Here is a 112,427-nt window from a genome sequence, read left to right as displayed (position 1 = left end):
CTTCGATGAGGTCGATACCTACCTGGCCCTGGCGCATCGGCAGCGACCGGAGCTGATCGTGCTGGGCATGGGCATGCCCAAGCAGGAGGCGGTCGCAGCTCGGTTGGCGCAAAGCGGCGTGCCCTGTGTGGTGGTGTGCGGCGGGGCGATCCTGGACTTTCTCGGCAATAAGGTGACGCGTGCGCCGGGGTGGATGCGGCGCCTGGGCTGCGAATGGTTGTTCCGATTGGTGCGCGAGCCCAGGCGGCTGTTCAGCCGGTATGTGGTCGGCAATCCGTTGTTCCTCTGGCGTACGCTCAGCTATGCGCGGGTCCATAGTCACTGACTGGTCGGTACCTGCGCGGTGTCTGCTTCGCGGGTAAACCCGCTCCCACACGACCTGCGCCGAACCTGTGGAGTGAGTAAACACCCTCTTGCAAGGCCTGCGCTGAACCTGTGGGAGCGGGTTTACCCGCGAAGGGCGTGGCACATATCTGAAGCGACCCCAAAGGGTGCAAATCCCCCGGCGTCATTCCAAAGTACTGCTACAGTGATATCAAACGCACCCTGTGTCGGGGATCCTCGGCAAACGGGTCGCACTATCGCCCCTGGGAAGCGGTCCACGCGTTGGCGTGTGCCTCAGGTGATCGATAGTCACGGGGACGATCTTCCTACGTCATTGCCCAGGCGGCACTCGTCGAGTGCGCGTCGGGTCTTTGTCTTTTCAGGATGAATGCGGTTGTTCTTGGCTTGGTAGGAAAGCGTGTGGTTTCTCGGCATCAGTGAGGACGAACAATGGTTTTCGAACCCAGAAGTAACCGTTCCCTACTCCAGCGCAGACGCAGCATCAGCAACGCCATCCAGGCCGGGCTCGACGGCATCGCGGTGACCGGGGTCGCCTGGTACCTGATCTACCTGCATGTCGGCTACATCACCCCCGATTACGTCATCATGCTGCTGTTGCTGATCGGCGCCTTGGCGGTGGTCTACGACCATTACGCCATCTACCGCAGCAACGTGGGCCTGTCGATCAAGGCGTTCAAGCTGTTCAAGGCATGGACGGTGACGTTCTGTTTCCTTGTGGCCATGGCCTTTCTCACCAAGCAGAGCGAGCAGTATTCGCGGCTGCTGGTGGGCGAGCTGTTCGTCATTGGCTATTTCATCCAGTTGCTGCTGCATTTTCTGGTACGCGAGATCCAGGTGAAGTTCCTGACGCTGCCCTACAGCCAGGAGAACGCCTTGATCATCGGCTCCGGTGAGTTGGCGACCTTCCTTCACAAGAAGATCAGCAACAACCCGTGGCTTGGCGAGAAGATCGTCGGCTGCGTGCACATCGGCGAGACGGACGTGCAAGTGGGGGCGCAGGAAGGCGAGGGCGGCCCGGTGATCCTGGGCGACATTTCCCATCTGGATGACATCGTGGTGCGCCACGGGATCAAGACCGTCTACCTGGTCACGCCGCTGGAGGGCTCGCAGCTGATCCGCGATGTCTACCTGCGGCTGTTGGACAAGTGCGTCTCGGTCAATTGGATTCCCGACATCTTCTCGTTGCGGCTGATCAACCACAGCGTGCGCGAAATTGCCGGTATTCCAGTGCTTACCCTTTCCGAAACACCGCTCACCGGCACCAGCCTGTTCCTCAAGAACCTCGAGGACAAACTCCTGGCCGCGTTGATTTTGCTGTGCGCCGCGCCGGTACTGCTGATCGTCGCGCTGGCCATCAAGCTCGACAGCCCGGGGCCGGTGTTCTTCCGCCAGGAGCGCATGGGCTGGAGCGGTGAGACCTTCCGCATCTGGAAGTTCAGGAGCATGTTCGTGCACCAGCCCGAAGCCGGTGTGCTCCAGCAGGCGCAGAAGAACGACCCGCGCATGACCCGGGTCGGCGCGTTCATTCGCCGTACCAGCCTCGATGAATTGCCGCAGCTGTTCAACGTGTTGATGGGCGAGATGTCCCTGGTTGGGCCGCGCCCGCATGCCATCCAGCACGACACCCAGTATTCCCGGGACATCGCCGACTACTTTGCGCGCAACAACATCAAGCCCGGCATGACGGGCTTGGCGCAGGTGCGCGGTTATCGGGGGGAGACCAAGGACCTCGGGCAGATGATCCAGCGGGTCGATTCGGACATCGAGTACATCAACAACTGGTCGGTGTGGCTGGACTTCATCATCCTCGTGCGCACGCTCTCGGCGTTCACCGGCAAGCAGGCGTACTAGGGTCTGTATGAAAAGTCTTGAGACGAAGGTCAGGCAAGGCGAAAACAGCCGAGGAAGCGCAGTTTACGGGTTGTAAATGAGCATTCCGAGGCTGTTTTCAACGCAGCATCACCGAGTATCAAGGCTTTTCGTACAGAGCCTAGCGCGTCAGGCGTGTCTGGATCATCGGCATCGGGTTCAGGTGCGCGTAGCGGCTGCGCAGCGTTTCTATCAGCGACGGGCTCGGTGCCCGGGTGCAATGCAGGTACACCTTGGACAATCCGCCAAAGCCCATTTCCCGGTAGCGGCTGGCGATCTCTTCGTCGCTCCGGCCTTCGGGCAGGCCCAGGTGCAGGGTCAGTCGGCCATCTTCCACCGCGAACAGCGGCGTGCTCCACAGGAACCATTCCGAGCCGCTGCGGGGGAGTCTGACAAAGAAGTGGGCATGGTTGCCCAAGGTATCCACATCGCCGCCACGGCGTCTTTTCCATTCCAGCAGCCCATCGTCGGGCCGGGCCAGGCAGCAGCCGATGTCGTAGTAGTCGAAGCCGTTTTCCAGCGCCCACTCCAAGGCCATGAAGGTGGTGATCGAGTTGACCTCGCGCAGTTGCTTGGCATCGGCGAAAACCGACTCCGGGTAGCCGAAGCGGATGGTGCTCCAGTAGCGCTTGCCTGCGCGGGTGATGACGCAGCCCAGGTGACAGGCCACCACTTCATCGTCACGCAGGATCAGGTCCAGCCGCCCGGCGGATTTGGCGAGCCTGAAGACTTCGGCGGTGGAAATCTGCGAGGCCGACTCCCCGTGGCGCGCTTTGGCATAGGGCTGCAGCATCGCCGTGTCGGCGTGGGCGATCTCTTCGTCGGTCACGGCCGGACGCATGTGATAGCGCGGCCGGTGCTTGCGCAGGCTGCGCCGCAGCTCGCTGTTGTAGGTGGCGACGATGCTGTCCAAGGAGCGGCCCAGTGGCACCACAGCGCTCAGAAAGTGTGGCACCTGCAAGGCGCCGGGGACCGGCACCTCGCTGGCCAGGACCACGGCATCGCTGGTCGCGCTGGCCGGTGTGGTCGCCCCCATCAGCAGCTTGGCCAGGTCCCGGTGAGCTTTGCGACCCAGGTAGACCACCTCGTGGCTGCTCTGCTGGCCGGGCTTGAAGCGACTGCGCTCCCAACGCCACAGGCAGGCGCGGCTGAGCAGGTCTTTGAACCGGGCCGACGCGGCCCTGATTTCGAAGCGGGTCGACGGCGAAATGCACTGCCTGGCCAGTTGGGCGAGCTGTTCTTTCATCGCGGTGCTGGCGCTCCTTCAGGGGGCATGAGCCTTTCTAGAACGAGTAAAGATGTGAAATAGCCGGCTCGCAAGGCAGGGCCTCAGTGTTCACCAGATAGAACGCAGAGGTCCGATTTGGGCATCTACCGGCTGTCCGCGCCTCGAACTAACGTTGTGCCTGTTGTTTTTTTTCACAGGGGGCGCTGACCGCCGAATCGAGTCGACTGACGGTCGCTTGGCGGCGTCGCTGTTGCCTACGCTGATAATCCCGCACATGAATTGTGGGCAGGCGACAACTGGATTGCGCACGTCAATAAATCCCACCGAAGAAAGGAGCATTACCATGGCTTTCCAATACAAGCGTCTGGACAAGAACGACGCCGCTGTCTTGCTGGTCGACCACCAGACGGGTCTGCTCTCCCTGGTGCGTGACATTGAACCGGACCGCTTCAAGAACAACGTGCTGGCCCTTTCGGACCTGGCCAAGTACTTCAAGCTGCCGACCATCCTCACCACCAGTTTCGAGAACGGCCCCAACGGCCCGCTGGTGCCTGAGCTCAAGGCCCAGTTCCCAGATGCGCCATACATCGCCCGTCCCGGCAACATCAACGCTTGGGACAACGAGGACTTCGTCAAGGCGGTGAAGGCCACCGGCAAGAAGCAACTGATCATCGCCGGTGTGGTGACCGAGGTGTGCGTGGCCTTCCCGGCGCTGTCGGCGCTGGAAGAGGGCTTCGATGTGTTCGTGGTCACCGATGCCTCCGGCACCTTCAACGAACTGACCCGCGATTCGGCCTGGCGCCGGATGGAAGCGGCCGGTGCGCAGTTGATGACCTGGTTCGGCGTGGCCTGCGAGCTGCACCGCGACTGGCGCAACGACATCGAAGGCCTGGGCACGCTGTTCTCCAACCACATCCCGGACTACCGTAACCTGATGACCAGCTTCAGCACACTGACGAAGTAATCCGGCGCGGGGGCCTTGCCTGAGGGCAGGGCCCCCCGTCCGTGTCCAGAGGTACCGGATGGGTCCACTGATTGGCTATTTCAAACTGGCCCTGAACCCCGGGCGTGGGGTATTGCTCTTCACCTTGCGCACCATCGTCGCAGGCCTGCTGTGCCTGTACCTGGCGTTCATCTTCGATCTCGAACAACCCAAGTGGGCGCTGATGACCGTGATCATCATCAGCCTGCCGCTGGCCGGCATGACCCTCAAGCGCAGCTTCGCCCAGGTGATGGGCACGGCGGCGGGCGCGGCGGTGGCGGTGGCGCTCATGGCGTTGTTCCCCCAGGCACCGATGCCCTTCATCGTTTGCCTTGCCCTGTGGCTGGCGTTCTGCACCGCAGGGGGCACGTTGCTGCGCTACACCGATTCCCACGCCTTCGTTCTCAGTGGCTTTACCGCCGTGGTGGTGGCGATGCTGGCGGTGCCCGAGCCGGACGGCATCCTACTGCTGGCCATCACGCGCCTGACTGAGACCCTGCTGGCGGTGGCCTGCGTGGCCGTGGTCAGTCTGCTGACGGCGCGTCCACAGGCCGTGGCCCAAGGCTATTTCGCCCAGGTCGACAGCCTGGTCAAGCTGATCGCCCGGCATGCCGCCGAGGTCATCAGGACCGAGGAGGACGACGCCGCGTTTCACCAGCGCCAGGCCCAGCTGATCGCACAGGTCAGTGCGCTGGAAGGCCTGCGCCGTCACCTGTATTTCGATGCCCCCCACCTGCGCAGTGCCGATGGCCTGGTGCAGCTGCTGGCCAACCAGCTGGTGCTGCTGGTGTCTCGCCTGTTGGTGCTGCGACAGCAGCGTGGCTTGATCAAACAGCACTGGCAAGGGCCGCTGCCGGCCGACATTCAGTTGTTGCGCGACGACGAGCTGGACAGCCTCGATGCCCTGGCCCGTGATGGCGTGGCCCTGTCGGCCGAGCGTCGCCAGGCCATTCACAGCCTGCACCAGCGCTTCGAGCAGGCCGCCGACCGCGCGGAGTTTCTCAGCGAGCCATTGCCACCGCGTCTGCGTTCGCTGGCCTGGGCGCTGCGTTGGGAGCAGGCACGGCTGCTGCAGCAACTGAACGAGCTGATCGAGCTGAACGAGGCGATCCAGCAGGGCAGGGCTGCCAGCTGTCCCCATGCCCAGGGGCGGGTCAGCGCTCTGCACCTGGATTTTCGCCTGGCCGGCATGAACGCCGCGCGGGCCTTCCTGGCGTTGTTCCTGGCCGGGTGGCTGTGGATCGAGACGGCCTGGGACGGCGCCCGCTCCGGGGTGATTCTGATCGGTGTCATGTGCTCGCTGATGGCGACCTTGCCACGGCCCTTGCTGGCGAGCCAGAACTACAACCGCGGCTTGCTGGTGGCGCTGGTGCTGTCGGCGGTTTATCAGTTCGGCCTGCTGCCGATCTTCACGGATTTCGAAATGCTCGCCCTGTGCCTGGTGCCCTTGCTCTACCTGGCCGCCGTCGGCCTGGCCAACCCCATGACTGCGGGGATCGGCATGGGCATTGGCCTGGTGGGGCTGCTGATGATCGGTCCACAGAACGTCGGGGCCTACCACAACAGCGCCATCCAGTGGTTCGAGTTCGCTGGGGCATACCTGGCCGGGGGCCTGCTGGCGATGGTGGTGTTCGCCCTGGTCTTCCCGTTCAACCCGCAAAAGCGCTTGGCCCGCCTGTTTCGCCTGAGCCGTGAAGAGGTGTACCAGCAGGTGACGGCGCCCTTCAGCCTGGTGCGTCAGTTCGACTTCGAGAGCCGTATGCTCGACCGGCTCTCGGCCATGATCGGCGTGCTGCCGGCTACCAGCGATGCGCGTTCGCGGGAGCTGTTCGAGTGCAACCTGGTGTGCCCGGCGCTGGCCATCGTCCTGGCCAAGGCTCAGGCCCAGTGCGTCACCAGCGAAGCCTTGCCGGAAGGCGTAAAGGCGCGTTTGCGCCTAGGGTTGCAAGAGATGGCGGACGTCATCGGTGCGCGTCGCCCGGTGGACCTGGATGCGCTGCTGCATGAACTCGAAGCGCTCGGCGAAACCCTGGACGCCCTGCATCAGGCGCATTTCGAGGCCGGCCGGGAGGCGCTGCGTCAGTTGTTCATCCTGCGGGTCGCACTGGCGATCGCCGGTCAATTGCTCCAGCGCTACCGCCAGGTGCTGGCGCCGGCCGCGCAGCCTGAAGAGGAGGGCGCCTATGCCCATTGATTTTGAGTTCGGCGGTGTCTACCTGCCGCCGATCGCCCAGGCGCTGTTGCTGGCCCTGCCGTTGTTTCTGCTTGCGGACGCTGTGCTGCGTCGGGTCGGTGTGTTGGCACTGGTGTGGCATCCGGCCCTGTTCCAAGGCGCTCTGTATGCCGCGATCTGCGCCGCACTGGTGTTATCGATGGGAGTGAGTGTCTGAAAATGCCTGCCTTGAAACCCGTGCTTTCCAAGGCGTTGACCTTGGCCGTGCTGGCCGTTGCCCTGGTGTTGGGTTGGTTTGCCTGGGACTACTACACCCGCGCGCCCTGGACCCGCGATGCCCGGGTGCGGGCGGATGTGGTGACCCTGTCGGCCGAAGTGGCCGGTCGCATCATCGAACTGCCGGTCCACGACAACCAGTTCGTCAAGCAAGGCGACCTGCTGTTGCAGATCGACCCCGCCCGCTACGAACTGGCCGTCCTGCATGCCGAGCGCGCGGTCGAAGTCGCGCGCGCCGCACTGGGACAGTCCCAGGCCTCGATCGTCGCCAACGAGGCCCTGCTCAAGCAGCGACGCAGCGAAGAGCAGCGTCGGCGTAGGCTGCAGTCCATGTCAGCGATTTCCGCCGAAGAGTGGGAGAAGTCCGGAACGGACGTGGCCGTGGCCCAGGCCGATCTTTTACGCGAGCAGTCCAACCTGGGGCTCGCCCAGGCCAACGTGCAGCTCGCCGAGGCCACGCTGAAGCAAGCCCGTCTGGACCTGGAGCGCACCCGGGTGACGGCGCCGGTCAGCGGCTACGTGACCAACCTGCTGACCCGCCAGGGGGATTTCGCCCAGTCGGGCACGCCACTGCTGGCCCTGGTCGACAGCGCCTCGTTCCACGTCAGTGGTTATTTCGAGGAAACCAAGCTGCCGAAGATCAAGGTGGGCAGCCGCGCGCGCATCGCCCTGATGAGCGGTGAGGTGCTGGAGGGCACGGTGGAGAGCATCGCCTACGCCATCACCGACCGCGAGAACCAGCCGGGCAACCGTCTGCTGGCTAACGTCAACCCGAGCTACACCTGGGTCAAGCTTGCCCAGCGGATCCCGGTGCGCCTGCGCCTTGAGCGCAGCGCCGACGCACCGCCGCTGCGCGCCGGGACCACGGCGACGGTCACCATTGTGGAATGAGGGCGGGTGAGTCTGTCGCATGTTCGATCTGAATGATTTGTACCTGTACACCAAGGTGGTCGAGCACGGTGGCTTTGCCCCGGCTGGCCGCGTCCTCGGTTTGCCCAAGTCGCGCCTGAGCCGCCGTGTGGCGCTGCTGGAGGAGCGGCTGGGCGTGCGCCTTATCCAGCGCTCCACCCGCCAATTCGCGGTCACCGAGGTGGGGCTCGAGTATTACCACCACTGCGTGTCGATGATGGATCGGGCCTATGCCGCCGAAGACGCGATCGAGCGTAGCCGTGCGGTGCCCAGTGGCATCGTTCGCCTGGCCTGCAGCACCTCGCTGCTGGATTCGCGTCTGGCGCCGATGTTGGCGCGCTTCATGGCCGAGTGTCCGGTGGTGGAGCTGCTGGTCAAAAGCTACAACCGCCGAGTCGATGTCATCGGTGAGGGCTTCGACCTGGTCCTGAGCGTACGCCATCGGCCCCTGGAGAGCAGCGAGCTGGTGATGCGCAAGCTGGCCCATAGTCGCCAATGCCTGGTGGTCGCTCCCAGGCTGCTGATCGGCCATGAGCAACCGCTGCGACCCTCCGACCTTTTCGAATTGCCGAGCCTGGGCTGGGGCGCCAATGTGCAGGAGTACACCTGGGACCTGGACGGGCCGGACGGTGCCGTGGCCTCGATTCGCTATCGGCCCCGTCTGGTGTCGGACGATGTCGCGGTGCTGCGCGAGGGCGCGTTGGCAGGTGTCGGAGTGGTCTTGCTCCCCGAGGAGTTGGTGCGCGCGGACCTGGCCGCCGGGCGCCTGGTGCATGCCTTGGAAGACTGGACCCCGCGCAAGGGCGAGATCGTTGCGCTGTTCCCGTCACGACGCGGCGTGATGCCCGCAGTGCGCAAGCTGATCGACTTTTTGGTGGAGGCGTTCGAGCAGGAGGCTGAGGGCCAGATGCAACAAACCCCTTGAGGCGAGGAGGCCTTGAGGGGTGGCTGTTGGGGTGGGAGGCCTGGGAGCGAAGGGCTCGGTATCCGCTTCATAGAGGGCGGGTCATAAGGCCGTGCGCTTGAGTATTTCTTTTATGGCGTTTAGCGCTTTGGGCCTTCGCGGGATGGCTTTATAAAGTAAAACGAGTTGACGTATGTAATCATCGGAGTCTGAGACGGGCGTGGCGAATACGTCCCCACTTTTCAAACCTGCCCATGAGGGAACGAGTGATACGCCCATTCCTTTCTCGACCATGATGTAAATGGCGTCAAGTGCGTCGAGGTTGCACAGCAAGTCAGGGTTCAGATCGTTGTCATGCAAATATTGCAGGGCTATTTGCCCGCCCCAGGCATTTGAATCGTATCGAATCAAGTGGTGGGAGAGGAGGGTCGTTTTTATAGTGCTCTGCTCAATGGGTTCCTTTGTCAACAACATCAAAGGTTCATGTCGCAGCGTGTGCATCTTAATGGATTTAGGTACGGAGAACGGAGGGCAGACCATAAGCCCGGCATCGAGCTCCCCTGATACCACCTGCTCATACAGCGTACGCGAATCGCCAGGTGTGATTCGTAGCCTCAGTTGAGGTGCCGTTATCGTTAGTTGGTGCATTAACTCTGGAAGCAGGCCTGTCAACGCAGTTGAAATAGCGCCTAATTTGAAATCACCTGTGAGCCCATTCCTGTCGAGCCCATCCCTGAGTTCGGTGGCACGCTGAATCAAGTTGCGCATTTCCGGCAAGAGTGCCAAGCATTGTTCCGAGGGTTCAACCGAGTGGGATCCGCGGTTCAACAACTCACAGCAGAGCGATTTCTCAAGCGCCTGAATACGCTGGCTTACGGCAGGTGCAGTAAGGTTTTCTCTGCGGGCGGCTGCCGCGATGGAACCTGTCTCAATGACCGCGACCAAGCTTTCGAGAAATCGAATATCCAAAACAATTCCTTTCGGTCAGAGATGGAAAATCACGCTCCAGAACAGGCGAAAGGATAGGGTAGGCTGCGCGAAATTCCCATCCAAACAAGAGGGCGTTTCCGTGACCGCATTTTTCCATGCCTCCTATCATGTAACAAATCTTGAAGAGTCTCGTAAGTTTTACGGCGAGGTGCTGGGCTGTAAAGAAGGCCGCACCAGCGAGACGTACATCGATTACGACCTATTCGGTCATCAAATTTCCCTTCACCAAGGCACGCCATTTCCGACCACGCGTACCGGCAGGGTCGGCGAGCACATGGTGCTGATGCCACACATCGGCCTGGTGCTTCAGTTGGATGATTGGATGGCGATGGCAGAGCGCCTACAAGCCCATGGGGTGAAGTTCGATATCCCCCCCGTTGTTCGCTTCCCTGGTCAGCCGGGTGAGCAGCGGACAATGTTCTTCCTCGATCCAAGTGGTAACCCCATCGAGATAAAAGGTTTCAAGGACTTTAAAGAAGTCTTTGCTGTTTGAAAGCGTGCGTTCATCAAAGCAACACGCTTTTGTCGATCATGCCGTTGATCATGAGCATCGAAGCCTGAATGCTAAGAACAGATGCTTAAGTGTGCGCGGTGTTTACCAGCCAGTTGACAGTCCAAATTATAATAACGGGAGGACGTATGGCTAAGACAAGTTTGGTGACAAGAATCATCGTGGGTCTGGTACTGGGCATTGTAGTGGGCGCCCTGCTGAATATTTATCCGGACTATAAAATATGGGTGAGTAGTCAGGTTTTGCAGCCGGCCGGTGATATTTTCATCAAGATGATGAAAATGATCGTGGCGCCTCTGGTCTTTGCCTGCATGGTCAGTGCCGTTGCCGGTAATGGCGACAGCAAGGCGATAGGGCGGGTGGGTGTCAAAACGATGTTCTATTTCTTCGTCGTCACGGGTATTGCCATTGTTTGCGGTTTGATCGTAGGTAATGTGGCCCAGCCAGGTACCGGCGCAAACTTGAGCACCCTTTCGGCTGCCCAATCACTGACGTTGCCCTCTTCCTCGGCGGGTAGCGACTTCGGAAATGTGATGCTTGCTATCATCCCGGATAACATCGTGAACGCAATGGCGCAGGGTAACTTGCTACCCATCTTGTTCTTTTCGATCATATTCGGTTTTGGTGTGAATGCGCTTGATGCGGATAAGAAACGACCGCTGATCGCCGTGTTCAATGCCATTTCTGGGGCGATGTTCAAAGTCACGCATATTGTCATGCACTATTCCCCCATCGGTATCTTCGGCCTCATTGGCGTGACGGTGTCTAACTTCGGGCTTTCTGCGCTGTTGCCGTTGGGTAAATTGATTCTTGTCACTTACGCCGCTGTCCTGCTGTTCGGACTGGTCGTGCTTGGCGGGATAGCAAAAGCCGTCGGCATTAATATCTTCGACCTGATCAAGTTCATCAAGGATGAACTGATTCTGGCGTTCAGTACCGCCACTTCGGCTACCGTGATGCCACAGCTCATCGAGAAGGTTGAGGCTTACGGCGCGCCGAGGTCCATTGCTACCTTGGTGATTCCTACTGGGTATTCGTTCAACCTGGATGGCGCATCGCTCTTCGTGGGCATTGGTACGCTTTTCATCGCCCAACTGTATGAAATCCCATTGAGCCTTGCTGACCAGGCGGTGCTGGTGCTCATCATGGTGCTGACGTCCAAAGGCGCGGCGGGTGTACCGGGGGCGATGTTCGTCATCCTCACCGCCACGCTGACCAGTGCCGGGCTTCCTGTTGAGGGCATCGCTTTCATCGCCGGTGTGTACCGCCTCATGGACATGCCGATCACCGCGTTGAATGTGCTGGGCAACGCCTTGGCTCCCTTGGTGATCGCCAAGTGGGAAAACCAATTTCGGACAGCGCCTACCGAGCAGCCTGGTGCAGTTGCGGGTGAGCGCCCTATGAACGCCTTGGCAAGCGAAGGGGGTGTCTGAATCGGACACCCGCGGACAATAAAAAACCCCTTGAATCGGCTGGATTCAAGGGGTTTCGATGTCCACCAGGATCTCGTGCGATCTAGATTCCCGATTAGACGTTGAAGCGGAAGTGCATCACGTCACCGTCCTTGACGATGTAGTCCTTGCCTTCCAGACGCCATTTGCCGGCTTCCTTGGCACCGCCTTCTCCCTTGTACTGGATGAAGTCGTCATAGGCCACGACTTCGGCGCGGATGAAGCCTTTCTCGAAGTCGGTGTGAATCACGGCGGCGGCTTGTGGCGCGGTAGCACCTATGCGCACGGTCCAGGCGCGGACTTCTTTCACACCGGCGGTGAAGTAGGTCTGCAGGTTGAGCAGGGCGTAACCGGCGCGGATCACGCGGTTCAGGCCAGGCTCTTCCAGGCCCAGGGCCTCGAGGAACATGTCTTTCTCTTCGCCTTCTTCCAGCTCGGCGATCTCGGCTTCGATCTTGTTGCACACCGGCACCACGACGGCGCCTTCTTCTTCAGCGATGGCCTTGACCACGTCCAGGTGCGGGTTGTTCTCGAAGCCGTCTTCGGCAACGTTGGCGATGTACATCACCGGCTTGCTGGTCAGCAGGTGGAAGCCGCGGATCACGGTCTTCTCCTCGACGCTCATGTTCTTCATCAGGCTGCGCGCAGGCTTGCCATCGGTGAAGTGGGCGATGAGCTTTTCCAGCAGGGCCTTCTGGGCCAGGGCTTCCTTGTCGCCGCCCTTGGCGTTGCGCGCGACCTTCTGCAGTTGCTTCTCGCAGCTGTCCAGGTCGGCGAAGATCAGTTCCAGGTCGATGATCTCGATGTCACGCTTGGGGTCGACGCTGTTGGAGACGTGGATGACGTTCTCGTCTTCGAAGCAGCGCACCACGTGGGCGATGGCGTCGGTCTCGCGGATGTTGGCGAGGAACTTGTTGCCCAGGCCTTCACCCTTCGAGGCACCGGCGACGAGACCTGCGATGTCGACGAACTCCATGGTGGTGGGCAGTACGCGCTCAGGCTTGACAATCTCGGCCAAGGCGTCGAGGCGTGCATCGGGCATCGGCACGATGCCGCTGTTCGGCTCGATGGTGCAGAAGGGGAAGTTCTCCGCCGCGATACCGGACTTGGTCAGGGCGTTGAACAGGGTGGACTTGCCGACGTTGGGCAGGCCGACGATGCCGCAATTGAAACCCATGGGAATTCCCCTCTCTAGGAAATCAGGCCTTCTGGCTGTGCAGTTCGCGCATCGCCTTGGCGAAATCGCCAGCAAGCACGTCGGGCATCACGCCGAGGGCAAAATCGATGCTGGCGTCGAGCTTCTCCTGCTCGGCGCGCGGTGCGCGGCCCAGGACGAAGTTGGAGACCAGTTTGGCGTCACCTGGGTGGCCGATGCCGAGCCGCAGGCGATGGAAGTCGTTCTGGTTGCCGAGCTGCGCGATGATGTCGCGCAGGCCGTTGTGCCCACCATGGCCGCCGCCTTTCTTGAGCTTGGCGACGCCCGGGGGCAGGTCGAGTTCATCATGCGCCACCAGGATGGCCGCCGGCGGGATCCGGAAGAAATTGGCCAATGCCGCCACGGACTGGCCGCTGCGGTTCATGTAGGTGGTGGGAATGAGCAGACGAACGTCTTGGCCCTGATGGCTGAACTTAGCCGTCAGGCCGAAATATTTGCGGTCAGCGGTCAGCGATACACGCTGGGCGCTGGCGAGGCGTTCAACGAAAAGAGCCCCTGCGTTATGCCGGGTCTGTTCGTATTCGGGGCCGGGGTTACCCAGGCCAACGATCAACTGGATGGCGGTCACGTCAGGGGCTCTTCCTTGGAGTTGGTGGGTTACAGTGCGCGCGGCACTGTAACCCGATCAACGCCGGCGTGCGAGTGGATTACTCGGCAGCGCCTTCAGCAGCGTCAGCGGCTACGCGCGGGGCGTGGACGTTGGCAACAGCTTTGTCATCACCGTGGGCCAGAGCGACGAACTCTACGCCTTTCGGAGCTTTCAGGTCCGACAGGTGGATGATGGTGCCGATTTCAGCCTTGGCCAGGTCGACTTCGATGAACTCAGGCAGGTCCTTGGCTTCGCAGGAAACTTCGATCTCGGCTTCGACGTGGGAGATCTCGCCGCCTTTCTTGACCGGGGCTTCTTCGTTGATGAAGTGAACCGGTACCTTGGCGGTCAGCTTCTGGCCAGCAACGACGCGAACGAAGTCGGCGTGCATGATGAAGCCTTTGGCTGGGTGACGCTGCAGGGCCTTGACGACAACGTTCTGCTTGGCGCCGTCGACGTTCAGTTCCAGAACGTGGCTGAAGGCAGCTTCGTTTTCGAACAGCTTGGCGATTTCCTTGGCGACGATGGTCAGCGACTGGGCGTCCTGGTTACCACCGTAGACAACGGCTGGGATGCTGGCGGAGTGACGCAGGCGGCGGCTCGCACCTTTCCCCAGGTCAGTACGCGCTTGGGCGTTCAGGGTGAAGTTGGTCATTTTGCTTCTCCAAAATAGCCTCCCGAATGGCGTTTGCGACCAGCGCCATCGGGATTGGCAAAAAAGCCCCGCCCCGACAAGATGCCGGGGCGGGGCGCTTTTCGTCAGCGAGCGTTCCGCTTAGCGGAACATCGCGCTGATCGATTCTTCGTTGCTGATACGGCGAACCGCTTCAGCGACAACCGGTGCGATATCCAGCTGGCGGATACGGTCACAGGCTTGAGCAGCGGCGGACAGCGGGATGGTGTTGGTCACCACCAGCTCGTCCAGCACGGACTTCTCGATGTTCTCGATCGCACGGCCCGACAGTACCGGGTGTGTGCAGTAGGCGTAGACCTTGGCAGCGCCGTGGTCTTTCAGGGCCTTGGCCGCGTTGCACAGGGTGCCGGCGGTGTCGACCATGTCGTCTACCAGGATGCAGGTGCGTCCTTCGACGTCGCCGATGATGTGCATCACTTCGGAGTGATTGGCCTTCTCACGGCGTTTGTCGATGATACCCAGGTCGACACCCAGGGACTTGGCGACGGCACGTGCGCGCACGACACCACCGATGTCCGGGGAGACGATCATCAGGTTCTCGAAACGCTGGTCTTCGATGTCGTCGACCAGTACGGGCGAGCCGTAGATGTTGTCGACGGGGATATCGAAGAAGCCCTGGATCTGGTCAGCGTGCAGGTCGACAGTGAGTACACGGTCGATACCCACGACAGTGAGCATGTCAGCGACGACTTTGGCGCTGATGGCTACACGTGCCGAACGCGGACGGCGGTCCTGGCGGGCGTATCCGAAGTAAGGAATCACGGCAGTGATTCGTGACGCTGAGGAGCGGCGGAAGGCGTCGGCCATCACTACCAGTTCCATCAGATTGTCGTTGGTAGGGGCACAGGTTGGCTGAATGATGAAAACGTCCTTACCACGAACATTTTCATTGATCTCAGCACTGATTTCGCCGTCGGAGAATTTACCGACAGAAACATCACCCAGTGGAATATGCAGCTGACGTACGACACGCCGAGCCAGATCGGGGTTGGCATTCCCCGTGAAGACCATCATCTTGGACACGCGCAGTACCTGAAGGCTGAGGGTAACCTGGATGAGTATAAGGAAAATGGCAGGGGCGGCTGGATTCGAACCAACGCATGGCAGGATCAAAACCTGCTGCCTTACCGCTTGGCGACGCCCCTGTATCTGTTGCTGCGAGTACCGAATACTCGACTTCTAGAGCAGGCTCTGCAGCTTGCGATGCAACATCGAAATGTTGCTTCCCTTTGCCACAAACCCTGTTTGGGTCTCTGAAAGAAGGGCCAGAACTTTATCAGCTTCGGCTTTGCTTGGGAAGGCCCCAAACACACAACTTCCAGTGCCGGTTAGACGAGCTTCAGTGTATTTACCCAGCATATTCAGCGCATTGCGAACTTCTGGATAACTTTGCTCTACCACCGGTTGGCAGTCATTTCGACTGTTTCCCTCGGGAACGGGGCGCATCTTAAGGGGGAGGGAATCACGTGTCAACTCTGGATGCGAAAAAATTTCCGCTGTGCTGACAGACACTTGCGGCACCAGCACGACGTACCAGGGCTCTTCGGGGTCCACCGGGGTCAGTTGCTCACCCACGCCTTGCGCGAAAGCGGCGTGGCCCCGGACGAACACCGGCACATCGGCGCCAAGCCCGAGGCCCAGGGCGGCCAGACGGTCTTTGTCCCAGCCCAGTTGCCACAGGTGATTGAGTGCCAGCAGGGTGGTCGCGGCATTGGAACTGCCACCGCCGATACCGCCGCCCATGGGCAGGATCTTGTCCAGCCAGATGTCGACGCCGAGCGAGCAACCGGATTTTTGCTGTAGCTGGCGGGCGGCGCGCACGATCAGGTTGCTGTCGTGGGGCACGCCAGCGATTTCGGTGCGCAGGTGGATCTGGCCATCTTCACGCAGGCTGTAGCGCAGCTCGTCGGCATGGTCGAGAAACTGGAATACGGTTTCCAGCTCGTGGTAACCGTCGGGGCGGCGACCGATGATGTGCAGCCACAGGTTGAGCTTGGCCGGGGCGGGAAGCGTGAGCATGGTCATCGATCAATGCCCCAGCTGGCGTGGCTGCCAGTCCTTGACCACCAGGGTGACGTCCAGATCCTGACCGTGCAGCTTAAGGCGCTCGGGCAGCCAGTAGCCGTTCTGTTGGGTGTAGCTCAGGTACTGCACCTGCCAGCCGTCTTGGGTCAGGCTGGCCAGGCGGCTGTCGCCGTCCAGGGTCAGCTGGCTCTTGCTGTCGGGAGCGGGCAGGCCGCGGACCCACCAGACCAGGTGCGACACCGGCAGTTCCCAGCCCAGTTGCTCTTCGAGCAGTGCCTCGGGGCTCGGTGCCTCGTAGCGGCCCTGGTTGGCCACCTCCAGCACCACGCCACCGGGGCGTCCGGTCAGGCGTGCCGCCCCGCGACCCAGGGGGCCGGCCAGGCGGATGTCGTAGTAGTCCTGGCGCTGCAGCCAGAACAAGGTGCCACTGCCGGAGTCACGTGGGGCGCGAATGCCGACCTTGCCGTTGATCTGCCAGCCGTCGAGGGTGCTCAGTTGCTCTTTATGGGCGCGCCACAACTGCGGGTCGCCGTGGCCTTGCAAGGACTCGCGGCTACCGAAACCGGCGCAGCCGGCGAGCAGGGCGATCAGGGTGAAGGTGATGCAATGACGCAGGAACATGGTTTACAGGGTCTCTGATCCGGTCAGGCGCAGGAGGGTCTTGCGCAGGATTTGGCTGTCGGGCTGGCCTTCGAAGGCTTTGGCCCAGACCTGGCGGGCTTCGCGGCGTTTGCCGTTGGCCCAGAGGACTTCGCCCAGGTGGGCAGCCACTTCATGGTCGGGGAAGCGTTCCAGGGCCTGGCGCAGCAGGCGTTCGGCTTCGTCGAGGTTGCCCATGCGGTAATTGACCCAGCCCAGGCTATCGAGCACGGCTGGGTCGTCCGGGGTGAGCTGGTGGGCTTTCTCGATCAGCGCCTTGGCTTCGGCGTAGCGGGTGGTGCGGTCGGCCAGGGTATAGCCGAGCGCATTCAGGGCCATGGCGTTTTCCGGCTCGCGTTGGATGATGGCGCGCAGGTCTTTTTCCATTTGCCCCAGGTCATCGCGCTTTTCGGCCAGCATGGCGCGGGTATAAAGCAGGTTGAGGTCGTCCGGGTAGCGCTTGATCGCCTGGGCCAGGATCTGTTCAGCCTGGGCCTCCTTGCCGTTGTTGCCGTAGCTTTCCGCTTCGATCAGGTAAAGCTGGATGGCGTAATCGGGCTGGGCCTCGCGGGCCTCGCCGAGCAGGCGCGACGCCTCGCTGGCTCGGCCATTGGCGATGAGGATGTCGGCCTGGCGCAGTTGCGCGGGCAGGTAGTCGGGGCCAGGGCCGACCAGGGCGTATTCGCGCAGGGCGGCCTCGGGATCGCCGCGTTCTTCGCGCAGGCGGCCGAGGTTCAGGTGTGCGGCGTCGACATTACTGTCACGCTCGACCAACTCCTGCAGGTACCCCTCGGCCTCGTCCCAGTTCTTGGTTTCCAGGCAGACCAGGGCGAGTGAGTAGCGCAGTTCGTCATCTTCGGGATATTGCTGGAGCAGGCTTTCGAACTCGGCCTTGGCGTCGGCCATGCGGTCTTGTTCGACCAAGGTGCGGGCGTAGGTCAGGCGCAGGCGCTTGTCATCCGGGTTGTCACGGATCGCCCCGCGAAGCAGTGGTAGGGCCTCCGAACCACGGTCCAGTGCCTGCAACAGGCGGGCGCGCAGCAGAACCGGGGCGACTTCGCCGTTTTGCGGCGGGTGCGATTCGAGCAGCTCGAGGGCCTGCTCGGTCTTGCCATCTTGGTTCAGCAGCAGTGCTTTGCCGAACACCAACTGGCCGTTGTCCGGGTACTTGACCAGCAGGCGGTCGAAGCTTTGCAGCAGGCCGTCGCGGGTGTTCTGGTCGGTTTCGGCTGCGGACAGGGCGAGGAAGTCGAAATGGGTATCGCCCTGGCCCTGCAGGACTTTCTCCATGTAGGCCATGGATTCGTCGTAGCGCCCGGCGCGAGCCAGTTGAATGGCGGCGGCGCGTTGGGCATCGAGGTTTTGCGCATCATTGCGCGCCCAGATCAGTGCGGTATCCAGCGCAGGTTCGTCGGCACCGAGGTACTCGGCGATGCGATAGGCGCGCTCGGAGACTGCTGGGTCCTGGGTCTTCTCGGCCTGGTCGACATAATTGGCCAAGGCGATGTCGAAGCGATTGCGTTGCCCGGCCAGTTCCGCCACCAGCAGGCTATAGAGTGTTTCTTCCTTGAACGAGCCGTACACCACAGGCTTTTCCGGTGCGCTTTTGCCAGCCTCGGCAACGGGCGACTCGGCCTCGTTCTTCTGCGGGGCCAGGCTTTGGCAGCCCTGGAGCAGGGCGAGGGCAAGCAGCAATGCGTAGGACTTGTTCATAAAGAAGGCTTTGGATACCGGCGGTCGGAGCATGATGACACAAGCGCGATGGCAAACCCACCAGCGAAGGTCGTGGTTGCGAGGTTTCGGATTGTTCGGACCATTCTATGAGCGCATTGTTCTGACCTGTCGAAATCAATAGCCTGATATCCCGATCCCGATCCCGATCCCGATCCCGATCCCGATCCCGATCCCGATCTGCTTTTGCTCTTTAATTGCACAAATAGTCCAGACGCCGCCAATCGCAACGTCAGGAGGCCGAGTGGAGGTGCCTGTAGGGGCAGGCGCGCAGCGCCCTTCGGCGTGAGCCGAAGTCGCGAGATGGAGACTTGCATAGCAAGTCGGAGGCCGCGAAGCCCCGGAAGACAATGAAGAGGGAACCCCGCCACGGGCGGGGCGGATGTGGGAGCAGGCGGTTTTTGCCTCCTTTTTGCCAAGAAAAAAAGGAGGTCGCCGTAAGGGCGAAAAGGTGAGTCTGCGCCGGTGCAGGGAACGGATATTCACGCTATTTCCAAGCCCCTAGAGGTGGTTTTCAGGGGGGGCTTATGGCGGTGAGCATATCCGTTTGCGATGGGGCCGCTTGCTCACCTTTCCGCCCTTACGGCGGGTCACTTTTTGGCAAACGCCCCAAAAAGTAACCAAAAAAGGCTGCGCTCCTGCATGCGGCCCCTGCGCTTCGCTCCGGGGTTCCCTCCGCTGCGCCACCCTGCGGGGCTTCGCGGCCTCCGACTTGCTGCGCAAGTCTCCATCTCGCGACTTCGGCTCACGCCGAAGGGCGCTGCGCGCCTGCCCCTACGGGTGCCTCCACTCGGCCTCCTGAAGTCGCAACTGGCGGCGCCTGGGCCACTGTGCACTGAAAAGCCAAAGCCAAAGCCAAGCGAAGGTAGGGACAAGCGGAGGGCGGGGGCCATGGGCATGCAGCCGGCGCCTCTGGCCTGCGCAACGGCCCGCCACCGACGATAGCCCCCAGGTATCGCGACAATAGCGAACGGTGGTTGTTCTGGAACCTGCGAAGTAGGACAATTATCGGCTTCTCGTCACAACCAGCGACCTTGCATGGCCTTTCTTGCACTTGGTATCAACCATAAGACTGCCTCGGTAGACGTACGCGAGCGCGTGGCGTTTACGCCAGAGCAGCTGGTCGATGCCCTGCAGCAGCTTTGCCGACTGACCGCCAGCCGTGAGGCGGCGATCCTGTCGACCTGCAACCGCAGTGAACTCTATATCGAACAGGACCACCTGGCCGCCGACGCCGTGCTGCAGTGGCTGGCCGAGTATCATCAGCTCAACCTCGAAGAGCTGCGCGCCAGCGCCTATATCCACGAAGAGCATGACGCGGTCAAACACATGATGCGTGTGGCCTCGGGCCTGGATTCGCTGGTGCTGGGCGAGCCGCAGATCCTTGGTCAGATGAAGTCGGCCTATGCCGTGGCCCGCGAGGCCGGGACCATCGGCCCGCTGCTCGGGCGCCTGTTCCAGGCCACGTTCAGCGCCGCCAAGCAGGTGCGCACCGATACCGCCATCGGTGAGAACCCGGTGTCCGTGGCCTTCGCCGCAGTCAGCCTGGCCAAGCAGATCTTCAGCGACCTGGGTCGCAGCCAGGCCCTGCTGATCGGCGCTGGCGAAACCATCACCCTGGTCGCCCGCCATCTCCATGAACAAGGCGTACGGCGTATCGTCGTGGCCAACCGTACCCTGGAGCGTGCCAGTATCCTGGCCGAGCAGTTTGGCGCCCACGCGGTGCTGCTCTCGGACATCCCTCAGGAGCTGGCCAACAGCGACATCGTCATCAGTTCCACCGCCAGCCAGTTGCCGATCCTCGGCAAGGGCGCGGTGGAAAGCGCCCTGAAGCAGCGTCGGCACAAGCCGATCTTCATGGTCGATATCGCCGTGCCACGGGACATCGAGCCGCAGGTTGGCGAGCTCGATGACGTCTACCTCTATACGGTCGATGACCTGCATGACGTCGTCGCGGAAAACCTCAAGAGCCGCCAAGGCGCTGCCCAGGCCGCCGAGGAGCTGGTGTCGGTCGGTGCCGAGGACTTCATGGCGCGCCTGCGCGAGCTGGCGGCGGTGGATGTGCTCAAGGCCTATCGCCAGCAAAGCGAGCGGCTGCGTGACGAAGAACTGCAAAAGGCTCAACGCCTGCTGGCCAACGGCGGCAACCCCGAAGACGTACTGGCCCAGCTGGCCCGGGGGCTGACCAACAAACTGCTGCATGCACCCAGCGTGCAATTGAAAAAGCTCTCCGCCGAAGGCCGCCTCGATGCGCTGGCCATGGCCCAGGAACTCTTTGCCCTCAACGAGGGCTCGACGGACAAAACCCCGCAATGAAAGCGTCGCTGCTCAATAAACTGGACACGCTCCAGGACCGCTTCGAAGAACTCACCGCCCTCCTGGGCGATGCCGAGGTCATTTCCGACCAGACCCGTTTCCGCGCCTATTCGCGTGAATACGCCGAGGTCGAGCCGGTCATCGACGCCTATAAAGAGTGGCGCAAGGTCCAGGACGATCTGGCCGGGGCCCAGGCGCTGCTCAAGGACAGCGACCCTGACCTGCGCGAGATGGCTGTCGAGGAAGTGCGCGAAGCCAAGGAGCAACTGGTCGGCCTGGAGGCCCGGCTGCAACGCATGTTGCTGCCCAAGGATCCCAATGATGGGCGCAACGTGTTCCTCGAGATCCGCGCCGGTACCGGTGGCGACGAGGCCGCGATCTTCTCGGGCGACCTGTTCCGCATGTATTCGCGCTACGCCGAAAAGCGTGGCTGGCGCCTGGAAATTCTCTCCGAGAACGAAGGCGAACACGGCGGCTACAAGGAGATCATCGCCCGGGTCGAAGGCGACAGTGTCTACGGCAAACTCAAGTTCGAATCCGGCGCGCACCGCGTGCAGCGGGTGCCGGAGACCGAGTCGCAAGGGCGTATCCACACCTCCGCCTGCACCGTGGCCGTGCTGCCGGAGCCAGACGAGCAGGTTGCGATCGAGATCAACCCGGCCGACCTGCGTATCGATACCTACCGCGCCTCGGGCGCCGGTGGTCAGCACGTGAACAAGACCGACTCGGCGATCCGTATCACCCACTTGCCCACCGGCATCGTGGTCGAGTGCCAGGAGGAGCGGTCGCAGCACAAGAACCGCGCCCGGGCCATGTCCTGGCTGTCGGCCAAGCTCAACGACATGCAGACCAGCGCCGCGCAGAACGCCATTGCTTCCGAGCGCAAGCTGCTGGTGGGTTCGGGCGACCGCTCCGAGCGCATCCGCACCTACAATTATCCACAGGGCCGGGTGACCGATCATCGCATCAACCTGACCCTGTACTCCCTGGATGACATTCTGGCCGGGGGCGTCGATGCGGTCATCGAGCCCTTGCTCGCCGAATACCAGGCCGATCAGCTGGCCGCCCTGGGGGATTGAATGACCATCATCGCCAGCCTGCTGCGTGACGCGCAGCTGCCGGATTCCCCGACTGCGCGCCTGGACGTCGAGCTGTTGCTGGCTGCCGCCCTGGGCAAGTCGCGCAGCTACCTGCACACCTGGCCCGAGCGCATCGTCAGCAGCGAAGCGGCCGAGACCTTCGCCGGCTACCTGGCGCGTCGCCGGGCCGGTGAGCCGGTGGCGTACATCCTGGGCCAGCAGGGTTTCTGGAAGCTCGACCTGGAGGTCGCGCCGCACACCCTGATCCCACGCCCAGAAACCGAACTGCTGGTGGAAGCTGCGCTGGAACTGCTGCCCCCGCGACCTGCGCGGGTGCTTGATCTGGGCACCGGCACGGGCGCCATCGCCCTGGCCTTGGCCAGCGAGTGCCCGGCCTGGCAGGTAACGGCGCTGGACCGTGTGTCGGACGCCGTGGCCTTGGCCGAGCGTAACCGCGAGCGCCTCGGCCTGGCCAATGCCCAGATACGCCTGAGCCACTGGTACGACGCCGTGGCTGGCGAGCGCTTCGACTTGATCGTGAGCAACCCGCCGTACATCGCCGCCGACGATCCGCACCTGGTTGCCGGTGACGTCCGTTTCGAGCCCAGCAGTGCCCTGGTGGCGGGCCATGATGGTCTGGATGACCTGCGGGTGATCATCGCCCAGGCGCCAGATCATCTAGCAGCCGGTGGCTGGCTGCTGCTCGAGCACGGTTACGACCAGGCCATGGCTGTGCGTGAGCTGCTCACCCGCCACGGCTTCATCGACGTGGCCAGCCGCCTGGACCTGGCCGGTCACGAACGTATTTCCTTGGGACGACTGCCATGCTGAGTGATCAGGAACTGTTGCGCTACAGCCGGCAGATCCTGCTGGCCCAAGTGGATATCGACGGCCAGTTGCGGCTCAAGCGCAGCAAGGCGCTGGTGGTCGGGCTCGGTGGGCTTGGCTCGCCGGTGGCCCTGTACCTGGCCGCCGCGGGTGTGGGCGAGCTGCACCTGGCCGATTTCGACACGGTCGACCTGACCAACCTGCAACGCCAGGTCATCCATGACAGCGAAAGCGTGGGCATGAGCAAGGTCGACTCGGCGTGCAAGCGCCTGGAAGCGATCAATCCCGAAGTCAAGCTGGTCCCGCACCGCGAGGCCCTGGACGAAGATTCCCTGGCCGCGGCCGTCGGTGCGGTCGATGTGGTGTTGGACTGCTCCGACAATTTCTCCACCCGCGAAGCGGTCAATGCCGCCTGTGTCGCTGCTGGCAAGCCGCTGGTCAGTGGCGCGGCGATTCGCCTGGAAGGGCAGTTGTCGGTGTTCGACCCTCGTCGTGACTACAGCCCCTGCTACCACTGCCTCTACGGCCATGGCAGCGAGGCCGAGCTGACCTGCAGCGAGGCGGGCGTGCTCGGTCCGCTGGTGGGCTTGGTGGGCAGCCTGCAAGCGCTCGAGGCGATGAAGCTGCTGGCCGGCTTCGGCGATCCTTTGGTGGGGCGCTTGTTGTTGATCGATGCGCTGGGCACACGCATGCGTGAGCTGCGGGTCAAGCGCGACCCGGCGTGCGCGGTCTGTGGTAGCCGGCATGGCTGAGCGTTCGGCGCCGGTCGGCGTGATGGACTCCGGGGTCGGCGGCCTGTCGGTGCTCGCCGAGATCCAGCGCCTGCTGCCCAACGAATCGCTGCTGTACGTCGCCGACAGCGGGCATGTGCCGTACGGCGAAAAATCACCGGACTACATTCGCCAGCGTCTGCGCCACATTGCCGGGTTCTTCCGCGAGCAGGGTGCCAAGGCGATGGTCCTGGCCTGCAACACCGCGACCGTGGCGGCGGTGGCCGACCTGCGCGAGTTGTACCCGGACTGGCCCCTGGTGGGCATGGAACCTGCGGTCAAGCCGGCCGCTGCGGCAACCCGCTCTGGCGTGGTTGGGGTCCTGGCCACCACCGGCACTTTGCAGAGCGCCAAGTTCGCTGCCTTGCTCGATCGTTTTGCCAACGACGTCCAGGTGATCACCCAGCCGTGCCCTGGACTGGTGGAGCGCATCGAGGCCGGTGACCTCGACAGCCCGCAACTGCGCCAGTTGTTGCAAGGCTATGTGCAGCCTTTGCTGGATGCCGGTTGCGACACGGTCATTCTGGGCTGCACCCATTACCCCTTCTTGCGCACGCTGCTGGCCGGCATGGTGCCGGCGGATGTGGCCATCATCGACACCGGCGCCGCCGTGGCGCGGCAACTGCAGCGCCTGCTGGCGGCACGGGATCTGCTGGCTGAAGGGCCAGCGCGCGATACCGCGTTCTGGACCAGCGCCGAGCCGCAGTCGCTGGACAAGGTCCTGCCGTTGCTCTGGCGCCGGGCTGATCGGGTTCTGCCACTGCCTCTTTGAAGTGGGGCTGTCAGGCCGATGACCCTGGTGTACCTGAAGCATCGCTTCGCGTCCCCAAACTCAACCCCTGAGTCCCTGAAAGGCCGCCAACGCCCGCTCTCGACTGCTGCCCAGGTCGACGATCGGCTGGACATAGGGCGCAGCAAACAGATCACCGCCTGCCGTGGGTTCATGGACAGCTTTGTCATCCAGCCCTTGCAGCTCTGGCAACCAATGTCGAATGAATTGCCCCTTGGGGTCGAAGCGCCGTGACTGGCTTACAGGGTTGAACAGACGAAAGTACGGCACCGCATCGGTCCCGGTGGAGGCGCTCCATTGCCAGCCGCCATTGTTGGCGGCCAGGTCGCCGTCGATCAGATGACGCATGAAATGGCGCTCGCCCAGGCGCCAGTCGATCAGCAGGTTCTTGCTCAGAAACATCGCCACGACCATGCGCAGTCGATTGTGCATCCAACCTGTGTGCAGCAACTGGCGCATGGCGGCATCGATGATCGGGAAGCCGGTGCGACCGGCTTTCCAGGCTTCCAGGTCTTCAGGCGAATCACGCCAGGGCAATGCCTCGGTGTGGGCACGGAATGCCCGGTGTCGGGAGACCTGTGGATAACCCACCAGGATGTGCTTGTAGAACTCCCGCCACAGTAGCTCGTTGATCCAGGTCTGTACGCCCATGCTGCCGCTGTCGAACTCACCCTGATTGCCACTGAGCGCGGCATGCAGGCACTGGCGCGGCGAGATCACGCCGGCGGCCAGATAGGGCGAAAGCTGGCTGGTACCTGTCCTGGCGGGCAGGTCTCGCAGTTGGGGATAATCCTCGACAGTCTCATCGATGAAGCGCGTGAGGCGCCGCTGTGCCTCGTTTTCTCCGGCGGGCCAGTGCTCGCGCAGACTGCGCGATGGTGCGGGGAAATCGGCAAAACCCTGGGGGATGGGGTCGCTGGCAATGGCCAGTGGCGCTTGGCGCTTAACGTGAGGTGCCAGGCGAGGCAGGCTCAGGTGGAGTTGCTCCAGGCAAGCCCTGCGGAACTGGCCGAATACCTGGAAGTAGTGACCGCTTCGGGTCAATACCGAGCCTGGGCGCAGCAGCAGTTGGTCCAGATGGCCATGGATGAGGACGCCCGCCTGTTCGAGCAGGGCCTGGGTCGCGGCGTCGCGCTGCTGCTCGTTGACGCCGTACTCTTCGTTCCAGTGCACCGCCTCGATTCGATGCTGTCGGCAGACCTCCAGCACTGCCTGGGGCGCCTGCCGCCAGGTGTCGACGTGGCGGATCAGTAACGGAATGTTCAGGCGCTCCAGCGACTGGCGCAGGGTCTGCAGGTTACGCAACCAGAAATCGACCTTGCAGGGGGCATCGTCATGGGCCTGCCACTGACCGGGGCTGGCCAGCCACAGGGCGAGGGTCGGCCCACGAGCACAGGCGGCGCTCAGGGCAGTGTTGTCATCGACGCGCAGATCGCTGCGCAGCCAGATCAATTGCAAAACCATTTCCTCACAGTGATTGCAGCAGGCGCAGGGCTGCCAGGGGTGTTTCGAACAACTGCAAGCCCTCGACGTCGGACTCGACCAGGCGCGGGCCGTGCGCAAAGACGGTGCCGCCGCCAGCCAGCATCGGGACGTCGATGCCGGTCAACGTCGCTTTGAGTGAGCGGGTGTCGACGCGAGTCCCCAAGTAGAAAATCACCGCCCGGGGTCGCAGGGCTTGCACCGCGCGGTGCAGGCAGGGACCGCTGAGCGGGTGTTCGAGCACCTCGACCGCGATCGCGCAGGTGCCCAGCAACCAGGCGCACAGCCACAGTTGCGGGTCGAAGGCGCCTTCGCCGTAGGTCGTGATGAGCACCACAGGACCGGCAAGCGACAGGCTGTCGTAGTGAACCCGTGCGCCCAGCTTGCTGCGCAGCCAGGTGTGGAAGAACGCTTGTTCGAGCCGGGCATTGAAGTAACTGCGCCAGCGTTGTTCCAGGCTGTCGAGCAGGGGCAATAGCAATTGCTCGCACAGGGTGAAGGCCGGATACAGCGCCATGGCTTGGTTGAACTGCTGGTCGAGGGCGTGATGGGAGAGTGAGGCGATGGCCTCGATCATCGCCTGTTCGCGCAGTTGCCAGTCGCCCACCGGCGCAATGTTGGGCGCTCGCTCAAGCAGATCGCGCACCTGGCCTACCGACGCGCCGCGCTCCAGCCAGCTCAGGATGGCATGCACCCGCTCGACCTGCTCTGGCGGATACAGGCGATGGCCTTTGGCGGTGCGCTGGGGTTTGAGCAAGCCATAACGCCGCTCCCACGCCCGTAGCGTGATCGGATTGACGCCCGTGCGCCGGGCCAGTTCACCGATCGGCAGCAGGATTTCAGAGCGCATTGCGCAGGCCCAGTGGCTCGGGGTGCGGTTGCAGGTAGGCCTGTTGCAGCAGATAAGGGTCGGGGTGCTTGCGCAGGTGGTGCTTGAGCAAGGTCAGGGGTACCACCAGCGGCACCACGCCTTGCTGGTACTGGCCGATCAGGTGCTGCAGTTCCGTGCGGTCGCCTTGGCCCAGTACCGTGCGCAGGTAACCACTCAGATGCTGCAAGACGTTGCCATGGGTGCCTCGGCTGGCGCGGCGGCGCAGGGCCTGCATCAGCGCGCTGAAGTAACGGGGCCCGATGAGCTGCGGGTCGTCGTCACGGCGCATGCTGCCGAGCATCCTGCCCAGTTCGCGATAGGCCTGGGGGTTGTTGGCCATGAGCAGGTATTTGTAGCGCGAATGAAAACGCACCAGGGCTCCGCGACCCAGGCCCTGCGCCAGCAGACGCTGCCAGTCGGCGTAGGCATAGACGCGGCTGATGAAGTTCTCGCGCAGTACCGGGTCGTGCAGGCGACCTTCTTCTTCCACTGGCAGATCCGGGCGGCGAGCACAGAACGCACTGGCGTAGGCACCTTGCCCCGGCTGGCGGGAGAGCTGGCCGTCGTGCTGATAGACCTTCACCCGCTCCAGGCCGCAGGAGGGCGACTTTTGCATGAAGATGTAACCGCACAGATCATCGAGCGCCTCGGCCATCTGTTCGCCATAGGCACGCAGGGGGCCGGCGAGGTCGGTACCAGGATTGTGCGCGGCCACCACTTCAGGGTGGGCGGGGTCGCCGACCAAGCGGATAGCCGCACGGGGAACGCCCAGCCCGATGGCCAGTTCCGGGCACACGGGGGCCCATTGGAAATGGTCTTCGAGCAGCTCAAGGCAGAGGGATGAGGCTTTGTGGCCGGCGTTGAAGCGCACGGGTTGGCCCAGTAGACACGCGCTGATGCCAATCCGCGGCTTGTCGGTGATCGAAGTGATGTCCATGCGGTCTCCGGAAAACCTGTACATAAATACGAATCTTGTACAGGTTTATTCCAGCACACCGAAAAACTTATGCAAGAAGATTTTTTTGTACAGCTATCCGTGGCCCGTTAATCGAGGTGCTCCAGCAGTCGTCTGGCGGCTTCCTGACCGCTGAGCCAGGCCCCTTCGACTCGACCGGACAGGCACCAGTCGCCGCAGGCGTACAGCCCCAGGTCGGCGTCGGCCAGGGCGCCCCACTCATGGTTGCCGGCCGGACGGGCATACAACCAGCGGTGCGCCAGCGCGAAGGTCGGCGGTGGCACGATGCAACCGACCAGCTCCGCGAACTCACCCCACAACTGCTCGATCACATCCTCCTTGGGCAGGTCGATGTGCTGCTTGCTCCAGCTCGAGGTAGCGTGTAGCACCCAGGTATCGAGTTGCTCATCGCGCCCAGGCTTGCTGCGATTACGGGCCAGCCAGTCGAGCGGGTTGTCCTGGACGAAGCAGCCTTGCATGGGCGTATCGAGAGCGGTCTGGAAGGCCAGGGCGACGGCCCAGGTGGGTTCCATCTGCACGCCAGCGGCCACGGCCGCGAGCTTGGGCGTCGCCGCCAGCAGCGGGGTGGCCTGGGGGGCGGGGACGGCGATCACCACGCGGCTGAACGGGCCATGGCTGCACCCTTCGGTGTCCTGCAGGTGCCAATACTGTTTGCCACGGAAGACCTCGGCGATGCGGCAGCCGAAGTTCACCGTCACGTCCTTGAGCAGGCCACGGGTGATGGCACTCATGCGCGGCACGCCGACCCAGCGCGTCTGCTCGTCGGGGGACGGGGTCAGCTCGCCATCGCGGTAGTTGTACAGCTGGGGCTTCCACTGCTCGGCCCAGCCTGCTTCGACCCACTGGTGAACTTGCTCGACGAAACGCCGGTCGCGGGCGGTGAAATACTGCGCGCCCAGGTCCAGCGCACCGGCCTCGCTGCGCTTGCTGGCCATGCGACCGCCGCTGCCATGGCCCTTGTCGAACAGGTGGACAGTCTGCCCGGCTTTCTGTAGAGCCTGGGCGGCGGAAAGGCCGGCGATACCGGCACCGATGATGGCAATAGGTACTGTCATGATGGCCTCTTCGAACCTTGCTGTAAGCAGACTACGCTGTCAGGAAAACCTGTACAATGCATAATTTTTGTATAAGGTTATTCCCCTCGATAGGGCAGGTTGGCCTATGTTTATCCGAGAGCATCCGGTCTAAAAAGTGCCTTGTTCTTAAAAATAGACCACGGCCGCAACTTGCGAGGACACAGCCATGCATATATTGCTGACCGGCGGTACTGGCTTGATCGGCCGGCACCTGTGCCAGTACTGGCGCGGCCAGGGCCATCGCCTGACCGTATGGAGCCGTCGCCCGGAGCAGGTCCCCCGAATCTGCGGTACCGGCGTGCGCGGCATCGCCCGGCTGGAAGACCTGGCGGCGGACGATTCGGTGGACGCGGTGATCAATCTGGCTGGTGCACCGATCGCTGACCGTCCCTGGACCGCGTCGCGACGCACTTTGCTGTGGGCCAGTCGCGTCACCCTTACCGAGCAGTTGCTGGCCTGGCTGGAAAGCCGCGACCAGCGCCCGGAGGTGTTGATATCCGGATCTGCGGTGGGCTGGTATGGCGATGGTGGCGAGCGGGAATTGACCGAGGCTTCGCCGCCGGTGAAAGAAGACTTCGCCAGCCAGCTTTGCATCGCCTGGGAGGAGACCGCCCAGCGTGCGCAGCGGCTGGGCATTCGCGTGGTGCTGGTGCGTACCGGGCTGGTACTGGCCAGCGACGGCGGCTTTTTGTCGCGCCTGCGCCTGCCGTTCAAGCTGGGGCTGGGCGGGCCTTTGGGAGATGGTCGGCAATGGATGCCATGGGTCCATATAGACGACCAGATCGGCTTGATTGATTTTCTCTTGCAGCACAAGGACACCACCGGTCCTTATAATGCTTGCGCGCCGGAGCCGGTGCGCAACCGCGAATTCGCCAAGCGCCTGGGGCGCGCCCTGCATAGGCCTGCGTTCATGCCGATGCCGGGACTGCTGCTCAGGGCGGGCCTGGGCGAGCTATCCACGCTGCTGCTTGGCGGGCAACGGGCGCGCCCGGTCCGCTTGCTGGCGGCAGGTTTCACATTCCGCTTCAACGATCTGCAATCGGCCCTGGACAACCTCTCCAGCCGCCTCTGACATAGGATGCTGCATGACCGATCACGCCCTGCTACTGGTCAACCTGGGTTCGCCGGCCTCCACCTCGGTGGCCGACGTGCGCCGTTACCTCAACCAGTTCCTCATGGACCCTTACGTGATCGACCTGCCGTGGCCTGTGCGTCGTCTGCTGGTGTCGCTGATCCTGATCAAGCGACCGGAGCAGTCGGCCCATGCCTATGCCTCGATCTGGTGGGACGAGGGCTCGCCTCTGGTGGTCCTGACCCGCCGCCTGCAAGCGGCCATGGCCGAGCATTGGCCCCATGGCCCGGTGGAGATCGCCATGCGCTATGGCCAGCCGGCCTTGCCTGAGGTGTTGGAGCGCCTGGCTGCCAAGGGCGTGCGCAAGGTCACCCTGGCGCCGCTATATCCACAGTTCGCCGACAGCACCGTGACCACGGTGGTGGAGCTGGCCAAGCAGACCGTCGCCAGCCAGCAGCAGCCTTTACAGATGCGCGTGCTGCAGCCGTTCTATGATCACCCCGACTACATCGATGCCTTGGTCGCCAGCGCCAGGCCTTATCTCGAGCAGGGCTACGATCACCTGCTGCTGAGCTTCCATGGCTTGCCCGAGCGACACTTGAAGAAGCTCGACCCGACCGGCAAACATGACTTCCAGGCTGCCGATTGCTGCAAGGATGCCGACGCCCAGACCCGTGCGATCTGCTATCGCGGTCAATGCCTGGCCACGGCCAAGGCGTTCGCGCAGAAGATGGGAATTGCCGACGGCAAGTGGTCGGTCTCGTTCCAGTCACGCCTGGGGCGCGCCAAGTGGATCGAGCCCTATACCGAGACGCGCCTGGACGAGCTGGGCAAGGCAGGGGTGAAGAAGTTGCTGGTGATGTGCCCGGCGTTCGTCGCCGACTGCATCGAGACGCTGGAGGAGATTGGCCAGCGCGGCAGCGAGCAGTTCATCGAGGCGGGAGGTAAGGAGTTGGTACTGGTGCCGTGCCTGAACGACCACCCGCAGTGGGTGAAAGCGCTGGCAGGAATGTGCGAAAAGGCCTGAATAGCTAAGGCCCCTTTGTGGGCCTTTGGCGCCACAAGGCCACTCCTACAAGGTAATCGCGTTCTCTTGTAGGAGCGGCCTTGTGCCGTGAAAGGGCTGCGCAGCAGCCCTACGTTCTCAAGGTAACTGGTCATCCAGTTTCTTGTGCTTCCAGCTGTCATTGCCCGGCAGGATCAGGTTCAGGGCGATGGCCACGATGGCACACAGGGCGATGCCCTTCAGGCCCCAGTCATCCGGGCCGTCGCCGCTGCCGATCAGTACGCCGCCGATACCGAACACCAGGGTCACCGAGACGATCACCAGGTTGCGGGCTTCGGCCAGGTCGATCTTGTGACGGATCATGGTGTTCATGCCCACCGCGGCGATCGAGCCGAACAGCAGGCACAGAATGCCGCCCATCACCGGCACCGGGATGCTCTGCAACAGCGCGCCGAACTTGCCGATGAAGGCCAGGGTGATGGCGAAGATCGCCGCCCAGGTCATGATCTTCGGGTTGTAGTTCTTGGTCAGCATCACCGCGCCGGTCACTTCGGCGTAGGTAGTGTTGGGCGGGCCGCCGAACAGGCCGGCTGCGGTGGTGGCCAGGCCATCGCCCAGCAGGGTGCGGTGCAGGCCAGGCTTTTTCAGGTAGTCGCGACCGGTCACGCTGCCCACGGCGATGACGCCGCCGATGTGCTCGATCGCCGGCGCCAGGGCCACTGGAACGATGAACAGGATCGCCTGCCAGTTGAACGCCGGCGCGGTGAAGTTCGGCAGTTCCAACCATGGCGCCGCGGCGATCTTGGCGGTATTGACCACGCCAAAGGCGAACGACAGGCCAAAGCCCACCAGCACGCCAGCGATGATCGGTACCAGGCGGAAGATCCCTTTGCCGAACACGGCCACGATCAGCGTGGTCAGCAGGGCCGGCATGGAGATCAACATGGCGGTCTTGTATGGCATCAGCACGCTGCCGTCACCGGCTTTGCCCATGGCCATGTTGGCCGCGATCGGCGCCATGGCCAGGCCAATGGAGATGATCACCGGGCCGATCACCACAGGCGGCAGCATACGGTCGATGAAACCGGTGCCTTTGATCTTCACCATCAGGCCCATGAAGGTGTACACAAAGCCTGCTGCCATCACGCCGCCCATGGTCTCGGCCAGGCCGAACTGGCCCTTGGCGAGGATAATGGGGGTGATGAAGGCAAAGCTCGAGGCCAGGAACACCGGGACCTGACGGCCAGTGACCAGTTGGAACAGCAAGGTGCCGATGCCTGCGGTGAACAGCGCCACGTTGGGGTCGAGGCCTGTGATCAGCGGCATCAGTACCAGCGCGCCAAATGCCACGAAGAGCATCTGCGCGCCCGAGACGACCTGGCGCCAGAGCGGGTCGTTGAAGCCGTCCTGCATGGTCAGGCGTCCTTCTGCTTGGTGCCGAAGATCTTGTCGCCGGCATCACCCAGACCAGGGACGATGTAACCGTGTTCGTTCAGGCGTTGGTCGATCGAGGCGGTGTAGATCTGCACATCAGGGTGGGCTTTTTCCACCACGGCGATGCCTTCGGGCGCGGCGACCAGGACCATGGCGCGGATCTCTTTGCAGCCGGCCTTCTTGAGCAGGTCGATGGTGGCGACCATCGAGCCACCGGTGGCCAGCATCGGGTCGATGATCAGGGCCAGGCGCTGGTTGATGTCCGGCGCGAGCTTTTCCAGGTAGGTGTGGGCTTCGAGGGTTTCTTCGTTGCGGGCAACACCCACAGCGCTCACCTTGGCACCCGGTACCAGGCTGAGCACGCCGTCGAGCATGCCGATGCCGGCGCGCAGGATCGGGACCACGGTGATCTTCTTGCCGGCGATTTTCTCGACCTGCACCTTGCCGCACCAGCCGTCGATCTCGTAGGTTTCCAGCGGCAGGTCCTGGGTGGCTTCATAGGTCAGGAGGGCGCCGACTTCCTGGGCGAGTTCGCGAAAATTCTTGGTGCTGATATCGGCACGGCGCATCAGGCCGAGCTTGTGGCGGATCAGCGGATGGCGGATCTCACGAGTAGGCATAGGGGAGGGCTCCGGGAGGCGGGCAAAAAAACCGCGCTAGATTAATCTATTCAGCTCAGCATGTCGTCTGCTCATTCTGGACGTTAGTCCATAAATGCTTGATCTGTGACGGGCGGATGCGTACCTTTGCCCGCTTTTCCAATTCCGAGCCCCCCTGGAGAGCGCCATGTCCGCCGATCTCGAGCATATCCGTCAAGTCATGCGCGAGGCTGACTGCCTGTACACCGAAGCCGAGGTCGAAGCGGCCATCGCCAAGGTCGGTAAACAGATCAGCCAAGACCTGCACGACAAGAATCCGGTGGTCTTCTGCGTCATGAACGGTGGCCTGATCTTCGCCGGCAAGCTGCTGACCCACCTGCAGTTCCCGCTGGAAGCTTCCTACCTGCACGCCTCGCGCTACCGCAACCAGACCAGTGGCGGTGAGCTGTTCTGGAAGGCCAAGCCCGAGATTTCGTTCATCGACCGCGACGTGCTGATCGTCGACGACATCCTCGATGAAGGGCACACCCTCAGCGCCATCATCGACTTCTGCAAGCATGCCGGTGCCCGCTCCGTGCACACCGCCGTGCTGATCGACAAAGACCACGACCGCAAGGCCAGCCCGGACCTGAAGGCCAACTACGCCGGCCTGCCATGCGTCGATCGCTACATCTTCGGCTATGGCATGGACTACAAGGGCTACTGGCGCAACGCCAACGGCATCTTCGCGGTCAAGGGCCTGTAACCATGCGCCAACCTGCATTCATCGACCGCGCGTTGTTTGCCGAGTTGGCGCAAAAAGCCGCCGACAGCCCCCGAGGCCGGCAGCATCACAACTTCCATGCGATGGAGGAGCCCTGCCACCGCATGGCCGTCGGCCTGCAGCCCACCACCTATATCCCGCCCCACCGCCACCTGAGCGACGACAAGGCCGAGGCGTTGATCGTGCTCAAGGGGCGTCTTGGCCTGCTGATCTTCGATGAGCAGGGCGCGGTGGTCGACAAGCGAGTGATGCAGGCCGGGGGCGATTGCCTGGGCGTCGACCTGGCGCCGGGCACTTACCATGGGCTGGTGGTGCTCGAAGCCGACAGCATGCTGTTCGAATGCAAGGCCGGGCCTTACCGGCCGGTGGGTGAAGGCGAGCATGCCCATTGGGCGCCACGTGAAGGTGAGCCGGGTGTGGCGCAATACCATGCCTGGATGCGCGCGCAGTTTGACTGATGCTGGGGCCGCGTTGCGGCCCTTTCGCCGCACGAGGGTCGCTCCTTCAAGGTTTCGCGTTTCTCTGGGGCTCCGGGATCCTGGGCTCATCTCCATGCTAGAGTGCTCCTCCCTGCCAAGGAGCCTCACATGCGTGCGATTCTTCCTTTCCTGCTGGCGGTGAGCCTGCCGTTGTCCGCAGCGCCGCTGCATGGCCAGTTCCTGCCCCCCGATGACTTGTCCCTACGCCAGGAGGCTCCAAGCAGCCAGCAACTGCTGCAGGTGACCGACTATTCGGTGGTGACCGGCATCCAGCGTCAGTCCGACCAGCAACCGATCCCGATCACCTCATCGTTGATGCTGCGCCTGAAAGGCAAGCCCCTGAGCAAGGGCGCCACCCTTAGCCAGGTCCTGATCAACTTCGATGGTGAGGGTGGCAAAAGCCTGAAGAAGCCGGTCTATGACGAGAAGACCCGAACGCTGACCATGAGCTATCCGCTGGCCAACTACCGGGTCATCATGGACCTGCTGCGCAACGAGACGTTGTATGTGCAGTTCCTCACGTATCCCAACGGTCACCTCTGGGCGGATCTGCACACCGGCACCGTACGTACGCGTTGAGGCTCGTGGGTCGTGAGGGGTACACTGCCGGCCTTTGAATGCCCATGATGGCCCAGTTGGAGTCGGCAATGCGTAAAGACAAGAAGCAGGTGATTGGTGACGAGATCAGCGACGACTACGTCAAGACGTTCCTCCAGTTCGAGCCGGCCGATGGCGTGACCTCGCCATCGCTGCACAAACTGGTCAAGGCCTATCGTGGCCTGCGCGTCGACGACTTCGAGCGTTTCGTCGGCTTCTTCGTCGAGGCAGGTCTGGACCTGGACGGCAAGGACGAGCACGGCAAGACCTTCGTCGAGCTGATCGCCGACCAGCGCAATGCCCCTGAGTACATCGAGATCATCGATAACGCCCGTGGCTGATCTGTAAGCCACCGGCCCTTTCGCGGATGATCCCGCGAGGGTGGCAAGAGTCAGGCCAAAAAAAACGCCCCGAGGGGCGTTTTTTTGTGGGCCGGAATCAGGCGTAGTGCTGAGCCGGGCTGCTGCTGTCTTCCACCATTTCCAGCGCTTCGTCGTTCTGGGCGCTGATCTTGTGGTAGAGCGCGGCATCGGTGGCCAGGACCTTCTCGCGAGCCGGGAAGATTTCCTTGAGCTTGGCAGCCCAGGCACCCTTGGCCTGCTCGGGGAAGCAGCGCTCGATCAGCTCGAGCATGATCGAGACGGTCACCGAAGCACCTGGCGAGGCGCCGAGCAGGGCTGCCAGGCTGCCGTCCTGGGCTGCGACCAGCTCGGTACCGAACTGCAGGATGCCGCCTTTCTTCGGGTCCTTCTTGATGATCTGCACGCGCTGGCCTGCAACTTCCAGGCGCCAGTCCTCGGCCTTGGCTTCTGGATAGAAGCGACGCAGGGCGTCCAGGCGTTGCTCCATCGACTGCATCACTTCGCTGACCAGGTACTTGGTCAGGTCCATGTTGTCACGGGCGACGGCCAGCATCGGGCCGATGTTGCCCATGCGTACCGACAGCGGCAGGTCGAGCAGCGAGCCGTGCTTGAGGAACTTGGTGGTGAAGCCTGCGTACGGGCCGAACAGCAGCGACTTCTTGCCATCGACTACGCGGGTGTCCAGGTGCGGAACCGACATGGGCGGTGCGCCGACTGCTGCCTGGCTGTAGACCTTGGCCTGGTGCTGCTTGACGATCTCGGGGTTGTCGCAGCGCAGCCACTGGCCGCTGACCGGGAAACCACCGAAGCCTTTGCTTTCCGGAATGCCGGACAGCTGCAGCAGCGGCAGGGCGGCGCCACCTGCGCCGAGGAAGACGAAGCGGGCGTCGACTTCACGGCTGCCGCCGCTGTTGACGTCCTTGATGCTGACGGTCCAGCCGCTGCCGTTGCGGCGCAGGCCGACGACTTTCTTGCTGTACTTGACCTGCGCATCGGCGCTGTTGCCCAGTTGCTTGAGCAGCTTGTTGGTCAGGGCGCCGAAGTTCACGTCGGTACCCTTGAGCACGCGGGTGGCGGCGATGCGCTGGTCGGCCGGGCGGCCCGGCATCATCAGCGGCATCCACTGTTCCATCACGGCCTTGTCTTCGGTGTACTCCATCTCGGTGAAGGCATGATGCTGCTTGAGCAGCTCGAAGCGCTTCTTGAGGAAGGAAACACCCTTTTCACCTTCGACGTAGCTCAGGTGCGGGACCGGATTGATGAAAGCACGGGGCGAGCCGAAGCTGCCTTTGCGCACGAGGTAGGCCCAGAACTGGCGGGACACCTCGAACTGGGTATTGATGTGCACGGCCTTCTTGATGTCGATGCTGCCATCGGCGGCCTGGGGCGTGTAGTTCAGCTCGCACAGGCCTGCATGGCCCGTCCCTGCGTTGTTCCAGGGGTTGGAACTTTCCGCGGCACCGGAGTCCATCGCCTCGACGACCTCCAGCTTGATCGACGGGTCGAGTTCCTTGAGCAGTACGGCCAGGGTGGCACTCATGATGCCCGCGCCTACCAGTACCACATCAACCGATTCGTTCTGCGCCATTAACGCGTCTCCACAATCTACAGCACCTAATTGACAGCATAGGATCCCTGGGGTGGCCAGGATCGCCATGTCCGACTCTTCGCAGTTCTTGCCACTTCCGCGGACCCTGCCAACTCAGTCTTGGTGTTCAGCTATTGAACGCCGCTTGCCACGGGTGCGGCAATTCGACTTATGGTCAAGGTATCCGCCGTGCGGTATGGACCGGCTTCAGCAGTTCATCGAGGATGAGCACTTTTGCCGTCTGTTCGAGGCTGTTCGGGACGCATCTGTCGCTTTTGCACATGCCAGACTGTTCATTTGCTCGCCACACTCTTGTGAAGTTTGAAAAACCCGTTTTTTCACGCTCTTTTGGAACGTGAACCTCAAAAGGGATTGCGCGATGGCAATCCACAGGTTCCTGCAATGCGAAGGCCGGGAACAGCAGGCGCGGGCAGATGCAAGACCTGAGTGGAAGGCTCTCTGTGGGCAAAGCGTCGTAAAGTGCCGTGGTCAACGGCGATGCGGGGCCCGATCAGGAGACGTCCTTATAATCGGGGGGAGATTATAACGATGTCGCGGGCAGAAAGGTGCGCTTAATGGCTTTTTATTGCTGCGTTTGTCAGGCTGATCACTTGCATGGATGCAAAAGCCAGGACCGGGCTGTCAAGGCGGCACGTCCCGCTTTTTCTCGCCGCTAGGTATACTGTGGGCCTTTGCCGCATTTTCTGGAGAAACGCGCATGTTGCAACGTCTGTTGTTCGGTTTGATCGCGGTGGCCAGCCTGAGCCTGGTCGGTTGTGCCCACAGCCCGCAACAACTCAGCCCGCAACCCAAGCTCACCGCCCAGCTCAACCCGGTCGGCCGGGGCCAGCCGGTCGTGGTCAAGGTCGTCGATGGCCGGGCCTCGCAATCGTTGGGCACCCGTGGTGGCATGTACCCTGAAACCAGCACCATCAGCGTCAGTGGCAACGATATCGTGCCCAAGTTGCAGGCCCAGGCCGAGGCTGCGGTACGCCTGCTCGGTTTCACCCCGACGCCCAATGCCTACAATGCGCCTCAGCTGACCGTGACCCTGGCTGAGCTCAAGTACCAGTCGCCCAAGGACAAGATGTACGTGACCGAAGCCACCATTGGCGCCACCTTCCGTGCCGATGTGTCCAATGCCAACCGCCGCTACAGTGGCCGTTACGGCGCCTCCCTGGATCAGCGCTTCGGCATGGCGCCGAACCAGGAGACCAACACCAAGCTGGTCGGCGACGTGCTCAGCGATGCCCTGACCCGCCTGTTCAAGGATCCGACCATCGGTCAGGTCCTGGGCGAGTAAACGCAGCACCTTCGATAGAAAAGCCCGCTGCCGGGTGTGCCGGCAGCGGGCTTTTTATTGGCTGTTCGTTGCCTCAGGCAGCTTCTATATGAAAGTCGAGTACGCTGCGGCCGGTGTAGAGGTCCACTTCGGGCAGATCCTGATGGGCGTGGCCGCCCAAGGCGCAATAGACCAGCCACTGGCGATCCTGGACATTGATGGCGAAGCCGTCGATCAGCGCCTGTTGTTCATCGCTTTGGGCGACGAGGTAGAGGCGGTCCTGGTTTTCGGCGTGCAACATGACGAGCTCCATCGTAGGAAAAGGCCGACATGGTGGCCTGTCCTGATGACGAGCGTGTGACAGTGAAATTCAATGACAGTTGGTCGCAAAAACCGAGCGGCTGGATTGGGCTTGGGTAGAATGCCGGGCTTTGCTGTCGTTCTTTTCCGAGGTTATGCGATGTCCTTGCAAGTGCTCTGGGGATTCCTGGCTGCCCATCCTGCCAAGTTGATCAACCTGCTGGCCCTGCTGATTACCTGCCCAGGTGGGTTACTGCTGCAAAGTGCTCGGCGGCGCGAAGTGGTGGCCCGAGCGAGCGGTGCGAGCGACGAGGCGGTGGTCGATGCCTTCGACCAGCGGGTGCCGCGCTACTACTACATCCTCGGATTCTCTTGCCTGGCCATGGCCCTGCTGCTGTCCTGGTTCAGCACCTGGGTCTGACTGCCTGATACCCCTCTGGGAGCGGGTCACCCGCGAATCAGATCGCGGGTAGAAACCCTCTCCCAGGGGCAATGTCAGGCGACGGGGCTCTGGGCCTTGACCTGATACTGGTTGCGCACCGGCGTCGCGTACTGCTGCACCAGGTAAGGCTGGTGCTCCACCGGGCAGGCGTCCAGGCGGCGCTGCCATTCTTCCTTGGCCTTGGCCAACTCCTGCGCGGGGAACAGTTTCTCCGCACTCGGCACCTGCAAGGCCGGGTCTGCTTCGCTCCACATGCCATAGGCCAGGTAATGCACCGGGAACAGGCGGTAGCCGCCGAGGATCTGCCGGTCGATTTCCTGCGCCAGTTGCTTGGTGTCCTCGAAATACTCGGTCACCGGCGCCGCGAAGTTGATATGTACCCGGCCTTTATAGCCGGTGATGCCCTGGGCGATGCTGTTGTCGTCCTCGCCCGGCGCCTTCTTGTAGGTGCCGGTGGTGGCGCGGATGTACAGCTCGCGGGCCTTGGCCAGGTCGCACGGGTCGTACTCGTAGCTGATCGACACCGGCGTCAGGTTCAAGCCCTGGATCACCGCGCCGAACGGCTCGTCCTTGCGGCTCATGTGGAACATCTTGAGGATCGCCGAGTCGGTACGGTCGTCGCCGTCCTTGGCCCGTCCTTCGGCCTGGGCGATCCAGATCGATACGCAGTCCGTGCGGATCGAGTGGTTGATGTAGGCCGACAGCAACTGGTAGGCGGCCAGTTTTTCCCGGCGACCGCTCAGCGAGCGATGAACGATGAAGCTCTTGTTCAGGCGCATCATGTCGCTGACGAAGGGCTTTTGCAGCAGGTTGTCACCGATGGCGATGCGCGGCGTCGGCAGGCCGGCGTGATACACCGCGTAATTGACGAAGGCCGGGTCCATGACGATGTCGCGGTGGTTGGCCAGGAACAGGTAGGCGGTCCCCGACTTGAGCTGTTCGACACCGGAGTAGGTGACGCCGTCGGTGGCGCGCTCGATGGTCTGGTCGACGTAGTGTTCGACTTTGTCCTGCAGGGTCGAGACGCAGGTGACGCCGACGAACTCGTTGCGCAGGCGGCGGGCGATCAGCGGCTTGAGCAGCCAGCCGAAGGCACCGGCTGCCCGCGGGAAGCGGAAGTGGGTGAGGATATCCAGAAATGCCGGGTCGCTGAGCAGGCGTGCCAGGACGGCAGGGACCTCAGCGTCGTCGTACGGTCGGATGGCATCGAATTCGCCCATCATGCTCTCTTGTTGGAAACGGCTAGGGTAATAAGGTAGGGGTGGGGTCCGAAAAAACGGCTCGGACACACGCAGGCCCTGTAAACAGACCGGCAATTATACGCATAAGTCACCGTGGAGGCCGCGATGCTGGAAACCGACTTCTATCGTTGTCCCTATTGTGGTGAAACCGTGGAAACCACGGTGGATATTTCCGGCGGCGACCAGGTGTACACCGAGGACTGTCAGGTGTGCTGCCAGCCCGTGGTGTTCATCTTGCAGGTCCATGGTGACGAATGGATGCTCGATGTCAGACGTGAGGACGATGCCTGATGAGACGGATCTACGAGCCCGAGAGCCTGATGGAAGCGCAGTTACTGGTGGGCATGCTCGCCAGCGAGGGAGTCGAGGTGCATCTGGCCGGGCGTGATCTGGTTGGCGGTGCCGGGGAGCTGCCGATGCAAGGGTTGCTCGGTCTGGTGGTGCCCGACGAGCAGGCCGGGTACGCACGGCAGTTGATCGATGCGTACAATGCGGCCCTGCCACTTGCCGGCGACGAACCGGAGAGTTTTCCCGGAACCCTGATCTGCTGAGTTTTTATCGCCATGTGTGGACGCTACGCCCTGTTTCGCTGGTCCCCGGCCTTTGCCGCCTTGCCCGGGTACCCCGCCGACCAGCAGGCGCAATGGAACATCGCCCCAGGCGCTTCGGTGCTGATCCAACGTCAGCTCGATGGCCAGATGCAGCTGGCCAGGGCCCGTTGGGGGTTGACCCCGGCCTGGCTGACCGACCTGTCCCGCACGCCGGCCCAGGCGCGTGCCGAAACCCTGGCTGAACAGCCGATGTTTCGCGAAGCCTTCCGCCAGCGGCGCTGCCTGATGCCGGCCAATGGTTTCTACGAGTGGCGTGGCACGGTGCGCAAGCGGCCGTACTGGCTGACGCCGGGGGAGGGCGCCTCGCTGTTCTTCGCGGCGGTGTGGGAGGCCTACCCGGTGCAGGATCAGGTCTGGTTGAGCTGTGCGGTGGTGACGCAGGCGGCAATGAGCCAACGTCGGCCATTGATTCTCGACGAAGCGGGCCAGGCGGCCTGGCTGGATGCGGACACGCCATTGGCGCGATTGCATGAACTGCTTGCCAGCCCGTCGGCGGCCTTGCGCGAGCGGGCGCTGGCGCATTTCGTCAATGATCCGAAGCTCGATGCGCCGGAGTGCCTGACCCCGGCGTGAACCTCAAGGGGCTGCAAAGCAGCCCCTAGTTCCTCAAACGCGGAACTGGTTGATCAACCGGCGCTGCTGTTCGGCCAGCTTGGTCAGTTCGGCGCTGGCCTGGCTCGACTCATCGGCACCGCCGGCCACTTCACCGGCCACCTGACCGATGTTGATGACGTTGCGGTTGATGTCCTCGGCCACGGCGCTCTGCTGCTCGGCGGCGCTGGCGATCTGGGTGTTCATGTCGTTGATCACCGACACAGCCTGGGTGATGCTCTCCAGCGCCTCGGCAGCACGGGTGGCTTGCTGCACGCTGTCGTCGGTCTTGCCCTGGCTGTCTTCCATGACCTTGACCACTTCGCGGGTGCCTTGCTGCAACTGCTGGATCATCTGCTGGATTTCTTCGGTGGCCTGCTGGGTCTTCTGCGCCAGGTTGCGCACCTCGTCGGCGACCACGGCAAAGCCCCGGCCTTGCTCGCCCGCACGGGCGGCTTCGATGGCGGCGTTGAGCGCCAGCAAGTTGGTCTGTTCGGCAATGGCGCGGATCGCCACAAGAATCGCATTGATGTTTTCGCTGTCGCGGGCCAGGGTCTGGACCACATCCACCGCGCGACCGATCTCGGTAGCCAGGACACTGATCGAGTGGGAGGTATCGCGCACGATCTGCAAGCCCTGGTTGGCGGCCTGGTCGGCATTGTTCGCGGCCTGGGCAGCGTGGGTCGCGTTGCGGGCCACGTCCTGGGCGGTAGCGGTCATCTCCTGCACGGCGGTGGCCACCTGGTCGATCTCGGCCATTTGCTTGTGCACACCCTGATTGGTGCGGATGGCGATGTCGGCAGTGTGCTCCGAGGAGTCACTGACCTTCTGCACCGAGCCCACCACCTGGGTGATCATCGCCTGCAACTTGGCCAGGAAGGTGTTGAAGCCCTTTGCGATCGCGCCCAGTTCGTCAGCGCGGTCGCTGTGCAGGCGGCGGGTGAGGTCGCCTTCGCCTTGGGCGATGTCGTCGAGCATGGCCACCATCTGGCGCAGCGGGCGGGCGATACCATGGGCCAGCAGCCAGATCACCAGCAAGCCGACGGCGGCGATGCCCAGGCCCATCAGGGTCATGCCGGTGATGTCGGTGCGCCGCTGCGCGGCCAGGTCTTTCTGCAATTGATTGACGTCGGCCATCACCGTGCTCAGCGGCAGTTCGAGCAGCAGGGTCCAGCGGGCGTCGGTGTTGGCAACGCGGAAGGGCAGGTAGAGTTCGATGCGGTCTTTGGATTCGTCGAGCTCGTAGTGCAGGTCCTCGCCAGTCAGGGACGTAAGCGTGCCCGACTCCTCGGCATCCAGCACGTCGCTGGCTTTTTCACCGAACTTCGACGGGTCACGGGTATAGGCCACCAGACGGCCGTTGCTCGAGACCAGGGCCAGTTCGCCGGCGCCGTTGTACAGCTGGCGGTCGGCGTTGTTGAGCAGGTCCTGGATGAAGTCCACCGACAGGTCGGCACCGGCCATGCCTTGGAACTGGCCATCAATCATGATCGGTGCGACGAAAGAGGCGAGCATGACGGTCTTGTCGCCTACCTTATAGGGCGCGGGGTCGATCACGCAGGGCTTTTTCGACTCTTTCGGGCACAGGTAGTACTCACTGGCGCGCACGCCCGTGGCTAGCACGGTGTGGTCGTTCACATCGATCAACTTGTCCTGGCCGAGGCTGCCATCGCCATTGCGGAACCACCACGGCAGGAAGCGCCCCGTGGCGCCATCGACGCCAACCATGTTGCTGCCGACATAGCGGGCGTCGTCATGGTCCAGGGCGTTGGGCTCCCAGCCGAGGTAGGCACCGAGCACGCTCGGGTTGACCTCGACGGTGCGCTTGAGCTGGTTGATCAGGGATTGGCGATCGATGCGCATCAACGGCTGGCCGTCGGCGCCCTGCATGCCGATCATGGCATTGCTGGTGGCCAGGCTACGGGAAATCAGCAGCGGCGCCTCCAGCCCACGCTGGATCTCGCTGACCTGGGTGCGGGCCAGGGCAGCCAGGCGCTGCTCGATCACGGTTTCGAACTGTTGACGGGTGCGCTCCTGCACCAGCGACTGGGTGCGTTCGCCGGAGTACACGGCGTACAGCACCAGGGCCGCGACAATGCTCAAAACGATGGCGCCCGCCAGGGCGGCCACGGAAAACTGGATCGACTTGAACTTCATGGGGCACCGCGTACGAGAATGATTGTTTCCCGAGTTATCGGCGGGGGCCTGCCAAAGCATGAGGGGCGCGCGAGAAATCTTACCTGCGGCTCTGGCGAGGCCAGACGACTCGGCCTAGGATACGCGGCATGTAAAAACGGAGTGCTTTCATGCGTAGTTCATTCGTTGCCAGCCTGATCGGCGCCAGTGTCCTGCTGTCTGGTTGCCAGGCAGTGAATACCACCAGCGGTGGTGCGGTGGGCGTCGATCGCCAGCAGTACATGTTCAGCATGCTCTCGACCGACCAGGTCAATCAGATGTATGCCCAGTCCTATCAACAGACGCTCAGCGAGGCCTCTTCCAAGGGCGAACTGGACAAGAACAGTGCCAAGGCCAAGCGTATCCAGGGCATCGCCAGCCGCCTGATCGCCCAGGCGCCCAAGTTCCGGCCGGACGCCGCGCAGTGGAACTGGGAGGTCAACCTGATCGACAGCGACGAGCTCAACGCCAACTGCGGCCCGGGCGGCAAGATCATTTTCTATACCGGTCTGATGGACAAGCTGCAGCTCACCGACGCCGAGATCGCGGCCGTACTGGGCCATGAAATCGCCCACGCACTGCGCGAGCACGGCCGTGAGGCCATGTCCAAGGCCTATGGCGTGGAGATGGCGCGCCAGGGCGCCGGTGCCTTGTTCGGCCTGGGTCAGGGCGGTATGGCCCTGGCGGACACTGTGGTGAACTACGCCATGACCCTGCCCAACAGCCGTGCCAACGAGAACGAAGCCGACCTGATCGGCCTGGAGCTGGCGGCTCGTGCCGGCTACGACCCGAATGCCGCGATCACCCTGTGGAACAAGATGAGCAAGGCCTCCGAAGGTGCACCGCCTGAGTTCATGAGTACCCACCCGGCCTCGAGCAGCCGTATTGCCTCGCTGCAGGCGGCAATTCCGAAGGTGATGCCGCTGTATCAGGCGGCCAAGAAGTAAGCCAGAGGCTGCAAGCTGCAAGAGAAGCGGGTCACGCCTTCCTTGCAGCTTGAAACTCGCAGCTCGCCGCTTTTAGCCCACCCAGCCGCTGGTCTTCATCGCCGAGTACACCGCGACGATGGCCAGGACGAAGAATGCAGCCGCTGCCAGACGGCGAATCAGCGTCAGCGGCAGCTTCTCGGCGGCGAAGTTGCCCGCCAGCACCACCGGCACGTTGGCAATCAGCATGCCCAGGGTGGTTCCGAGGATGACCATGATCAGGTGAGGGTACTGGGCCGCCAGCATCACCGTGGCGACCTGGGTCTTGTCGCCGATTTCAGCCAGGAAGAACGCGATCAACGTGGTGACGAATGGGCCGAAGCGGCGTGCGGCGCTGTTTTCGTCATCGTCCATCTTGTCCGGAACCAGCGTCCACAGGGCCGTTGCTGCGAAACTTGCGGCGAGTATCCAGTGCAGCACCGTCTCGCTGAAGAAGCTGCTGACCCAGGCGCCCACGGCACCAGCGGCGGCGTGGTTGGCGAGGGTGGCGGCGATGATGCCGGCGATGATTGGCCAAGGCTTGCGAAAGCGTGCGGCGAGGATGAGCGCGAGCAATTGCGTCTTGTCGCCGATTTCAGCGAGGGCGACGATTGCGGTGGGGACGAGCAGGGATTCCAGCATCAGGTTTCCTACGGGGGCGGGCCGACACGGCTATGACACGTACGACCTCCCCGCCCCGGGTAAGGTGTGCGTGTCATAGGTCTTGTCAAACCCTGGATCTGTCTGTGCAGATCGTGGGTCGCACGCGCCATGGCCTGTGGGCCAAGTGTGTTGACGCGTGCCGGGCGAGCAGGGCGCTCGCGGGAGACTACTCCCCTAGGACGGTGCGGATTCTGCCTAGGTGAAAGCGTTTCGGCAAGCCCTGTTTCAGCTGCGTGTGGCCTGGTAGATGCGAAAACCGTCCGCCTCGGCGCAGACCCGGCAATTGCCCAGGGCGCCTTCGATCAAAGGTTGGTAACGCAGGAAACTGTTGGCGACCAAGCGCATTTCGCCACCTTTTTGCAGATGATCGCCTGATTTTTTCAGCAGGTTTTCCGAGGCCTGATAATTGGTGTGCACGCCGGTATGGAACGGCGGGTTGCTCAGGATCACGTTCAAGCCGGTGGGTGCGGCATCGATGCCGTCGCCACTGATCACTTCGCCCTCCAGGCCATTGGCCGTCAAGGTCAGGCGACTGCTGGCCACGGCGAAGGCATCCACATCGAGCAGGGTGACGCGGCTCTGTGGATAACGACGCTTGATGGTCGCGCCCAGTACGCCGGCGCCGCAGCCGAAGTCCAGCACGTGACCGGCCGGCAGGTCGTCCAAATGCTGGAGCAGCAGGGCAGTGCCGCGATCCAGGCGACCATGGCTGAACACACCGGGCAGGCTCACGACGTGCAGCGGGCCATCGTCCAGGGGCAGCTCGAAACGTTCGGCCAGGCTCTCCAAGGCTTTGGCCTGTGGTGCGTTGTCCACCGTGACCTGCCACAGCTGGCAGTGACGTGCGCTGTCGAGCTTGCGCGGCTTGCCGAAGGCTTGCAGCTGCTTGGCCGCACCTTCGATACCGCCGCGCTTCTCGCCGACCAGGTACAGCTCGCGGCCCGCCAGACGCGAGGCCAGGGCATTGAGCAGATAGGCGGCAAGCTCACGGGATTTGGGCAGGAACAACACGGCGGCCTCGAAGGCCACCTCGGGCACGTTCACGCCGTAATGGCTGCGGCCGCTGAAACGGCTGTCGAGCAGGGCCTGGTCCCCGGCGTGCCAAGACCAGCCGCTGGCCTGCGGCAGTTGGCCGAGCAAGTCGTCGGCGGGCAGCCCGGCAAGCAGCAGCGGGCCTTGGAACAGTTCGGCCTGGCGAAGCAACACTTCACTGCGCGGGTCCATGGACGACGTCTCCTGAAAAAGCGCGCAGTGTACCAGAGCCCCTTGCCGATTCAGCCGACCACTCGCCGTGGCTGACCGGCAAAGAAGGCCTGGGCGTTTTCGCTCAACTGGCCGACGATGCGCTGGCGCGACTCCACCGCGCCCCAGGCGCTGTGCGGGGTTACGATCAGGCGGGGGATGTCCGGGGCCAGCAAAGGGTTGCCATTGACCGGGGGTTCGACGCTCAGCACGTCGGTGGCCGCGCCCCCGAGGTGGCCACTGCGCAAGGCGTCGGCCAGGGCCTGCTCATCGATCAGCCCGCCTCGGGCGGTATTGACCACCAAGGCGCCCGGCTTGAGCTGCGCCAGTTCGCGCGCGCCGATCATGTGGCGGGTGTGCTCGTTGAGCGGGCAGTGCAGGGTCAGCGCATCGACTTGGGGCAGCAGTTCATCCAGTGGCAAGCGTTCGGCGCGGGCCGGGCGACCGGGGATCTGCCCGCTGAGTACGCGCATGCCGAACGCCTCGGCCAGGCGCGCCACCGCGCCACCCAACTCGCCGTGACCGAGCAGGCCGAGGGTCTTGCCTTCCAGTTCGACAATGGGGAAGTCCAGCAGGCAGAACTGGCTGGCGTTGGCCCAACGGCCTTCGGCGACCGCCTCGCGGTAGTCGCACAGGCGCGTGGCCAAGGCCAGTAACAAGGCCAGGGTGTGCTGGGCGACCGATGGGGTGCCATAACCCTGGCAGTTGCACACGGTGATGCCTTGGGCGCGGGCGGCGGCCAGGTCGACGTTGTTGGTGCCGGTGGCGGCGACCAGGATCAGTTTGAGCTGTGGGTTGGCCGCCATGGCCGCGGCGTCGATCATCACTTTGTTGCTGATCACCGCCTTGGCGCCTTGCAGGCGCTCGGCGACCTGTTCGGGCTGGGTGGAGGCGAACAACTGCAGGCTGTCGAAGGGGCGCTGCAGGGGCGAGAGATCGAGGTCGCCCAGGTCCAGGGACTGGTGATCGAGGAAGACGGCGCGACGCGGGCTGGGCATGAGGGGCTCCGGGCTGGGGTTCGGGCGGTGACAGTTCAGGTCAGCCGTTGCGCGACAGCGCAGCCCATCAAGCTGAAGGTGGGCTGGCAAAGTGTCAAGCGTGGGGTGCGAGGCCACTCATACCTTTATCCCGTCGAATCATTCCTTCGGCTGATTTGATCGGAACGTCACAGTTCTAGAGTAGATATCAGACTTCTCCGGCCAGCATTGCAGAAAAGGGATCCCTATGTTGCAGACGCGTATCATCCAGCCCGCCGAGGGCGCCTACACCTTCCCGCTGTTGATCAAACGTCTGCTGATGTCGGGCAGCCGCTACGAAAAGACCCGTGAGATCGTCTATCGCGACCAGTTGCGCTTGACCTACCCGCAACTGGTCGAGCGCATCGCGCGCCTGGCCAACGTGCTGACCGAGGCCGGGGTCAAGGCCGGTGATACCGTGGCGGTGATGGACTGGGACAGTCACCGCTACCTGGAGTGCATGTTCGCGATCCCGATGATCGGCGCGGTGGTGCATACGATCAACGTGCGCCTGTCGCCGGAGCAGATTCTCTACACCATGAACCACGCCGAGGATCGCGTGGTGCTGGTCAACAGCGACTTCGTCGGCCTCTACCAGGCCATCGCCGGCCAGTTGACCACGGTGGACAAAACCCTGCTGCTGACCGATGGGCCGGACAAGCAGGCCGACCTGCCCAATCTGGTCGGCGAGTACGAGCAACTGCTCGCCGCGGCGAGTCCACACTATGACTTCCCCGATTTCGACGAGAACTCGGTGGCCACCACCTTCTACACCACTGGCACCACCGGCAACCCCAAGGGGGTGTATTTCACTCACCGCCAGCTGGTGCTGCACACCCTGGCCGAGGCGTCGGTCACCGGCAGCATCGACAGCGTGCGCCTGCTGGGCAGCAACGATGTCTACATGCCCATCACCCCGATGTTCCACGTGCATGCCTGGGGCATTCCCTACGCGGCCACCATGCTCGGTATGAAGCAGGTCTATCCGGGGCGCTACGAGCCGGAAATGCTGGTGAAGCTGTGGCGCGAAGAAAAGGTCACCTTCTCCCACTGCGTGCCGACCATCCTGCAGATGCTGCTCAATTGCCCCTCTGCCCAAGGCGAGGATTTTGGCGGCTGGAAGATCATCATCGGCGGCAGCGCGCTCAACCGGGCGCTCTACCAGGCCGCGCTGGCCCGGGGAATCCAGCTGACCGCCGCCTACGGAATGTCCGAGACCTGCCCGCTGATTTCCTGCGCCCACCTCAACGATGAGTTGCAGGCCGGCAGCGAGGATGAGCGTATTTCCTACCGCATCAAGGCCGGTGTGCCGGTACCGTTGGTGGAGGCCGCGATCGTCGATGGCGATGGCAACTTCCTCCCGGCCGATGGCGAGACCCAGGGCGAACTGGTATTGCGCGCGCCCTGGCTGACCCAGGGCTACTTCAAGGAAGCCGAGAAGAGCGAGGAGCTGTGGGCGGGCGGCTGGCTGCACACGGGTGATGTCGCGACCCTCGACGGCATGGGTTACATCGACATCCGCGACCGCATCAAGGACGTGATCAAGACCGGTGGCGAGTGGATCTCCTCGCTCGACCTCGAGGACCTGATCAGCCGCCACCCGGCGGTGCGCGAAGTGGCGGTGGTCGGCGTCGCCGACCCGCAGTGGGGCGAGCGGCCGTTCGCCTTGCTGGTGGTCCGCGAAGGGCAGGCCATCGATGCCCGGGCGCTCAAGGATCACCTCAAGCCGTTCGTCGAGCAGGGGCACATCAACAAATGGGCGATCCCAAGCCAGATCGCGATTGTTACTGAAGTTCCCAAGACCAGCGTCGGCAAGCTCGACAAGAAGCGCATCCGCCAGGACATCGTCCAATGGCAGGCCAGCAACAGCGCGTTCCTGTCGACCTTGTAGCCCCTCCTGCGGGTCGCGCTCATCCGTGCGCGACCCTCAGGCCAGAGCGGCTGCTGCTTGTAAAACGCTGAAATTACGCCATGCTTGCGCGCGCCCTGCAGGCCCCTGTTGGCCCAGGGATACACAAATCACACTTTAGAGGGATCAAGCACTTGGACCTGCTGGCTATAGTCGGGCCCAGGTGATTTTCAGGAATGGGGCAAGGCACTGCGCGCAAGTCGCAGCGCCGCGGGCGCAAGCCTGCAGACCGGTCGCACGGGCCGTTTCTGAAAGGACTCACTGCCATAACAATAAAGTACATGGAGTAGCGTCGATGACATCTGCAAACCAGTTCTGGCGCCGGGCCAAGTTGCCTCTGGCCGTCAGTCTCGCTTCCACGCTCGCAAGCCCCGCATTCGGTGTCAGCTTCAACATCGGGGAAATCGAAGGCCAGTTCGATTCGTCGCTCTCCGTTGGCGCCAGCTGGTCGACGGCCAATCCGAACCAGAACCTGATCGGGGTCAACAATGGCGGCAAGGGCCTGTCCCAGACCTCCGATGACGGCCACCTGAACTTCAAGAAGGGCGAGACCTTCTCGAAGATCTTCAAGGGCATCCATGACCTGGAGCTGAAGTACGGCGACACGGGTGTGTTCGTCCGGGGCAAGTACTGGTATGACTTCGAACTCAAGGACGAGCACCGCGAGTTCAAGGACATCAGCGACTCCAATCGCAAGGAAGGCGCCAAGTCGTCGGGCGCCGAGCTGCTCGACGCCTTCGTCTACCACAATTACTCCATCGGCGATCAGCCAGGCTCCGTGCGCCTGGGCAAGCAGGTGGTCAGCTGGGGTGAAAGCACCTTCATCGGCGGCGGCATCAACTCGATCAACCCGATCGACGTCTCCGCCTTCCGCCGCCCTGGCGCCGAGATCAAGGAAGGCCTGATCCCGGTCAACATGTTCTACATCTCCCAGAGCCTGACCGACAACCTGTCGGCCGAGGCCTTCTACCAGATCGAATGGGACCAGACGGTCGTCGACAACTGCGGCACCTTCTTCTCCCAGGCGGACATCATCGCCGATGGCTGCACCGACAACCTGCGCGTGCTCAACAGCAGCCGTTCCCTGCCGGCTCCGGCCTTGGGTTTCCTGGCCAGCCAAGGGGTGGACATCAACCAGGAGGGTGTGAAGGTTGGCCGTGGTCCGGACCGCGATGCGCGTGACAGTGGCCAGTTCGGCGTGGCCATGCGCTACATGTTCGAACCGCTGGACACCGAGTTTGGCGCCTACTTCATGAACTACCACAGCCGCGCCCCGATTTTCAGCGCAACCGGGGCCGATCCTGCGGTGTATGCGGGTGTCGGCGGGCTGCCGCTTGAGTTGCGGCGCATGGCGCCGCTGATTGTCGCGGGTAACTCCAAGTATTTCGTCGAGTACCCTGAAGACATTCGCCTGTATGGCCTGAGCTTCTCGACCACGCTGCCCACCGGCACGGCCTGGAGCGGTGAACTGAGCTATCGCCCCAACGCACCGGTGCAGCTCAACACCACCGACATTCTCTTCTCGGCCGTGCGTCCGTTGGGCGGGCCCTATGCCGACGCATCGGTCCTCAACGGCGTGCCAGGTCAAGACCTGCACGGCTACACCCGCAAGGAGATCACCCAGTTCCAGACCACGCTGACCCACTTCTTCGACCAAGTCATGGGCGCCAGCCGTCTGACCGTGGTGGGCGAGCTGGGCGTCACCCACGTCGGCGGGCTCGAGAGTTCGAGCAAGGCACGTTACGGGCGTGACCCGGTCTTCGGCCCAGGCGAGCTGCCAAACGGCACCTGCGAGGCGCTCAACGCCAGCACCATCGCAGGCTCCGGTCTTAACAGCTCCACGGCCAACGTCAGCCGCAATTGCGAGAACGATGGTTTTACCACCACGACCTCCTGGGGTTACCGCGCCCGTGCTATCTGGGACTACAACGACGTCTTCGCCGGGGTGAACCTGCGGCCGAACGTGGCCTGGTCCCACGACGTCTCGGGTTACTCGCCAGGCCCTGGCGCCAACTTCGAGGAAGGTCGCAAGGCTGTCAGCCTGGGCCTGGACGCCGAGTACCAGAACACCTACACGGCGAGCCTTTCGTACACCAACTTCTTCGATGGCAAGTACAGCACCGTGGACGACCGCGACTTCGTGGCGCTGAGCTTCGGCGTGAACTTCTAAGAACACTGATCCAGGACGACAACAATGAACAAGACCAGAAGTCTGCTCAAAGCCGGTGTACTGGGGCTGTCCCTGCTGGCCACCAGCGTGATGGCGGCAGTGTCCGCCGACGAGGCGGCCAAGCTGGGCTCCAGCCTGACCCCGATGGGCGCAGAGAAGGCCGGCAACGCCGATGGCTCCATCGGCCCCTGGGAGCCGTTGTCCAAGACGGCGGGCAGCGCCGACGCCAAGGGCTTTTTGTCCGACCCCTATGCCAGCGACAAGCCGCTGTACACCATCACCGCGCAGAACGTCGATCAGTACAAGGACAAGCTGTCCCCGGGCCAGGTGGCGATGTTCAAACGCTACCCAGACAGCTACCGGATCCCGGTGTACAAGACCCACCGTGGCGCGACCGTGCCCGATGAAGTGTTCGCCGCCATCAAGGAAAACGCCACCAAGACCACGCTGGTCGAAGGCGGCAACGGCCTGAACAACTTCCGCACCGCCATCCCCTTCCCGATCCCCAAGAGCGGTCTTGAGGTGATCTGGAACCACATCACCCGTTATCGCGGCGGCAGCGTGACCCGCCTGGTCACCCAGGCCACGCCCCAGCAGAACGGCTCCTATAGCCTGGTGTACTTCCAGGACCAGTTCGTCTTCCGTGACCGGATGAAGGACTACGACCCGAACAACCCAGGCAACATCCTGTTCTACTTCAAGCAGAAGGTCACCGCGCCGGCGCGTCTGGCGGGTACCGTGTTGCTGGTTCACGAGACCCTCGACCAGGTCAAGGAACCGCGCAAGGCGTGGATCTACAACGCCGGCCAGCGCCGCGTGCGCCAGGCCCCGCAGGTGTCCTACGACGGGCCGGGCACCGCCGCGGACGGGCTGCGTACCTCCGACAACCTGGACATGTACAACGGTGCTCCGGACCGCTATGACTGGAAGCTCGAAGGCAAGAAGGAGCTGTACATCGCTTCCAACAGCTACAAGCTCGACTCGCCCACCCTCAAGTACGCCGACATCCTCAAGCCGGGGCACATCAACCAGGACCTGGCGCGCTACGAGCTGCGTCGTGTCTGGCATGTGGTCGCGACCTTGAAGCCGGGTCAGCGACACATCTACGCCAAACGTGACTTCTACATCGACGAGGACACCTGGCAGGCTGCGGTGATCGACCAGTATGACGGCCGTGGCCAGCTGTGGCGGGTCTCCGAGGCTCATGCCCAGGATTACTACAACGTGCAGGTGCCCTGGTACACCCTGGAGACCATCTACGACCTGCAATCGGGCCGCTACCTGGCGCTGGGCATGAAGAACGAGGAAAAACGCGCCTACGACTTCGGCTTCAGTGCCAGCAAGAGCGACTTCCAGCCGGCGGCGCTGCGTCAGGATGGCGTGCGTTGAGGTCTGATTTCGCCTGAAGTCCCTGGGGCTGCACAGCAGCCCCAACGGATTTGAACACTCCCCCGGCCATTCACGCATCCAATGCTCGCCCATTCCCGCCATCGGCCTTGTTTCTTTTTGTTGTAGTCTTTTTCTCGCCAGCCGCGGCCATCATCTTCAAATGCGCTGCGTTACCCGCTAGTCTCGCAACAATCCGTACCCGCCGTAGTCCTCCACCCAGAACGAGCCGGCTATGACAGACCTGTCCCGTACGCATGGATTTGCCAGTCAGGCCTTTGGCCTGTTGGACGGGCGTTTCTTCCGGCCGCCCTTGCCCGACGGCCATGTGCCCCGGTCACGGTTGTGCCAGCGCCTGCAGTTCGGCCTCAACGGGCGCCTGCTGCTGGTCAATGCTCCGGCGGGTTTTGGTAAAAGCTCCCTGGCGATCGAGTTCTGTCAGGCCCTGCCCGTTCAGTGGCGCAGCCTGTGGCTTGGCCTGAGCCAGCGCGATGCTGATCCTGGGCGCTTCCTCGAGCGCCTGCTCGAAGGCCTCCAGCAGTTCTGTCCGGCCCTCGGTGGCCAGGCCATGGGCCTGCTGAAAATGCGTCAGCGCCACCAACCGTTCGCCTTCGAACAGTGGCTCGACGGCCTGCTCGACGAACTCGCCCTCTACCTGCAGCCGGATGCCCCCTTGTTGTTGGTGCTGGACGACTACCACCTGGCCCAAGGGCCGGTGCTGGACCGTTGCCTGCAGTTCTTCCTCAACCACCTGCCCAACGGCCTGGTGCTGCTGGTCACCAGTCGCCAGCGACCGGACTGGCACCTGGCGCGCTTGCGCCTGTCGCGTCAATTGGTCGAGCTCAACGAGCAGGATCTACGCCTGACTCCCGACGAAGCCTTGGCGGTGATCGGTCGCCAACCCACGGGCCTTCGCGGGCAGGCGCTGGACAACCTGATCCAGCGCAGCGACGGCTGGGTTGCCGGGCTGCGCTTCTGGCAACTGGCGGCCAGCGAGTCCGGCGAGGACAACGCCTTGCCCCAGGCCTTGCACGGTGGCGAAGGGCTGATTCGCGACTACTTGCTCGAAGAGGTCATCGAGATCCTGCCGACCTCGGTGCAGGCGTTTCTCTACGACACCGCCTGCCAGGAGCGCTTCTGTGCCGAGCTGTGCGACGCCCTGCGCGAGCGCGAGGACAGCGCCGGCATCTTGAAATACCTGCAGGCCCACCAGGTGTTCCTGGTGCCGCTGGACGAGCATGGCCACTGGTTCCGCTATCACCATCTGTTCTCCGACCTGTTGCGTAGCCGCCAGGCCAGCGAGCCTCTGGGCGCGTTGCACCTGCGGGCGTGCCGATGGTTCCAGGCCCAGGGGTTGCTCGACGAAGCCGTGGAGCAAGCCCTGCGCGCGGGGCATCTGGATGTGGCCGCCGACCTGGTGCAAAGCCTGTCCGAAGAGCAGCTTTTGGCCGAGCAGAATGTCGGCATGCTGCTGCGCTGGAAGATGGACCTGCCCGACAGTCTGTTGATCAGCACCCCGCGTCTGATCGTGTTGTACAGCTGGGCCCTGGGCCTGGCCTGCCAGCTCGATGCTGCCGAGGAGCTGGCGGCTCACCTGAGCCGTTTTCTGCCCGCGCCTTCGGCCACCGCGCAGAGGTCCATGCTCGCCCAGTGGCTGGCCTTGAGCGGGGTCATCGCCCGCGGGCGAGGGGACCGTCAACGCACCCTGGCCTATTGCGGCGAAGCGCTGCGCAGTTTGCCCTACAAGCGCTATGGCCAGCGCCTGGTGTGCCTGTCGACGCTTTCCAATTTGGCGATCGCCGACGGTGACTTCTGGCGGGCCCGAGGCTGGAACCGAGAAGCCCTGGAGCTGGCGCAGCGGGTCGGCAATCCCTTGTTCGAGGCCTTGGCCCATTACGATCGGGCGCGAGTCCTGCACGCCCGGGGCGAGGTGCTGCGCGCCCTGGATGAAGTGCGCCAGGGGTTGCAGCGTCTGCAAGGGCTGTCGGCGCAACGCCTGTATGCCGTGCGCGCCCGGCTGACGTTGTACGAGGGGTATCTGCTGGTCTCGCGCCTGCAGCCGGCTCAGGGCCGCGCCCGGCTGCGCGCCGGGCTCAGCGAGGCGCGGGCCTGCCGCGATATCAGTGTGCTGATCGGTCATTGCGTGATCGCCTCGCTCGACGGTCGCGAGGGCCAGTTCGCCGAGGCCTTCGCCGAACTGGCCGAGGCCGAGCGGTTGATGCATATCTGGGATGTGCCGCCGATTTTCTATCTGGCCATGATCACCTTGGTGAAATGCGAGCTTTGGCTGGCCCAGGGGCGTACCGACCTGGCCGGGTCCTGGCTGTTGCGCCTGGGCCAGACCTACGGCGGCGAGCGGCCGGCGGCGGCGCCGGAGTTCCACCCGCTGCTGGCGCTGCACATCGAATTACAGCAATCGCTGCTCGAACCCGTGTTGGCGCGGCCTCAGGAGGCGGTGGAGCGTCTGCGCGCGCTGGTGGCGCGTGGCCAGGCCAGTGGCGGCATGATGCTGGTCGTCAACGCCTTGTGCCAATGGATGGCACTGCTGCTGGTGGAAGGGCAGGAGCAGGAAGCGACGGCCTTGCTGCCCCAAGCCCTCGAAGCCGCTCGGGGCGGCGTGCTGCAACCGTTCCAGCGCCTGCTCGAGCAGCAGCCTCACTGGCTGCGTGAGCAACTGGCCGCGCGCCCGGCCTGCCAGGTGCAGACCGAATTGCTCACGCGCCTGCCGCGCCCTGCGGCAGTCGTGGAAAACATCGAGGCGCTCAGCGGGCGTGAGCTGGCGGTGCTCGAACTGATCGCCCAAGGTTGCTCGAACCAGCAAATCAGCGAGCGGTTGTTCATCTCGCTGCATACCGTCAAGACTCACGCCAGCCACATCAACAGCAAGCTCGGGGTGGAGCGTCGCACCCAGGCTGTGGCCAAGGCCAAGAGCCTGGGGCTGCTTGCCTGATCATTGATCGGATCGGATAATGGCGCATGGCCATTATTTTTGGCCGACCACTGCGAGCTCATCTTTCCTGACTCGCTGCCGATAGCCTGTTCGGCGGTACGCATCGCCACGGACCAATTTCCAACTCTTGCCAATACAGGGTCGTGTTGATGCTGCAGTACGGGCAAAAAAGCTTCCTGATCGTCGACGACTTCACCGACTTTCGTACCTCGACCCGCTCCATGCTCCGTGAGCTGGGTGTACGTGACGTGGATACTGCCGACAGCGGCGAGCAAGCCTTGCGCATGTGCGGGCAGAAGCGCTACGACTTCGTTCTCCAGGACTTCCATCTGGGCGATGGCAAGAAGAACGGCCAGCAGGTGCTCGAAGACCTGCTGCTCGACAAGCTGATCAGCCATGAATGCGTGTTCATCATGGTCACCGCCGAGAGCAGCCAGTCCATCGTCCTGAGCGCCCTCGAGCACGAACCCGATGCCTACCTGACCAAACCGTTCAACCGCGTGGGCCTGGCCCAGCGCTTGGAAAAGCTCGTTCAGCGCAAGACCCTGCTCAAGCCGATCCTCCAGGCCCTGGACCGCGCACGCCCCGCCGAAGTGTTGGCGGCCTGCGCCGAGCTGTGCAAGAAGGACCCGCGTTTCGCCCCGCTGTGCCTGCGCTACCGCGCGGACGCATTGCGCGATCTGAACCGCTTCGAGGAACTGGAAAAGTTCCTCACCAGCATCCTCGCCAGCCGCCCTCAGCCTTGGGTCTACTCAGCCCTCGGCAGCTTGCTGCACAAGCGCGGGCAGCACGCCCAGGCCCAGGGCGTCTATGAGCAGGCGCTCAAAGCCTTCCCGATCATGCCGGGGTTGTACGACGGCATGGCCGACGTGCTGGTGGCCCAAGGTGAGACCAAGCGTGCCCAGCACATGCTGGAAGAGGCGGTGCGCCTCTCGCCCTTGGCGGTACGCCGGCAGGCGGCGCTGGGCAAGCTGGCGCTGGACAACGAGGATTTCGAAAGCGCTTCCAAGGCCTATCGCCATGCGGTCAACCAAGGCCAGAGCTCCCGCTACAAGAGCCCTGAGAGCAACCTGGGCCTGGTCCAGGCGCTGATGAACAAGAACGCTGGCAACGGCCTCGATGCACGCACCCGGGTCGAGATCAACACGGTGCTCAGCGAAGTGGCCAAAGAAAACGTCGAGGACCAGGGCCTGCAGGTACGCGCGCGCCTGATGAAGGCGGCCAGTCTGCAACAGGCCGGTGACGAGGAAACGGCCAGCAAGCTCACCGAGCAGGCCATGCAGCGCCTGGAGAAGATGGACCAGTTCTTCTCCGTCGAAGCGGCCCTGACCGTCGCCAAGCAGTTGCAGCAACTGGGCCAGGCCTCGGCCGGCACCAGCATCCTCAAAGGCTGCGTGGAGACCTACGGCGACGACCCCAAGGTCATGCAGAGCGTGGCCAAGCTCACCGACGACCCGGGCGTGCTCGGCGCTGTCACCGAGGCAGTGGATCTCAACCGCCAGGGTGTGCGCAGCTATCAGGGCGGCCAGCTCAACGAGGCGCTGGAGATGTTCCGCCGCGCGCTGGCACTGCAACCCAAGAACATCAGCATCGCGCTCAACACCGCCCAGGCGCTGCTGCGCATCGGTGGTGAGAGCCCGGCGCCGGCGTTGATGCAGGAGTGTCGCAACTGCCTGCAGAGCGTCGCCGGCATTCCGGCCAGCGACAGCCGCTACGATCGCTACCGCAAACTGCATATCCGGGTGTTCGGCGCATGAATCGAGACGAGCAGGGGCTGGATTTCTCCACGGTGATCGCCTCTACCGTGCACGACATGAAAAACTCGTTGTCGGCCCTGATCCAGGCCCATGACCAATGGTTGGCGCGCCTGCCCGAAGTGCTGCACGGTGGCAGCGAGCAAGGCGTGATCGAGCATGAGTTCCGTCACCTCAACGGCATGCTGGTGCAACTGCTGGGCCTGTACAAACTGGACATCAACCAGTTGCCGATCTGCCCGGACTACCACGAGCTGGACGACTTCATCGAAGCCCAGCTCGCCGCCCAGCAAGAGGTGCTGGAGCACCGCGACATCCTCGCCACCTGGCGTCTTGAGACCGAAAACCCGTTGGGCTTCTTCGACCGTGAACTGGTCGCCTCGGTGGTGGGCAATGTCCTTACCAATGCCATCCGCCATGCTGGCCACGCTCTGTTGATCAGCATCGAGGAAGACGGGGAACAGTTGGTGATCAGCGTCAACGATGACGGCCCGGGTTATCCACAGCGCATGCTCGAACGCCAGCAGGACTACCTCCAAGGCATCGATTCGCGCACTGGCAGCACCGGCCTTGGCCTGTACTTCGCCGCCCGCATCGCCGCCCTTCATGAGCGCAATGGCGTGCGCGGGCGGATCGAGATCGCCAACGGCGGGGCGCTTGGGGGTGGGTTGTTCCGGTTGTATTTGCCTTGAAGCTGTGTCGAACACGTTTTTTGTATAAGCCCCGTTCGCGGGTAAACCCGCTCCCACAAGGAGCAACGGGGGTAGGTAGGAGCGGGTTTACCCGCGAAGAAGGCGCCACGAAGCGAGACAGTTGCTCTTCAGTTCAGTGTCATTGGTATGGGGAGGCTGGGGGTTTTCTTGTATGGTTTCTGCCTAAATGCAAGCAGGACCAAAGCACATGAATCCGCAATCTCCCAGCCTCATCCGCGAAACCTTCCCCGTTGGCCCGCTGCAGTGCAACTGTACCCTGATCGGCGATCCGCTCAGCAAGAAGGCGATCGTCGTCGACCCGGGCGGTGACCCGGAGAAGATCCTCGCCCGCCTGCAGGCCCATGGCCTGACGTTGGTGAGCATCATTCATACCCACGCCCATTTCGACCACTTCCTCGCCTCGGGCAAGCTCAAGGAACTGACTGGCGCGACCTTGCACCTGCACAAGGACGACCAACCGCTGTGGGATAACCTTCAGATGCAATGCCAGATGTTCGGCGTGCCCTACACCCCGGTGCCGCCGCCAGACCGCTGGTTGGGTGACGACGAGGAACTGGCCTGCGGCTGTGGTGTGGCGTTGCACACACCGGGGCATACGCCGGGCTCGATGAGTTTCTGGTTCGCCGATGCCAAGCTGCTGATCGCGGGTGACACCTTGTTCCGCCGGGGAATCGGCCGTACCGATTTGTGGGGTGGGGACCAGCGGACTATCGTTCGCTCCATCAAGGAGCGGCTCTATCGCCTGGACGAAGAGGCAGTCGTGGTGACCGGGCATGGTCCGGATACCCGGCTTGGCGATGAAATGCGCGAGAATCCGTTCGTGCGTGCGTAAGATTTCACGGAATTATTCCGCCTCGCTTCGGTCGAAGGGTGGCATAGGGCTATCCCATGACCTTTGCACTTTTGAATTTCTGTAGGAGCTTGTCCATGTTCACCATGCGTCGTCTGATTATCGTCGCTACCGCAGCTGCCCTGATGACCGGCTGTGCCGGCCAGAACCCCTATGACAGCCAGGGTCAGGCGCAGGGCTCCACTGGGATGAGCAAAACCGCCAAGTATGGTGGCCTGGGCGCGCTGGCAGGTGCCATCGCCGGCGCTGCTATCGATCACAACAACCGTGGCAAGGGCGCGCTGATCGGCGCCGCCGCGGTGGGTGCCGCCGCTGCCGGCTACGGCTACTATGCCGACAAGCAGGAAGCCGAACTGCGCGCCAAGATGGCCAACACCGGTGTCGAGGTCCAGCGCCAGGGCGACCAGATCAAACTGATCATGCCGGGCAACATCACCTTCGCCACCGACTCGGCGAACATTTCCCCAAGCTTCTACTCGCCACTGAACAACCTGGCCAACTCGTTCAAGCAGTTCAACCAGAACACCATCGAAGTGGTCGGTTTCACCGACAGCACCGGCAGCCGCCAGCACAACATGGACCTGTCCCAGCGCCGTGCCCAGGCGGTCAGCAGCTACCTGACGTCCCAGGGCGTCGACCCGTCCCGCGTCAGCGTGCGCGGCATGGGCCCGGACCAACCGATCGCCAGCAACGCCGACGCCAATGGCCGTGCGCAGAACCGTCGGGTAGAGGTCAACCTCAAGCCGATTCCGGGTCAGCAGTACGACCAGCAGGGCACTGTTCAGCAGTACCCGTAAGTATCAGATCCACATGACAGGGGCCGCTTAGCGGCCCCTGTTCATTTCAGCGCACGGTACTGGCCTGGATCGCGGTCAAGGCGATGGTGTGGACGATATCGTCCACCTGCGCCCCGCGTGGCAGGTCGTTGACCGGTTTGCGCAGCCCCTGCAGCATCGGGCCGAGGCTGACGCAGTCGGCGCTGCGCTGCACGGCCTTGTGCGTGGTGTTGCCGGTGTTCAGGTCCGGGAAGACGAACACCGTCGCCCGCCCGGCCACAGGGCTTGCCGGGGCCAGTTGGCGAGCGATTTCGGGGTTGGCGGCTGCGTCGTACTGCAGGGGGCCATCGATCACCAGGTCGTGCTCAGCCTGTTGCGCCAGGCGTGTGGCCTCACGCACCTTTTCCACTTCCTCATCGCTGGCTGCCGAATCGCTGGAGTAGCTGAGCATCGCCACGCGTGGGGCAATGCCGAAGGCCTGGGCCGATTCGGCACTCTGCCGGGCGATCTCGGCCAGCTCCGCGGCACTGGGGTGCGGGTTCATCACGCAGTCGCCGTACACCAGCACCTGCTCGGGGAAGAGCATGAAGAACACCGATGACACCAGGCTGCTGCCCGGCGCGGTCTTGATCAGTTGCAGGGCGGGGCGGATGGTGTTGGCGGTCGAATGAACCAGCCCGGACACCAGCCCGTCGACCTCGTCGAGCGCCAGCATCATGGTGCCGATCACCACGGGGTCTTCCAACTGCTGCTCGGCCATGGGGGCGTTGAGGTTCCTGCTCTTGCGTAGCTCGACCATTGGCTCGACATAGCGTGCGCGGATCAGCTCCGGATCGAGCACCTCGAGGTCCGGCGGCAACGTGATGCCCTGGGCGCGGGCGACCGCTTGCACTTCCTCGGGTTTGGCCAGCAGCACGCAACGGGCAATGCCACGTGCCTGGCAGATGGCGGCGGCCTGCACCAGCAGCGGCTCGGCGCCTTCGGGCAGGACGATACGCTTGTTGGCCTGCTGGGCGCGCTGGATCAACTGGTAGCGGAACACCGCCGGCGACAGGCGCAACTCGCGTGGCGTGCCACAACGCTGGTGCAGCCAGGCGGCGTCCAAGTGGCTGGCAACGAAATCGGTGATGAACTCGGCGCGCTCGCGGTCATCGACCGGAATCTCGCGGTTGAGCGAGTTGAGCCGGTTGGCGGTGTCGTACGAGCCGGTGCTCACCGACAGGATCGGCAGGCCGGCCTGCAGGGCGCCTCGGCACAGTTCGAGGATGCGTGGGTCGGGCTTGCTGTCGCTGGTCAGCAGCAGGCCCGCCAGCGGAACGCCGTTGATCGCCGCCAGGCTCACCGCGAGGATGATGTCGTCGCGGTCGCCTGGTGTCACCACCAGGGTGCCGGGCTTGAGCAGCGGCACGGTGTTGGCCACGGTGCGGGCGCAGATGATGATGGTGTTCATGCGCCGTTGTTCGTAGTCGCCGGCATTGAGCACCTGCGCTCCGAGCAGCTCGGCCACATCGCGGGTGCGTGGGGCGTTGAGTTCGGCCTGGTAGGGGATGCAGCCGAGCAGGCGGAAGTCGTTGCCGCGTAGTAAAGGCGAGTGTTCGCGCAGGCGCGTGGCGAAATCGGCCATGCTCTCGTCGGTGCGGACCTTGTTCAGGACCACGCCGAGCACCTTCGGGTCGCGCGGGCCACCGAACAGTTGGGCCTGCAGCTCGACCCGGCCGGACAGCTCGCTGAGCACTTCGTTTTCCGGCGCCGATACCAGGATCACCTCGGCATCCAGGCTCTTGGCCAGGTGCAGGTTGACCCGCGCGGCATAGCTGGCATGGCGGGTGGGCACCATGCCCTCGACGACGACCACGTCGTTGCCGACGCAGGCCTGCTGGTACAGGCGGATGATTTCCTCGAGCAGTTCGTCGAGCTGGCCGTCGCCGAGCATGCGCTCGACCTGGGCCAGGCTCAGGGGCGTGGGCGGACGGATGCCATGGGTGCGGGCGACCAGTTCGCTGGAGCGCTCCGGGCCGGTGTCGCCAGGATGGTGCTGGGCGATTGGCTTGAAGAAGCCAACCTTCAGCCCGCCGCGCTCGAGAGTGCGGACCAGGCCGAGGCTGATGGAGGTCAGGCCGACACCAAAGTCAGTCGGCGCGATGAAAAATGTCTGCATGCGTGCTTCTCGAAATAAGCGGTGCAAGGGATCAACGGCCAAGGGTATCGCTATCGATGCCCTGGGCGCACCAGCCACAGGCAAATACCTGGCCGATGCGCGACTCGCGCTCCTGGGCATCGAGCACCCAGGGCCTGGCCTGCCAGGGCGGTTGGTGGCGCAAGTGTTGGGTATGCCCACAAGAAAGCTCGACCACCCAGTGGCCCTCTTCGTCCTGGTGAAACCCCGTCACCCGACTGACGGGACGCTCATTGCCCGAGGGGCGTTCGCAATCGGACGATGCCTTGGTTACACTTGTTCGCTCTACATTCTTTTGCAAAAGGTCTTGCCCCATGCTGATCGCCGCCAACAAGGCTGTCTCCATCGACTATACCCTGACCAACGACGCCGGGGAGGTCATCGACAGTTCCGCCGGCGGTGCTCCGCTGGTGTACCTGCACGGTGCTTCCAACATCATCCCTGGCCTGGAAAAGGCCCTGGAAGGCAAGCAGGCCGGCGACGAACTGAACGTCAGCGTCGAGCCTGAAGAAGCCTACGGCGAGTACCTGGCCGAACTGGTCAGCACGCTCAACCGCAGCCTGTTCGAAGGCGTCGATCAGCTGGAAGTGGGCATGCAGTTCCACGCTTCGGCGCCGGACGGCCAGATGCAGATCGTCACCATCCGCGACATCGACGGCGACGACATCACCGTCGACGGCAACCACCCGCTGGCTGGCCAACGCCTGAACTTCAAGGTCAAAGTGGTCAACGTGCGTGACGCCAGCGACGAAGAAATCGCTCACCGCCACATCCATGGCGAAGGTGGCCATCACCACTGATTTTCTGCGCTAAGCTCAGAGAGTCGCCAGGCGCTCGGGCAAGCCGACTTGCCTTCCTTGGGGAAGGTGGACGGCTTGGCCGCGCGCCTTTTTAGTGGGCGCATTTCGCCCCTTGCGACAACCGGGAACCTGAGAGGGGAGTCATCATGAGTGCATTTCACGACCTGACGTTGAAGGCGCTGAACGGCGAGGATCTGCCCCTTGCACCGTTCAAGGGCCAGGTGGTGTTGGTGGTCAATGTCGCCTCCAAGTGTGGTTTGACACCGCAATACAAAGCCTTGGAGAACCTGTACCAGGATTACAAGGACAAAGGCTTCAACGTCCTCGGATTGCCTTGCAATCAGTTTGCCGGGCAAGAGCCGGGCAGCGAAGAGGAAATCCAGGCATTCTGCAGCCTCAACTACGGCGTGAGCTTCCCGTTGGGGGCCAAGCTCGAAGTCAATGGGCCGCAGCGCCATTCGCTGTATCGCCTGCTGGCGGGGGAAGGGGCCGAGTTTCCGGGGGACATCACCTGGAACTTCGAAAAATTCCTGGTCGGCAAGGATGGCCGCGTCCTGGCGCGTTTCGCACCGCGTACTACGCCGGATGACCCGACGGTAGTCCAGGCGATCGAGAAGGCGCTGGCCTGAGTCCTATTCATTCGGGTGTTGAGTCCTGCGAGCCGCCAAACATCGGCGGCCCTACTGCGCAGCCCATTCGCAGGTAACCCGCTCCCACAGGGGCTCTGCCAGCCTGAAGGCCAGCGCAGGCCTGTGCGAGCGGGTTTTCTCGCGAATGGACCACCGTTTTGAGTCCGATAGCGCTCAACTGCGTGGTGTGGTCGAGCCTGGTTTGATCGCCAGATCCGTCCTCACGGGCTCAGTGTTCATACCGGCCTGGCGACAGGCACTGGCCAAGTACCCCTCGAACTGTTCGACGATCGCCGGCCAGCCTTGGCGGCTGGCGTGCTGGCGGGCATTCAGGCGGACCCTGCGCAAGGTTTCCTGCTCTTCCATCAGCCAGCAGGCCGCGTCGATGAACGCCGCCTGGTCACCCGGCATCGCCAGCGCGCCGCTGTGCCCGTGGCGGATGTGCTGAGCGGCCGCCGCTTCGTCATAGGCAACCACTGCCAGGCCAGAGGCAAGCGCTTCGAGGACGACGTTCCCGAAGGTTTCGGTCAGGCTTGGGAACAAGAACACATCACCACTGGCATAGTGTTCGGCCAATACCTCGCCCCGTTGGGCGCCACAGAACACGGCGTCGGGCAACTGTTGTTCGAGCGTCTGGCGCTGAGGACCGTCGCCGACGATGACCAAGCGCAGGCGACGCTGTGGATAAGCCTTGCGCAAGGCCTCCATGCACGGTTGCAGCAGCCCCAGGTTCTTTTCCGCAGCCAGGCGGCCCACGTGCAGCACGGCGATGTCGTCCGCACCCAGGCCCCAGCGCTCGCGCAGCGCCTGGCTGCGCCGAGCCGGGTTGAACAGACAGGCGTCGACGCCGCGGGCCATCAGTGCCAGACGCTCGAAGCCACGACGCTCCAGCTCCAGGCGCTGGCTCGCGCTTGGCACCAAGGTGATGGCTGTGCGTCGGTGAAACCAGCGCAGGTAATGCGTAAGCAGGCGCGTCAGCAGGCCCAGGCCGTACTGCCCCGAATATTGCGGGAAATTGGTGTGAAAGCCGCTGACCACGGCAACCCCCAGCTGCCGCGCGGCGCGCAGGGCACTGAGGCCCAGCGGCCCTTCGGTGGCGATGTAGAGCACATCCGGACGTTGCTTGCGCCAGCGGCGCAGCAGTGCGCGCTTGGTGATCTCACCCCACTGCAGGCCTGGATACCCTGGCAGCGGCCAGCCCCGGCAGAGCAGCAGGTCATCGCTTTCGTTCTGCGGGGTATCGCTGGCCTGTCTTGGGCGCACCAGCTCGATGTGATGGCCACGTTGGCGCAGCCCTTCGCTGAGGCGACCAAGGGTATTGGCCACGCCGTTGATCTCGGGTGGAAACGTCTCGCTGACAAGGGTGATACGCAGGGGCGGTCTATTCATGACAAAAAGTTTCCACCCGCCGCGTTGCGATTCTGTGACGTCGAAATGACGGCCGGATGACGCCATTTTTTTGCATCAGAATACGCATCGAAATTTCCCTGCGGCGTACTCAAGAATCCCCCGGGGCCAGCCGATGCAGAAGTATTCGACACTCGAGGTGCGCTCCGGGAGAGCGGTCATGTTCAACAGCAAACTCAAGAAAGAAATCCAACAGCTGCGCGAGGACCTGATGTCCATCGAACAGGTCAAGAGCAGCCTGGACAGCGAGATGTTGGTGCTTCAGCTCGACCCCCACGGGCGCATCGAGTCGGTCAACAGCAACTTCGAAAAGGAGATGCTCTACAGTGCTGGGCAGTTGATCGGGCGCAACATCGAGGAGATCGTGCCGCCTCATGTGAAGGAGCTGGACTTCTATCACCGCATGAAAAGCGCCATCACCCGTGGCGAACACCTTAACGGCGCGTTCCGCCTGCTACGCGGCAACGGCGAGGAAGCCTGGCTGCGCTCGATCTTGCAGCCGGTCAAGAGCAGCGACGGGCGGATCAGGCATTTCAGCATGCATTCGAGCGACCTGACCCGCACCATCGAGACCTCCCGCGAGCATGAGAGCCTGATCAAGGCCCTGATGCGCTCCACTGCCTTGATCGAGTTCAACCTGCAAGGCGAGGTGATCACCGCCAACGACCGCTTCCTCAATGCGATGGGTTACACCCTGGAGCAGGTGCGCGGCAAACCCCACCGCATGTTCTGCGAACCGGAAGAGGCCAACTCGGCGGCTTACCAGGCGTTCTGGGACAAACTGCGCCGGGGCGAATTCGTCGCCGATCGTTTCAAGCGTATCGATGCCCATGGCCGGACCGTGTGGCTGGAAGCCTCCTACAACCCGATCATCGACGCCCATGACGTGCTCTACAAAGTGGTCAAGTTCGCCACGGTGATTACTGACCAGGTCAACCAGGAAATAGCCGTGGCCCAGGCCGCGGACATCGCCTACAACACCTCGCTGGGCACCGACGCCAGTGCGCGCAAGGCCACGGAGGTGGTCACCCAGACCGTCAATGTCATGCGCGGCCTGGAAGGCTCCATGCAGGATGCCGCCCAAGGCATCCAGGCGCTGGACACCCAGTCCCGGGTGATCGGTTCGATCATCAAGACCATCAGCGATATTGCCGGGCAGACCAACCTGCTGGCGCTCAACGCGGCCATCGAGGCGGCGCGGGCGGGTGAGCAAGGACGAGGGTTCGCCGTGGTCGCCGATGAAGTGCGTCAGCTCGCCTCACGCACCAGCACCGCCACCGATGAGATCGCCAAGGTGGTGCAGCAGAACGAGCAACTGGCCCAGGCGGCGGTGGACATCATCGACACCAGCAAGCGCCAGGCTGAGCAGGGCCTTACCCTGGCTGCCGAAACCGGCAGCGTGATCGTCGAGATCCAGGACGGGGCGCAGAAGGTGGTGGATGCGGTGGGGCAGTTTTCCAGCCAGTTGAATCAGTGATCAATTCGCGGGTAAACCCGCCCACAGGGCGGGCGGTGATCCTTGTGGGTTTACCCGCGAAGGGGCGCAAAGCACCCCAGCGATATCAGCTACGCTCGCGCACCCAGAACAGCGTCGCGCCCGCCACTGCCGCGGGCATCATCAGCACGTTGACCAGCGGAATCATCAGCGCCAGGTAGGTGATGCCGCCAAAGCCCAGGGACTGCCAGCGCTTCTCGCGCAGCCAGGCAAGCATGTCCTGCCAGCTCATCTTGTTGTTGTCCGCCGGGTAGTCGATGTACTGGATGGCCATCATCCAGACCCCGAAGATCAGCCACAGCGGTGCGGCCACCACGTTGACCACCGGGATCAACGACAGAATGAACAGGCCGATGGCCCGTGGCAAAAAATAGCCGAGCTTGCGCATTTCACGGCCAAAGGTGCGTGGCACCATGGCGATCAGCTCGCCCCAGCTGAATGCGGGGAAGTTATCCTGTCCGCGAACCACCACCTCGACCTTTTCGGCCAGAAACCCATTGAAGGGCGCGGCGATGACGTTGGCCACCAAGGTGAAGGTGAAGAACACCATGAGGATCACCAAGGCGACGAACAGTGGCCACAGGATATAGGTCAGAAAGCTCAGCCAGCTCGGCAGGGTCGGCATCAGGGTATCGACCCACAGGCTGAACTGATGCCCTGCGAAGTAGATCAGCCCGCCGAACAGCAACAGGTTGACCGTCAGCGGCAGCAGCACGAACAGGCGCAGGCTGGGGCTCATGACCAGTTTCAGTCCTTCGCGCAGGTACTGTGGGCCAGAGAGGACTGGGGCTTGCATCGGGACGCTCCGGATCAGGGGAAAACGCGCTGACCTTACCGAGTTTGAGGCTTCGACGAAAGTCGCCCGGCAGGGGAGCAATGGTCTGTAACAAAAGCGAGTGAAGATTTTCTATCGGTTTGGTCGGCAGATAGAGCCAGCCTATAAGGTGGATTGTCGAAGGATATTTCCTTAATCTCTGCGACCTCGCTACAGTGCGCTCAACTTTTTGGTTTCGGATCTGCGCGTCATAGGCTTCCCCAAGCGCTGCGTAGGTCCCTTTTCATTCCAGCCGGCACTGCCGGTGCACCGATGCCGGCCCAGCGGCCGTCTCGACAGGAGTTCGACATGTCTGAAGTACGTCATTCGCGCGTCATCATTCTCGGTTCCGGCCCTGCCGGTTACAGCGCCGCGGTCTATGCTGCCCGCGCCAACTTGAAGCCGCTGCTGATCACCGGCATGCAGGCTGGCGGTCAGCTGACCACCACCACCGAAGTCGACAACTGGCCGGGCGACCCCCATGGCCTGACCGGCCCGGCCCTGATGCAGCGCATGCAGGAGCACGCCGAGCGCTTCGAGACCGAGATCGTTTTCGACCACATCAACGCCGTGGACTTGGCCAACAAGCCGTTCACCCTGCGCGGCGACAGCGGCACCTACACCTGTGACGCCCTGATCATCGCCACCGGTGCCAGCGCTCGCTACCTGGGTCTGCCGTCCGAAGAATCGTTCATGGGCAAGGGCGTTTCGGCCTGCGCGACCTGCGACGGTTTCTTCTACCGCAACAAGCCGGTAGCCGTGGTGGGTGGTGGCAACACCGCCGTGGAAGAGGCCCTGTACCTGGCCAACATCGCCAGCAAGGTGACTCTGGTCCACCGCCGCGACACCTTCCGCGCTGAGAAGATCCTGGTCGACAAGCTGCACGCCCGTGTCGCTGAAGGCAAGATCGAACTCAAGCTCAACGCCACCCTGGACGAAGTGCTCGGTGACGACATGGGCGTGACCGGTGCGCGTCTGAAGAACAACGACGGCAGCAGCGATGAAATCAAGGTTGACGGCGTGTTCATCGCCATTGGCCACACCCCGAACACCTCGCTGTTCGAAGGCCAGCTGACCCTCAAGGACGGCTACCTGGTGGTCAATGGCGGCCGTGAAGGCAACGCCACCGCCACCAACATCGAAGGCGTGTTCGCAGCGGGCGACGTGGCCGACCACGTCTACCGCCAGGCGATCACCTCCGCCGGTGCTGGCTGCATGGCCGCACTGGACGTGGAACGTTACCTGGACGGCCTGGCGAACGCTTCGTTCTAAGGCTTCGTCAGCGCCCAGCGGGCCCTTGTGACCCGCAAGAAAAAACCGGCCAATTGGCCGGTTTTTTTGTGCCTCGAGAAAGCCTCAGAGGCTAAGGCGCATGGACAGGTCCACCGCCTTCACGTCCTTGGTCATGGCGCCAATGGAGATGTAGTCCACGCCTGTCTCGGCGATCACCCGCAGCGTGCTCTCGTTGACCCCGCCGCTGGCCTCGAGCTTGGCCTTGCCGGCGGTGATGCGCACGGCTTCGCGCATTTCATCGAGGCTGAGTTCGTCGAGCATGATGATGTCGGCGCCGGCTGCCAGGGCCTGACGCAGTTCATCCAGGCTTTCGACTTCGATTTCCACGGGCTTGCCCGGTGCGATGCGGTGCGCGGCATTGACGGCCTCGGCCACTCCGCCGCTGGCGGCGATGTGGTTTTCCTTGATCAGGAAGGCGTCGTACAGGCCGATGCGGTGGTTGTGGCAGCCGCCGCAGGTCACGGCGTACTTCTGCGCCAGGCGCAGGCCCGGCAGGGTCTTGCGGGTATCGAGCAGGCGCACCTGGGTGCCTTGTACCAGGTCCGCGAGAAAGCGCGCCCGGGTTGCCACGCCCGACAGCATTTGCAGGAAGTTCAGCGCCGTGCGTTCGCCGCTGAGCAGCGAACGTGCCGGGCCTTCGAGGTGGAACAGCGCTTGGTTGGGCGTGGCCCGATCGCCATCGGCCACCTGCCAGTGCACCGCGACCCGGGGGTCGAGCTGGCGGAACACCGCATCGACCCAGGCGGTACCGGCGATGGTGCAGTCCTCGCGGGTGATGATGGTTGCCTTGGCCAGGCGCTCGGCCGGAATCAGCTGGGCGGTGATGTCGCCACTGCCGATGTCTTCGAGCAGCGCGCGGCGCACGTTGGCTTCGATTTCGGCGGTCAGGTCGGCAAGGCGTAGGTTCGGCATGGTCGGCTCCACAAGCTAGGTGCGGCGATTATAGGGCAGGGGGGCTGTGTGTACAGCGGCAACGGGACTGACCTTTGGTCAGGACGACTGAGCATCGTGACGAATGGAGTGTCAGTAGCTGGCGTGTGAAGAACGCTCTAGTAGCTGTCGGAATTTTTACCGATAATGCGACCAGTATTTGGCGTCATGGTTTTGACTGGCTGTGAGGCCAACGCAAACCCCCACAAGGAGTCCGGGATGCAGAAAGAAGGCAAGGTGGTGCCGTTGGCGGTTGCCATCGATCGCGGGGCACATGCGCCCTCGCCTTGCCTTGCGTTGCCGCTGCTGCAAGTGCGCGACCAGGCTGCATTGCAGCTGCGCCAAGGGCTGCAGGCGTTGTTCGACAATGCTGACGACACGCTCTTCGAGATGGCCGATAAAGCGCCTGACCGCTTCGACCAGCACCTGTACTTCGAGGCCATGCGCGACCTGCGCCTCAAGCGCAAGAGCATCGAGCGAGGCTTTCTCGACACCTTCTATGACTGCTTTGCCCAAGTGGGGCAGGCCGAGGCCTCGGGGTTTACCGTCAGCGAGGACCCGCTCGGGTCGGCGCAGCTGGCGCGCGCCGCGGCCCTCGAATCCATGGTCGCCCGCGTGCTGTCCCGTGATGGCCTTGCCCTGGAGCACCTGGCGTTGCGTCTGCAGGCCCTGCTCGGCAGGGACTGCGCGGCGCTCGACAACCCCCTGGGGCCGGACCGATTGTGCGGTTACTTCCTGGAGGCCGCGCGCAGTCAAGGCGTGAGCCGCAGGGTCAAGCTCATTTTGCTCAAGCTGTTCGAACGCTACGTATTACGCGACCTGGACCAACTGTACGACCAGGCCAACCAATTACTGGCCGACGCCGGTGTGCTGGCTGAGCTCAAGCCGACGCCGCGCCGTCGTGCCGACGATCACCGCCACACCGCCAGACGCCTGTCGGCCGAGCTGGCGCGCGACGAGGTACCGGAGCCCGATGGCGCGGGCCAAGCGTTCTTCGATTCCGTGCAGGCGCTGTTGGCCCCGGTCCGCGGGCGCATCGCGCCACGGGTGCAGCAGGTCGCCAGCGCCCAGCCGATCAGCACCGCCGACCTGCTGCGTTTGCTGTCGCATCTTCAGCACTATGTGCCCGCCACCTGCGAGGCGGATGACTTCGCGCTTGGCCAGCAGCTGGAGCAGTTGCTGTTGCGGGTGAGTGTGCGCAGCGGCACGCGTCGGCGCATCGACACGGCGGACGAAGACACCCTCAACCTGGTGGGCCTGCTGTTCGACTTCATCCAGGCCGACAACAACCTGCCTGCGTCTTTGCGCGCGCTGATCGCTCGGTTGCACATCCCCCTGCTCAAAGTGGCCCTGCTCGACAAGGGCCTGTTCAGTCGCGCCAGCCATCCGGCCCGGCGTCTGCTCAACGAAATCGCCGCCGCCGCGATCGGATGGGAAAGCGGCAGCGAGGGCCTGCGCGACAGCCTGCACCTGCGGGTGGAGCGTGTGATCCAGCGTTTGCTCAACGACTTCACTGATGATCCTCGCGTGTTCGCCGCCCTGTTCGAGGACTTTTTGGCCTTCAACCAAGAGGAGCGTCGGCGCAACGAGCTGCTCGAGCAGCGCACCCGTGATGCCGAAGAGGGCCGTGCCCGGGCGCTGCAAGCCCGGCAGCGAGTGCAGCAGGCCCTGAACCTACGTCTTCTGGGGCGGGTCCTGCCGAACGCGGTGGTGCAGATGCTGGTGCAGGATTGGAGTCAGGTCCTGCTGTTGGCCTGGCTCAAGGAGGGGGAGGATTCGAGCGCCTGGTGCGATGGCCTGGCGACGGTCGATGCTCTGCTGGCCAGCCTTGCCCCGCACCGCGATCCGCATGCCCGTGAGCGCTTGTTGCAACAGGTGCCGGGGCTGCTCAAGGCCCTGCGTGACGGGCTGGCCGGGGTGGTCACTGATGCCGCCGCGACCCGGGAGTTCTTCCTGCAACTGGAGCAGTTGCACCTGCGCGCCTTTGCCGGGGGGGAGGGGGCGCCCGCCGAAGGGGAACCTGCCTTGGGCGAGGTGCTGGTGGCCGAGCAGATCATCCTGGCGGTGGCCGATGAATCGGCCTGCGACCCTCTGTTGCGTCTGGACGCGCAGGGCCCTGAGCTGGGCCAGGTGCGGCGCCTGCGCATCGGGGCCTGGGTCGAGGTGATGGATGACGATGAGCCCCTGCGTTGCAAGCTGGTGGCGGTGATCGACAGCAGTGACCGTTACGTCTTCGCCAATCGCACCGGCATGAAGGTGCGCGAATGGAGCGGCGCAGGACTGGTCCAGGCCCTGCGTCGCGGCGAGGTGCGCCTGCTCGACGATGGGCTGTTGTTCGAGCGCGCGCTGGACGCGGTGCTGGAGCGATTACGCAGCCAGCAGGCCTGCTGAACAATCATTTACATGCAAGCCTGCCAGGCGCGGGGCATACTGGCGGCTCCTCCCTGGCGATTTCAGGATCTGCTCCATGCAATTGGACCGTGCGACTGGCTGGTTCTCCGGCGTCACCCACTGCCCCTCGCCGAATTTCAACGCGCGCCCTGAAGGCGAAGCCATCTCCCTGTTGGTCATCCACAACATCAGTCTGCCACCGGCCTGTTTCGGCACCGGCAAGGTCCAGCAGTTCTTCCAGAACCGGCTCGACCCCGCCGAGCACCCCTATTTCGAAAGCATCTGTCACCTGACCGTGTCGGCGCATTTGTTCGTCGAGCGCGACGGGGCGGTGACTCAGTTCGTCTCCTTGCTGGACCGTGCCTGGCATGCCGGTGTTTCACGCTTCGGCGAGCGTGAGGGCTGCAACGATTTTTCCATTGGCATCGAACTGGAGGGCACTGACGAGTTGCCCTACACCGATGCCCAGTACCAGACCCTGAAGCAGCTGACCCAGCAGATTCGCAGCGCGTGGCCTGTGATCGACCTTGGGCGTATCTGCGGTCACAGCGACATCGCCCCGGCGCGCAAGACCGACCCGGGCCCGGCTTTCGATTGGCCCCGCTACCGCGCGGCCCTGCAATGCAATGAGGACAACGCATGAGTTTTCTGGTGTTGGTGCTGGTGCTCTGGTTCGAGAAGTTCTCGGCCCTGCGCCAGCGATTGCAGCGTGACGGTTTTTTCATCGGCGAGCTGGTGCGCCTTGAGCGCAGCGGCAAGGTGCACCCCTGGTGGACGTTGGCCATCCTGGTGCTGGCACCTGTGGCCTTGCTGGTGTTGTTGCTCCACGTGCTCGAGCCGGTGGCCTATGGCCTGCTGGCCTTGCCGGTGCACCTGCTGGTGCTGATCTACAGCCTCGGTCGTGGCGACATCAAAGCGTCCCTAGGACCGTTCCGCGATGCCTGGCGCCGGGGTGATGACCAGGCTGCGCTGCATGTGGCCGAACGGGATCTGGGCCTGGCGGCCGATGATGCCCCCAGCTTGTTGGTGCGGGTGCAGGGGCATCTGCTGTGGCAGGCCTACCAGAGCTTCTTTGCGGTGATCTTCTGGTATTTCCTGCTCGGTCCAGGCGCCGCCCTGGCCTACCGCCTGCTGGCCCTGAGTGCCGAGAACAGCCGACAGCCGGCACTCAAGGAGCGTGCCGAGCAATTGCGCCATGCCCTGGACTGGTTGCCGGTGCGGGTGTTGGCCCTGAGTTTTGCCCTGGTGGGCAACTTCGTCGCCGTCGTGCGTGTGATGCTGCATGAGCTGCTCAACTGGCACATCAGCGCGGGGCATCTGGTGGCGCGGGTCGGGCGGGTGGCGGACAACATGCCCGAGGAGGAGGACACCCAACATGGGCTCGGGCGCCTGGACAGCCTCTGGGAGCTGCTGCTGCGTTGCGCGGTGCTGTGGTACGCCTGCTTCGCGCTGTGGACGGTATTGGTCTGAGCGCTTTTCAGAAGGTGTTGGATGAGTTCGGGCTGGCAAGCCTCGCTTAACCTTAAATTACAAACCTTGGATTCGATCTGCGCTATACAGGTCGCCTGGCCGTTAATGGCCTTGTGCTACCTCGCAGAATAAAAAGAATCCAAGGAGATGCGCATGAAGCGTTTGCTCTATCCGGCCATCGCCCTGATGGACCGGCTGAGCTTCGGCCTGAAGTTCAGTTTGATCAGCACCTTGTTCTTCGTCCCCATGCTGGTCACCAGCTTCTATCTGGTGCGCGACGTCTACGACGAGTTTCACGCCACTGGCGTCGAACTGCAGGGGCTCGGCCCCCTGGCCGGCGCCCTGACCCTGCGCGGCGACCTGGAAACCCTGGGCAATCTCTTGCAGATCAACGCCATGCTAGGCCAGTCGGGCCAGGCCGGTGATCTGGAGCAGCGCATCGATGCGCTTGAAAAAAAGGTCGCCGCAGGGCTCGAGGCGATTCCCGTGAGCGACCCGCAACTACAGGCCCGACGCGACGAACTCAGCGAGATCTTCTCCCGAGCGCGCAAAGAGTCTTCCTTGCAAAGCAAGGCAGCCCTGTTCGACAAGCTCCTGGTCCAGGCTCAGGTCCTGACCAAGCAGGTGGCCAGCCAGTCCGGGCTGGATCAGGACAATCAGGCATCGGTGCGGCATCTGAGCGAGCTGCTGGGCAGTGCCACCGGTCAGGTGACCCAAACCCTGGGCGAGGGGCGGGCACTGGGGGCGATGGCGTTGGGCCGCGGCTTCATCGATTCGGCCGGTAGCGCTCGCTTTGAAGACTTGTTGCAGCGCCTGGAGCGCCTGTCCGCCGACTATGGCATCCGCCTGGACGATGCGCTGAGTGCCGACCCGCGCGCGAAGGCCGACTTGGCCGCATTGGCCCAGGCCAGCCAGGCAACGGTGAAGCAGGCCGCCACCTTGTTCGAAGACCGCGTGGTGATGGCCGAGACCCTGGATGCGCCGTGGCTTGCGTTCTATCAGCAGGTCAGCGAGCTGATGGCGCAAACCTATCGGCTCAACGACGCTGTCCTCGGCCACTTGCAGGTGCAACTGCAAGACCGCCTGGACGAGCATCGCCTGCGCATGATCGCGCTGGTCGCTGCGCTGGCGGCGGTGTTTGCCCTGATCATCTACCTGGACAGCGGCTTCTATGTGTCCATCCGCGAAACCCTGGGCAATCTGGGCGCGGCCATGGACAAGGTCGCTGCCGGCGACATGACCGTGAGCTTCCAGGCCCGCAGCCGTGATGAGCTGGGCGAGCTGGGCCAGGGCTTCAACCAGACGGTGCGGCGGATCCGCGAGCTTATCGATCAGGTGGGTCGGACCGTCTCGACGGTCGAGGAGCAGGCCGGACAGGTGCTGGCTGTGTCGGTGCGCAGCAACCAGGCTGTCAGTGGTCAGCGCGAGCAGATCGAGCAGGTGGCCACGGCGATGAACCAGATGAGTGCCACCTCCCAGGAAGTCGCCCGCAGCGCGGCGCTGGCTGCCGAAGGCGCGCAGCAGGTCAATCGCGAGAGCGCCACTGGCCGTGGCCTGGTGGAAAACCAGCAGGACAGCATCACTCGACTGGCCGGCGAGATCGACCAGAGTGTGGTCGCGGTCAACCAGTTGGCCGGTGACAGCCAGGCCATCGGCCGGGTGCTGGAGGTGATCCGCAGCATCGCCGAGCAGACCAACCTGCTGGCGCTCAACGCCGCGATCGAGGCGGCCCGGGCTGGCGAGCAAGGCAGGGGCTTTGCCGTGGTGGCCGACGAGGTGCGTACCCTGGCGCGTCGTACCCAGGACTCCACCGAGGAGATCGCCCAGATGATCCAGCGCCTACAGGCCGGCGTAGGCGCGGCGGTCAAGGCCATGGGCAGCAGCCATCAGATGGCGGCGGGGACGGTGGACGAAGCACGCCAGGTGCAACAGGCGCTGGGCAACATCTTGGGCGCGGTGGGTGGCATCGTCGCGCAGAACCAGCAGATCGCTGCGGCCGTCGAGCAGCAGACCACGGTGGCGCATGACATCGACCTGAACATCGTGGCGATCAACCGCGCCGCCCAGGACACCACCCAGGGCGCGTGCCAGACCGAGGATGCCAGCCGGGCGCTGTCGGGACAGGTGGAAGAGCTCAAGCGGCTGATCGGGGCGTTTCGCGTCTAGCCGAGGGGGGACCCCTTCGCGGGTGTCATCCAGAGCCCCGGTGGGCCTACGGCGGCCTACCAGCCGAACAGCTCACAGGCATTGCGGCTGCTGACCTGAGCCAGGTGCTCGGCCTCTGTGCCGATCACTTCGGCCAGCGCCTCGGCAATTTCCGGCAAGTGTTCGGGGCTGTTGCGCTCGCCAGCGAACATCACCGGCGCCATGTCCGGCGCGTCGGTTTCCAGCACCAGGCTTTCCAGGGGCAGTCGGGGCAAGGTCTTGCGCAGGCGCAGGGCCTGGGGCCAGGTGGCCGCGCCGCCCAGGCCCAGCCTGAAACCGAGCTTGATGTACTCGCGGGCCTCTTCGTAGCTGCCGGCGAAGGCGTGGATGATGCCGGCGCGTGCGGGTTTGTAGCGTTTGAGGGTAGCGATCACCTGGGCATGGCTGCGGCGTACGTGCAGCAGGGCGGGCAGGTCGAAGTCGCAGGCCAGTTGTAACTGCGCCTCGAACAACGTCTGCTGGCGGTCCTTGTCCAGCTCCGGCAGGTAGTAGTCCAGGCCGAACTCTCCCACCGCGCACAGGCGTGGGTCGCCGCGCAGGCGTTCGAGCCAGTCGCGCAGTTGCGCCAGGTGCTCCGGGTGGTGCTGGTCGAGGTACACCGGATGCAGGCCCAGCGCCGCGAACAGCCGCTGTTCGCCACAGACCAGGTCCCACACCCGCTGCCAGTTGGCCTGGTACACCCCCAGCACCACCATGCGTTCCACGCCCCGCGCCGCCGCGTTGGCCAGCAGGCGGTCGCGGTCGGCGTCGAAGTCGGGGAAGTCCAGGTGGGTGTGGGTGTCGATCAGGCGCATGCTCAACCCGCGTTGATGCGTTGCTTGAAGGTCCGGGCGACGGCGTGCACGCCGGGCTCGTAGCGCTTGTCCTCGATTGCGGCCAGGGCCAGTTCCAGGGCGGTGGCGGCAATCAGGCCGTGCTGTTGGGCCATGGCGTTGACTGGCAGTGGCAGGAAGTCCAGCAACTGGTTGTCGCCGAAGGTGCCCAGTTGCAGCTGGCGCGAGTCGGCCGGGCGCGCCTGCAGGGTATCGAACACCCCCTGCAACAGCACGTAGGAGGTGGTCACCAAGGCATCGGGCAGGCCGCCGAAGTCTTCGATCAGTTGCAGCATCAGACGCTGGCCGCACTCGCGGCTGAAGGCTTCGCCCTGGTAGCGGCGCACTTGGCCGGCGAAGGGCTGCAGGGCTTCGTCGAAACCGCCGGCGCGGGCCTGGCTGACCGACAGCTCCGGGCGTGCGCCGATCAGGGCGATGCTGCCGGGGCGCGTATCCAGAAGGCTCTGGGCCAATTGACGGCTGGCGTCGCGGTCGTCGCTGATCACCGAGCAGAAATGCTCCGGTGCCATGCGCCGGTCGATGGCGATGATTGGCAGGCCTTTGTCCTGCAGTTCGCGATAGCTTTCGTCATCCGGCGCCAGGCAACTGGCGACGAACAGTGCATCGCAACGGCGGGCGCGGAACAGCTGCTGCAACTGGCGTTCGCTGTCGGGCTGGTCGTCGCTGCTGGCGATCAGCAATTGGTAGCCGCGAGCGCGGGCACCTTGCTCGAGCTGCTTGGCGATGCGGGCGTAGCTGGGGTTCTCCAGATCCGGGAGAATGAAGCCCAGGGTCCGCGTGTGCCGGCTGCGCAGGCCGGCGGCCTGGGGGTTGGGCGTGAAGCCGTGGGCCTCGACCACCGCACGCACGCGCTCGACGGTGCTGTTGCTGATGCGCTGCTGTTCGGCCTTGCCATTGATGACGTAGCTGGCGGTGGTCACGGACACACCGGCCAGACGGGCGATATCGCTGAGTTTCACCGAATTTTCCTTGTTATTACCGGGGCTGCCTGCGAGGCCGGACCGGGTAGTTTCACCTGGCACCGGGGCCCTGGGCAGGCGACCATTGTCGCAATTGTCCGACAGGATGGGGCTTTTTCGTCGGAAGATTATCGAGTAACGTGGCCACCTGGTCAGATTAAACGATTCAGCAGGCAAATTTTCTGCCTCGAATACCGCCTGCGCAAGACCGTTGAACGGACCCGATTGGTGAATTTCACAACAATACCTCAGGTCCCCGTCCCGGGGGCTGCAAAAGGAGAAGGTCATGCTGGAGCTCGCTCAGGAGCAGATCGCCATGAACCAGGTGGCTGCCGACAAGGCCGAGGCATTGCGCCTGCTGGCCGATCGGCTGGTCGCCGATGGTCTGGTCGCCGAAGGTTATCTGCAAGGGCTCCTGGACCGCGAGGCGCAAGGCTCGACCTTCCTTGGCCAGGGGATCGCCATCCCCCATGGCACGCCGCAGACCCGCGATCAGGTCTTCGCCACCGGCGTGCGCCTGTTGCAGTTTCCCGAGGGGGTGGACTGGGGTGACGGGCAGATCGTCTACCTGGCCATTGGCATTGCCGCCCGTTCCGACGAGCACCTGCGCCTTCTGCAATTGCTGACCCGCGCCCTGGGCGAGACCGACCTGGCCGAGGCCCTGCGCCGCGCCTCCAGTGCCCAAGCGCTGCTCAAACTGCTGCAAGGGGCGCCCCAGGCCCTGGCGTTGGATGCGCAATTGGTGGGGCTGAACCTGGCCGCCGAAGACTTCGACGAATTGGCCTGGCGTGGCGCGCGCCTGCTGCAGCGCGCCGGTTGCGTCGATCCAGGGTTTGCCAACGTGCTGCAACAGGCCGAGCCGCTGCCGTTGGGCGAAGGGCTGTGGTGGCTGCACAGCGAGCGTCAGGTGCGCCAGCCGGGGCTGGCCTTCATCACGCCGCAGCAGCCGCTGCGCTATCGCGACCAGCCGCTCAATGGCTTGTTCTGCCTGGCCAGCCTGGGTGTCGCTCACCAAGCGTTGCTCGAGCGCCTGTGCGAAGTGCTCATTGAAGGCCGTGGGCAAATGCTCTACCAAGCGCCCAACAGCCGCGCCGTGCTCGAGGTTTTGGGCGGTGAGGTTCCGGCCGATTGGCCCAGCGTTCGTGTCGTGCTGGCCAACCCACACGGCCTGCACGCCCGTCCGGCCAAGGTGTTGGCGCAGTTGGCCAAAGGCTTTGAGGGCGAACTTCTGGTACGTCTGCAAGACAGCGCTCAGCCTGCCGTGTCGCTCAAGAGCCTGAGCAAGCTGCTCAGCCTGGGCGCCCGGCGTGGGCAGACCCTCGAACTGATCGCCGAACCGGGCATTGCCAACGATGCCCTGCCGGTTTTGCTCCAGGCCATCGAGCAAGGCCTGGGTGAGGCGGTGGAGCCGCTACCGGAGGTAGCCCCGCCCAGCGCGGCGCCGCCCGAGCCTGTGCTCCAGGCGCCGCAAGCCGGCAGCCTCGTCCAGGGCGTCGGTGCGGCGCCCGGCATCGCCAGTGGCCCGGCCCATGTGCATGTGGCGCGCAAGATCGACTACCCGCTGCGCGGTGACTCGCCTGCCCAGGAGCGGCAAAAGCTGCAGGATGCCTTGGCAGCGGTGAACGCCGAATTGCAGGCATTGGTGCTGCGCAGCGACACGTCCATCGGGGAGATCTTCGTCACTCACCAGGAAATGCTCGCCGACCCAGGCCTGGGCGAGGAAGTCCAACAGCGCCTGGCCCAGGGCGAGAGCGCGGCGGCGGCCTGGATGGCGGTGATCGACAGTGCGGCGCGCCAGCAGGAATCGCTGCACGACACCCTGCTCGCCGAGCGTGCCGCCGATCTGCGCGACATCGGCCGGCGAGTGCTGGCGCAATTGTGCGGTATCCAGGACGTTGCCGAGCCTCAGCAGCCCTATGTGCTGGTGATGGCCGAAGTGGGCCCCTCGGATGTAGCCCGTCTGGACCCGGCCCGGGTCGCTGGTATCGTCACCGCCCAGGGCGGCGCCACGGCCCACAGTGCCATCGTGGCCCGGGCGCTGGGCATTCCTGCGGTGGTGGGGGCCGGTGCCGCCATCCTGCTGCTGGAGGCGGGCACGCCGTTGCTGCTCGATGGCCAGCGTGGGCGGGTCAGCGTGGCGCCTGCGGCAGATGAACTGCAACGGGCCCTGGCCGAGCGCGACCTGCGCGAGCAACGCCTGCAGGCTGCCTGGGCCAAGCGCCACGAGCCCGCGGTGACCCGCGATGGCCATGCGGTGGAGGTATTCGCCAACATCGGCGAGAGTACCGGCATCGACAAGGTGGTGGAGCAGGGCGCCGAAGGGGTCGGCCTGCTGCGCACCGAACTGATCTTCATGGCTCATCCCCAGGCACCCGACATCGCGACCCAGGAGGCCGAGTACCGCCGTGTGCTCGATGGCCTGGGTGGGCGCGCCCTGGTGGTGCGCACCCTGGATGTGGGTGGCGACAAGCCGTTGCCGTACTGGCCGATCGCCGCCGAGGAAAACCCCTTCCTGGGGGTTCGCGGCGTGCGCCTGACCCTGCAGCGTCCCCAGGTGATGGAAGAACAACTGCGCGCCTTGCTGCGCGCCGCGGATGATCGCCCTTTGCGCATCATGTTCCCGATGGTCGGGCAGGTGCATGAGTGGCGCGAGGCCAAGGCCATGGTCGATCGCCTGCGAGCGCAAATCCCGGTGGCCGACCTGCAAGTGGGCATCATGGTGGAAGTGCCGTCAGCGGCATTGCTGGCACCGCAACTGGCCCGCGAAGTGGACTTCTTCAGTATCGGCACCAACGACCTGACTCAGTACACCCTGGCCATCGACCGTGGTCACCCGAGCCTTTCGGCCCAGGCCGACGGCCTGCATCCGGCAGTGCTGCAACTGATCGACATGACTGTGCGGGCAGCCCACGCTCAAGGCAAATGGGTGGGCGTGTGCGGCGAGCTGGCGGCCGACCCGCAGGCGGTCGCGGTGCTGCTGGGCCTGGATGTGGACGAGCTGAGCGTCGCGGCCCGCAGTATCGCCGAAGTCAAGGCACTGGTTCGCCAGGCCGATCACCAGACGGCACGCGCCCTGGCGCGCGAGGCCCTGCAACAAGACAGCGCCGCGGCGGTCCGGGCGCTGGTGGAGCGTTATTGAAATGGCCAAGATCCTTACCCTCACCCTGAACCCGGCGCTCGACATCACCGTCAGCCTGGACGCCCTGCGCCCCGGCCATGTCAATCGCAGCCACAGCCAGCACAGCCATGCCGCGGGCAAGGGGCTGAACGTCGCCCAGGTCCTGGCCGACCTGGGCCACAGCGTGACCGTGGGTGGCTTTCTGGGGCGCGACAACCTGGAGCCGTTCGAGGCGTTGATCGCCTGGCGGGGCTTTGCCGACTGCTTCGTCCGGGTGCCGGGCGAAACCCGCAGCAACATCAAGCTGGTGGAGGCCGATGGCCGGGTCACCGACATCAATGGCCAGGGGCCGGACGTCGACGAAGCCGCGCGGATCGCCCTGATGCGTCGCCTGGAACAGTTGGCGGCCGGGCACGATGCGGTGGTGGTGGCCGGCAGCCTGCCGCGAGGCGTCGATGCCCAGTGGTTCCATCAGCTGTTGCTGCAACTGAAGCAGCAAGGCCTGAAGATCGCCCTGGACACCAGCGGCGAAGCCTTGCGCGCCGGCCTGCAGGTCGGGCCTTGGCTGGTCAAGCCCAACACCGAGGAACTGGGCGAGGCGCTGGGCGCCGAGGTGCATACCGCGCACGCGCAACGTCTGGCCGCCGAGCGGCTGCTGGCCAGTGGCGTCGAGCATGTCGTGGTGTCCCAGGGCGAGCAGGGCGTGAGCTGGTTTGCCCAGGATGGCCAAGCCTTGCACGGACGACCGCCGAAGGTGCAGGTGGCCAGCACTGTCGGCGCGGGTGATTCGCTGGTCGCGGGCATGGTCCACGGCCTGCTGCAAGGTGAGCCGCCTGAACAGACCCTGCGCCGGGCCACGGCCATCGCCGCCCAGGCGGTGACCCAGGTCGGCTTCGGGATCCGTGACCGCGAACAGCTGGCCCGCCTGCAAGACGCTGTGCAACTGACAGAACAACAAGAGGGTTGCCGATGAACATCGCCATCATTACCGCCTGCCCCAACGGCCAGGTGTCCAGCGTGCTGAGCGCGCGCCTGCTGTCGGCCGCCGCCCGGCAACGGGGCTGGCTACCAGTGGTCGAGGTGCAGGATGCCGAGCATGCCGAGGGGCGTTTGAGCCCGGCGCAGATCGCCGAGGCCGACTGGGTCGTGGTGGTCAGTACCGGCCCCGTGGACCTCGAACGCTTTGTCGGCAAGCGCGTCTATCGCAGCACACCGGCCCAGGCCCTGGCCGACCGTGAGCGTTTTCTCGATGAGGCGGCGACCCAGGCCCAGGTACTGGAGGCGCAGGCGCCTGAGGTGACCGCGGCGATCGGTGCGCAGCCCAGGCTGGTTGCTGTCACCGCCTGCCCGACAGGCGTGGCCCATACCTTCATGGCGGCCGAAGCGCTGCAGCAGGCGGCCAAGGATCTGGGCTATCTGCTGACAGTGGAAACCCAGGGCTCGGTTGGGGCGCGCAACCCGCTCTCGGCCGAGGCCATCGCCGCCGCCGATGTGGTGCTGCTGGCCGCCGACATCGAAGTGCCCACGGCGCGCTTTGCCGGCAAGCGCATCTACCGCTGCGGTACCGGCGTCGCGCTGAAGCAGGCGCGTGCCACCCTCGACAAAGCGCTGGCCGAAGGCAAGGTCGAGGTGGGTGGCGAAGCGTCAGCCGAGCCTGTGAAGAACAGCGAGAAGCGCGGCGTCTACAAGCACCTGCTTACCGGTGTGTCGTTCATGCTGCCGATGGTGGTGGCCGGTGGCCTGCTGATCGCCTTGTCGTTCGTCTTCGGCATCGAGGCCTACAAGGAGCCCGGCACCTTGCCCGCGGCCTTGATGCAGATCGGGGGCGAGGCGGCGTTCAAACTGATGGTGCCGCTGCTGGCCGGCTATATCGCCTGGTCAATTGCCGACCGCCCGGGGCTGGCGCCCGGCATGATCGGCGGTCTGCTCGCCAGTACCTTGGGCGCGGGCTTCATCGGCGGCATCGTCGCGGGCTTTCTGGCGGGCTACAGCGCCAAGGCCATCAGCCGCTGGGCACGCCTGCCGAGCAGCCTCGAGGCGCTCAAGCCAATCCTGATCATTCCGCTGCTGGCCAGTCTGTTCACGGGTTTGGTGATGATCTACGTGGTCGGCCAGCCGGTGGCGGCGATGCTCGAAGGCCTGACGCGCTTCCTGGACAGCATGGGCACCACCAACGCCATTCTGCTCGGCCTGTTGCTCGGCGGCATGATGTGCGTCGACTTGGGCGGTCCGATCAACAAAGCGGCCTATGCCTTCTCGGTGGGCCTGCTGGCCTCTTCCAGCTATGCGCCGATGGCAGCGACCATGGCGGCCGGGATGGTGCCGCCGATCGGCCTGGGCATCGCCAGCTTCCTGGCTCGGCGCAAGTTCGCCCAGAGCGAGCGCGAGGCGGGCAAGGCGGCACTGGCCCTGGGGCTGTGCTTCATCTCCGAGGGGGCGATCCCGTTTGCCGCCAAGGACCCGCTGCGGGTGATTCCGGCGAGCGTCGCGGGCGGCGCGCTGACCGGGGCGCTGTCGATGTATTTTGGCTGCAAACTGATGGCGCCCCACGGCGGGCTGTTCGTGCTGCTGATCCCCAACGCGATCAATCATGCGCTGCTCTATCTGCTGGCGATCCTGGCGGGCAGCCTGCTGACGGCGGTGGTGTATGCGGTGATCAAGAAAGGGGAACGGGTGGAACTGGCGGTGGCGCCGGTGAAGGGCTGAAGGGCCAGGTGTCGGGGCTGCTGCGCAGCCCTTTCGCGACACAAGGCCGCTCCTATAGACGGGGCTAGCGTGGGTGCTTGCGCCGCAACGGCGTCAGCAGTTCACCCAGCCCGTTGTGATCGATCTCATGCATCAAGGCCAGCAACCCGCCCAGCTCCCCAGGCGGAAAGCCCTTGCGGGCGAACCAGGCCAGGTAGTCGCCGGGCAGGTCGGCGATCAGGCGGCCTTGGTACTTGCCGAAGGGCATGGTGCGGATGACCAGCAGTTGCAGGGTTTCAGGTTTCATCGCCAGCCCTTTGCTCAACAAAGCGCCGACCATACTGCAAACTGCACGAACGCCCAAGCGGCGATCATGCAGAACGCCGTTTCAGGCGTTTGGTCAGTGCTTTTCAACCCATTGATTTAATTGGTGTTTATTGGCGTGACGGATTTGGCACGATGCCTGCTCCAGTTCAGGTGACTATCACCTGCCAAGGAGTTCGCGCCATGAGTCATCCAAACAAAGACGTGATCGATGTACTCAACGACCTGATCGAGTACAGCAAGGACGGCGAAAAGGGTTTCAAGGAGTCGGCCGAAGACGTCAAGAACACCGAGTTGAAGGCCTTCTTCGTCCAACGTGCCGGTGAATGTGCCAGCGCCGCTGCCGAACTGCAAAGTGAGGTACGTCGCTTGGGCGGCGATCCGGAAACCTCCACGAGCCTGAGCGGTGACCTGCATCGGGGTTGGGTCAACTTCAAGTCGATGTTGACCGGAAAGAGCGAGGAGGCGGTGCTCAACGAGGTTGAGCGCGGCGAGGACTACGCCCTGAAAGCCTACAAGGATGCCCGCGAGAAGCTGGTCAAGCTCGGTCGTAGCGCCAGCGATCAGACCTACGCGTTGGTTGAGAAACAACTGCAAGGTGTGCAGCGCAACCATGATCAGGTCAAGGCCCTGCGCGACGCCGCCCGCGCCCGGTCCTAACCCCTTACGCGTCCGGGCCTTCGACCCGGTTGCGGCCGTTGGCCTTGGCCCGGTAGAGCGCCTCGTCCGCGCTGCCCAGTAGTGCCGTCAGGTCCTGCTGGGTGCCGGGGACGTGAATGCCGATGCCAATGCTGACGGTCACCGGGCGCTCGTCGCCTGCAAAGCTTGGCAGTGCCTCGACTTCAGTGCGAATTCGTTCGGCCAACAGGCGTGCCCCAGCCAGGTCCGTCTCCGGCAGCACCACCTGAAACTCCTCCCCGCCATAGCGCGCCGCCAGATCCGCCGGGCGACGAATACAGTGTTCGAGCGTGCTGGCAACCTCGCGCAGGGCATGGTCACCCCCGGCATGACCGTGACGCTGGTTGAACGATTTGAAGTGATCCACATCCACCATGAGAATGGCCAGCGGCTGGCGATTGCGCTGGGCGCGTGCCCATTCCTGTCGCAGCACCTGGTCCAGGCGTCGACGATTGGCCAGGCCCGTGAGGCTGTCGGTGGCCGCCAGGGTCGCCAGGCTTTGCTCGGCTTCATGACGACGACGCAACTCGCGGCCCAGCAGCAGGGTCAGCCAGAGGATGCCGATGCACAGCATGCCGGTGGCCACGCTGACCAGGATCGCGGTACGCCGCCAGGACTGAAACACCTCATCGGCCGAGTCCACCACCAAGACGATCAAGGGCAGGTCCGTGACCCTGGCGAAGGTATAGATATGCGGCGTGCCGGCCGACCCCGACGGTGCAGTGAAACTGCCGCTGCGCTCGCTGAGGATGCGCTGGAAATTGGGCCGTTCGCTGAAGTCGCTGCCGATCAGCGGGTCCTGCGGGCGAGAAGGCTGGCGGGCCAGCAGCTGACCGTCGGTGTTGAGCAGGTTGATGCTGCTGTCGTTGCCGATGTCCAGGCGCTCGAACAGTTCGCTGAAATAGGACAGGCGCAGGGCACCGGAGGCGATGCCGGCGAATTCGCCATTGGGGCCGGTAATGCGCCGGCTGAAACTGATGCACCAATCCAGATCGCCGAGCCGTGCCTTGAACGGCGGGCTGATGAACAGCCCCAGACCTGGGCGGTCGCGATGGGCCTTGAAGGCGACGCTGTCGCTGAGATCGGCTTGCCTTGGTGGCACGCTGAGCGAGTCGCCGAGGACTTTGCCGGTAGCATCGAGCCAGAGGATGTCGCCACGCACCGGGGCGGCGAAGGTCTGGTTGAACAGGATCTGCTGGCGCAGCTCAGGCGAGCTGTCCAGTAGCTCGGGGTGATTCACCGACCAGATCAGCCCGTGCAGGGTCTGGTCGTAGAGTTCGACGTTGCGCAGGATATCGCTTTCGATGAGCTGGACGATGTTGCTCGAGGAGCGTTTGGCCGACTGTTCCACACTGTCGCGCTCGCGGCCCAGCAGGTAGCTGACGATCGCCACGATGGCGAGCACGGCGAGGCAACTGCCCAGGTTGAGGATCAGTTCGGGGTGCGACCTGTACAGGGTAAAGCGCGATGATCGGGTGGGCATGTTCGCTACTGCACAGGCGGGGCCATTCTGCGGCGGCGGTATTCTAGGGAAGCCGTGATTGTCGGACAAGATTCGTTCGACGGAAAAACGATGACAGCCGCTGTGCGGCTTTTGCCTGCCCCTACAGGGGACGATGGCGTCCTCTGTAGGGGCAGGCTTGCACCGCGATCGAGGGCAAGACCCTCGCCGGGCTTTTCAGGTCAGAAGATGTTCAACGGATAGTCGACGATCACCCGCACTTCATCGTTGTCGCTGTTGCCATCGATGGCCGCGTAGCCCTGGCTGCCACGATGGCTGGCATAGCGCAGCAGCACCGACAGGTCCTTGAGGTTGCCCTCCTGGAACACGTACTTCACGTCCAGGTCACGTTCCCAGTGCATGGCATTCTTGCCTTCGGGGTTGTAGTACGCGTAGTGGGTGGGGTCCTGCTCGGCTTTGGTCAGGTCCGCTTCACCGCGCGAGTACGACAGCGAGGTGCTCAGGCCGGGCATGCCGAGGCCTGCGAAGTCATAGTCGTACTGCAGCTTCCAGGACCGTTCGTTGGGCGCGTTGAAGTCCGAGTACATGCGCGAGTTGTCCAGGTACACGCTGTCGCCCAGGTTGATGTAGTCGAACGGCGTGTTGCCGTTCACGCGTTGGTAGGCGGCCGTGATGCTGTGGTACCCGGCATTGACCGTGAAATGCAGGCTGTAGGTGTTGTTGTCGATGTTGCCCAGCAGCGCCTGACCGGTGTCCTGGGTGTGATAGAAGTGCAGGCCCGGGTTGAGGCTGACCAGATCGTTGACCACATAGGTGTAGTCGAAGTCGACGTAGTACTGGTTCCAGATGTCCTTCAGCTCGGCGGCATAGAGGTTGGTGGTGACGTTCTCGGTACCGCTCCAGGACAACCCGGCCCAGGTCAGGTGGTCGCTCTTGGTGCCATCTTCCAAGCTGCCGTAGTAGGTGTCGATGCGGCGGTGGCCGCTCTGGTTGTAAGGCTTGGTGAAGCTCGCCTGGCCACCTTCGAGCAGCAGCCCGTCGATGCTGGTGTTGGTCAGGCTCACGCCGCGGAAGGTCTGCGGCAGCATGCGCGACTCGCCACCGGCGATCACCGGGTTGGTCAGGAACAGGTCACCGGCCTTGAGCTCGGTGTCGAAGGCCTTGAACTTGATCGCCGCGCCGGCAGTGGAGAACGAGTGCGGGGCCGCCCCCGGCTCGCCGTCGTCCTGCACGTGCTTGGGCAGGATGCTGGTGCCCGAATGGCCGCCCCCGCCGTCGAGCTTCAGGCCCAGCATGGCATGGGCATCGACGCCGACGCCGATCACGCCGGGGGTGTAGCCGGATTCGAAACGCGCGACGAAGCCTTGGCCCCATTCACGCAAGTCGCGTTCACCGGTGTTGAGGTTGTTGCGATTGAAGTAGGCATTACGAAAATGCAGGTTCAGGGAAGAACCCTCGATGAAGCCATCAGCCTTGTCTTCATCGGCCTGTACAGCGAACGGCATCGTTGCAGTCAGTGCAATGAACAGCGGGGTAAAACGAAACGCGGAAGACACCGGTACGAGCTCCTTTGGTCTGGCGGTGGGGTCGTTGTTGTTCTGGGATTTGAAAGTTTCTTGTTATGTACTCACCAGCGTGGCTGATTGTTTTGGCACATAAAAAAAGCCGCTGATCGGCAGCGGCTTTGAAAGGCTAACATATTGGCGCATAGGGCGCCCGTGTGAGAGCCAAGGGAAAAAACAGGAGCGGGAAACAGTCGATCAGCTATCGGCGTTGTCGTCGGCGACGGCCTTGGAAGCTGTCTGCTGTACGTCTTTCGCCACATCGGCTTTCTGCGCGGCATAGGCTTCGCGAGCCTGTTGATGGACAGCTGCAAGTTCTGCGTTACGGGCAACAAAGGCCGGCGATTCTTCAGCCATGGCCAGAGGCGACAACAACAGGGAAGACAGAATGAAAACGCTGGCAACACCCATACTGTTGGACATTTAAAACAACCTTCTTGCGATGCAAGTGTTAACGGGGACAGGCATAAGTTAGTCCCTTCAAACACGTCGAAACAGGGCGATGTTGGAGAAGCACTGTTGCGCAAAAAGTAATGATCAGCTGGGAAAATGCCTGGATCTAGGGCGCAAACCCGCGTCCTTGAGCGCTCGGCAGGCAAATGCCGAAGGTGTTGGTGCCAGCACTGCTGCGCACGAAGACATCGCCGCCATGCATCAAGGCGATGGCTTTGACGATCGCCAGCCCCAGCCCGTGATTGCCACCGCCGCTGTTGCTGCGTGCCGCATCGACCCGATAGAAGCGCTCGAACAGCAGGGGCAGGTGCGCTTCGGTGATGGCCGGCCCCGGATTGCTCACGGCGATGCTCACCTGGTCGGGGCCGGTCTCGATGCGCACCTCGATGACCTGATGGGGCGCGGTGTGCTGCACGGCGTTGTTCAGCAGGTTGATCAAGGCGCGGCGCAGCTGGGCTTTTTCGATCGGTGCCTGGGCGTCGCCACTGACGGTGACGCTGACCTGGGCGTCCTCGAGGATGTAGTCCAGGTAATCCAGGGTCGTGGCCACTTCCTCGGCCAATGATGCCTGGGTGAGGGCGGTGGCCTTGGTGCCTTGGTCGGCGCTGGCGAGGAACAGCATGTCATTGATGATGCTGCGCAGGCGCTCCAGCTCTTCCAGGTTCGATTGCAACACCTCGAAGTAGTGCTCGGCGCTGCGCCCTCGGGTCAGGGCGACCTGGGTCTGGCCGATCAGGTTGGTCAGCGGTGAGCGCAGTTCATGGGCCACATCGGCGTTGAACGCCTCCAGCCGCGAATAGGCCTGGCTGACCCTGTCCAGTGCGGCGTTGAAGGCATCGGCGAACTGGGCCAGCTCCGGGGCCAGGTCCTGGGTTTGCAGGCGCCCGTGCAGACGGGGCGGGGCCAGTGCCTGGGCTTCGGCCGACAGGGCGAGCAAGGGCCGCAGGCCAATGCGTGCGACCCAGTAGCTGAGCAACGAGGCCAGCAGCACGCCCAGCACGGCCAGGCCGACGATGGCCAACAGCAGGCTGTGCTGGGCCTGCCAGAACGTCTCGGTGTCGATACCGATCAGAAAGCGCAGCGGCGGGCGCTCGCCCAAGGCGGGTAGCTCGCTGAGCAGCACTTTGTAGGGATAAGGGCTGTCGGCCAGGTGCAGATCACGCATGCCGGGCGGGCCTTCGGCGAAGTGGCGGACCTGTCCATCCGGCTGGCCATACTCGTAGGCCGGGTTGCCGCTGACCACCCAGAAGCGGATGCGCCGGTCTTCCTCGGCCAGCAGGTTGAGCTTGTTGTTGATCTTGGCCCAGTGCTCGGGCGTGCCATAGCGGTTGAGGGTGGACTCCAGCACGCTGAAGCGGGCATCGAGCTCGGCCGCCGGCAGCAGGTCGAGGCTGCGGTCGACCTGTCGATACAGGGCGCTGCCGATCAGCACGAACACGCCCAAGGCCACCAGGGTGAACAGCGCCGAGAGGCGCAGGGCGATGGGGGTGCCGGTAGAGCGTCGCATGCTCAGGCATCCTCTGGGGCGCGCAGCGCCCCCGGCGATGTGGATTCAGGCGCGGTTTTCCAGGACATAGCCCATGCCTCGGATGGTGTGCAGCAGCTTGTTGTCGAACGGGCCGTCGAGCTTGGCACGCAGGCGCTTGATGGCCACTTCGACGACATTGGCGTCACTGTCGAAATTGATGTCCCAGACCAGCTCGGCAATGGCCGTCTTGGACAGGATCTGGCCCTGGCGACGGGCCAGCACACTGAGCAGCGAGAACTCCTTGGCGGTCAGGTCCAGGCGCTGGCCGGCGCGGCTGGCCTTGCGGCTGATCAGGTCGATCCACAGGTCCGCGACCTGGATCTGCAACGGCTCGTGGCTGCTGCTGCGACGGGTCAGGGCCTGCAACCGGGCCACCAGTTCCAGGAAGGAAAACGGCTTGCCCAGATAATCGTCGGCGCCTTCGCGAAGGCCATGGATCCGGTCCTCCACCCGCTCGCGGGCGGTGAGCATGATCACCGGCGTCTGCTTGCGTGCGCGCAAGGCGCGCAGCACGCCATAACCGTCCAGGCCCGGGAGCATGACGTCCAGCACGATCACCGCGTAGTCGCCTTCCAAGGCCAGGTGCAGGCCGTCGATGCCGTCGCGCGCCAGGTCCACGGTAAAGCCCTGTTCGGTCAGGCCACGATGCAGGTAGTCGGCGGTTTTCTCTTCGTCTTCGATGATCAGCACACGCATGGTCTTGTCTCAACTGGCACGGGGCGCGAGCGCCTTGGCGGCCCGACGGCGATGGAACAGGCGTTCCAGGGCCAAGTATATGACCGGGGTGGTGAACAGCGTCAGGGCCTGGCTCACCAGCAGGTCACCGACCACGGCGATCCCCAATGGCTGGCGCAGCTCGGCACCGGTGCCGAAGCCGAACATCAACGGCAGGGCGCCAAGCAGGGCGGCCAGGGTGGTCATGATGATGGGGCGAAAACGTGTCAGGCAGGCCTGGTGGATCGCCTGCTCCGGCGTCATGCCGTGCGTGCGCTGGGCGTCCAGGGCAAAGTCGATGAGCAGGATGCCGTTCTTCTTGACGATACCGATCAGCAGCACCACGCCGATCAGGCCCATGATGCTGAAGTCCTGGCCCATGGCCCAGAGCAGGATCAGCGCACCCAGGCCCGCCGAGGGCAGGGTGGATATGATGGTCAGTGGGTGGACGAAGCTCTCGTAGAGCACGCCCAGGATGATGTATACCGCCACCAGCGCAGCGAGGATCAGCCATGGCTGGCTCGACAACGAGCTCTGGAACGCCTGGGCCGCGCCTTGGAAGTTGCCGACGATCGAGTCGGGCATGCCCAGTTCGCGCTGGGTGCGCTCGAGGATCTTCACTGCATCGCCCAGGGCTACGCCTGGCGCCAGGTTGAACGAGAGGTTGGCGGCCGGGAACAGCCCGTCATGGCTGATCGACAGAGGGCCGGTACTGGGCGTGGCCACATGGGCGAGCGCCGACAGCGGCACCATCTCCCCGGACAGCGGCGAGCGCAGGTAGAAGTAGTTCAGGCTCTCGGCCTTGCCGCGCTGGCGGGCATCCAGTTCGAGGATGACCTTGTATTGGTTGGTCTCGGTCTGGAATTCGCTGATCTGCCGTTGGCCGAAGGCATCGTACAGCGCCTGGTCGACGTCGGTGGTGGTCAGGCCGAAGCGTGCGGCGGCCTGGCGGTCGATTTCTATGCGGGTGACGCTGGCGCCCAGTTGCAGGTCGTTGGACAGGTCGCGGATCGCCGGGTTTTCCCGCAGGCGGTCGGTCAGGCGCTGGGTCCAGAGGTTCAGGGCGACGCCGTCGTTGCTTTTGAGCACATATTGATACTGGGTGCGCGATGGGCCGGAGCTCAGGTTGATGTCCTGCCCTGCGCGCAGGTAGAGGACGATGCCCGGCACCTGGGCCAACTTGGGGCGCATGCGGTCGATCCATTCGCTGGCCGAGACATCGCGTTCGCCGCGGGGCTTGAGGGCAATCCAGAAGCGGCCGTTGGCAATGGTCTGGTTGCTGCCAGTGACGCCCACCGAGTGGGAAAAGGCGCGCACTGCCGGGTCAGCTTCGAGAATCTTCGCCAGTGCCTGGTGCTTTTCCACCATGGAGGGGTAGGACACATCGGCGGCGGCCTCGCTGGTGCCGAGGACGAAGCCGGTGTCCTGGAGGGGGAAGAAGCCCTTGGGGATGCCCACGTAGCCGGCCACGGCCAGGGCCAAGGTCAGGCCGAACACGCCGAGGGTCAGGCGCTGGTGGGCCAGGGCATGGTCCAGGCCCTTTTCGTACACGCGCAGCAGGCGTTGACCGAAACCGTCGTGCGTTTCACGGGGCGGTTTGCGCATGAACAGCGCGCAGAGGGTCGGCGCCAGTGTCAGGGACACCACCACCGAAATCAGGATGGTGGCGGTGGCGGTAAGAGCGAACTCCTTGAACAGCCGGCCGACCACACCGCCCATGAACAGCAACGGAATGAACGCGGCGATCAGCGAGAAACTGATCGACACCACGGTAAAACCGATCTCGCCGGCGCCCTTGATCGCCGCCGTGCGGCTGTCGTCGCCGGCCTCCAGGTGGCGGTGAATGTTCTCCACCACCACGATGGCATCGTCGACCACGAAGCCCACGGCGATGACGATCGCCACCAAGGTCAGGTTGTTCAGGCTGAAGCCGAACACGTACATCAAGGCGCAACTGGCGATCAGCGACACGCCCAGCACGCTGGAGACCACCATCGTCGCCGACCACTGGCGCAGGAACAGCGCCATCACCCCGATCACCAGCGCCACGGCGATCATCAGGGTCAGTTCCACCTCGTGCAGCGAAGCACGAATGGTCTGGGTGCGGTCGTTGAGCACCGAGACCTCGACCGAGGCCGGCAGCATTTCCGTCAGCTTCGGCAGGGCCGCCAGCACCCGGTCCACGGTGTCGACGATGTTCGCCCCGGGCTGGCGAAAGATCACCAGGTTCAACCCAGGCTGGTCGCCCGACCAGGCCTTGACGTAGGCGTTCTCGGCCCCCTGGATCACCTTGGCCACATCGGATAGGTGCACTGGCGCGCCATTGCGATAGGACACGATCAGCCGGGCATAGTCCTCGGGGTGGAAGAGCTGGTCGTTGGCGGCCAGCGTCGAGACACTGTGCTCGCCATACAGTGCGCCCTTGGCCAGGTTCAGGCTGGTCTGCTGGATGGCCTGGCGGACATCGGCCAGGGTCAGGCCGATGGCGGCGAGCTTTTCGGGCTGTGCCTGGACGCGGATGGCCGGACGTTGTTGGCCGGTGATGTTGATCAGGCCGACGCCGTCGATCTGGCTCAGTTGACGGGCGAGCAGGGTCTCGGCGTAGTCGCTCAGGTCATTGCCGGGCATCTGCGCAGAGCTGACGGTGAGGACCAGCACCGGGCTGTCGGCGGGGTTGACCTTGCGCCAGGTCGGCGGATTGGGCAGGTCCTGGGGCAGGCGTGCGGTGGCGGTGTTGATCGCGGCCTGGACTTCCTGGGCGGCGGTGTCGATGTTCTTGTCCAGGGTGAACTGCAGGATCAGGGTCGTCGAGCCCAGGGCGCTGCTGCTGGTCATCTGGGTCATGCCGGGGATGGCGCTGAACTGCACTTCAAGGGGCGTCGCCACCGACGAGGCCATGGTCTCGGGACTGGCGCCGGGCAACTGGGCGGTGACCTGGATGGTCGGGAAGTCCGCCTCCGGCAGCGGCGCCACCGGCAGGCGTGGGAAGGCGATGGCGCCGAGCAGAATGAGGGCGAAGGTCAGCAGCAGGGTTGCCACCGGGTGATCGATACACCAGGCCGACACACTGTTGCGCGAGGTCATGGCTGGCTCCGGCGGTCGGCCATTTCCGGGGCGGGCGGCACCTGAGGGGTGACCTCCACGCGGGCGCCGGGCTTGAGCCGCGACTGGCCGTCGAGTACCAACCGGTCCCCAGGCTTGACCCCGGCAACGATGTTCAGCGTGCTGTCCTGGTAGAGCACCTTGACCGGCACGCTGGTCACCTTGTCCCCCTCCAGTCGATAGACGAAGTGCCCGTCAATGCCACGTTGCACCACCGGCGGTGGCACCACCAAGGCGTTTTGCTCAAGGGCGGTGCGCAGCTTGATGGTCACCAGTTGGCCCGGCCACAGGTGGCCGTCCTTGTTGTCGAACTCGGCCTTGACCCGCACGGTGCCAGTGGTGGCGGAGACTTGGTTGTCGATCAGCGCCAGGTGACCTTCGCCGAGCAGGCTGCTCTGGCCATCGGCATCCAGGTAGGCCTGGACCACGGCTGGTGTGGGGGCCTGCAGCAGCTTCTGCAGGGTCGGCAGCATCTGTTGGGGCAGGGCGAACTCCACGGCGATCGGGTCGATCTGGGTGACGCTGAACAGCCCTTGGGTATCGCTGGTGCGCACCAGGTTGCCAGGGTCGATGTTGCGAATACCGACCCGCCCGGTCACCGGCGAGCGGATCTGCGTGTAGGAGAGCTGCACCTGGGCGTTGGCGATGGCCGCCTGGTTGCCCTTCACCGTGGCCTGCAACTGGTTGACCAAGGCCTGCTGCTGGTCGAGGGTCTGTTTGGATACTCCATCGTCGGTGCTCAGCAAGCGGTAGCGCTTGAGGTCGACGCCAGCCACCTGCAGTTGCGCCTGGCTTTGGCCAAGCTGGGCGCGGGCCTGGTCAAGGCTGGCGCTGATCGCGCGGTCATCGAGGGTGGCAAGCAGATCGCCTTCCTTCACCCACTGGCCTTCCTTGACCAGCACCTGGGTCAGCACGCCCTCGACCTGCGGACGCACTTCGACACTGTGCAGCGACAGCACCGAGCCGAGGGCACTGGCGTAGCGCGGCACGTCCTGCTGGACGACGCTGACCACCCGCACCGGAATGGCTGCCTGTGCACGGGCCCCCGGCGGCGTCTGGCGTTGGCCCAGCCATCCGCCCAACGTGGCCAGGGCCAGGAGGGTCAGGGCAGCGAAGACTAGAGAGCGGGGCGGATGTCGCATTGGGTCGGGCACCGTAGCCGAGAGGGAGAAAAGCGGTTCTTCACTGTTTCAGGTTATAGCGCCTGGATCGGGTCGTGAGCGTGACGCCTGGCTGACAGCCCTGTCAGTTTCAGTTGGTTGGTGGCCAATTGCCAATATGCTGCTCTGGATCAATGTTTTGTCAGTCATTGGCCCTAGAGTCGAACGCCCTGCCGATTTTCCCCACAACAACAACGAGTGCCTCCGATGAAGTGCAATTTGCCTGTTACCGGTCGCCAAGTGGATTACCCCGGCGATGCCAACATCCTGTCCACCACCGACCTGGACAGCCGGATCACCTATGCCAACGACGATTTCGTGCGAATCAGTGGGTTCACCCGCGATGAGTTGTTGGGCCATGCGCACCACATCGTGCGCCACCCGGACATGCCGCCCCAGGCGTTCGAGCAGATGTGGGGCGCGCTCAAGGCGGGGCGCTCCTGGATGGGGTTGGTGAAGAACCGCTGCAAGAACGGCGACCACTATTGGGTCAGCGCGTTCGTTTCGCCGATCAGCAGCGGTGGCCGAACCATCGAGTACCAGTCGGTGCGCACCCGGCCCAGCGCCGAGCAGGTGGCGGCGGCCGAGCGTTGCTACCAGCAGATGCGCGACGGGCAGCGTAACTGGCGCGCGCGTCTGCCGGTGCTTGGTCTGGGGCTGCGGTTGTCGCTGGGCGTGGCGGCTGCCCTGGCGCTGGTGGTCGGCGTCGGCCACGGCTGGCAGGGCCTGTCGCTCTGGAGCTCGCTGATGGAAATCATGCTTGCGGCCGGGGCCAGCAGTGCGCTGTTGATCTGGCAGCTACGTCCCTTCGAGCGCTTGCGTCAGCAAGCCTTGGCGATTGCCGACAACCCGCTGAGCCAGCAGTTGTACACCGGGCGGCGCGATGCCATCGGCCAGATCGAGTTCGCCATGCGCATGCTCAAGGCCCAGCTGGGTGCGGTGGTGGGGCGTATCGGCGATACCTCGGCGCGCCTGGCGGGGCATTCCGGCTCATTGGTGCAGGCATTGCAGGCCAGCCACGCCAACAGCCTGGAGCAGCAGGAAGAGGCTGACCAGGTGGCCACCGCCATTCACCAGATGAGCGCCAGTGTCGCCCAGGTTGCCAGCAGTGCGCAGTTGGCGTCCGTGGCGGCCAACCAGGCCGAGGATGAGACCCAGGCCGGCCACCAGGTGGTCGATCGCAATCGCTGCGCGATTCAGGACCTGGCCGGGTCGCTGGTCGAAGCCAGCGATGCGGTCCATCAACTGGAACAGCACAGCAGCGATATTTCCGGGGTGCTCGATGTGATCCGGGGCATCGCCGAGCAGACCAACCTGCTGGCGCTCAACGCAGCCATCGAAGCCGCGCGGGCGGGCGACCAGGGCCGCGGGTTCGCTGTGGTGGCCGACGAAGTGCGTGGCCTGGCGCAGCGCACGACCCAGTCGACCCACGAGATCCAGCGCATGATCGGCACGCTGCAGGAAGGGGCTCGCGCCGCGGTGCAGGTGATGCGCCAGAGCAGCAGCCATGCCGGGCATAGCGTCGAGCAGGCGCAATTGGCCAGTGGTGCGCTCGATGGCATCAGCGCACGGGTCAACCAGATCAATGAAATGAGCCTGCAGATCGCGGCTGCGGTGGAGCAGCAGAGCCAGGTGAGCGAGAACATCAACCGCAACATCATCAGCATCCGCCAAGCCAGCGAGGCGACGGTCGATGTCGGCCAGCGCAGCCATGCCAGTGCAACGGACGTGGCGGATCTGGCGATGGATCTGCGGCGCCTGGCCGATGAGTTCTGGCGTCGGTGCCAGTGAATCAGAAACCGATGAAGGCGTAGTAGAGGGGCGGCTCGGCGGTGGTCAAAAGGCCGAGCGCTGCCGACTCCTGTGCCAGGATCGGGGCTTCGATGTGCAAGGTCCAGGGCGCCTGGTTGTCGGCCGGCACCTGTTCCAGGGCTGCGGCAAATGCTTCCATGGCGGGGAGGTAGGCCGTAAAACCGTTGCCCTTGAGAGCGCTGGTGGTCATGCCCAGGGCCTGGCAGATGGCAACCTTGGCGGCGATGTCGTCTCGGTCGGCCTGGCGCGAGGCTTCGATCAGCGCACGCAACTGCGGGTCCACCAGCGACTGGCCGTGGATCAGCGCCGGGCCTTGCTGCCAGGCTTCGGGCGGGCAGTCTTTGTTTTCCGGGCGCAGGGGCAGGTGCGGATTGATCTCGGCCGGGTAGATGCGGCACACCAACGGGCGGGTTTCATAGATGGTGCACAGGTCGTTGTCGTCCAGGTTGCGGCAGCGGCCCGGGTTGAAGGCGGCGAAGGTCACCGAAACGTGCAGCCGGGCCGTGCCGCAGTCGACCGGGTAGGCGCGGCGCAGCACATGGTCGCGCTGCTCGGCCGGCATACCGGGGCCATCGCAGACGAACCCTTCGATCAGTACCACCACCTGGCCGCCGTTGGCCGCCCATTGGCGGGTTTCGTCCAGGGTCAGGGGCACATGGTGGCCGGTGCAGCACTTGCCACAGCCGGTGCAGGCGAAACGAATGCTGTCACTCACGGCGCGCCCGGGCTCCATTCGCTGACGAAGGCTTGATGGCGCTGGCGGTCATACAGGCACAGCTCGGTGCCGGTGCGCTGCTGCATGTGCTTTTGCGGGTAGACGCCTTCGATCAGCAGGGCACTGTAGCCCACCTGGTCGTCGAACTCTGCGGGCTTGCCGCGGGCATGGGCATCCTTGAGCTGGCTGGCGGCCAGGCAGCCCTTGAGCATCTGTTGGCGTTGTTCATTCCAGGCTTGGCTGCTGGAGGCCTGAGCCGCACTGCTGGCGAAGGCACAGGCGATCAGGAGAGTGCTGAGAAACTTCATACAGGGTACCGGCAACAAAACAACCGAAGGGCGCGAATTATGCCCGAGTCGTCCCCGGCAGCAAGCCAGGGAAATTGTCGCTGACTATATCAGTGCTCGGCGAAGACCACGGCCCGCGCTGCCACCACCAGACAATCGGTCAGCTCCGGCGAGGAGAACTTGGTGAGGATGGCGTTGGCGCCGGCCAACTTGGCTTTCTCACCGCTCATGGTGCTGTCCAGCGAGGTGTGCAGCAGTATGTAGAGGTGCTGGAAGTCCGGGCTTTCGCGCAGGGTGCGGGTGAAGGCATAGCCGTCCATCTCGGACATCTCGATGTCCGAGACGATGATATTGATCTCCCGGTCGGTACCTTGCAGTTCCAGCAGTACGTTGATCGCGTCCTTGGCGCTGCGCGCGGTGTGGCACTCGATGCCCAGGTTGCGCAGGGTGTGGATCGACTGCTGCAAGGCGACCTGGCTGTCATCCACCACCAAGATGTTGGCGGCGGCCAGCAGGCTGGCGTCTTCCTCGCTGAGTTCGCCTGGGTGCGGTTCGGGCTCGGGCGGGGCGATGGCGTGGATGACCTTCTCGATATCCAGTACCTGCACCAAGGTGTTGTCGACCCGGGTCACGCCGGTGATGAACGAGCGGTTGCCCGAGCCGTAGGGCGGCGGCTTGATGTCGGTGCTCAGGCAGTGAACGATGCGACTCACCGCCTGCACATGCAGGCCCTGGCGCGAACGGCTGATCTCGGTGACGATCAGGCAGCCGCCGGACGGGTCGGCCAGCGGCTGTTCGCCGATGGCGCGGGACAGGTCGATCACCGACAGCGGATTGCCGCGCAGCGTTGCCACGCCTTTGACGTGCGGATGCGACTCCGGCAGCCGGGTCAGCGGCGGGCAGGGGATGATCTCGCTGACTTTGAGCAGGTTGATAGCCATCAGCTTGCCGCTGCGCAAGGTGAACAGCAGCAGGGACAACGAGTCCGCACGGGCGTTTTGCGTGGCCATGGGCAACCTTCGAGTCTGTCGGTAATAAAAGGAGGATGCCGGGTTATCGGCCTGTTGGGGCCAGGCTTTAGGTTGTGGTGCGGCCAATTGCAGGCTTCGCTCTGGCACGTATCGACAGCGCAGATCCTTTCGCGGGTAAACCCGCTTCTACAGGATCTGCGGTGCTTTTGGCAGCAGAGCGGTACCTGCGAATGCCGTTTCGCTGCGGCTCGACTGGGTTGGCGTGTCAGCGCAACCCCAAGCGCTTGGCCAGGCGGCTGAGGTTGGCACGATCGAGCCCGAGCTCACGCGCCGCCGCCGCCCAGTTGTCCTGGTGACGCCCAAGGCAGGCGCCGATCACCTGCCGCTGGTAATCGTCCACCGCTTCGCGCAGGCCACCTTCGGGCAGGCTGAGTAGAGGCGGCGCCGGAGCAGGGGAGGCCTCATGGCTGGGCGCAAGGGTGGGGTGCAGGTCCAGGTCGCTGGCTTCCAGGGTCAGGATGCGGGGACGCTCGGGATGCTGGCCGAGGGCTTTGAGCGCCGAGCGACCAATCAGATGCTCCAGTTCGCGCACATTGCCCGGCCAGTCGTAGGCCAGCAAGGCGGCCTGGGCTTCAGCGCTCAGGCGCATGCTGTTCAGGCCCAGGCGGGAGCGGTTCTGCTCGAGGAAGTAACCTGCAATCAGCAACACATCGCGGCCGCGTTCACGCAGTGGCGGGACCTGCAGCGGATAGACGCTCAGGCGATGATAGAAATCGGCGCGGTAGTTGCCATTGCGCACTTCCATGGCCAGATCGCGGTTGGTGGCAGCGATAAGGCGCACATCGACCCGGTGTTCGCGGTCCGAACCCAGGCGCTGCAACTGTCCGCTTTGCAGCACGCGCAGCAGTTTGGCCTGTACCGTCAGGGGCAGCTCGCCCACCTCGTCGAGGAACAACGTGCCGCCGTTGGCCAACTCGAACTTGCCGCGTCGTTCGCCATGGGCACCGGTGAAGGCGCCGCGCACGTGGCCAAACAGTTCGCTCTCCACCAAGGTGTCGGGCAGGGCGGCGCAGTTGAGGCTGATCAGTGGTTTGTCTGCACGGTTGCTGGCTTGGTGCAGGGCCTGGGCCACGAGTTCCTTGCCCACCCCGGTCTCGCCAGTGATCAGCACGGTCAGGTCGCTGCCGCCGACCAGGCGGATTTCCTCCAGCAGGCGCTTGTGCGCCTTGCTCTGGCCGATCAGTTCTTTGTTCTGGCCGCTGGCCTGGCGATAGACCTCGGCACGTTGATGCTCGTCTTCCGCCTTCAGGGCCAGGTCCTCGATACGCTCGGCCACGGTCACGGTGGCCGCGGCAAGGCTGGCGAAAGCTTGCAGGGCATCGAGCTCCAGGCTCTGGAACTGCCCGGGCGTGAGCGCGTCGAGGGTGACCAGGCCCCAGGGCTGTTCATCGACCATCAAGGGACAGCCCATGCAGTCGTGCACTTCCAGGTCGGCATGGGGGGCGTTGACCAGGCCGTCATAAGGGTCAGGCAGTTCGCTGTCGCTGGCGAAGCGGGTCGGCCCGGGGCGGCTGAGCAGAATCTGGAAGCGCGGGTGCTCACTGACCCTGAAGCGCCGCCCCAGCGTATCGGGCGACAGGCCGTCGACCGCCAGTGGCACCAGCCATTCGCCATCCAGGCGCAACAGGGCGGCGGCATCGCACGGCAGCAGGTTGCGCATGGCTTGCAGCAGGCGGCGATAGCGCTCCTGGTCCGGCAGGTCGCGCGAAAGGTCGCTGACCAGGGGGAGCAGGGTGGTGAGCAGTGGGCGTGTGGTCATATGGACTCCTGTTGGTCGATATGACTATACGCGCATCGGTGTCGTTTTGACTCGCTTCGCGTAAAAGCCCCGTAAACACTGGGTTTGAAAGTTGGCACGATTGATGAAATAGCGAGGGCAGTCAAATTCAAGCCCACAGGCCCAGGAGTCGTTGCAAATGCTCAATGCCGAACAACGTGCAATTATCAAAGCCACTGTCCCACTGCTCGAAAGCGGTGGCGAAGCACTGACGACCCATTTCTACAAGATGATGCTCAGCGAGTACCCCGAAGTACGCCCGCTGTTCAACCAGGCCCACCAGGCCAGCGGCGACCAGCCGCGTGCCCTGGCCAACGGCGTGCTGATGTATGCCCGCCACATCGACCAGCTGGAGCAGCTTGGCGGCCTGGTCGGCCAGATCATCAACAAGCATGTCGCCTTGCAGATCCTTCCGGAACACTATCCGATCGTCGGCAGTTGCCTGCTGCGCGCCATCGAGGAGGTCCTCGGCAAGGACATCGCCACCCCAGAGGTGATCGATGCCTGGGGCGCGGCCTATGGCCAGCTGGCTGACATTCTGATCGGCGCCGAAGAAAGCCTCTATAAAGAGAAGGAAGAAGCCGCCGGTGGCTGGCGTGGGACCCGTGAGTTCCGCCTGGTGCGCCGCGAGCAGGAGAGCAGCGAAATCGTCTCCTTCTATTTCGCCCCGGTCGATGGCAAGCCGGTCCTGAAAGCCGAGCCTGGCCAGTACATCGGCCTGCAACTGTTCATCGACGGTGTCGAGCAGCGCCGTAACTATTCCCTGTCCGCCCTGTGCGACGGCGAGCAGTACCGCATCAGCGTCAAGCGCGAAGCCGGCGGCAAGGTGTCCAATTACCTGCATCACCAGCTTCAGGTCGGCCAGACCCTGCAACTGTTCCCGCCATCCGGCGATTTCACCCTGACCAGCAGCGACAAGCCGCTGGTGCTGATCAGCGGTGGCGTGGGCATCACCCCGACCCTGGCGATGCTCCAGGCTGCGTTGAAGACCCAGCGTCCGGTGCATTTCATCCATTGTGCGCGCAATGGGGCAGTACATGCCTTCCGTGACTGGATCGACGGCCTGGCGGCGCGCCATCCACAGCTCAAGCGCTTCTACTGCTATGCCGAGCAGGACGGCAAGGGCGAGGCTGATGCGATTGGCCTGCTGAGCCAGGAGCAGTTGGGTCAGTGGCTGCCAGCCGAACGTGATGTGGATGCCTACTTCCTGGGGCCGAAAGGCTTCATGGCGGCGGTCAAGCACCACCTCAAGGGCCTGGGCGTGCCCGAGCAACAGAGCCGCTACGAGTTCTTCGGGCCGGCAGCGGCGCTGGAGTGATGCTTCGATAGTCCGGTGAGTCCGCCTCGCGGGTGAGCTCGCTTTCACAAGGTTTGCGATAACCCTGTGGGGGCGGGGTTATCCGCGAAGCGGGCAACCGCTGTCTGTCTATCCCAATCGCTGGCAAGCCAGCTCCCGTACGCGGTGCTCCCGAACGTGGGTAATCGAGACGAAACGAACGTGACATCGTGCGTGCGGGGGCTGGCTTGCCAGCGATTGGGCCTGTAGGTCTCTTCTTATATAGAAGGAGATGAAATAAGCAGGGCCAATTTCATCTTTAATCTTCCTTTAATCACTGTATCCTTCACTCCCGGGTGTCGAGGGGCGTTCGCCTGTCCGACATCCGGGTTGCCGCTTTTTGGCGGCCGACGTTGAACCGACGTCGCCCTGGCTGGTCTGAAGTCGTCATCGGATAGCCCCGCGCAGTGCTATCACGCCGCTTCCTCGACGCACGTGTAGACTGTCGCCCAGGCAGGCCATTGCCCTGACAGGGTCGGACACTGCCCCTATCCATCGAAGGAATCGGTAATGAACGAACAAACATCGCGCCTGAATCGCGAACGGCGCTTCCTGGTTCTGCTGGGTGTGATCTGCCTGTCGTTAATCGGCGGGGCACTCTACATGCAGGTGGTGCTCGGCGAGGCACCATGCCCGTTGTGTATCCTGCAACGCTACGCGCTGCTGTTGATTGCGGTGTTCGCCTTCCTCGCTGCCGCCATGCCGGGAAAACGCAGCCTGACGTTCTTCGAAGCCTTGGTGGTGCTCAGCGCGATCGGCGGAATCGTTGCGGCCGGCAACCATGTGTATATACTCGCGCACCCGATGGTCAGCTGCGGTATCGATACGCTGCAACCGATCGTCGACGACCTGCCCCTGGCGCAGGTCTGGCCATTGGCGTTCCAGGTCGATGGATTCTGCAGCACGCCGTACCCGCCGATCCTTGGATTGTCCCTGGCTCAGTGGGCGCTTGTGGCGTTCGTCCTCACGGCCATCCTGGTGCCGCTGGGCATCTATCGGAACCGACGCAAGGCTTAGACAAAAGTCCCGCTTCCGACCTCTTCTGTTACACGGCGAGATACCAAAAGAAACTTGCCTCCCGCTTGACCTAGATCAATCACGAGGCCTTGCGCAATGCGGGCTCCAGGGCTATCAAGCGGGGTGCGACAAACTGTCGCGAAGTTGATTTTCCCACCTGTATTGTTACCGAATCCGTAAAAGACTGTTGCGCAATAAGTCATAGTCAAGGGTGGGCGACCTATCTACAATCGCCCCCAATTTCCGTTCGGCACTGCTTGCAAGTCGCAGGATTGAAGGAAGCCGAGGCTCCTTTTTGCTGACTTCGTCAAGTTTCGCCCAACGGCGATACCGGGCGGACCCCCCTCCGCGTTTTCCCGCACCAAATGGACTTGGTCTGAAGTACAGGCCTGTTGCCTACGAAACCATAAGCACCGCTAACCCGCTTGACGCCAAGGTCCTGCAGTCGGACCTCCGGCAGGAGCGAGTACGGGCGCGAAATGCCTCACTTGGCAGGACGAAGTGTTGGCTACCAAAACACAAATTGCATTGAAGCAAGCTGATCTAGAGGTCGTGAGATGAGTAAAAAGCGTTACCCCAGACTGTTTGGCATATTGCCCTTTTTAGGCATGCTTTTACTCAGTGGGTGCAACTGGACCCTGCTCGACCCGAAGGGCCAGGTCGGCATTGAGCAAAAGAACCTGATCCTGATCGCTACCGGCCTGATGCTGCTGGTCGTCGTACCGGTCATCATCATGACCATCGCGTTCGCCTGGAAGTACCGTGCTTCCAACAAGGCCGCCACCTACACCCCCGACTGGTCGCACTCGACCAAGATCGAAGCGGCTGTCTGGATCATCCCGATCCTGATCATCATCGCCCTGGGCTACGTCACCTACCACTCCACCCACAAGCTGGACCCGTACCGTCCACTGGATTCCGAAGTGAAGCCGGTGCAGATCGACGTGGTCGCGCTGGACTGGAAATGGCTGTTCATCTACCCAGAGCAGGGCATCGCCACGGTCAACAAGATCGTCTTCCCGGCTAACACCCCGGTCAACTTCCGCGTGACCTCCGACGCTGTGATGAACTCCTTCTTCATCCCAGGTCTGGGCGGCCAGATCTACGCCATGGCCGGCATGACCACCAAACTGCACCTGATCGCCAACGAAAACGGCGAGTTCGACGGTATCAGCGCCAACTACAGCGGTGCTGGCTTCACCGGCATGAAATTCAAGGCTACTGCCACCTCCCAGGAAGACTTCGACAAGTGGGTCGCCGAGGTCAAGCAGTCGCCGAAGAAGCTGGACAAGGCCGAATACGACGCCTTGGCCAAACCAAGCGAAAACAACCCAGTCGCGCTGTATAGCGAGGCTTCGCCTGACCAGTTCCAGCTGATCGTCGACAAGTACGAAGGCATGAACCGCGGTCGTCCGAGCCACGAAGAAGCAGGCAGCAAAGATCTGGCCACAACCAAGGGTGTGGAATCGAGTATGCAACCAGCTGCCGGTGCAGAGGAGTAAGAGATGTTCGGTAAACTAAGCCTGGAGGCGATACCCTATCACGAGCCGATAGTCATGGTGACGCTTGCCATGATTGCGCTCGGCGGTATCGCTGTCGTCGGTGCTATCACCTATTTCCGCAAGTGGACCTACTTGTGGAGCGAGTGGCTGACGACTGTCGACCACAAGAAAATCGGGGTGATGTACATCATCGTCGCGATGGTCATGCTGCTGCGCGGCTTCGCCGACGCCATCATGATGCGTACCCAGCTGGCTGCCGCTACCGGTGGCGCCGAAGGCTACCTGCCGCCTGAACACTATGACCAGATCTTCACCGCCCACGGTGTGATCATGATCATCTTCATGGCGATGCCGTTCTTCACCGGCCTGATGAACCTGGCGGTTCCTCTGCAGATCGGTGCACGTGACGTTGCCTTCCCGTTCCTGAACTCCCTGAGCTTCTACCTGCTGCTGGCAGGCGTGCTGCTGGTCAACATCTCCCTGGGTGTTGGTGAATTCGCCAAGACCGGTTGGGTTGCCTATCCGCCGCTTGCGGGTATCCAGTACAGCCCTGGCGTGGGTGTGGACTACTACATCTGGGCGCTACAGCTATCCGGCTTGGGTACGACGCTTACCGGTGTGAACTTCCTCGTCACCGTGATGAAGATGCGCGCTCCTGGCATGAAGCTGATGGACATGCCGATCTTCACCTGGACCTGCACCTGGGCCAACGTGCTGATCGTCGCTTCCTTCCCGATCCTGACCGCTGCACTGGCTCTGCTGACTGTTGACCGTTATCTGGACTTCCACATCTTCACCAACGAGCTTGGTGGGAACCCGATGATGTACGTCAACCTGTTCTGGGCTTGGGGTCACCCTGAGGTTTACATCCTGATCCTGCCGGCCTTCGGTGTGTTCTCGGAAGTCACCTCGACCTTCGCTGGCAAGCGTCTGTTCGGCCACCACTCGATGATCTACGCATCGGGCGCGATCGCTGTTCTGGGCTTTGCCGTCTGGCTGCACCACTTCTTCACCATGGGTGCAGGCGCGAGCGTCAACACCTTCTTCGGTCTGGCGACGATGTTGATCTCCATTCCGACCGGTGTGAAGCTGTTCAACTGGCTGTTCACCATCTACCAGGGCCGTCTGCGCTTCACCGCGCCGATCATGTGGACCCTGGGCTTCATGGTCACCTTCTCCATCGGTGGTATGACTGGCGTTCTGCTGGCTGTTCCAGGTGCTGACTTCGTTCTGCACAACAGCCTGTTCGTTATCGCCCACTTCCACAACGTGATCATCGGTGGTGCGGTGTTCGGCTACATCGCCGGCTTCGCCTACTGGTTCCCGAAAGCCTTCGGTTTCACCCTGAACGAGAAGTGGGGCAAAGCTGCCTTCTGGTTCTGGATCTCCGGCTTCTACGTAGCGTTCATGCCGCTGTACGCCCTGGGCTTCATGGGCATGACCCGTCGTCTGAACCACTCGGACAACCCAGCTTGGGAACCGTACCTGTACGTTGCCGTCGTCGGCGCCGTGCTGATCCTGTTCGGTATCGCTTGCCAGCTGATCCAGCTGTACGTATCGGTCCGCGATCGCAACCAGAACCTGGACGTCACTGGCGATCCATGGGGTGGCCGTACCCTGGAATGGTCGACTTCGTCGCCACCTCCGTTCTACAACTTCGCCCACATGCCTGAGAAGGTTGGCCTGGACGCTTGGCACGAAGCCAAGGAAGCCGGTGTCGCCTACAAGCCTGCGGCCAAGTACGAAGCGATCCACATGCCGAGCAATACCTCCACCGGTTTGTTCATGGGCCTGTTCCTGACCGTCTTCGGCTTCGCATTCATCTGGCACATCTGGTGGCTGGTTGGCGCGAGCCTGGTTGCAACCATCGCTGTCTTCGTTCGCCACGCTGCGCGTGACGACCAGGGCTACATGGTTCCGGCCGAAGAAGTGGCGCGCATCGAAGGCGAGCGCATGAAAGCGCTGGCCAAAGCAGGTGCTCTGCCTGCCGGCGCACGTGTCGAATCGTTTGAGCGGGTGTAATCAATGTCCAGTCAAGTAATCCACGCCGGCGCTCATGGTCACGACCATGGGCACGACGATCACCACCACGACTCGGGCCAGATGACCGTACTCGGTTTCTGGCTGTACCTGATGACCGACTGCATCCTGTTTGCGTCGCTCTTCGCCACCTACGCGGTGCTGTCCGGCAGTTTTGCCGGCGGCCCGTCGGGTCATGACATCTTCCAGCTCGACTTCGTAGCTGTTGAAACCGCACTGCTGCTGCTGTCCTCGATCACCTTCGGCTTCGCCATGCTGCAGATGTTCAAGGGCAACAAAGGTGGCGTGCTGGGCTGGCTGGCCATCACCTTCCTGTTCGGTGCTGGCTTCATCGCGATGGAAGTCTATGAGTTCCATCACCTGATCGGCGAAGGCTTCGGCCCGAACCGCAGCGGCTTCCTGTCGGGCTTCTTCGCCCTGGTCGGCACCCACGGTCTGCACGTGACTGCCGGTCTGATCTGGATGGCTGTCCTGATGTATCAGATCAGCACCAAGGGCATCACCCCGACCGCCAAGACCCGCATGAGCTGCCTGAGCCTGTTCTGGCACTTCCTGGACGTGGTCTGGATCTGCGTATTCACCGTCGTCTACCTGCTGGGAGTTCTGTAATGGCTAGCGCACACGACACTCATCACGAAGGCAACCACGGCAGCGTCAAGTCGTACGCGATCGGCTTCATCCTGTCGATCATCCTGACCGCGATTCCGTTCGGTCTGGTGATGTACCCGAGCCTGCCGAAGAACCTGACCGTCCTGATCGTGGTGGCCATGGCCGTCATTCAGGTGGTGGTGCACCTGGTGTACTTCCTGCACATGGACCGCTCGAAAGAGCAGCGTTCGAATGTGTCGACGTTCCTGTTCACCACTCTCGTAATCGCTCTGTTGGTCGGCCTGTCGCTGTGGATCATGTTCAGCATCCACATCGAAATGATGGCCAAGTGAGGTAAGACTGCATGTCCGTGAAGCACTTTATCCAAATCACCAAACCGGGGATCATTTTCGGTAACGTGCTTTCCGTGGCAGGCGGTTTCTTCCTTGCCTCGAAGGGCCATGTGGACTTCGCCCTGTTCCTGGCGGTAGTGGTGGGGACCTCTCTGGTCGTCGCGTCCGGTTGCGTGTTCAACAACTGCATCGACCGCGACATCGACCAGAAGATGGAGCGCACCAAGAACCGCGTCATGGTCCAGGGCGGCATGTCGCTGCCCCTCGCGCTGATCTACGCCACCCTGCTCGGGGTGGCGGGTTTCAGCCTGCTGTATGTCCAGGCCAACCCGTTGTCTGCGTTCTGCGCAGCGGTAGGCTTCGTCGTCTACGTCGGCTTCTACAGCCTGTGGCTCAAGCGCAAGTCGGTGCACGGCACCTTGGTCGGCAGCCTGTCCGGTGCCATGCCTCCGGTGATCGGTTACTGCGCCGTCAGCAACAGCTTCGACCTCGCTGCAGTGACGCTGCTGGTGATGTTCAGCCTGTGGCAGATGCCACACAGCTTCGCCATCGCCATCTTCCGCTTCAAGGACTACAGCGCTGCCAACATTCCGGTTCTGCCGGTGGCGCGCGGTGTTCTCGCGGCGAAGAAGCAGATCGTGCTGTACGTGCTGGCCTTCGTGCTCGCCACCTTGATGCTGACCCTCGGCGGCTACGCCGGTCTGGGTTACCTCGCCGTGGCGGCTGCCATGGGCCTGTACTGGCTGTACATGGCCTGGGGCGGCTACAAGGCCGAGGACGACAGCAAGTGGGCCCGCAAGGTCTTTGGTTTCTCCATCCTCACTGTCACTGCCCTGAGCGTGATGATGTCGGTGGACAGCCAGACCGCCGCGGACGTGCTGATGACTTACGCACGCTGATACACACGCCTGTTACACGAAAACCCCGGCCTTTGTGCCGGGGTTTTTTTATGGCGGTCGTTTTGATGTTGTCTTCTTCGGGTAAACCCGCCCACCGGGATTGCGCTGCTCTGAAGACTTACGCGACCCCTGCGGGAGCGGGTTTACCCGCAGGCAACGTAAATCTAACGGATTCAATAAATAAGCCTAAAAAGATCTAACAAAACAGGAAATTATCCTTTACAGGTTATTCGTGTCGGCACTATCTTCTGATTCGGCCGCCGCAGCGGCCAACGTCGCTCGGACGGTTCCGGGCGCTTACGTCATTCGAGGAAGCCATGGCCAACCCAGGTTCGCCGCGCCGCTTTGCGCGCATCGATCGTCTCCCCCCCTACGTCTTCAACATCACTGCCGAGCTCAAGATGGCCGCCCGCCGCCGTGGCGAGGACATCATCGACCTGAGCATGGGCAACCCCGACGGCGCCACGCCACCGCATATCGTCGAGAAACTGGTCCAGGTCGCTCAACGCGAAGACACCCATGGCTACTCCACCTCACGCGGCATCCCGCGCCTGCGCCGGGCCATCTCGCGCTGGTATCAGGAGCGCTACGAGGTTGAGATCGATCCGGAAACCGAAGCCATCGTCACCATCGGCTCCAAGGAAGGCCTGGCTCACCTGATGCTCGGCACCCTCGATCATGGCGATACGGTGCTGGTGCCCAACCCCAGCTACCCGATCCACATCTACGGCGCAGTCATCGCCGGTGCTCAGGTGCGCTCGGTGCCGCTGGTGCCGGGGGTGGACTTCTTCAACGAGCTGGAGCGGGCGATCCGCGAGTCGATCCCCAAGCCCAAGATGATGATCCTGGGCTTCCCGTCCAACCCGACCGCCCAGTGCGTCGAGCTGGACTTCTTCGAGCGCGTGGTCGCTCTGGCCAAGCAGTATGACGTGCTGGTGGTTCACGACCTGGCCTACGCCGACATCGTCTATGACGGCTGGAAAGCCCCGTCGATCATGCAGGTGCCCGGCGCGAAGGACATCGCGGTGGAGTTTTTCACGCTGTCCAAGAGCTACAACATGGCCGGCTGGCGTATCGGTTTCATGGTCGGTAACCCGGAACTGGTCAGCGCCCTGGCGCGGATCAAGAGCTATCACGACTACGGCACCTTCACCCCGTTGCAGGTCGCAGCCATCGCGGCGCTTGAGGGCGATCAGCAGTGCGTGCGGGACATTGCCGAGCAGTACCGTCAGCGCCGCAACCTGTTGGTCAAGGGGCTGCACGAGATCGGCTGGATGGTCGAGAACCCCAAGGCCTCGATGTACGTCTGGGCGAAGATTCCCGAAGCCTACGCTCACCTGGGCTCGCTGGAGTTCTCCAAGAAGCTGCTGGCCGAGGCGAGGGTCTGTGTGTCGCCGGGGATCGGCTTTGGCGACTATGGCGACGACCATGTGCGCTTCGCCCTGATCGAAAACCAGGACCGTATTCGCCAGGCCATTCGTGGCATCCGCCAGATGTTCCGAGCCGATGGCTTGACCCAAAAGTGACACCGCGCAAGGGGCCGCAAAGCGGCCCCGATCGTTCCGGATCAGCGGCGTTATTTTTTTGCTTTCCCCCTCTTCTCAGCCACCCCTGCTTGGACTGAGAATGGCGCGCGGGCCCAGCCCCCATAACAACAACCCTCCCTCCGTGCCATCATGTCCGAATACAACCCTTGCCTTGACTGCGGCGCCTGCTGCGGATACTTCCGTGTGTCTTTTTTCTGGGGCGAATGCCAATCAGCCGGGGGCGTTGTGCCCGACGATCTGGTGGTACAAATCAACCCAACCCGCGTCGCCATGATCGGTACCGACGCCAAGCCCTGCCGCTGCACCGCCCTGGAGGGCGAGGTCGGCAAGCAAGTCGCCTGCACCATCTATGAAAACCGTTCGAGCCCTTGCCGGGAGTTCGAAGCCTCCTGGGTCAACGGTGTGCACAACCCAAGCTGCGACGCCGCCCGCGCACATTATGGGTTGCCGCCGCTGGAGGCGAACGAGCCACACTGGCCGGAGGATGACGGGGCCGAAGTAGCCTGAGGCCAGTGTTTTCGCCCAGGTCGGTAGGGCTTGTTGCTTGAGCCACCTGTTGCGTAAAACACGGGTGCTGTATGGTTTCAGGTTCGTCCAAGCACCTGGAGCCCAAGGTTGTCTGCCTATTACCTGCCCGTGAGCCTGCTTCTGTACCTGGTCGGCCTGTTCTTCGACGGCGCCTTGATGGGCGCAGGCCGGCACATGCCAGCCTTGCAGATGCTGCTTTATGGGCCCTGGGGCCTCCCGTTCGGCCTGCATCAATGGTTTGCCAACCCGTTGCTGGTGGTGGCTGTGCTGGCCCATCGGCGCTTTCGCCGGCTGGCGTTGCTGCTGGGGGGAGGTGCTCTGTACCTGGCGCTCAGCAGCCTGGGTATCGAGCGGCTCCCGGACAACCAGAGCTATGCCTTCCAGGACGTCACCGGCTTTGGTGCAGGTTTCTACCTGTGGAGCCTGGCTATCCTGGTGTTTTGCCTAGGGCAGGCCTGGTGGTGTTGGAAGGCCCGGCGCGCCGACGACATGCCCGGTTGGCACTGGCTTGATGTGGCACTGATCGCCGCGATCGCGGTCACGATGTATGCCGGCACCCAGATGCCTGCGCTGCATTTCGATGTGGACAAGGTGCTGATGCCGCCGGAGTCGTCGCAGTCGCTGTGATCCGCTCGCACGGTGGACTAGCAGGGAGCGGGTTTACCCGCGAATAGACGGTGCAGGCAACGCATCAGCGCGACGTCCCCCACTGCACCACCAGCATCCCCACCACGATCATCCCCACACCCGCCAGGCGCAGGGCGTTGACCGGCCGTTCCGGCAACCCCATCAGCCCCCATTGGTCGATCAGCAGCGACGACAGTACCTGCCCGGCGATCACGCAGACGATGAACCCTGCAGCCCCCAGCCGGGGTGTCAGCACCAGTGCGGCGGTGATGTAGAGCACGCCAGCCACACCGCCAAGCCAGGCCCACCAGGGCGCCTGGGCCAGGTTCTGCACCTGCGGCAGAGGCGCGCGCATCACTAGCAGTGCAGGGACCAGCATCAGCAGGCTGACGCTCAGTGATACCCCCGCCGCCCACAGCGGGTGCCCCAGCAAGCGACCGAGCGCAGCATTGCTGCCCGCCTGAAAAGGCACGGCGGCACCGGCCAGCAGCGCGACAAGCAACGGGAGGACAGCTGAGAGGGAGAGGGCATGCGGCATGGAAAGGCTCCTGTGGAAAAACACTAGGCGCAGTGTTGTTTATCCATTTCAATGATGGAAATTCGAAATTCACACAGGCTGTATTCGCCAGATGGATGATTTGCGCCGTATCGACCTCAACCTGCTGTTGACCTTGCATGCCTTGCTCTGCGAGCAACATGTCTCCCGGGCTGCCCTACGCCTGCATCGCAGCCAACCCGCCGTCAGTCATGCCCTGGCCCAGCTTCGAGACATCTTCGCCGACCCATTGCTGGTGCGCCGGGGCGGGCGCCTGCACCTGAGCAGCCGTGCCCAGGCGCTGCGCGAGCCGCTCGAACAAGCCCTCGAGCAGCTCGACGGTCTGTTGGGCAGCCCGCGTTTCGAGCCAAATCGGGCGCGACGCACGTTTCGCCTGGCGATGTCGGACTATGGCGCGCGGGTGGTGTTGCCGGGGCTGATGCGCAGGCTGAGGGCGCAGGCGCCGGGCATCGACCTGGTGGTATCCCAAGGCAGTCGTGAGGCCATGCTCGGGCAATTGATCGATGGTGAGGTGGACCTGGCATTGGGGGTGTTCCCCGATTTGCCTTCGGAGGTGCGGCTGCAGGTGCTGTTCGAAGAGTCGTTCATCTGCTTGGCGGATCGCCACAGTCTGCCGGCGCGTACGGGGCTTTCGTTGGCCGAGTGGCTGGCGCGCCCCCATGTGCTGGTGGCCGTGCGGCCGGGCATCGACAACGAGATTGACCTGGCGCTCCAGGCGTTGGGCCAGGGGCGTCGGATTGCGCTCACCCTGCCGCACTGGGGGGTGGCCCAGGCCGTGATCACCGGTACCGACCTCATTCTGACCGTGGCCCGCCGCAGCCTGGCGGGTGCCAGGCTCGATCCCGGCCTGCGCAGCTTTACGCCCCCGCTGCCGATCGCGCCCTTTGCCTTTACCCAGGCCTGGCATGCCAGGCGCGAGGGCGATGCTGGCCACCGCTGGATGCGCGAGCTGATCCGTGGGCTTTGCGATGAACACGAAGCGCCGGCTTCAGCGAGTTGATCGCAAGGTCCTGAAGGCGGCGTCGCTGTAGGGGCGCCGGTTCGGCGCCCCCGACGTGCATCGAGAGGGGGCAAGTGGCTCTAGGGAGCGGTGCGTGGCTCGCGCTTGGCCCGGGCCTTGAGGTACTCGCGCACCTCCACGCCGTCCCCGGCAAACTCAATACGCTCTGCTTTGGCTTCGCGCTGGTAGGCGTACATCGGGTCGTAGTACTCGTTGAGCAACCCTTCGATCCAGCCCCGGTGCAGATCCACTGCGCCACTGCGCAACTGCTCGTCCAAGGCCTGGCTCAGCAGCGTCGACAATCGCTGGAAGCGTTCGCCGCCCAAGCGCTTGTGGATGTTGCCCATGCTTTGCAGCATGCGTTCGGCAAACAGCCGGCGGCCGTCCTCTTCGCCGTGCACGGCGACGAACTCGGCGCACAGGTTGATCACGTAGTCACGCAGGATGCGTTCCACGCGGTTTTCGAAGCTGTCTTCCAACCACACCAGCGGGTACTGCTGCATACCCTGATACAGCTCCAGGGGTACTGAGCAACTGCCGACGATGCGCCCTTCATCCTCCAGGACGAACTGCTGCATGCCGCGGGCGCGTTTCTTCAGGATATCGATGGCCAGCTGGTTCTCGAAATCGATCTGCGCCGGCTGCGCGGTGGCCCGCTTGCCGAAGCTCGAGCCACGATGGTTGGCGTGGCCTTCGAGGTCGAGCACGTTGTCCAACTGAATCAGCACATCGGTCTTGCCGGTGCCGGTTAGGCCACCCACCAGTACGAAGTCGCACTGCTCGACGGCCTGCAGCGTGGTTTCCAGCAGGAAGGTACGCATCGCCTTGTAGCCGCCCTTGACCTTCGGGTACTGGATGCCGGCCTCGTCCTTCAGCCAGCCCTGGACGATCTGCGAGCGCAGGCCGCCACGGAAGCAGTACAGGTAGCCGTCGGGGTGCGCCTTGGCGAACGCCGCCCAGGCTTCCAG

At 63.5% G+C, this 112,427-nt stretch carries 100 protein-coding genes, 1 tRNA gene, 6 pseudogenes and 1 riboswitch (2 of these 108 only partly in view); of the genes and pseudogenes, 61 read left to right on the top strand and 46 right to left on the bottom strand.

The window, feature by feature from the left end; translation table 11 throughout:
• Together ACNFCH_RS06065 and ACNFCH_RS06060 are read left to right on the top strand one after the other, a co-directional pair.
• Positions 1–325: the 3' end of a WecB/TagA/CpsF family glycosyltransferase gene (locus tag ACNFCH_RS06065; RefSeq protein ID WP_416742434.1), read on the top strand. 419 nt of this gene lie to the left of the window's left edge; the window shows 325 of its 744 coding nt (coding positions 420–744); its start codon lies off the left edge, out of view; its stop codon occupies positions 323–325.
• A gap of 449 nt (positions 326–774) precedes the next feature.
• Complete coding sequence (locus tag ACNFCH_RS06060) at positions 775–2,196, top strand: undecaprenyl-phosphate glucose phosphotransferase (RefSeq protein WP_337157876.1); 1,422 nt, start codon at positions 775–777, stop codon at positions 2,194–2,196.
• Between the two features lie 139 nt (positions 2,197–2,335).
• On the opposite strand, the gene ACNFCH_RS06055 is transcribed toward ACNFCH_RS06060, so the two are convergent.
• On the bottom strand, positions 2,336–3,460 hold the full coding sequence (locus ACNFCH_RS06055; RefSeq protein ID WP_337157877.1) for a hypothetical protein: 1,125 nt from the start codon (positions 3,458–3,460) through the stop codon (positions 2,336–2,338).
• 325 nt (positions 3,461–3,785) lie between these two features.
• Between ACNFCH_RS06055 and ycaC the strand changes: the two genes are divergently transcribed.
• Genes ycaC through ACNFCH_RS06030 form a run of 5 tightly spaced genes read left to right on the top strand, consistent with a single transcriptional unit; the run spans position 3,786 to position 8,707 of the window.
• Entirely contained in the window at positions 3,786–4,406 is a 621-nt protein-coding gene (gene ycaC, locus ACNFCH_RS06050; protein WP_043214892.1) for an isochorismate family cysteine hydrolase YcaC, read from the top strand.
• Between the two features lie 58 nt (positions 4,407–4,464).
• Positions 4,465–6,618: an FUSC family protein gene (locus ACNFCH_RS06045; protein ID WP_416742433.1), complete on the top strand. Its 2,154-nt coding sequence runs from the start codon at positions 4,465–4,467 to the stop codon at positions 6,616–6,618.
• Positions 6,608–6,814 carry a DUF1656 domain-containing protein gene (locus ACNFCH_RS06040; protein WP_416742432.1) on the top strand — a complete coding sequence of 69 codons (207 nt, stop codon included), beginning with the start codon at positions 6,608–6,610 and terminating at the stop codon, positions 6,812–6,814. The genes ACNFCH_RS06045 and ACNFCH_RS06040 overlap by 11 nt, the downstream gene beginning before the upstream one ends.
• Positions 6,815–6,816: 2 nt before the next feature.
• Positions 6,817–7,764 (top strand): HlyD family efflux transporter periplasmic adaptor subunit, encoded by a 948-nt coding sequence (locus ACNFCH_RS06035; RefSeq protein WP_416742431.1) that lies wholly within the window; start codon positions 6,817–6,819, stop codon positions 7,762–7,764.
• A gap of 19 nt (positions 7,765–7,783) precedes the next feature.
• Positions 7,784–8,707 (top strand): LysR substrate-binding domain-containing protein, encoded by a 924-nt coding sequence (locus tag ACNFCH_RS06030; protein WP_416742430.1) that lies wholly within the window; start codon positions 7,784–7,786, stop codon positions 8,705–8,707.
• An 81-nt stretch (positions 8,708–8,788) separates the two neighbouring features.
• Here ACNFCH_RS06030 and ACNFCH_RS06025 read toward each other — a convergent pair whose 3' ends face one another.
• Entirely contained in the window at positions 8,789–9,655 is an 867-nt protein-coding gene (locus ACNFCH_RS06025; RefSeq protein WP_337157880.1) for a LysR family transcriptional regulator, read from the bottom strand.
• Between the two features lie 100 nt (positions 9,656–9,755).
• Here ACNFCH_RS06025 and ACNFCH_RS06020 point away from each other — a divergent pair, with 100 nt between their 5' ends.
• Together ACNFCH_RS06020 and ACNFCH_RS06015 are read left to right on the top strand one after the other, a co-directional pair.
• Entirely contained in the window at positions 9,756–10,169 is a 414-nt protein-coding gene (locus ACNFCH_RS06020) for a VOC family protein (protein ID WP_337157881.1), read from the top strand.
• Between the two features lie 146 nt (positions 10,170–10,315).
• Entirely contained in the window at positions 10,316–11,620 is a 1,305-nt protein-coding gene (locus tag ACNFCH_RS06015) for a cation:dicarboxylate symporter family transporter (protein WP_416742429.1), read from the top strand.
• A gap of 94 nt (positions 11,621–11,714) precedes the next feature.
• On the opposite strand, the gene ychF is transcribed toward ACNFCH_RS06015, so the two are convergent.
• The 8 genes from ychF to ACNFCH_RS05975 form a co-directional block, all read right to left on the bottom strand.
• Positions 11,715–12,815: a redox-regulated ATPase YchF gene (gene ychF, locus ACNFCH_RS06010; protein ID WP_416742428.1), complete on the bottom strand. Its 1,101-nt coding sequence runs from the start codon at positions 12,813–12,815 to the stop codon at positions 11,715–11,717.
• Between the two features lie 22 nt (positions 12,816–12,837).
• The gene (pth, locus tag ACNFCH_RS06005; protein WP_043214910.1) at positions 12,838–13,422 is read right to left on the bottom strand and encodes an aminoacyl-tRNA hydrolase; all 585 of its coding nucleotides are present in this window, start codon (positions 13,420–13,422) and stop codon (positions 12,838–12,840) included.
• Positions 13,423–13,501: 79 nt separating this feature from the next.
• The gene (locus tag ACNFCH_RS06000) at positions 13,502–14,098 is read right to left on the bottom strand and encodes a 50S ribosomal protein L25/general stress protein Ctc (RefSeq protein ID WP_070093590.1); all 597 of its coding nucleotides are present in this window, start codon (positions 14,096–14,098) and stop codon (positions 13,502–13,504) included.
• A 120-nt stretch (positions 14,099–14,218) separates the two neighbouring features.
• Entirely contained in the window at positions 14,219–15,160 is a 942-nt protein-coding gene (locus ACNFCH_RS05995) for a ribose-phosphate pyrophosphokinase (RefSeq protein ID WP_043214915.1), read from the bottom strand.
• A 47-nt stretch (positions 15,161–15,207) separates the two neighbouring features.
• Positions 15,208–15,282 (bottom strand) — tRNA-Gln (locus tag ACNFCH_RS05990).
• Between the two features lie 34 nt (positions 15,283–15,316).
• Positions 15,317–16,162 carry a 4-(cytidine 5'-diphospho)-2-C-methyl-D-erythritol kinase gene (gene ispE / locus ACNFCH_RS05985; protein WP_416742427.1) on the bottom strand — a complete coding sequence of 282 codons (846 nt, stop codon included), beginning with the start codon at positions 16,160–16,162 and terminating at the stop codon, positions 15,317–15,319.
• A gap of 3 nt (positions 16,163–16,165) precedes the next feature.
• Positions 16,166–16,783, bottom strand: coding sequence for a lipoprotein insertase outer membrane protein LolB (gene lolB / locus ACNFCH_RS05980; protein ID WP_070093592.1), 618 nt, complete (start codon positions 16,781–16,783; stop codon positions 16,166–16,168).
• Positions 16,784–16,786: 3 nt separating this feature from the next.
• Entirely contained in the window at positions 16,787–18,514 is a 1,728-nt protein-coding gene (locus tag ACNFCH_RS05975) for a tetratricopeptide repeat protein (RefSeq protein WP_337157885.1), read from the bottom strand.
• A 1,056-nt stretch (positions 18,515–19,570) separates the two neighbouring features.
• Between ACNFCH_RS05975 and hemA the strand changes: the two genes are divergently transcribed.
• The 5 genes from hemA to murI are packed head-to-tail and all read left to right on the top strand — an operon-like array spanning position 19,571 to position 24,297.
• Entirely contained in the window at positions 19,571–20,848 is a 1,278-nt protein-coding gene (gene hemA, locus ACNFCH_RS05970; protein WP_337157886.1) for a glutamyl-tRNA reductase, read from the top strand.
• Complete coding sequence (prfA, locus tag ACNFCH_RS05965; protein WP_070093595.1) at positions 20,845–21,927, top strand: peptide chain release factor 1; 1,083 nt, start codon at positions 20,845–20,847, stop codon at positions 21,925–21,927. Before hemA ends, prfA begins: the two co-directional genes overlap by 4 nt.
• Complete coding sequence (gene prmC / locus ACNFCH_RS05960) at positions 21,928–22,758, top strand: peptide chain release factor N(5)-glutamine methyltransferase (protein WP_416742426.1); 831 nt, start codon at positions 21,928–21,930, stop codon at positions 22,756–22,758.
• Positions 22,752–23,507, top strand: a complete 756-nt coding sequence (locus ACNFCH_RS05955; protein WP_337157888.1) for a molybdopterin-synthase adenylyltransferase MoeB — start codon at positions 22,752–22,754, stop codon at positions 23,505–23,507. The genes prmC and ACNFCH_RS05955 overlap by 7 nt, the downstream gene beginning before the upstream one ends.
• Positions 23,500–24,297, top strand: coding sequence for a glutamate racemase (gene murI, locus ACNFCH_RS05950; protein ID WP_337157889.1), 798 nt, complete (start codon positions 23,500–23,502; stop codon positions 24,295–24,297). The genes ACNFCH_RS05955 and murI overlap by 8 nt, the downstream gene beginning before the upstream one ends.
• 60 nt (positions 24,298–24,357) lie before the next feature.
• On the opposite strand, the gene phrB is transcribed toward murI, so the two are convergent.
• From phrB to ACNFCH_RS05930, 4 genes are all read right to left on the bottom strand, one after another.
• Positions 24,358–25,773, bottom strand: a complete 1,416-nt coding sequence (phrB, locus tag ACNFCH_RS05945) for a deoxyribodipyrimidine photo-lyase (RefSeq protein ID WP_337157890.1) — start codon at positions 25,771–25,773, stop codon at positions 24,358–24,360.
• 10 nt (positions 25,774–25,783) lie between these two features.
• Positions 25,784–26,647, bottom strand: coding sequence for a MerR family transcriptional regulator (locus ACNFCH_RS05940; RefSeq protein WP_416742425.1), 864 nt, complete (start codon positions 26,645–26,647; stop codon positions 25,784–25,786).
• Positions 26,637–27,605 carry a DUF523 and DUF1722 domain-containing protein gene (locus tag ACNFCH_RS05935; RefSeq protein WP_337157892.1) on the bottom strand — a complete coding sequence of 323 codons (969 nt, stop codon included), beginning with the start codon at positions 27,603–27,605 and terminating at the stop codon, positions 26,637–26,639. The genes ACNFCH_RS05940 and ACNFCH_RS05935 overlap by 11 nt, the downstream gene beginning before the upstream one ends.
• Positions 27,606–27,712: 107 nt before the next feature.
• Positions 27,713–28,699: an NAD(P)/FAD-dependent oxidoreductase gene (locus ACNFCH_RS05930; RefSeq protein WP_337157893.1), complete on the bottom strand. Its 987-nt coding sequence runs from the start codon at positions 28,697–28,699 to the stop codon at positions 27,713–27,715.
• Between the two features lie 187 nt (positions 28,700–28,886).
• On the opposite strand from ACNFCH_RS05930, the gene ACNFCH_RS05925 reads away from it, so the two are divergent.
• Both ACNFCH_RS05925 and hemH read left to right on the top strand, forming a co-directional pair.
• Positions 28,887–29,792 (top strand): TIGR01777 family oxidoreductase, encoded by a 906-nt coding sequence (locus tag ACNFCH_RS05925; protein WP_337157894.1) that lies wholly within the window; start codon positions 28,887–28,889, stop codon positions 29,790–29,792.
• 13 nt (positions 29,793–29,805) lie between these two features.
• Complete coding sequence (hemH, locus tag ACNFCH_RS05920) at positions 29,806–30,819, top strand: ferrochelatase (RefSeq protein ID WP_337157895.1); 1,014 nt, start codon at positions 29,806–29,808, stop codon at positions 30,817–30,819.
• A 117-nt stretch (positions 30,820–30,936) separates the two neighbouring features.
• Here the strand turns inward: hemH and ACNFCH_RS05915 are convergent, their stop codons facing one another.
• Positions 30,937–32,211: a uracil-xanthine permease family protein gene (locus ACNFCH_RS05915; RefSeq protein ID WP_337157896.1), complete on the bottom strand. Its 1,275-nt coding sequence runs from the start codon at positions 32,209–32,211 to the stop codon at positions 30,937–30,939.
• Between the two features lie 2 nt (positions 32,212–32,213).
• Positions 32,214–32,852, bottom strand: coding sequence for a uracil phosphoribosyltransferase (upp, locus tag ACNFCH_RS05910; RefSeq protein ID WP_028691132.1), 639 nt, complete (start codon positions 32,850–32,852; stop codon positions 32,214–32,216).
• 166 nt (positions 32,853–33,018) lie between these two features.
• Between upp and ACNFCH_RS05905 the strand changes: the two genes are divergently transcribed.
• The 4 genes from ACNFCH_RS05905 to ACNFCH_RS05890 all read left to right on the top strand — a co-directional run bounded on the left by ACNFCH_RS05905 (position 33,019) and on the right by ACNFCH_RS05890 (position 35,011).
• Complete coding sequence (locus ACNFCH_RS05905; RefSeq protein ID WP_416742424.1) at positions 33,019–33,576, top strand: hypoxanthine-guanine phosphoribosyltransferase; 558 nt, start codon at positions 33,019–33,021, stop codon at positions 33,574–33,576.
• A 2-nt stretch (positions 33,577–33,578) separates the two neighbouring features.
• Positions 33,579–34,052: a WbuC family cupin fold metalloprotein gene (locus ACNFCH_RS05900; protein WP_337157898.1), complete on the top strand. Its 474-nt coding sequence runs from the start codon at positions 33,579–33,581 to the stop codon at positions 34,050–34,052.
• 129 nt (positions 34,053–34,181) lie between these two features.
• Positions 34,182–34,652 (top strand): hypothetical protein, encoded by a 471-nt coding sequence (locus tag ACNFCH_RS05895; RefSeq protein ID WP_337157899.1) that lies wholly within the window; start codon positions 34,182–34,184, stop codon positions 34,650–34,652.
• A 68-nt stretch (positions 34,653–34,720) separates the two neighbouring features.
• Positions 34,721–35,011 carry a PA4642 family protein gene (locus tag ACNFCH_RS05890; protein WP_196163782.1) on the top strand — a complete coding sequence of 97 codons (291 nt, stop codon included), beginning with the start codon at positions 34,721–34,723 and terminating at the stop codon, positions 35,009–35,011.
• A 97-nt stretch (positions 35,012–35,108) separates the two neighbouring features.
• Here ACNFCH_RS05890 and mqo read toward each other — a convergent pair whose 3' ends face one another.
• The gene (mqo, locus tag ACNFCH_RS05885) at positions 35,109–36,620 is read right to left on the bottom strand and encodes a malate dehydrogenase (quinone) (RefSeq protein WP_337157900.1); all 1,512 of its coding nucleotides are present in this window, start codon (positions 36,618–36,620) and stop codon (positions 35,109–35,111) included.
• Between the two features lie 718 nt (positions 36,621–37,338).
• On the opposite strand from mqo, the gene ACNFCH_RS05880 reads away from it, so the two are divergent.
• Positions 37,339–37,923 carry a YajG family lipoprotein gene (locus tag ACNFCH_RS05880; protein WP_043213803.1) on the top strand — a complete coding sequence of 195 codons (585 nt, stop codon included), beginning with the start codon at positions 37,339–37,341 and terminating at the stop codon, positions 37,921–37,923.
• Between the two features lie 73 nt (positions 37,924–37,996).
• Here the strand turns inward: ACNFCH_RS05880 and ACNFCH_RS05875 are convergent, their stop codons facing one another.
• On the bottom strand, positions 37,997–38,203 hold the full coding sequence (locus ACNFCH_RS05875; protein ID WP_196163781.1) for a hypothetical protein: 207 nt from the start codon (positions 38,201–38,203) through the stop codon (positions 37,997–37,999).
• Positions 38,204–38,362: 159 nt separating this feature from the next.
• Between ACNFCH_RS05875 and ACNFCH_RS05870 the strand changes: the two genes are divergently transcribed.
• On the top strand, positions 38,363–38,623 hold the full coding sequence (locus ACNFCH_RS05870; protein WP_323114926.1) for a hypothetical protein: 261 nt from the start codon (positions 38,363–38,365) through the stop codon (positions 38,621–38,623).
• Between the two features lie 74 nt (positions 38,624–38,697).
• Here the strand turns inward: ACNFCH_RS05870 and ACNFCH_RS05865 are convergent, their stop codons facing one another.
• Positions 38,698–39,867, bottom strand: coding sequence for a 1-acyl-sn-glycerol-3-phosphate acyltransferase (locus ACNFCH_RS05865; RefSeq protein WP_416742423.1), 1,170 nt, complete (start codon positions 39,865–39,867; stop codon positions 38,698–38,700).
• A 123-nt stretch (positions 39,868–39,990) separates the two neighbouring features.
• On the opposite strand from ACNFCH_RS05865, the gene ACNFCH_RS05860 reads away from it, so the two are divergent.
• From ACNFCH_RS05860 to ACNFCH_RS05850, 3 genes are read left to right on the top strand one after another with little or no spacing between them, the layout of a single operon-like run.
• A complete protein-coding gene (locus tag ACNFCH_RS05860; RefSeq protein ID WP_043213807.1) occupies positions 39,991–40,176 on the top strand; it encodes a CPXCG motif-containing cysteine-rich protein in 186 nt (61 codons plus the stop codon).
• Positions 40,176–40,436 (top strand): putative signal transducing protein, encoded by a 261-nt coding sequence (locus ACNFCH_RS05855; RefSeq protein ID WP_196163777.1) that lies wholly within the window; start codon positions 40,176–40,178, stop codon positions 40,434–40,436. The genes ACNFCH_RS05860 and ACNFCH_RS05855 overlap by 1 nt, the downstream gene beginning before the upstream one ends.
• Positions 40,437–40,448: 12 nt before the next feature.
• Positions 40,449–41,069 carry an SOS response-associated peptidase gene (locus ACNFCH_RS05850; protein WP_337157901.1) on the top strand — a complete coding sequence of 207 codons (621 nt, stop codon included), beginning with the start codon at positions 40,449–40,451 and terminating at the stop codon, positions 41,067–41,069.
• Between the two features lie 33 nt (positions 41,070–41,102).
• Here ACNFCH_RS05850 and ACNFCH_RS05845 read toward each other — a convergent pair whose 3' ends face one another.
• The 3 genes and pseudogenes from ACNFCH_RS05845 to ACNFCH_RS05835 form a co-directional block, all read right to left on the bottom strand.
• On the bottom strand, positions 41,103–41,846 hold the full coding sequence (locus tag ACNFCH_RS05845; protein WP_372340677.1) for a methyl-accepting chemotaxis protein: 744 nt from the start codon (positions 41,844–41,846) through the stop codon (positions 41,103–41,105).
• A 111-nt stretch (positions 41,847–41,957) separates the two neighbouring features.
• Positions 41,958–42,152, bottom strand: a pseudogene (locus ACNFCH_RS05840) (HAMP domain-containing protein); the annotation flags it as partial.
• A 239-nt stretch (positions 42,153–42,391) separates the two neighbouring features.
• Positions 42,392–43,244, bottom strand: a pseudogene (locus ACNFCH_RS05835) (cache domain-containing protein); the annotation flags it as partial.
• A 149-nt stretch (positions 43,245–43,393) separates the two neighbouring features.
• Between ACNFCH_RS05835 and ACNFCH_RS05830 the strand changes: the two are divergent.
• Complete coding sequence (locus ACNFCH_RS05830) at positions 43,394–44,209, top strand: M48 family metallopeptidase (protein WP_196163774.1); 816 nt, start codon at positions 43,394–43,396, stop codon at positions 44,207–44,209.
• Between the two features lie 72 nt (positions 44,210–44,281).
• On the opposite strand, the gene ACNFCH_RS05825 is transcribed toward ACNFCH_RS05830, so the two are convergent.
• The 3 genes from ACNFCH_RS05825 to ACNFCH_RS05815 all read right to left on the bottom strand — a co-directional run bounded on the left by ACNFCH_RS05825 (position 44,282) and on the right by ACNFCH_RS05815 (position 47,130).
• A complete protein-coding gene (locus ACNFCH_RS05825) occupies positions 44,282–44,866 on the bottom strand; it encodes a TMEM165/GDT1 family protein (protein ID WP_337158035.1) in 585 nt (194 codons plus the stop codon).
• Between the two features lie 91 nt (positions 44,867–44,957).
• Positions 44,958–45,077: riboswitch (yybP-ykoY riboswitch) on the bottom strand.
• A gap of 38 nt (positions 45,078–45,115) precedes the next feature.
• Complete coding sequence (locus ACNFCH_RS05820; protein ID WP_416742422.1) at positions 45,116–46,114, bottom strand: methyltransferase; 999 nt, start codon at positions 46,112–46,114, stop codon at positions 45,116–45,118.
• Positions 46,115–46,164: 50 nt separating this feature from the next.
• The gene (locus ACNFCH_RS05815; RefSeq protein ID WP_416742421.1) at positions 46,165–47,130 is read right to left on the bottom strand and encodes a 2-hydroxyacid dehydrogenase; all 966 of its coding nucleotides are present in this window, start codon (positions 47,128–47,130) and stop codon (positions 46,165–46,167) included.
• 226 nt (positions 47,131–47,356) lie between these two features.
• Between ACNFCH_RS05815 and ACNFCH_RS05810 the strand changes: the two genes are divergently transcribed.
• The 8 genes from ACNFCH_RS05810 to ACNFCH_RS05775 all read left to right on the top strand — a co-directional run bounded on the left by ACNFCH_RS05810 (position 47,357) and on the right by ACNFCH_RS05775 (position 59,677).
• On the top strand, positions 47,357–49,039 hold the full coding sequence (locus ACNFCH_RS05810) for a fatty acid--CoA ligase (RefSeq protein WP_337157905.1): 1,683 nt from the start codon (positions 47,357–47,359) through the stop codon (positions 49,037–49,039).
• Between the two features lie 313 nt (positions 49,040–49,352).
• On the top strand, positions 49,353–51,227 hold the full coding sequence (locus ACNFCH_RS05805) for a DUF1302 domain-containing protein (RefSeq protein WP_337157906.1): 1,875 nt from the start codon (positions 49,353–49,355) through the stop codon (positions 51,225–51,227).
• 24 nt (positions 51,228–51,251) lie between these two features.
• A complete protein-coding gene (locus ACNFCH_RS05800; protein ID WP_337157907.1) occupies positions 51,252–52,616 on the top strand; it encodes a DUF1329 domain-containing protein in 1,365 nt (454 codons plus the stop codon).
• Positions 52,617–52,848: 232 nt separating this feature from the next.
• On the top strand, positions 52,849–55,563 hold the full coding sequence (locus ACNFCH_RS05795; RefSeq protein ID WP_416742420.1) for a LuxR C-terminal-related transcriptional regulator: 2,715 nt from the start codon (positions 52,849–52,851) through the stop codon (positions 55,561–55,563).
• A 149-nt stretch (positions 55,564–55,712) separates the two neighbouring features.
• Positions 55,713–57,320, top strand: coding sequence for a response regulator (locus ACNFCH_RS05790; RefSeq protein WP_337157909.1), 1,608 nt, complete (start codon positions 55,713–55,715; stop codon positions 57,318–57,320).
• Positions 57,317–58,009 (top strand): sensor histidine kinase, encoded by a 693-nt coding sequence (locus tag ACNFCH_RS05785; RefSeq protein ID WP_070093626.1) that lies wholly within the window; start codon positions 57,317–57,319, stop codon positions 58,007–58,009. Before ACNFCH_RS05790 ends, ACNFCH_RS05785 begins: the two co-directional genes overlap by 4 nt.
• Positions 58,010–58,217: 208 nt before the next feature.
• On the top strand, positions 58,218–58,862 hold the full coding sequence (locus ACNFCH_RS05780) for an MBL fold metallo-hydrolase (protein ID WP_337157910.1): 645 nt from the start codon (positions 58,218–58,220) through the stop codon (positions 58,860–58,862).
• A 95-nt stretch (positions 58,863–58,957) separates the two neighbouring features.
• Positions 58,958–59,677, top strand: a complete 720-nt coding sequence (locus ACNFCH_RS05775; protein WP_043213831.1) for an OmpA family protein — start codon at positions 58,958–58,960, stop codon at positions 59,675–59,677.
• Between the two features lie 46 nt (positions 59,678–59,723).
• Here the strand turns inward: ACNFCH_RS05775 and pta are convergent, their stop codons facing one another.
• Together pta and ACNFCH_RS05765 are read right to left on the bottom strand one after the other, a co-directional pair.
• Positions 59,724–61,814, bottom strand: a complete 2,091-nt coding sequence (gene pta, locus ACNFCH_RS05770) for a phosphate acetyltransferase (RefSeq protein ID WP_196163763.1) — start codon at positions 61,812–61,814, stop codon at positions 59,724–59,726.
• Between the two features lie 31 nt (positions 61,815–61,845).
• The gene (locus ACNFCH_RS05765; RefSeq protein ID WP_416742419.1) at positions 61,846–62,148 is read right to left on the bottom strand and encodes a DUF3565 domain-containing protein; all 303 of its coding nucleotides are present in this window, start codon (positions 62,146–62,148) and stop codon (positions 61,846–61,848) included.
• Between ACNFCH_RS05765 and ACNFCH_RS05760 the strand changes: the two genes are divergently transcribed.
• Both ACNFCH_RS05760 and ACNFCH_RS05755 read left to right on the top strand, forming a co-directional pair.
• A complete protein-coding gene (locus tag ACNFCH_RS05760; protein WP_070576981.1) occupies positions 62,147–62,632 on the top strand; it encodes an FKBP-type peptidyl-prolyl cis-trans isomerase in 486 nt (161 codons plus the stop codon). The two genes, ACNFCH_RS05765 and ACNFCH_RS05760, sit on opposite strands and share 2 nt — an antisense overlap.
• 146 nt (positions 62,633–62,778) lie before the next feature.
• Positions 62,779–63,261, top strand: coding sequence for a glutathione peroxidase (locus ACNFCH_RS05755; protein ID WP_043213841.1), 483 nt, complete (start codon positions 62,779–62,781; stop codon positions 63,259–63,261).
• Positions 63,262–63,435: 174 nt separating this feature from the next.
• Here ACNFCH_RS05755 and ACNFCH_RS05750 read toward each other — a convergent pair whose 3' ends face one another.
• Positions 63,436–64,650, bottom strand: coding sequence for a glycosyltransferase family 4 protein (locus ACNFCH_RS05750; RefSeq protein ID WP_416742418.1), 1,215 nt, complete (start codon positions 64,648–64,650; stop codon positions 63,436–63,438).
• A 133-nt stretch (positions 64,651–64,783) separates the two neighbouring features.
• On the opposite strand from ACNFCH_RS05750, the pseudogene ACNFCH_RS05745 reads away from it, so the two are divergent.
• Positions 64,784–65,551 (top strand): annotated as a pseudogene (locus tag ACNFCH_RS05745) (PAS domain-containing protein); the annotation flags it as partial.
• Between the two features lie 162 nt (positions 65,552–65,713).
• Positions 65,714–66,145 (top strand): methyl-accepting chemotaxis protein, encoded by a 432-nt coding sequence (locus tag ACNFCH_RS05740; protein WP_416742465.1) that lies wholly within the window; start codon positions 65,714–65,716, stop codon positions 66,143–66,145.
• A gap of 85 nt (positions 66,146–66,230) precedes the next feature.
• On the opposite strand, the gene cysZ is transcribed toward ACNFCH_RS05740, so the two are convergent.
• Complete coding sequence (cysZ, locus tag ACNFCH_RS05735) at positions 66,231–66,959, bottom strand: sulfate transporter CysZ (protein ID WP_196163759.1); 729 nt, start codon at positions 66,957–66,959, stop codon at positions 66,231–66,233.
• Between the two features lie 327 nt (positions 66,960–67,286).
• Between cysZ and trxB the strand changes: the two genes are divergently transcribed.
• The gene (trxB, locus tag ACNFCH_RS05730; RefSeq protein WP_070094150.1) at positions 67,287–68,249 is read left to right on the top strand and encodes a thioredoxin-disulfide reductase; all 963 of its coding nucleotides are present in this window, start codon (positions 67,287–67,289) and stop codon (positions 68,247–68,249) included.
• Positions 68,250–68,333: 84 nt separating this feature from the next.
• On the opposite strand, the gene nadC is transcribed toward trxB, so the two are convergent.
• Complete coding sequence (nadC, locus tag ACNFCH_RS05725; RefSeq protein ID WP_337157915.1) at positions 68,334–69,182, bottom strand: carboxylating nicotinate-nucleotide diphosphorylase; 849 nt, start codon at positions 69,180–69,182, stop codon at positions 68,334–68,336.
• Positions 69,183–69,419: 237 nt separating this feature from the next.
• Between nadC and ACNFCH_RS05720 the strand changes: the two genes are divergently transcribed.
• From ACNFCH_RS05720 to ACNFCH_RS05700, 5 genes and pseudogenes are all read left to right on the top strand, one after another.
• Positions 69,420–71,591 carry a DUF1631 domain-containing protein gene (locus ACNFCH_RS05720; RefSeq protein WP_416742417.1) on the top strand — a complete coding sequence of 724 codons (2,172 nt, stop codon included), beginning with the start codon at positions 69,420–69,422 and terminating at the stop codon, positions 71,589–71,591.
• A gap of 76 nt (positions 71,592–71,667) precedes the next feature.
• Positions 71,668–72,234: a 1,6-anhydro-N-acetylmuramyl-L-alanine amidase AmpD gene (gene ampD, locus ACNFCH_RS05715; RefSeq protein WP_337157917.1), complete on the top strand. Its 567-nt coding sequence runs from the start codon at positions 71,668–71,670 to the stop codon at positions 72,232–72,234.
• Positions 72,231–73,061 carry a regulatory signaling modulator protein AmpE gene (gene ampE / locus ACNFCH_RS05710; RefSeq protein WP_337157918.1) on the top strand — a complete coding sequence of 277 codons (831 nt, stop codon included), beginning with the start codon at positions 72,231–72,233 and terminating at the stop codon, positions 73,059–73,061. Before ampD ends, ampE begins: the two co-directional genes overlap by 4 nt.
• Positions 73,062–73,208: 147 nt before the next feature.
• Positions 73,209–74,324 (top strand): annotated as a pseudogene (locus ACNFCH_RS05705) (methyl-accepting chemotaxis protein); the annotation flags it as partial.
• The gene (locus ACNFCH_RS05700; RefSeq protein WP_372340678.1) at positions 74,298–75,227 is read left to right on the top strand and encodes a methyl-accepting chemotaxis protein; all 930 of its coding nucleotides are present in this window, start codon (positions 74,298–74,300) and stop codon (positions 75,225–75,227) included. The pseudogene ACNFCH_RS05705 and the gene ACNFCH_RS05700, both read left to right, overlap by 27 nt.
• 56 nt (positions 75,228–75,283) lie before the next feature.
• On the opposite strand, the gene ACNFCH_RS05695 is transcribed toward ACNFCH_RS05700, so the two are convergent.
• On the bottom strand, positions 75,284–76,060 hold the full coding sequence (locus tag ACNFCH_RS05695) for a TatD family hydrolase (RefSeq protein WP_337157920.1): 777 nt from the start codon (positions 76,058–76,060) through the stop codon (positions 75,284–75,286).
• Between the two features lie 2 nt (positions 76,061–76,062).
• Entirely contained in the window at positions 76,063–77,058 is a 996-nt protein-coding gene (gene cra / locus ACNFCH_RS05690; RefSeq protein ID WP_337157921.1) for a catabolite repressor/activator, read from the bottom strand.
• Between the two features lie 286 nt (positions 77,059–77,344).
• On the opposite strand from cra, the gene ptsP reads away from it, so the two are divergent.
• Genes ptsP through ACNFCH_RS05675 form a run of 3 tightly spaced genes read left to right on the top strand, consistent with a single transcriptional unit; the run spans position 77,345 to position 82,882 of the window.
• Positions 77,345–80,197 (top strand): phosphoenolpyruvate--protein phosphotransferase, encoded by a 2,853-nt coding sequence (ptsP, locus tag ACNFCH_RS05685; protein ID WP_416742416.1) that lies wholly within the window; start codon positions 77,345–77,347, stop codon positions 80,195–80,197.
• 1 nt (position 80,198) lies between these two features.
• A complete protein-coding gene (gene pfkB, locus ACNFCH_RS05680) occupies positions 80,199–81,149 on the top strand; it encodes a 1-phosphofructokinase (RefSeq protein ID WP_416742415.1) in 951 nt (316 codons plus the stop codon).
• On the top strand, positions 81,146–82,882 hold the full coding sequence (locus tag ACNFCH_RS05675; protein WP_416742414.1) for a PTS fructose-like transporter subunit IIB: 1,737 nt from the start codon (positions 81,146–81,148) through the stop codon (positions 82,880–82,882). The genes pfkB and ACNFCH_RS05675 overlap by 4 nt, the downstream gene beginning before the upstream one ends.
• A 64-nt stretch (positions 82,883–82,946) precedes the next feature.
• Here ACNFCH_RS05675 and ACNFCH_RS05670 read toward each other — a convergent pair whose 3' ends face one another.
• Positions 82,947–83,168 carry a DUF3820 family protein gene (locus ACNFCH_RS05670; protein WP_416742413.1) on the bottom strand — a complete coding sequence of 74 codons (222 nt, stop codon included), beginning with the start codon at positions 83,166–83,168 and terminating at the stop codon, positions 82,947–82,949.
• Between the two features lie 200 nt (positions 83,169–83,368).
• Here ACNFCH_RS05670 and ACNFCH_RS05665 point away from each other — a divergent pair, with 200 nt between their 5' ends.
• Positions 83,369–83,845: a ferritin-like domain-containing protein gene (locus tag ACNFCH_RS05665; protein WP_070094161.1), complete on the top strand. Its 477-nt coding sequence runs from the start codon at positions 83,369–83,371 to the stop codon at positions 83,843–83,845.
• A 4-nt stretch (positions 83,846–83,849) separates the two neighbouring features.
• Here the strand turns inward: ACNFCH_RS05665 and ACNFCH_RS05660 are convergent, their stop codons facing one another.
• The 7 genes from ACNFCH_RS05660 to ACNFCH_RS05630 form a co-directional block, all read right to left on the bottom strand.
• Positions 83,850–85,346: a diguanylate cyclase domain-containing protein gene (locus tag ACNFCH_RS05660; RefSeq protein ID WP_416742412.1), complete on the bottom strand. Its 1,497-nt coding sequence runs from the start codon at positions 85,344–85,346 to the stop codon at positions 83,850–83,852.
• 200 nt (positions 85,347–85,546) lie between these two features.
• Entirely contained in the window at positions 85,547–86,881 is a 1,335-nt protein-coding gene (locus tag ACNFCH_RS05655; RefSeq protein WP_416742411.1) for an OprD family porin, read from the bottom strand.
• A gap of 204 nt (positions 86,882–87,085) precedes the next feature.
• Complete coding sequence (locus ACNFCH_RS05650; RefSeq protein ID WP_416742410.1) at positions 87,086–87,310, bottom strand: hypothetical protein; 225 nt, start codon at positions 87,308–87,310, stop codon at positions 87,086–87,088.
• A 136-nt stretch (positions 87,311–87,446) separates the two neighbouring features.
• Entirely contained in the window at positions 87,447–88,847 is a 1,401-nt protein-coding gene (locus tag ACNFCH_RS05645) for a heavy metal sensor histidine kinase (RefSeq protein ID WP_416742409.1), read from the bottom strand.
• A 45-nt stretch (positions 88,848–88,892) separates the two neighbouring features.
• Entirely contained in the window at positions 88,893–89,564 is a 672-nt protein-coding gene (locus ACNFCH_RS05640; RefSeq protein WP_196163744.1) for a heavy metal response regulator transcription factor, read from the bottom strand.
• 9 nt (positions 89,565–89,573) lie between these two features.
• Positions 89,574–92,666: a multidrug efflux RND transporter permease subunit gene (locus ACNFCH_RS05635; RefSeq protein WP_416742408.1), complete on the bottom strand. Its 3,093-nt coding sequence runs from the start codon at positions 92,664–92,666 to the stop codon at positions 89,574–89,576.
• Positions 92,663–93,826 (bottom strand): efflux RND transporter periplasmic adaptor subunit, encoded by a 1,164-nt coding sequence (locus ACNFCH_RS05630; RefSeq protein WP_416742407.1) that lies wholly within the window; start codon positions 93,824–93,826, stop codon positions 92,663–92,665. Before ACNFCH_RS05630 ends, ACNFCH_RS05635 begins: the two co-directional genes overlap by 4 nt.
• Positions 93,827–94,051: 225 nt before the next feature.
• On the opposite strand from ACNFCH_RS05630, the pseudogene ACNFCH_RS05625 reads away from it, so the two are divergent.
• Positions 94,052–94,333: pseudogene (locus tag ACNFCH_RS05625) on the top strand (PAS domain-containing protein); the annotation flags it as partial.
• 309 nt (positions 94,334–94,642) lie between these two features.
• Positions 94,643–95,635, top strand: a pseudogene (locus ACNFCH_RS05620) (methyl-accepting chemotaxis protein); the annotation flags it as partial.
• A 1-nt stretch (position 95,636) separates the two neighbouring features.
• On the opposite strand, the gene ACNFCH_RS05615 reads toward ACNFCH_RS05620, so the two are convergent.
• The 4 genes from ACNFCH_RS05615 to norR all read right to left on the bottom strand — a co-directional run bounded on the left by ACNFCH_RS05615 (position 95,637) and on the right by norR (position 99,448).
• Positions 95,637–96,371, bottom strand: coding sequence for a YkgJ family cysteine cluster protein (locus tag ACNFCH_RS05615; RefSeq protein ID WP_416742406.1), 735 nt, complete (start codon positions 96,369–96,371; stop codon positions 95,637–95,639).
• A complete protein-coding gene (locus tag ACNFCH_RS05610; protein ID WP_196163739.1) occupies positions 96,368–96,679 on the bottom strand; it encodes a hypothetical protein in 312 nt (103 codons plus the stop codon). Before ACNFCH_RS05610 ends, ACNFCH_RS05615 begins: the two co-directional genes overlap by 4 nt.
• Before the next feature lie 89 nt (positions 96,680–96,768).
• Positions 96,769–97,668, bottom strand: a complete 900-nt coding sequence (locus tag ACNFCH_RS05605; protein WP_416742405.1) for a chemotaxis protein — start codon at positions 97,666–97,668, stop codon at positions 96,769–96,771.
• Between the two features lie 226 nt (positions 97,669–97,894).
• The gene (gene norR / locus ACNFCH_RS05600) at positions 97,895–99,448 is read right to left on the bottom strand and encodes a nitric oxide reductase transcriptional regulator NorR (protein WP_337157935.1); all 1,554 of its coding nucleotides are present in this window, start codon (positions 99,446–99,448) and stop codon (positions 97,895–97,897) included.
• A 157-nt stretch (positions 99,449–99,605) separates the two neighbouring features.
• Between norR and hmpA the strand changes: the two genes are divergently transcribed.
• The 10 genes from hmpA (at position 99,606) to ACNFCH_RS05550 (ending at position 109,903) form a co-directional block, all read left to right on the top strand.
• Positions 99,606–100,784 (top strand): NO-inducible flavohemoprotein, encoded by a 1,179-nt coding sequence (gene hmpA / locus ACNFCH_RS05595; protein WP_337157936.1) that lies wholly within the window; start codon positions 99,606–99,608, stop codon positions 100,782–100,784.
• A gap of 528 nt (positions 100,785–101,312) precedes the next feature.
• Complete coding sequence (locus ACNFCH_RS05590; RefSeq protein ID WP_070094175.1) at positions 101,313–101,819, top strand: disulfide bond formation protein B; 507 nt, start codon at positions 101,313–101,315, stop codon at positions 101,817–101,819.
• 557 nt (positions 101,820–102,376) lie between these two features.
• A complete protein-coding gene (gene cyoA, locus ACNFCH_RS05585; RefSeq protein ID WP_043208031.1) occupies positions 102,377–103,321 on the top strand; it encodes a ubiquinol oxidase subunit II in 945 nt (314 codons plus the stop codon).
• A gap of 3 nt (positions 103,322–103,324) precedes the next feature.
• Complete coding sequence (gene cyoB / locus ACNFCH_RS05580; protein ID WP_337157937.1) at positions 103,325–105,343, top strand: cytochrome o ubiquinol oxidase subunit I; 2,019 nt, start codon at positions 103,325–103,327, stop codon at positions 105,341–105,343.
• A 3-nt stretch (positions 105,344–105,346) separates the two neighbouring features.
• Entirely contained in the window at positions 105,347–105,970 is a 624-nt protein-coding gene (gene cyoC, locus ACNFCH_RS05575) for a cytochrome o ubiquinol oxidase subunit III (protein ID WP_043208035.1), read from the top strand.
• Positions 105,970–106,302, top strand: a complete 333-nt coding sequence (gene cyoD / locus ACNFCH_RS05570) for a cytochrome o ubiquinol oxidase subunit IV (protein ID WP_043208038.1) — start codon at positions 105,970–105,972, stop codon at positions 106,300–106,302. Before cyoC ends, cyoD begins: the two co-directional genes overlap by 1 nt.
• Positions 106,303–106,313: 11 nt before the next feature.
• On the top strand, positions 106,314–107,201 hold the full coding sequence (cyoE, locus tag ACNFCH_RS05565) for a heme o synthase (protein WP_416742404.1): 888 nt from the start codon (positions 106,314–106,316) through the stop codon (positions 107,199–107,201).
• Positions 107,202–107,518: 317 nt separating this feature from the next.
• The gene (alaC, locus tag ACNFCH_RS05560) at positions 107,519–108,727 is read left to right on the top strand and encodes an alanine transaminase (protein ID WP_337157939.1); all 1,209 of its coding nucleotides are present in this window, start codon (positions 107,519–107,521) and stop codon (positions 108,725–108,727) included.
• A gap of 150 nt (positions 108,728–108,877) precedes the next feature.
• Complete coding sequence (locus tag ACNFCH_RS05555; protein WP_070094178.1) at positions 108,878–109,255, top strand: YkgJ family cysteine cluster protein; 378 nt, start codon at positions 108,878–108,880, stop codon at positions 109,253–109,255.
• Between the two features lie 108 nt (positions 109,256–109,363).
• The gene (locus tag ACNFCH_RS05550; RefSeq protein WP_337157940.1) at positions 109,364–109,903 is read left to right on the top strand and encodes a hypothetical protein; all 540 of its coding nucleotides are present in this window, start codon (positions 109,364–109,366) and stop codon (positions 109,901–109,903) included.
• 64 nt (positions 109,904–109,967) lie between these two features.
• On the opposite strand, the gene ACNFCH_RS05545 is transcribed toward ACNFCH_RS05550, so the two are convergent.
• Positions 109,968–110,441 carry a DMT family transporter gene (locus ACNFCH_RS05545; protein ID WP_337157941.1) on the bottom strand — a complete coding sequence of 158 codons (474 nt, stop codon included), beginning with the start codon at positions 110,439–110,441 and terminating at the stop codon, positions 109,968–109,970.
• 91 nt (positions 110,442–110,532) lie between these two features.
• Between ACNFCH_RS05545 and ACNFCH_RS05540 the strand changes: the two genes are divergently transcribed.
• The gene (locus ACNFCH_RS05540; RefSeq protein ID WP_416742403.1) at positions 110,533–111,459 is read left to right on the top strand and encodes a LysR family transcriptional regulator; all 927 of its coding nucleotides are present in this window, start codon (positions 110,533–110,535) and stop codon (positions 111,457–111,459) included.
• Positions 111,460–111,539: 80 nt separating this feature from the next.
• Here the strand turns inward: ACNFCH_RS05540 and mnmH are convergent, their stop codons facing one another.
• A protein-coding gene (mnmH, locus tag ACNFCH_RS05535; RefSeq protein WP_416742402.1) for a tRNA 2-selenouridine(34) synthase MnmH crosses the window boundary here: on the bottom strand, positions 111,540–112,427 show its 3' portion. 231 nt of this gene lie beyond the right edge of the window; only the last 888 of its 1,119 coding nucleotides appear in the window; the start codon falls outside the window, past its right edge — the gene reads right to left on this strand; it ends in the stop codon at positions 111,540–111,542.

It is taken from the genome of Pseudomonas sp. NY15354, from assembly GCF_048068075.1.
GTDB lineage: Bacteria > Pseudomonadota > Gammaproteobacteria > Pseudomonadales > Pseudomonadaceae > Aquipseudomonas > Aquipseudomonas guariconensis_C.
The sequence above is the reverse complement of the archived record's forward strand: the minus strand, read 5'-3'. Positions and strand labels throughout refer to the sequence as shown.

Bases quoted from the DNA above. Each gene is read 5' to 3' on its own strand.
- ACNFCH_RS06060 (WP_337157876.1), top strand. From the start codon at position 775: ATGGTTTTCGAACCCAGAAGTAACCGTTCCCTACTCCAGCGCAGACGC.
- ACNFCH_RS06055 (WP_337157877.1), bottom strand. From the start codon at position 3,460: ATGAAAGAACAGCTCGCCCAACTGGCCAGGCAGTGCATTTCGCCGTCG.
- ycaC (WP_043214892.1), top strand. From the start codon at position 3,786: ATGGCTTTCCAATACAAGCGTCTGGACAAGAACGACGCCGCTGTCTTG.
- ACNFCH_RS06045 (WP_416742433.1), top strand. From the start codon at position 4,465: ATGGGTCCACTGATTGGCTATTTCAAACTGGCCCTGAACCCCGGGCGT.
- ACNFCH_RS06040 (WP_416742432.1), top strand. From the start codon at position 6,608: ATGCCCATTGATTTTGAGTTCGGCGGTGTCTACCTGCCGCCGATCGCC.
- ACNFCH_RS06035 (WP_416742431.1), top strand. From the start codon at position 6,817: ATGCCTGCCTTGAAACCCGTGCTTTCCAAGGCGTTGACCTTGGCCGTG.
- ACNFCH_RS06030 (WP_416742430.1), top strand. From the start codon at position 7,784: ATGTTCGATCTGAATGATTTGTACCTGTACACCAAGGTGGTCGAGCAC.
- ACNFCH_RS06015 (WP_416742429.1), top strand. From the start codon at position 10,316: ATGGCTAAGACAAGTTTGGTGACAAGAATCATCGTGGGTCTGGTACTG.
- ychF (WP_416742428.1), bottom strand. From the start codon at position 12,815: ATGGGTTTCAATTGCGGCATCGTCGGCCTGCCCAACGTCGGCAAGTCC.
- ACNFCH_RS06000 (WP_070093590.1), bottom strand. From the start codon at position 14,098: ATGACCAACTTCACCCTGAACGCCCAAGCGCGTACTGACCTGGGGAAA.
- ispE (WP_416742427.1), bottom strand. From the start codon at position 16,162: ATGACCATGCTCACGCTTCCCGCCCCGGCCAAGCTCAACCTGTGGCTG.
- lolB (WP_070093592.1), bottom strand. From the start codon at position 16,783: ATGTTCCTGCGTCATTGCATCACCTTCACCCTGATCGCCCTGCTCGCC.
- ACNFCH_RS05975 (WP_337157885.1), bottom strand. From the start codon at position 18,514: ATGAACAAGTCCTACGCATTGCTGCTTGCCCTCGCCCTGCTCCAGGGC.
- hemA (WP_337157886.1), top strand. From the start codon at position 19,571: ATGGCCTTTCTTGCACTTGGTATCAACCATAAGACTGCCTCGGTAGAC.
- prfA (WP_070093595.1), top strand. From the start codon at position 20,845: ATGAAAGCGTCGCTGCTCAATAAACTGGACACGCTCCAGGACCGCTTC.
- prmC (WP_416742426.1), top strand. From the start codon at position 21,928: ATGACCATCATCGCCAGCCTGCTGCGTGACGCGCAGCTGCCGGATTCC.
- ACNFCH_RS05955 (WP_337157888.1), top strand. From the start codon at position 22,752: ATGCTGAGTGATCAGGAACTGTTGCGCTACAGCCGGCAGATCCTGCTG.
- murI (WP_337157889.1), top strand. From the start codon at position 23,500: ATGGCTGAGCGTTCGGCGCCGGTCGGCGTGATGGACTCCGGGGTCGGC.
- ACNFCH_RS05940 (WP_416742425.1), bottom strand. From the start codon at position 26,647: ATGCGCTCTGAAATCCTGCTGCCGATCGGTGAACTGGCCCGGCGCACG.
- ACNFCH_RS05935 (WP_337157892.1), bottom strand. From the start codon at position 27,605: ATGGACATCACTTCGATCACCGACAAGCCGCGGATTGGCATCAGCGCG.
- ACNFCH_RS05930 (WP_337157893.1), bottom strand. From the start codon at position 28,699: ATGACAGTACCTATTGCCATCATCGGTGCCGGTATCGCCGGCCTTTCC.
- ACNFCH_RS05925 (WP_337157894.1), top strand. From the start codon at position 28,887: ATGCATATATTGCTGACCGGCGGTACTGGCTTGATCGGCCGGCACCTG.
- hemH (WP_337157895.1), top strand. From the start codon at position 29,806: ATGACCGATCACGCCCTGCTACTGGTCAACCTGGGTTCGCCGGCCTCC.
- ACNFCH_RS05915 (WP_337157896.1), bottom strand. From the start codon at position 32,211: ATGCAGGACGGCTTCAACGACCCGCTCTGGCGCCAGGTCGTCTCGGGC.
- upp (WP_028691132.1), bottom strand. From the start codon at position 32,852: ATGCCTACTCGTGAGATCCGCCATCCGCTGATCCGCCACAAGCTCGGC.
- ACNFCH_RS05905 (WP_416742424.1), top strand. From the start codon at position 33,019: ATGTCCGCCGATCTCGAGCATATCCGTCAAGTCATGCGCGAGGCTGAC.
- ACNFCH_RS05900 (WP_337157898.1), top strand. From the start codon at position 33,579: ATGCGCCAACCTGCATTCATCGACCGCGCGTTGTTTGCCGAGTTGGCG.
- ACNFCH_RS05895 (WP_337157899.1), top strand. From the start codon at position 34,182: ATGCGTGCGATTCTTCCTTTCCTGCTGGCGGTGAGCCTGCCGTTGTCC.
- ACNFCH_RS05890 (WP_196163782.1), top strand. From the start codon at position 34,721: ATGCGTAAAGACAAGAAGCAGGTGATTGGTGACGAGATCAGCGACGAC.
- mqo (WP_337157900.1), bottom strand. From the start codon at position 36,620: ATGGCGCAGAACGAATCGGTTGATGTGGTACTGGTAGGCGCGGGCATC.
- ACNFCH_RS05880 (WP_043213803.1), top strand. From the start codon at position 37,339: ATGTTGCAACGTCTGTTGTTCGGTTTGATCGCGGTGGCCAGCCTGAGC.
- ACNFCH_RS05875 (WP_196163781.1), bottom strand. From the start codon at position 38,203: ATGTTGCACGCCGAAAACCAGGACCGCCTCTACCTCGTCGCCCAAAGC.
- ACNFCH_RS05870 (WP_323114926.1), top strand. From the start codon at position 38,363: ATGTCCTTGCAAGTGCTCTGGGGATTCCTGGCTGCCCATCCTGCCAAG.
- ACNFCH_RS05865 (WP_416742423.1), bottom strand. From the start codon at position 39,867: ATGATGGGCGAATTCGATGCCATCCGACCGTACGACGACGCTGAGGTC.
- ACNFCH_RS05860 (WP_043213807.1), top strand. From the start codon at position 39,991: ATGCTGGAAACCGACTTCTATCGTTGTCCCTATTGTGGTGAAACCGTG.
- ACNFCH_RS05855 (WP_196163777.1), top strand. From the start codon at position 40,176: ATGAGACGGATCTACGAGCCCGAGAGCCTGATGGAAGCGCAGTTACTG.
- ACNFCH_RS05850 (WP_337157901.1), top strand. From the start codon at position 40,449: ATGTGTGGACGCTACGCCCTGTTTCGCTGGTCCCCGGCCTTTGCCGCC.
- ACNFCH_RS05845 (WP_372340677.1), bottom strand. From the start codon at position 41,846: ATGGCCGAGATCGACCAGGTGGCCACCGCCGTGCAGGAGATGACCGCT.
- ACNFCH_RS05830 (WP_196163774.1), top strand. From the start codon at position 43,394: ATGCGTAGTTCATTCGTTGCCAGCCTGATCGGCGCCAGTGTCCTGCTG.
- ACNFCH_RS05820 (WP_416742422.1), bottom strand. From the start codon at position 46,114: ATGGACCCGCGCAGTGAAGTGTTGCTTCGCCAGGCCGAACTGTTCCAA.
- ACNFCH_RS05815 (WP_416742421.1), bottom strand. From the start codon at position 47,130: ATGCCCAGCCCGCGTCGCGCCGTCTTCCTCGATCACCAGTCCCTGGAC.
- ACNFCH_RS05810 (WP_337157905.1), top strand. From the start codon at position 47,357: ATGTTGCAGACGCGTATCATCCAGCCCGCCGAGGGCGCCTACACCTTC.
- ACNFCH_RS05805 (WP_337157906.1), top strand. From the start codon at position 49,353: ATGACATCTGCAAACCAGTTCTGGCGCCGGGCCAAGTTGCCTCTGGCC.
- ACNFCH_RS05800 (WP_337157907.1), top strand. From the start codon at position 51,252: ATGAACAAGACCAGAAGTCTGCTCAAAGCCGGTGTACTGGGGCTGTCC.
- ACNFCH_RS05795 (WP_416742420.1), top strand. From the start codon at position 52,849: ATGACAGACCTGTCCCGTACGCATGGATTTGCCAGTCAGGCCTTTGGC.
- ACNFCH_RS05790 (WP_337157909.1), top strand. From the start codon at position 55,713: ATGCTGCAGTACGGGCAAAAAAGCTTCCTGATCGTCGACGACTTCACC.
- ACNFCH_RS05785 (WP_070093626.1), top strand. From the start codon at position 57,317: ATGAATCGAGACGAGCAGGGGCTGGATTTCTCCACGGTGATCGCCTCT.
- ACNFCH_RS05780 (WP_337157910.1), top strand. From the start codon at position 58,218: ATGAATCCGCAATCTCCCAGCCTCATCCGCGAAACCTTCCCCGTTGGC.
- ACNFCH_RS05775 (WP_043213831.1), top strand. From the start codon at position 58,958: ATGTTCACCATGCGTCGTCTGATTATCGTCGCTACCGCAGCTGCCCTG.
- pta (WP_196163763.1), bottom strand. From the start codon at position 61,814: ATGCAGACATTTTTCATCGCGCCGACTGACTTTGGTGTCGGCCTGACC.
- ACNFCH_RS05760 (WP_070576981.1), top strand. From the start codon at position 62,147: ATGCTGATCGCCGCCAACAAGGCTGTCTCCATCGACTATACCCTGACC.
- ACNFCH_RS05765 (WP_416742419.1), bottom strand. From the start codon at position 62,148: ATGGGGCAAGACCTTTTGCAAAAGAATGTAGAGCGAACAAGTGTAACC.
- ACNFCH_RS05755 (WP_043213841.1), top strand. From the start codon at position 62,779: ATGAGTGCATTTCACGACCTGACGTTGAAGGCGCTGAACGGCGAGGAT.
- ACNFCH_RS05750 (WP_416742418.1), bottom strand. From the start codon at position 64,650: ATGAATAGACCGCCCCTGCGTATCACCCTTGTCAGCGAGACGTTTCCA.
- ACNFCH_RS05740 (WP_416742465.1), top strand. From the start codon at position 65,714: ATGCGCGGCCTGGAAGGCTCCATGCAGGATGCCGCCCAAGGCATCCAG.
- cysZ (WP_196163759.1), bottom strand. From the start codon at position 66,959: ATGCAAGCCCCAGTCCTCTCTGGCCCACAGTACCTGCGCGAAGGACTG.
- trxB (WP_070094150.1), top strand. From the start codon at position 67,287: ATGTCTGAAGTACGTCATTCGCGCGTCATCATTCTCGGTTCCGGCCCT.
- nadC (WP_337157915.1), bottom strand. From the start codon at position 69,182: ATGCCGAACCTACGCCTTGCCGACCTGACCGCCGAAATCGAAGCCAAC.
- ACNFCH_RS05720 (WP_416742417.1), top strand. From the start codon at position 69,420: ATGCAGAAAGAAGGCAAGGTGGTGCCGTTGGCGGTTGCCATCGATCGC.
- ampD (WP_337157917.1), top strand. From the start codon at position 71,668: ATGCAATTGGACCGTGCGACTGGCTGGTTCTCCGGCGTCACCCACTGC.
- ampE (WP_337157918.1), top strand. From the start codon at position 72,231: ATGAGTTTTCTGGTGTTGGTGCTGGTGCTCTGGTTCGAGAAGTTCTCG.
- ACNFCH_RS05700 (WP_372340678.1), top strand. From the start codon at position 74,298: ATGACCGTGAGCTTCCAGGCCCGCAGCCGTGATGAGCTGGGCGAGCTG.
- ACNFCH_RS05695 (WP_337157920.1), bottom strand. From the start codon at position 76,060: ATGCGCCTGATCGACACCCACACCCACCTGGACTTCCCCGACTTCGAC.
- ptsP (WP_416742416.1), top strand. From the start codon at position 77,345: ATGCTGGAGCTCGCTCAGGAGCAGATCGCCATGAACCAGGTGGCTGCC.
- pfkB (WP_416742415.1), top strand. From the start codon at position 80,199: ATGGCCAAGATCCTTACCCTCACCCTGAACCCGGCGCTCGACATCACC.
- ACNFCH_RS05675 (WP_416742414.1), top strand. From the start codon at position 81,146: ATGAACATCGCCATCATTACCGCCTGCCCCAACGGCCAGGTGTCCAGC.
- ACNFCH_RS05670 (WP_416742413.1), bottom strand. From the start codon at position 83,168: ATGAAACCTGAAACCCTGCAACTGCTGGTCATCCGCACCATGCCCTTC.
- ACNFCH_RS05665 (WP_070094161.1), top strand. From the start codon at position 83,369: ATGAGTCATCCAAACAAAGACGTGATCGATGTACTCAACGACCTGATC.
- ACNFCH_RS05660 (WP_416742412.1), bottom strand. From the start codon at position 85,346: ATGCCCACCCGATCATCGCGCTTTACCCTGTACAGGTCGCACCCCGAA.
- ACNFCH_RS05650 (WP_416742410.1), bottom strand. From the start codon at position 87,310: ATGTCCAACAGTATGGGTGTTGCCAGCGTTTTCATTCTGTCTTCCCTG.
- ACNFCH_RS05645 (WP_416742409.1), bottom strand. From the start codon at position 88,847: ATGCGACGCTCTACCGGCACCCCCATCGCCCTGCGCCTCTCGGCGCTG.
- ACNFCH_RS05640 (WP_196163744.1), bottom strand. From the start codon at position 89,564: ATGCGTGTGCTGATCATCGAAGACGAAGAGAAAACCGCCGACTACCTG.
- ACNFCH_RS05635 (WP_416742408.1), bottom strand. From the start codon at position 92,666: ATGACCTCGCGCAACAGTGTGTCGGCCTGGTGTATCGATCACCCGGTG.
- ACNFCH_RS05630 (WP_416742407.1), bottom strand. From the start codon at position 93,826: ATGCGACATCCGCCCCGCTCTCTAGTCTTCGCTGCCCTGACCCTCCTG.
- ACNFCH_RS05610 (WP_196163739.1), bottom strand. From the start codon at position 96,679: ATGAAGTTTCTCAGCACTCTCCTGATCGCCTGTGCCTTCGCCAGCAGT.
- ACNFCH_RS05605 (WP_416742405.1), bottom strand. From the start codon at position 97,668: ATGGCCACGCAAAACGCCCGTGCGGACTCGTTGTCCCTGCTGCTGTTC.
- norR (WP_337157935.1), bottom strand. From the start codon at position 99,448: ATGACCACACGCCCACTGCTCACCACCCTGCTCCCCCTGGTCAGCGAC.
- hmpA (WP_337157936.1), top strand. From the start codon at position 99,606: ATGCTCAATGCCGAACAACGTGCAATTATCAAAGCCACTGTCCCACTG.
- ACNFCH_RS05590 (WP_070094175.1), top strand. From the start codon at position 101,313: ATGAACGAACAAACATCGCGCCTGAATCGCGAACGGCGCTTCCTGGTT.
- cyoA (WP_043208031.1), top strand. From the start codon at position 102,377: ATGAGTAAAAAGCGTTACCCCAGACTGTTTGGCATATTGCCCTTTTTA.
- cyoB (WP_337157937.1), top strand. From the start codon at position 103,325: ATGTTCGGTAAACTAAGCCTGGAGGCGATACCCTATCACGAGCCGATA.
- cyoC (WP_043208035.1), top strand. From the start codon at position 105,347: ATGTCCAGTCAAGTAATCCACGCCGGCGCTCATGGTCACGACCATGGG.
- cyoD (WP_043208038.1), top strand. From the start codon at position 105,970: ATGGCTAGCGCACACGACACTCATCACGAAGGCAACCACGGCAGCGTC.
- cyoE (WP_416742404.1), top strand. From the start codon at position 106,314: ATGTCCGTGAAGCACTTTATCCAAATCACCAAACCGGGGATCATTTTC.
- alaC (WP_337157939.1), top strand. From the start codon at position 107,519: ATGGCCAACCCAGGTTCGCCGCGCCGCTTTGCGCGCATCGATCGTCTC.
- ACNFCH_RS05555 (WP_070094178.1), top strand. From the start codon at position 108,878: ATGTCCGAATACAACCCTTGCCTTGACTGCGGCGCCTGCTGCGGATAC.
- ACNFCH_RS05545 (WP_337157941.1), bottom strand. From the start codon at position 110,441: ATGCCGCATGCCCTCTCCCTCTCAGCTGTCCTCCCGTTGCTTGTCGCG.
- ACNFCH_RS05540 (WP_416742403.1), top strand. From the start codon at position 110,533: ATGGATGATTTGCGCCGTATCGACCTCAACCTGCTGTTGACCTTGCAT.